This is a genomic window from Duganella sp. Root198D2 (assembly GCF_001428585.1).
GTDB lineage: Bacteria > Pseudomonadota > Gammaproteobacteria > Burkholderiales > Burkholderiaceae_D > Rugamonas.
On the sequence record NZ_LMIC01000034.1, the window covers coordinates 1 to 113,274 of the forward strand.

A 113,274-nucleotide genomic window follows, 5' to 3' on the forward strand; every position below is an offset into this window, starting at 1 on the left:
GTAAGCGTAAAGCCAGCACCGTCTGGACGTAGGAATCGCCCCCATCCATGATCGAATTTTGGCACAGCAGTTGTGCCCACAAATTCAATTATGGACACAAATTTTCAACCAGTCATTGAGCGCGGACCGCGCGGCAAGTACCGCCAGCATTCCCTGGAGTTCAAGCGAACGCTCGTGGAAATGGCCATGCAGCCCGGTGTTTCTGTAGCGCGCCTCGCGCGCGAGCACGGCGTCAATGCAAACCAGGTGTTTAGCTGGCGCAAGCTATACGAGGCAGGGCAGCTTGTAGGCGGCGCGGCGGCGCCGGGGAATGATTTGCTGCCAGTGGTGATGACGACGCCGGCGCAGCAAACTGAGGTTGGAGCTGCCCCTGCCGGAATCATCACGTTGGAAATTGGGCGTGTGCGGCTGCGTATCGAAGGCCAGGCCAACGCCGCCACGCTGGCACAAGTGCTGGAGCGCGTGCTGCGATGATCGGCCTGCCGGCAGGTACGAAAGTCTGGCTGGCCGCAGGCACCACTGAYATGCGCAGTGGTTTCAATGGCCTGGCAGCGAAAGTGCAAACCGCGTTGGAAGAAGATCCGTTCAGTGGCCACGTGTTTGTCTTCCGTGGCCGGCGCGGCGACTTGATCAAGCTGCTGTGGTGGACCGGCGACGGCTTATGCTTGCTGGCCAAGCGCCTGGAGCGTGGCCGCTTTATCTGGCCGCAGGCCAGCAGTGGCAGCGTGGCGCTGACGCAGGCCCAATTGTCGATGCTGCTGGAAGGAATCGACTGGCGCCGACCAGAACGCACCTGGCGACCGCAATCGGCCTTGTAAACATGGCACGATTTGCGTAAACTTGGTCGCATGCTCAACGCCGCCAATCTGCCAAACGATATCGAAGCGCTTAAAGCCATGCTGCTGGCGCGCGACGCGGCATTGTTGGCGAGCGAAGCGAAGGTGGCACACTTGAGCGCCGAACTGTCTACGCGCACCGCCGAAATCGAGCATCTGAAGCTGGTGCTGGCGAAGCTGAAGCGCATGCAGTTCGGCCGTCGCTCGGAAAAGCTGGACCAGCAGATCGAACAGTTGGAGCTGCAACTGGAAGACTTGGAAGCCGAAGCAGCCGTGGCGGAGGCGCAAGCGCCGGTGGAGGTTGCGCCGCGCAAGAGNCCAGCAGATCGAACAGTTGGAGCTGCAACTGGAAGACTTGGAAGCCGAAGCAGCCGTGGCGGAGGCGCAAGCGCCGGTGGAGGTTGCGCCGCGCAAGARGGCCGAGCGCAAGCCACTGCCAGCCCACCTGCCACGCGAGGAGCGAGTGCAGATGCCAGCCAGTGAAGCATGCCCGGACTGCGGCGGAAAATTGAGGGTACTGGGCGAAAGCGTGTCGGAGCAGCTGGAATATGTCCCGGCCAGCTTCCGTGTGATTCGCCATGTGCGCCCGAAGCTGGCCTGCGCCTGCTGCGATGCCATCGTACAGGCCCCGGCCGCCAGCCGCCCAATTGAGCGCGGTCTGGCCGGCCCCGGCCTGCTGGCGCATGTGCTGGTGGCCAAATTCGCCGACCACATTCCCTTGTACCGCCAAAGCACTATGTATGCGCGCGAAGGCGTGGAACTGGAGCGCGCCTTGCTTGCCAACTGGGTCGGCGCCGCCGGAGCGCTGCTGCGCCCACTGGTCGATGCGCTGCGCCGACATGTGCTGGCGGCGACCAAGCTGCACGCCGACGACACGCCACTACCGGTGCTTGCGCCGGGCAACGGCAAGACGCGCACGGCGCGTCTTTGGACCTATGTGCGCGACGACCGMGCCAGCGGCGACAGCACGCCGCCAGCGGTATGGTTTGCCTATACGCCCGACCGCAAAGGCGAGCATCCGCAGTCGCATCTAGCCAGCTTCAGCGGCATCCTGCAAGCAGATGCGTATGCCGGATTCAATGCCATCTACGAACAGGCAAAGTGAGCGAAGCCGCATGCTNCTGGGTCGGCGCCGCCGGAGCGCTGCTGCGCCCACTGGTCGATGCGCTGCGCCGACATGTGCTGGCGGCGACCAAGCTGCACGCCGACGACACGCCACTACCGGTGCTTGCGCCGGGCAACGGCAAGACGCGCACGGCGCGTCTTTGGACCTATGTGCGCGACGACCGCGCCAGCGGCGACAGCACGCCGCCAGCGGTATGGTTTGCCTATACGCCCGACCGCAAAGGCGAGCATCCGCAGTCGCATCTAGCCAGCTTCAGCGGCATCCTGCAAGCAGATGCGTATGCCGGATTCAATGCCATCTACGAAACAGGCAAAGTGAGCGAAGCCGCATGCTGGGCTCATGCCCGCCGCAAATTCTACGACTTGCACGCAGCGCGGCCATCGGCCATAACGACCGAAGCGCTACGCCGGATCGGCGAGCTTTATGTCATCGAGGACAGCATACGGGGCAAACCGCCAGACGAGCGGTGCACCACTCGCCAGCGACATGCCAGACCACTGCTAGACGACCTCGAACGATGGCTCCACGCCACGCTCGCCACGTTGTCGCGCAAGTCCGATACGGCATCCGCCATCCTTTACTCGCTCAAACTGTGGCCGGCGCTGACGCGCTATTGCGATGACGGCCGCATCGAGATCGACAACTCCGCCGCCGAGCGAGCCTTGCGCGGTGTGGCCCTGGGCCGTCGCAACTTCCTGTTTGCAGGCGCCGACAGTGGCGGCGAACGCGCTGCCGCCATGTATGGGCTGATCGGAACGGCCAAGCTTAACGGTGTCGACCCCGAGGCTTGGCTGCGCTACGTGCTGGCTCATATCGCCGACCATCCGGTGAATCGAGTGGACGACTTCCTGCCCTGGAACTACGCCGATAAATTCTCCGGCGTTTAAACTCCGCTTCCCAGCGGTGTTGGGAACATCATCGGTTAAAGCAGCGTGGCGCTCAAGACGGCGCTGCTTTGACGCTTACCTTTATCCAGCCAGGACAGCCGCAACAGAACGCCTATATCACGCCAAGAGCAGGCNCCCTGGAACTACGCCGATAAATTCTCCGGCGTTTAAACTCCGCTTCCCAGCGGTGTTGGGAACATCATCGGTTAAAGCAGCGTGGCGCTCAAGACGGCGCTGCTTTGACGCTTACGTTCCTGGTGCAATCCCCTGAAAGATAGACTCGAGGTCAAAGCGGAACGAATCATGGTGATGGGCTTCCCGAATCACGACTCGAACTTCACCGTTTGCGATCGATAGCAACGGACCAATATTCGATTGAATCTCCCGCTTAACCACATCATCTTGGAACAGGATTACAACTTCAGCGTGGATTTGTTGCGATGTTTCCCGGTCAATGTCGCGAATAATAGGCAGTACGAGATCTGTGGCTATTGCGCCAACCAATTCAGAAGCCAGTATCGTATTCAATTTTCATGTCATCCAAAACCCAAGCTCTTCCATTTCACGCTCACACAACGGACAATTTGGCAAATGCACCTTAATAGTTTCCACCGTGATCACGTTGCCTTTGGTCTGACAGCAGGGACAGACGAACTGTTCGAATCCGCAAAATAAGTCAGAACTAACTTCAGCTTTCTCGTGTGGCATTGAAGCGCGCTGTTTCTCATCCAGACCAGAGCGAGATTTTTGATAAAGATATCGATCGGAAGAATTCTTCCCAATGGCACGCTCAATATAGTGATTCGTTCCACATCCACCGCAGGCAAAGCATGTGCGGCCTGCATATCCAGAAGAAATATTGTGGTAATGGTATCCACCTATCTTCATCGTGTAATTGCAAGGACGGCAAATCAGGTCAGTGGGCATGGAGGAAGTATTCCAACGTTTTATGATTGACGACAATCTGAGCGCTCGTCGCCTAGGTCGTTCGATTGATTAATAGTTTAAGTACAGGCTTTCGGATTTGGACGCCTGCAGAGGTGGTCGGCTGCGGCCTGTACCGCTCCGCGCAAGGACGCTATAGCCCACGCAATGTGCCGTTGAATTTCCCACAAGTACAGGAATGTTTAACTGATGTGCCATTTTTCTCGAATCCTATCTTGCTGCCGCAAACGTCGCAGCAAACATTACAGTTTCCGGTGCGGCCAAAAACTCCCCATGCAGCCAAGAAGAGCTGTCGATCAGCATCTGATAGTCCGCCTCGCTTGAATTCTTGAATTGGCGCGCTCATGCGCTGAGAGCTGTCGCTTGTCCCAACCAACTTATTCCCACAATCCTCGCAGTCCGTACCAATCAAGGTCGCGGTGCCACACATTCCGCACGGAACCGATTCCGCTGCTCTTACCAAGGTAGACCTAGGGATACCCCAAAGCTTTTCGCCGTTCGGACCAAATACATCGAGAATATGATTCTCCCAGCGCCCCAAGCTTGCACCCGTTTCGTAGAACGTAACAAGGTCAGCATACGGATTGGGCAAATTTCCGAAACTGCTATTCCACGCATCACGTGATGCACGTGAGCGGTCTAGCTGAGAGTCCGAGGCAGGCTGGAGTTTATCCCTGGCAGGACCGACCCATATTCCGAAAACGCCAAACCGAGCATGATCGATTGAAAGGCCCGCAGCCAAGAACTTGGCAATAAGCATTGACAATCAACTGATACAGGGCTTCCACAGTATTACTGAGATCCTATTTGTTAGCACCAAAAGTAGAAATATAGCATGGCAAACTTCAAATGATGATGGCTTTAGCCGTATTCGACCGGCACTTCAACACTGAAGGTAACTAGCTGCCGGAGCGCGCAGCGTGCAGGAAGTTCAATTGACCGAAGGGGTTGGTCATTACATCACGGGGAACCATACGGCCCTTTCGGTTTCAGCATCAACCAAGACGATGACGTGGTTCGGGTCCATCACCGCAACCATCCCGTCAAGCGCGACAAGATCAAACAACACCGACCAGTGCGCAAAGCCTAGGCCCAAAACGTTGTGTCCGAAGCCGCCATTTTCGAAACGAGCATGCGCTTCACCGATCCGAAGCCCAAACTTTGAATCCCGATATTCTGCATTGGCAAAGTTCCTGGCCACCGAAATCGCTCGCTCTTTACTAATGCTCATTGAGTAGCCCGCGCAATGTCAGAGGTGATGTACATTAATTGCCTCCCTTTTCTTCAATTGCCTCTTCCAGGCTTTGGGCAAATTCAGTCAGCAATTCAAAGCATTGATCGCTTGGATCTGTCTGGGCCCGAATACGTGACAATGCCGTGATCAACAGTATCTGAGAATCTTCATTCAGCGGCCCGTTTGCATCCGATACTTGATTGAACTTCAGTGTGCCCAAGCTACTAATAGCACGATTGATCATGAAGTGATGGTTGACGCCTTCGGCGTCTGACAGCACGATCCCAAGTGATCCACCGTCCATTGAAGCGGAACAATCGTCGATTTTCGAAAAACTGTCAAAGGTGCTCAGCATTCTCAATAAGCTCTAGTAATTTCCTGTTGGATCAAAAAGCGCAGCTCTGAGCTACCGTGCAGTTGCGCTATTCAACCAGCCATCCACACTACGGTTCTGGCCAAGCCCAACTGAATCGAATGCGTCAAATCCAGGCTTGGGCACAACTCCTAGTAACAAAAGTGCTGCGTTGATCGCCCTGTCTCCTGCAACAAAGGCGCCAACTTTGCCCATTTCGGCATAAACGTATGCTTGCGCACCAACGCCGCCAAATATTTCGGCTTCGATGTACGCAATTTTTCCGGTATCACTGAGCTGTCTGCACAACTCTAACAACGATGGCGGCAGCTCAATAGTTCTGTCATCCATCAGTGGCAGCTCCGGAATTCCATAGCGCTCTTGCATAGCGGCTCCAATTGGAATCATTTCGATATCCTGATTTAGCTGAATCGAAGTCAGCTGGTCCGGTAGCTGATGCGGGAACGATCCTCGTTTAGCTAAAAATGCTTGGATGGTGTACATAAAATTCTTATTGGCAGGTCCTGCCTCTTTGCGAACGACTGCTGCTGGCCGGCAGCAGCTTCAATGCACCGTCGCCAGCAACGTTCACCTTTCCGCTTCCTGCCAGCTACGTTGGGCAGGTGCCATCAAGAAGCTGGGACAGGCACGCGGCAACCCTATGTTGAATTTCATTGACTCGTCGAAGCTGACGAGGATGAGTAAGGTCATCGGTACCGACTTCATAGCTATCGCGTCCCACAACGGTTAGCCCAAAGCTCAGCCTCGCAAGGAAGCGGAGCTGACACTCAAGCGGAAGCGCACTAATCCATGCGGCTTCGTCAGAAACTATTTGCATATATCAAGTAGTAGAAATCAGTTGCGAGCCTTCCGCTGGCGGCGGTTTTCGATTGTCAGCCGGAGCGGGAGGCACAGGCCAGTACCGGAAAACGCTCCGTCAGCGCTTCGTCAAGACTACGTAAAAAGCTCCGGCCATATGCACCGTCTTCCAATTCATCCACCAGCACTTGCGGGATATCGGAGACGTATTCTCTGGACAGCGAGGCTAATCCCATGGCGATGGCGGCCACGCTGTCGACATCTCCACCAAAGTTCACGCAATCACGCAACAGGGCAGACATACTGCGATTTCTGAGCAAGGCAGTGCTCACTGCATGCACCGTTTGCATCGCATCGCACTCAACCTCGGCCTGCCAATCACGGCGCAATGAAAGTCCAGTCTGTTGCGCCACAAGGTCCGGCAAGTCGTCCAGCCGGGTATTTTCATAGATGATCAGATGTGCCATCAACGCCACTGCCTGCGATGACAACACGCCTTCGCTAGTGGCGTGGGTGACCATTGCCTGCTCGCTGGCGAGGGCCATCACATGCTGTTTGTCCGCAATTAAGCCAAGCGGCACCGCGCGCATCGCAGCGCCATTTCGCTTGCTGTCGGGGCGGATACGCTGCCTGAGCATGGCCCCGGTCTCGCATTCATCCATGAGCGCCTGAAAACCCTTCGCGTAGCCCTGCCTGCGGTCGCGCCGGTAACAGCGGACATAAGCATCGGCGAAGTCGTCGCTGCGCGCGTCGGGCGTGCCCAGCAGCACCTCGGCGTTGGCAATGCTCATCTGCGTGTCGTCAGTATATCGGCCAGCTTCGAGTCCGAGTTCATGCTCGACGTAAGCGGCCAGCGTGTTGTGTGCGGCAATTTTCTCCCGGCCGCAGAACTCGAAACCCGCTCCGTAAGCATCACCAATCGCAATTTCAACCAGCATTTCAGACTATCCCTTTTGCATGTGGCGGCATAACGCAAAGCTAATCGCCATCGCTCGTAGATGGATCGCGCGGCGACTTCGGTTTGATACCCCGGCGCGCCAATGCCTCGCGCAGCAGGAACTCGATTTCCGCGTTCACGCTGCGCAGGTCCTGGGCGGCCAGGCGTTGCAGTTCATCCCACAACGCCGGGTCTATCCTCAGGGGGAAGGCTTTTTTGCCGGGGCTGGCCATCTTGACTCAGTTATACAAGGTGCCTGTGTTGACGATAGGCTGGGTCTCTTTATCCGAGCACAGTACCACCAGCAGGTTGCTCACCATGGCTGCCTTGCGCTCCGCGTCCAGTTCGACGATCTCGCGTTCGGCCAGCGCATTCAGGGCCGATTCAACCATGCTGACCGCGCCATGCACGATGCGGGAACGGGCGCTGACGATGGCTTCGGCCTGCTGGCGGCGCAGCATGACTTGCGCGATTTCGGGGGCGTAGGCGAGGTGGGTCAGCTTGGCGTCGACGGTTTCCACGCCTGCCGCCTTGAATCGTTCCTGCAGTTCGCTGCGCAGGGCCAGCGACACTTCATCCATGCCGGAGCGCAGCGTCATCTCGCCCTTGGCCAGGTCTTCGCCATCATCGTAGGCATAGCGCGAGGCGAGGTGGCGGATTGCCGCTTCCGCCTGCACCGCTACGTAGCGCTCGAAATCATCCACGTCGAAGATGGCTTGTGCCGTATCCTGCACGCGCCAGACGATGGCGGCAGAAATCTCGACCGGGTTGCCGCGCTTGTCGTTCACTTTCAACGTCGGCGCATTCAGGTTGCGGGCGCGCAGCGACAGGCGCTGCTTGCGGTACAGCGGGAAGGCCCAGCGCAGGCCTTCGCTGCGGTCGGTGCCGATGTATTGGCCGAACAGGGTCAGGATGGCGCTTTCGTTCGGCTGCAGCATGTACAGGCCAGGCGCCAGGAATACCGCCACCAGCACGCAGGCGGCAGCCAGAACCGGCTGGAATCCGCGCAGCAGGAGGAAGGCAAAAATCGCCAGCATGACTACGACGGTCAACGCCAGGTAACCACTGTAAGACGAAAACGGCTTTTCGGTTCGGTTCATGATCGATCCAGGAGGGTTAAATCAAAGTGATATCACTTTAATCTCACTTTGGGGCGTTGTCAAATTATTCTCGTTTGTTTAACCCCTTTTTTCCCGCCCGCCCGATTCCTGTTCAGAAGCGTTCATTTTGAAGGGAGTAATCATGTTGGCGAGGCTTATCCTGGTGTTGTGCACGCTGGCCGGCGGCGTGGCCGTGGCACAGACACCACCATTAATCAGGTCCATCACGACCGGCAGCGAATCGCCGGTACGCGTGCAAAGCGCGACCGTGCAGACCGTCATTTCGGGCGGCATGGCGGAAACGACGGTGAAGCTGGTCTTCTACAATCCGAACGCGCGCCAGCTTGAGGGAGACCTGCAATTTCCTCTCGGCGAAGGCCAGCAGGTAATAGGCTTCGCGCTGGATGTCGGCGGTGAACTGCGTCCGGCAGTGCCGATCGAGAAGGAGCGTGGACGGCAGATCCTGGAGGCTGAGGAGCGCCGCCGCATCGATCCGGCTTTGCTCGAACAAACGCAGGGCAACAACTTCAAGCTGCGCATTTATCCGATCCCAGGCCGCGGCACGCGGACAGTGGAATTGAAGTACGCGGCGATCCTGGCGCGCCAGCAGAAGACTTGGAGCTATCGAATGCCGTTGAAGCACTTCAGCATCCCGGTGGCCCTGGATGTGCGCGTCATGGGAAGTGAAGATGCGCCGGTTGCCATCGGCGTGCCGGATCGCTTCGCGCGCGCAGAGGACGGCTGGCAGTTGGATGTGGCGAAGGCGAAAGGCGAAATCCTGGTGCGGGTACCGGCTGCGCAGGATAAGCCGAAGACCTATCTGGAGGAGTTCAACGGCCAGCAGTACTTCCTCGCCGAAGTGCCGGTGCCGGCCGAACGCAAGCCGCGCACTTTGCCTAAGGTGGTCGGCGTGCTTTGGGACAGCTCGAACTCCGGTTCGCATCGCGCCCTGAAAGCGGAATTGCGTGTGCTGGCAAGCTACCTCGAAGCGGCGGGTAGCGTGGAAGTGCGGCTGGTGCGCCTGCGCGACAAGGCGGAGCCGGTCAAGGCCTTCAAACTGGCAAAAGGGCAGGCGGGGACCCTGCTTGAGGAGCTCGAGTCCACCATCTACGATGGCGCCAGCGCGCTGGCCGACTGGCAGCCGCAGCCCGACGTGGATGAATACCTGATGTTCAGCGATGGCTTGCGCAACTATGGCATGGGTACTTTCCCGCTGCTTGCAAAAGGCCGCCGCCTGTTCACGCTGAGCTCCAGCGCCGGCGCCGACACTGCGCGCCTGGCGGCATGGGCCAATGCCAACGGTGGCAGGCATATCGCCATTGATCCCGTCGACGCGCAGCATGCATCGCAAGAACTGCTTACCGAGGGCGTAAGGGTTATCGGCGCCACCGGCATGCAGACCGGTGATGTGGTGGTTGACGAAAGCCAGGTGCATGCGGGCCTGTTGCGTGTGGCCGGCAAGGTTCGCGGCAGGGAGCCGCTGGTCGTGTCGCTTGAAAACCAGGGCCGTAAATACGACGTTACCATCGATGCGGTCGACGAAAAGAACGCATCCCACCCGTTGGCTGCATGGTGGTGGGCCAATCGCCGCATTGCGCAGTTGGAGGGCAACTATGAACTCAATCGCGCCGCAATCCGGCGTCTTGGACTGGAGTTCGCCCTGCCGACCCGCGAAACTTCGCTGCTGGTGCTTGAACAGCTGGAAGACTATGTGCGTCACGACGTGACGCCGCCCGGGAAATATCGCGCGGCCTTCGAAAAAATGAAGGCCGAAAACCGCACCCAGGTTGCCAACCAGCGCGTAAAGCACCTGGACAATGTGGTGCGGGAGTTCCAGGCTAAAGTGGCGTGGTGGGAGAAACCGTTCCCCAAGAACCGTCCACCGGCGCCTGCGCTGAAGAAGGAGGCGGTTGCCGACATGCGGATGGTCGAGGCCCCGATGATGGAGGCAATGCCCGCGCCAGCACCGCCACCGGCAATGGCTGCGCGTACTGCGCCGGCGGCTCCAATGGCTGTGGATGAGCTGGACATGCAAGCTGATAAGCGCATCAATGGCGGCGCAAGTGTGCGCCTGAAGGCGTGGCAGCCGGATGCGCCTTATACGGCACGCATGCGCAAGGCGGCAGCAGGCGACATGTATCGCATCTACCTGGACGAGCGCCCATCGCATGCCGGCAGCAGCGCTTTCCTGCTGGACGTGGCGGGCCTGATGCTGGAGCGCGGCCAGCGCGACCTGGGCTTGCGCGTGCTGTCCAACCTGGCCGAGATGGAGCTGGAGAATCGCCACGTGCTGCGTGTATTGGCCTACCGCCTGATGGAGGCAGGCGCTCCGCGCCTGGCCGTTCCCTTGCTGGAACGGGTGCAGGACATGGCGGAGGAGGAGCCGCAATCGTTCCGCGATCTTGGGCTGGCGCTTGCCGCCAGCGGCCAGGAGCAAAGGGCAATCGAACAGCTGTACCAGGTGGTCATGCGGCCATGGGATGGGCGTTTTGCCGACGTGGAGCTGATTGCGCTGTCGGAGCTGAATTCGATCGTGGCGCGTGCCAGGTCTGGCGGACGCACGCTCGATACGCGGGGGATGGATTCACGCCTGCTGCGCAACCTGCCGGTGGACTTGCGCGTGGTGCTGACCTGGGATGCTGATAACAGCGATATGGACCTGCACGTTATCGATCCCGACGGAGAGCGCGCTTACTACGGGCACCAGCTGACCTACCAGGGCGGGCGCATGTCGCGGGACTTCACTGGCGGTTACGGGCCGGAGGAATTCATGCTGCGCAACGCCAAGCCGGGCATCTATCGCGTCGAGGTCAACTACTTTGGCAGCGCGCAGCAGATCGTGACCGGTGCGACTACGCTGCAGCTTCACTTCACGACCGGCTTTGGCACCCAGAAAACGGACGACAAGATGGTCACCTTGCGCCTGAAAGAGCAGGGCAGCTCGATCCTGGTCGGCGAATTTGAAGTGAAGCCGAAGTAACGTTATTCCAGCGCCTTGAGGCGGCCCGCCAGGATGTCCGGCACCGGATAATCCGGGTGGGCCTTGCGGAAGCGCTTCCATTGCGCAGCGGCGGATTCAGTGTCGCCGGCGTCCAGCATGTGCTCGATGGATTGCAGCCAGTCTTTCGGGTTCCCGGCATCCAAGGAGCGCACCGCCGCCTTACGCGGCGGGTCGAGTTCATCCACTTCCAATGCCGGCGCCGGCGGTGCGGCTGCAGGCACAGGTGCCGGTGCGGCGGCCGGTACCGCAGGCGGAGGAGCTGCCGCCGCCTGCTCCGGCTCGCGCACCTGCATTTTCGCCTCTGGCAAGGACGATGCTGGCTTCGCTTCGGCGATGGCGGATTCGCGTTTCTTATGCGCCGGGGAGGCTACGTCATTGCTGATCATCGGCACGGGCGGGGCCGCCGGCATTTCCTCCGGCACGATGCGCACTTCCACGGACTGCAATTCCTGGTGCTGGTAGCTGCGCCAGACCGGGAACAGGATAGCGATGCCGGCCAGGCTGGCCGCAAACGCCAGCGGTGCGCGGTAGCGATGCTTGGGTTTTGGCTGCGGGGTTTCTGGCGCCGGATCGTTGGCCGCGGCGGGGCCGGACCGCAGATCCTTCTCGATTTGCGCGAAGATGGCTGCGTCGAGTTCCGCCGACGGCTCCGGCTGCGGCAGGGCAGCCAGCCGGCGCGCCAGGTCCGCGTCTTCGAAATCGTCTTTATCCACCGGTGTCATACCGTCTCCTCCTGCGTGAATTGCTCGCGCAGCTTGCGCATGGCATAGCGCAGGCGGCTCTTCACGGTCTCCGCCGGCGCAGCAACCACCAGCGCAATTTCATCGATGCTCAAGCCGCTGAAGTGTTGCAGCACCAGGGCCTCCTTCTGTTCCGAAGGCAGCAGGCGGATCGCCGCGTGCAGCGCCAGGTTCTGCTGGCGCTCCAGCGCCGTGGCTTCAGCCGAATCCTGCACCAGGATCATATCGCCACATTCCTCGATAGCGGGCTGGCGCTGCATGTCGGCCAGCCGATTGCGGCCGATCTGGTACAGGTATCCGCGAAAGCTGCCTTGCGCAGCATAGCGCGCGCGGGCGTGATGCACCGCCAGCCAGGTTTCCTGCGCGACCTCATCAGCCCACTCGTTGCGCCCACTGCGCCAGGCCAGGAAACGGTACAGGCCACGGCTGTGGCGGCGATACAGCTCCTGGAATGCCGACAACTCGCCATCGCGGTAGCGCAACATCAATTCGTCGTCGGATGGTTCGATGGGCATGCGGGGGGAATTCTAAGTAAGCGCAATCAAGGCGCCCACTTTAGTCAATTCGTTTGTTCTGTGCAAGTAAGTCAAATTCGGTGCCACAAATTCGGTGCCAGGTCTGTCATTTGGACACACAAGCCACACGCTTGATAAATCTCAATACGGGAAATCGGCGGTTGTAGCGTATTGAGATAGATCAAGGGTTATGCCTCGGTGTCCAAATGACAGACCTGGCACCGACTTTGGCGCCGACTTTAAAAACAAAAGCCGCCCATGGGCGGCTTTTGTGGCGGGACATGAAGCGATTATTCGTAGTCGCTCGAATTCAGGCCCATCACGTGCGAGAAGCCGCCGTCGACGTACATGATGTCGCCGGTGATGCCCGACGACAGGTCCGACAGCAGGAAGGCGGCGGCATTGCCCACTTCTTCAATGGTCACGTTGCGGCGCAGCGGGGCGTGGCCGGCAGCGAAGCCGAGCAGCTTGCCGAAGTCCTTGATGCCGGAGGCGGCCAGGGTCTTGATCGGGCCGGCGGAAATGCCGTTGGAACGAATGCCGTGCTGGCCCAGGTTCTCTGCCAGGTAACGTACGGAGGCTTCCAGCGATGCCTTGGCCAGGCCCATGGTGTTGTAATAAGGGATCGCACGAACCGCGCCCAGGTAGGACAGAGTCAGTACGGAGGAGCCTGGCTTCAGCAAGGGCAGGGCGGCTTTCACCATCGCTGGGAAGCTGTACGCCGAAATGTCGTGGGCTACGCGGAAGTTCTCGCGGGTCAGGCCGTCCAGGAACTCGCCGGCGATCGCTTCGCGTGGGGCGAAGCCGATGGCGTGCACGAAACCGTCCAGGCTGTCCCAGCTCTTGGCCAGGTCGGTGAACAGGTTGGCGATTTGTTCGTCGCTGCTGACGTCGCAGTCGAAGACCAGCTTGCTGTCGAATTCGGCTGCGAATTCAGTGATGCGGTCTTTGAAGCGCTCGCCAACGTAGGTGAAAGCCAGTTCGGCGCCTTCGCGGTGGGCAGCTTTCGCGATGCCGTAGGCGATGGAACGGTTGGACAGGACGCCAGTAATCAGGATTTTTTTGCCTTGCAAGAAAGCCATATCTACTCCAATGGGGTTATACCGCAAGAACGGGATTGTAAACGTGCCACGTCCGGGACTGCAAGATCTGAATAGTCTTGCAACCAGTCCCGGACCACCCCTGCAAGCTTGGCAGGGGGTAGCGTGTTGGCAATTCGTTTAGTTGCTGCGGCGGTTCTTCGCTTTGCCGGCTTCGTCACGCTTGACGCGCGCCTTGACCATGCTGACCGCAGGCTTGGATTCGCCGCGAGATGAGGAAGCTTGACGGTAGTTGCTGCGCTTTGGACCGGCACGTTCGTTTTCCACGGCCATCACGGCGTTCTCGATCACGTCGGCCGAAATATCCGTGCCGGCTGCCGAGGCGGAAATATTCGGCACCAGGATGGTCGAGCCGGCCTTGAGTACCGATTTCTGCGGCATGTTGTTGGCCTGGCGGATGGCATCCGGGGTGGTGCCGAAGCGGCGGGCCAGGGAGGCGATGCTTTCGCGGGCGCTGGAAATCTTGTGGGTGGTCCAGCTCGACAGGGCGTGGGTCCACGAGGCCAGGTTGGCAGCGAACTTGGCGGCATTCTCGGTCGGCAGCAGGATCTTGGTCTGCTCGTTGCCGGTAATGACGGGCTTCTTGAATTGCGGGTTCAGGGCCTTGAATTCGTCGACCGAGATCTCGGCCAGCTTGGCGGCCAGGGCCATGTCGATGTCGCGGGTCTTGTCGATCGCGGTGAAATACGGCTCGTTGTCGATCACCGGCAGGTGCACGGCGTATTGCGACGGGTTGGCGACGATATTCTTCACCGCCTGCAGCTTGGGCACGTAGTTGCGGGTCTCGGCCGGCATCAGCTCGGCCAGGCTGTCGAAATCGATCGGCTTGCCGGCGGCCTGGTTGCGCTTGATGGCTTTCTGCACATTGCCTTCGCCCCAGTTGTAGGCGGCCAGGGCCAGGTGCCAGTCGCCGAACATGGTGTACAGGCGCTGCAGGTAGCTCAGGGCGGCGTCGGTCGAGGCCAGCACGGAGCGGCGGTCGTCCTTGAAGGCGTTCTGCTTCAGGTCGTAGTCGCGGCCGGTGCCCGGCACGAACTGCCACAGGCCGGCCGCGTTGGCGGTCGACAGGGCTTGCGGGTTGAAGGCGGATTCGATGAAGGGCAACAGGGCCAGCTCGGTCGGCATGCCGCGCTTTTCCAGTTCTTCCACCACGTGGAAGAGGTAGAGCGAGGCACGGGCCGTGGTGCGGTCGAGGTAGTCCTGGCGGTCGGCATACCACTTGACATGCTTGGCGACCAGGGCATTGTTCACGTCGGGAATGGCGTAGCCGGAGCGGATGCGGCCCCAGACGTCGGTTTCCTTGTATTCTTCCACGGCAGGCTGCAACACCACCGATTTCGCGCTGTCGGTGGATGCCAGGGAGGAGGCTGCCGGCAGCGCGGCGCTCAGCGCCAGGGCGATCAGGACAGCATTTTTGATTCGTTCTTGCATAGAGTTTCGCGGTTGTCGTGTGGAAACAAAGGGCGGACTATCTAAGGCCGGAGTGTAGGGTTGAAACCCGGTCGAGTCAAGAAAAAATTCGCTATGTGACTGATTTTCTTGAATAATTATGTCGATCAGGCTATATAATTGGCGTCTTGGATAACGATTTCTGGATGTATAAATGAGCAACACCCGAGTGGATTACGAAGCCGTTATCGCGGCAACCGAGCAGTGGCTGGAGAAGGCTGTCATCGGCCTGAACCTGTGCCCCTTCGCCAAGGCCGTGCATGTGAAGAAGCAGGTGCGCTATGTGGTGTCGGAGGCGTCCTCGCCAGAGGAATTGCTGGAAGACCTGATCAAGGAGCTGGAATTCCTGGCCGCGGAAGACCCGGAAGTGGTCGATACAACCCTGCTGATCCATCCTCTGGTGTTGCAGGATTTTGGGGATTACAACGAATTCCTGGATGTGGCCGATGCGGCTTTGGAAGAGCTGAAGCTTGACGGCGAGCTGCAGGTGGCCAGTTTCCACCCTGAGTACCAGTTTGCCGATACCGATAAGAACGATATTTCCAACTATACGAACCGTTCGCCTTATCCGACCCTGCATTTGCTGCGCGAGGCGTCGATTGACCGTGCGGTGGAAGCGTTCCCGGAGGCGGCCGATATCTTTGAGAAGAATATCGAGACCATGGAAAATCTCGGCCATGATGGCTGGGATAAGCTGGGCTTGCAGGTGAAGTGATGGCGCAAGATAAAGTACCCGAGCGGCCGGATACGCCTTGCGTGGCGGTTTGCTCGACGACCTTCGATGAAATTTGCCGCGGCTGTGGACGGACGTATCTCGAGGTTGCGCACTGGGTGGCCATGAGTGCGGAGGAGAAGGAGAAGGTGTGGCAGCGGATCCTGGCGCAGGGGTATCCGCGGCGCAATTCCTGAAAACCGGTAGGGCTGGGTCTGACCCAAGGGTCAGGCCCACAACGGTCTCAAGGCCAAGGGTTTTGTCGGCATGTTACCAAACCCATGACGGTTGAGCAGACTGGGTCTGACCCTGCGGGTCAGACCCTGGTTTACCGGTTTTACTCAGCCTTCCACGCCCCAATAAAGTCCTTCTTGCCAATCTCCAGCCCGTTATGGCGCAGGATGTTGTACGCGGTGGTCGCATGGAAGGTGAAATGCGGCAGCGCATAGTGCATCAGATACTCCTGCCCGACCCACTGCTTGGCCTTTTCGCCGCTACCGGTAGTTACCGATCGTTGCGCGGAATCCTCAATTGCCTGGCGCGGCAGCGAATCCAAAAAGGCCAGCGTGCGCTGGATGCGCAGTTTTAATTCACCAATGGTCTTTTCAGTATCTTCGTAAGCCGGCACATCGGCCCCCGCCAGGCGTGCGCCTGCGCCCTTGGCGAAGTCAGCAGCAATCTGGATTTGGCGGGTAAAAGGCAACATATCCGGGAACAGACGGAACTGCAGCAGGGCATTCGGATCAATCTTCTTTTCTTCGATATGCGCCTCGGTCTTGTCGAGGATGGACAACAGGCTGCCGAGGATTTGGCGGAACACCGGGATCGAAGCGGAATACATGGAAAACGACATAGGGAAACTCCTCTGATATAGAGTAGCGATGATAGCGCGTTACGTGCATAATTGCTGTTGGATAATCTTTTCCACCAGACCCGCTGAATGGCTCGGAATTTTTATAACAAATTTAGGTCCCGCCTGAGCGCTCTGTATGGGCTGTCGATTTATGGCGCCTTGTTACTGGTGGTATTCGGCGGCCTGGTGATTCCGGCTATTATCGGCTCTTACCTGCTGATCGGGGTGCACGAACAGAAGTCGGCCCAGACCGTCCTCAACGAATCGCTGCAGCGCAACGCCGACATCCTGGCCCTCGGCATGCAGGAATCCCTGTGGAATATGAATGCGGAATCGGCCCACTCGCTGGTCGAATCCGTCATGCGCGACCGTTCGGTGCTGCAGGTGCAGGTCACCGGCCAGGCCGATACCCAGTTCATGCACGTCGAAGCGCCCAAGCGCGCCATCGGCAATGTGGTGCGGGCCGAGCGCGAAATCATGGTGCGCGGCGAGAAGATCGGCAAGATCATGGTCGAGATGGACGATGCCCGCAGCCAGCAGGAATTGCGCGAGAAACAGCTGTCCTATGTATTCGTGCTGGCGGCCCAGCTCACCGTGTCGCTGCTGCTGATCGTGCTGTTCCTGAACCAGCGCCTGCTGAAGCCCTTGCGCAAGCTGATGCGCTTCTCCGACCGCCTGTCGCACGGCGACTTCGAAACGCGCATGGAGTTGAGCGGCAGCGATGAACTGGGCCGCCTGGCCGGCCAGCTGGACCAGATGCGGGTGGCAATCAAGCACCTGTTCGAAGACATCGCCCAGCGCGAGGAGCGCTTCCGCACCATCGTGACCCAGGTGCCGGGCGCCGTATTCCGCTTCCGTCCCGATGGGCCGATCGATTTCGTCTCGGACGCCATCGAAGAAATTTCCGGCTACTCCGCGGCGCAATTCATGCGCAGCACCACCCATGCCTGGGCCAACCTGATCTGCCCGGAAGACCGCAAACGCCAGCGCCGCGTGGTAGTGCAGGCGATCCAGGACGGCAAGCCTTACGAGATCGAATACCGCATCATGGACTCCGCCGGCACCGAGCGCTGGGTGGCCGAGAATGGCCAGCCGCAGGCGGCGGAGGCGGGCGGGGCGCCTTGGGTGGACGGCATCATTTCCGATATCAGCCAGCGCAAGCACAATGAAATGCGCATCGAGGGCCTGCTGGCGGAGCAGAGCGCGATCCTGGATAACGTGATGTTCGGCGTGATGTTCGTGCGCCACCGGACCATCGTCTCGGTCAACCGCCGCTGCGAGGAATTGTTCGGCTATGAGCCGGGCCAGATGATCGGCGCTTCCACCGCCATCGTGTTCCCGACCACCTTCGATTTCGAATCGGCCGGTGCGCGCCAGTATTCCACGCTGGGCAACGGCGAGTACTTCAGCGAAGAGCGCAATTACCGCCGCCAGGACGGCTCGCTGTTCTGGTGCATGGTGTCCGGCTGCGCCATCGACCAGAACCGCCCGAACGAAGGCTCGATCTGGGTCTATGCCGACATCAGCGCCCGCAAGGAAGCGGAAGAAAAATTGCGCCTGTCGGCCACCGTGCTGGAACACATCGCCGACGGCGTGATGGTGATCGACGACAAGGGCACCATCGTTGCCGTCAATCCGGCCTTCACCCAGATTACCGGCTATACGGAGATCGAAGCGCTGGGCCACGACGTCGGCCTGACGCGTTCCGGCCGCCACGACGAAGGCTTCCACGCCGGATTGTGGAAAGAGCTGGTGGAGCACGGCTACTGGCGCGGCGAAATCTGGAGCATGCGCAAGAGCGGCGAGTTGTTCCTGGAGTGGCTGACGCTGACCGCCGTACGCGACACGCGCGGGGTGACGACGCACTATGTCGGCGTGTTCAGCGACATCACCCTGGTCAAGGAGTCGCAGGAAAAGCTGGACCACCTGGCCCACCATGACGCCTTGACCCAGTTGCCGAACCGCCTGCTGTTCCACGACCGCCTGCAGCACGCCATCCAGCGCGCCGTGCGCGGCAACGAGCAGCTGGCGCTGCTGTTCATCGACCTGGACCGCTTCAAGAACGTCAACGACACCCTGGGCCACCACATCGGCGACGAGCTGCTGAAGCAGGTGGCACATGCGCTGGCGGAAAAGCTGCGCGAAGGCGATACCCTGGCGCGCCTGGGCGGCGACGAATTCATCGTGCTGCTGGAAGACGTGGAAGGCCAGTACGGCGCCGGCCAGGTGGCCGAAAAGCTGGTGACCATGTTCGAGCATCCATTCATAGTGGCGGGCCATGAACTGTTCGTCACCTGCTCGATCGGCGTTTCGGTATTCCCGACCGATGCCAGCGACCTGAATATGCTGATCCGTAATGCCGACGTGGCCATGTACCAGGCCAAGGCGCGCGGGCGCAACGGCTACCGCTTCTACCAGCCATCCATGTCGGGCGAGGGCGTCGAGCGCCTGCGCCTGGAAACCTACCTGCGTCGCGCCATCGAGAAAGAGGAAGTGTTCCTGAACTTCCAGCCGCAGGTCGAAATCGATTCGGGCAAGCTGCTGGGCGTGGAAGCGCTGGTGCGCTGGAACCATCCTGAACTGGGCCTGGTGCCGCCGAATCGCTTCATCCCATTGGCCGAGGATACGGGCTTCATCAGCCAGTTGGGCCAGTGGGTCCTGTACGAGGCCTGCCGCCAGATGGTGCGCTGGCAGGAAGCCGGCCTGCACGTGCCGAAGATTGCCGTCAACCTGTCCGCCAAGCAGTTTGAGCGCGGCAGCATGGTCAGCATGGTGGCCGACATCCTGCGCGAGACCGGCCTTGAGCCGCACCGCCTGCAGCTTGAAGTGACCGAATCCGTGATCATGAATACCGGCGATGCGCTGGGCTTCATCAACGACCTGCACGCGGTTGGCGTATCGCTGGCGATCGACGATTTCGGTACCGGCTATTCGTCGCTGGCGTACCTGAAGCAGATGCCGGTGCAGACCCTGAAGATCGACCGCTCCTTCATCAAGGACATCTCGACCGACGTCAATGATGAAGCGATTGCCATCGCCATCATCCAGTTGGGCCGCAGCATGAACCTGTCCGTCATCGCCGAAGGCGTGGAGACGGAACAGCAGGCGGCCTTCCTGCTGCGCCACGGTTGCAATCAGGCGCAGGGTTTCTATTACAGCCGTCCGGTGATGCCGGACGATTTGCTGCAGCGCTGGCTGCCATAAAGAGGGAGCCATGCTCAAACCGAAGAAGATTTCCCGCCGCCATTTCCTGCTGGGCGGTGTCGCCGTCGCCGGGGCCATGGTAGTCGGCTGGGGCGTGATGCCGCCGCGCCAGCGCGTACGCGGCCAGGCCCCGCTGCCGCTTGAAAACGGCGCGGTGGCCCTGAACGGCTGGATCGCCATCGCGCCGGACGGTAGCGTGCAGCTGGCCATGCCGCGCGCTGAAATGGGGCAGGGTATCCACACCGCGCTGTCCATGCTGGTAGCGGAGGAGCTGGATGTGAGCCTGGATGCGATCAGCTTGATCCAGGCGCCGGCCGACAAGATCTACGCCAACCTGGCGGTGATGCGCGAAACCTTGCCATTCCACCCGGACGATACGGGCAAGTCGAAGGAGCTCTCGAGCTGGATGCTGGGCAAGGTTGCGCGCGAGATGGGCATTGTGATTACCGGCGGTTCTTCCAGCGTCAAGGATGCCTGGTCCTCGATGCGCGAGGCCGGCGCCACGGCGCGCGCCATGCTGGTTGCCGAAGTGGCGCAGCAGTGGAAAGTGCCGCCGGAGCAGGTGCGCGCCGAGAATGGCGTGCTGTATCACGACATCAGCAAGAAGTCGGTCGGCTACGGCGTGGTCGCCGCGCGCGCAGCGCTTGGCCAGCCCGGCAAAGTCACCTTGAAAGACCCGCACAGCTTCCGCCTGATCGGCACCAGCGTGCCGCGCCGCGATTCGCGCATCAAGTCGGAAGGCACGGCGCTGTATGGCATCGACGTGCGCCCGGAAGGCATGGTGTATGCGGCGGTGCGCATGTCGCCGGTGGTGGGGGGCAAGGTCGCGGGCGTTACGCCGGGCGAAGTGGTGAAGATGCCGGGCGTGCTGTCGGTGATCGATTTTTCCAACGCCATCGAAGAGAATTACGGTGCCGGGGCCGGCGTTGCAGTCCTCGCGAAGAGCTACTGGCAGGCTAGGCAGGCCGCCGCCGCGCTGCCGATCCGCTGGGACGATGGCGCCAACGCCAAGCTGTCCAGCGAGGCAATCTATGCGTCGCTGGCGAATGCCATCGAGGCCGAGGACGGCGACAATTACCATAAGCGTGGCGACATGGCGCAGGCGGCCAGCGCCTTGCGCACCATCAAATCGGTGTATCGCGTGCCCTACCTGGCACATGCCTGCATGGAGCCGATCAACTGCACGGCCCAGGTCAGGGACGGCAAGGTCACGGTATGGGTCGGCACCCAGGCGCCGACCTTTGCCCGCGCCGCTGCCGCCCGCGTGGGCGGCGTCAGCGAAGCCAATGTGATCCTGCATGAGTACCTGCTGGGCGGCGGCTTTGGGCGCCGGCTGGAAATGGACATGGTGGCGCAGGCGGTCGCCATTGCGCGCGAAGCCAAGGGCCTGCCGGTGCAGGTGATCTGGACTCGCGAAGACGACACCACGCACGACGTTTACCGTCCGGCCGCCATGGCGCGCATGACGGCGGGCCTCGATGTGGCAGGCAATATCATCGCGTGGGAAGCCAAGACCGCTGGCGGCGCGCTGACCCACCAGTTCACCAAGCGCAACCTGCGCATGCCGGGTGCGGGGCCGGATCGTTCGACTGCCGAAGGCGTGTACGACATGCAGTACGAAGTCCCGAACCAGCAGATCAACCACGTCGTGGTCGACAGCGCCGTCCCGCTGGGCAACTGGCGCTCGGTGGGCCATTCGCAAAATGCCTTCTTCAAGGAGAGCTTTGTCGACGAAATGGCCAGCGCGGCCGGCAAGGATCCAGTGGAATTCCGCCGCACCATGCTGCTCAACCATCCGCGCCACCTCGCTGTGCTGAATGCCGCCATTTCCAAGGCCGGCAAGGTGCCGGAAGGGCGCGCGCATGGCGTCGCGCTGCACCAGTCCTTCGGCGCCATCGTCGCGCAAGTGGCGGAAGTGTCGGTGCTGGACAAGCAGATCCGTGTGCACCGCGTGGTCTGTGCGATCGACTGCGGCATTGCCGTCAATCCGAACATCATCGCGCAGCAGGTGGAGTCGGGCGTGGTGTACGGCCTGTCGGCGGCGCTGGGCGGCGAAATCACCATCAAGGACGGCAAGGTCGTGCAAAGCAACTTCGCCGATTACCCGGTACTGCGCATGAATGAGGTGCCGCTGGTGGAGACGGTGATCGTGCTGAGCGCCGAAGCGCCGCAAGGCGTGGGCGAGCCTGCGACGCCGCCCATCGCGCCGGCGGTGGCCAACGCGGTGTTCGCGCTGACGGGGCAGCGCTTGCGCAGCCTGCCCTTGAAGTTGGCTTAACTGCGCTGGTCCAGCAGTGCGCGCAGGTTGCATTCCTGCTGCCACAGGCGGCGCTCCGCGGTGGACGCAGCCTGGTGCGCCAGTTCTTCGTCCGAAAGGTGGGCCTGGATTTCAAGCAGGCGGTGCGCCACGTTAGGATCCGGCAGCATGGTGCCGAAGAAGGCCACGTGCTCGCGGCGCTGGATCAGCAGGGTGGGGAAATTCTCGACATCCAGGTCGCCAACCAGGTCGGCATGGTCTTCGATATCGACCCACAGGAAGTATTTGTCCGGGTGGCGGCTCGCCAGTTCTTCGAAAACTGCGCGGTAGGAAGCGCAGGTGCCGCACCAGGCGGCGCACAGGCAGGTGACCACCAGGTGGTCCTGTGCCAGCGCGGCGGCGACTTCGGCGCGGTTGTCGGCATGTAGGGTAGTGCTGTGCATGGGGTGCTATTGTACATGCCCACAGGGTAAAATACCGGCCATGGCTACCATTCTTGCAATCGAAACATCCTCTGAAATGGCTTCCTGCGCCTTGCTGCGCGGGGAGCGCGTGTATTTCCGCGAGTCGTCCGGCGTGCGCACCCATTCCCAGGCCGTGCTGCCCATGATCCAGGAGCTGCTCGCGGAGGCGGGCATAGTCCTGCGTGATTGCGATGCCATCGCCTACGGCGCCGGCCCAGGTTCCTTTACCGGCGTGCGCACCGCTTGCGGCATCGCCCAGGGCCTCGGTTTTGGCGCCGGCCTGCCGCTGCTGCCGATCGTGACACTGGACGCCATGGCGCTGGCCTGCCGCGAGCGCCACGCGTCCGATGAAGTTCTGGCGGTGCTCGATGCGCGCATGAATGAAGTGTATTGGGCCCAGTACCGTTTTGAAGGCGGCCTGCCGCTTGCGGTCCTGCCGCCAGCCCTGTCGGCGCCTGGCGCCGTCGCCCCGGCAGCTGCGGCGTGTGCCTGCGGCAACGGCTTTGCCGCCTATGCCGAAGCGTTTGCCGGCAAGGCCTTCGCCGACGGCGCCGATGGCGCCATCATGCCGCATGCGGTGCAGGTCGCGCAGCTCGGGCGCGCCGCTTTCTCTGCCGGGCACGCCGTGCCGGCAGCCCAGGCGCAGCCGCTGTACCTGCGCAATAAGGTTGCCTACACCAAGGCGGAACGTCAGGAAATGAAGGCGTCGCAGGCATGATGCATCAGTTATGGGATCTGGCCCGGCTTATTTACGAGCCGATGCAGGAAAGTGACCTCGATGAGGTGGTGGCGCTGGAACAGCAGGTTTACCCATATCCATGGAGCCGCACCAATTTTTCCGATTCGCTGTCGCAGGGCTATCACGCCTGGGTGCTGCGCGCCCAGGATCGCCAGTTGATGGGGTATTTCCTGGTGATGGGGATTGTCGACGAGGCGCACCTGCTGAATGTCGCGGTGTCGCGCAACTGGCAGGGCCGCGGCGTGGGGCGCTTGCTGGTGAACCAGGCGGTTGCCTTGTCGCGCGGGCTCGGCATGGAGTCGATCCTGCTGGAAGTGCGGCCGTCCAACGTGCGTGCGCTGGAAATTTACCAGCGCTATGGTTTTGCCGAAATCGGCCGCCGCAAGGGGTATTATCCTGCTGCCGATTCAACCCGTGAGGACGCTATCGTGATGCGTTTTGGGCTATGACGGATCGTCGATCCGCAGTGTTCCTGGAGGAGATGGGCGTGGGGCCGCAGTGGCGCCTGCGCAATCGCCCGGTTTCGCCTGGCGCCGCCGATGCAGCCGTGGCCGAGCCCGAGCCTGGGCCCGCGCACGCACATGCACAAGCGCCGCTGGCGCCGGTGCAAGCCGAGGCCCCGCAGGCCGCAGTCGTCGTCCCGCACTCCGCGCCCGTTGCGCCGGCGCCTGCTGCCGCTGAAGCAGTCGCCGACATGCCGCCTGCGCCGGCCGCTCCCGTCGCGCCCCCTCGCACGGCCGGCACGCCAAGCATCACATCGACAGGCGAGGACATGTCCTGGTTTGACGACGCCCCGACGCCCGAATACAAACCGCAGCGCAAGAAAGTGGCAGCACCCGAGCAGCCCGCCGAAGCTCCGCCACAGCGCCAATCCCAAGCCCAGGCGGCACGGCCGGCGCCAATTGCGCCGCGCCCTGCCAGCGCCCCGCCAGCAGCCAAGCCAGACGATATGCCAGCCTACGACGATATTCCGATGGACGAACCGCCATCCTGGTTCGACGACGAGCAAGCTGCCGCGCCGGTCAGGGCCCCGGCTGCCGCCCGCGCTGCGCAGCAGGGGCAATTCAGCGACGAACAGATCGCCCAGATGGACTGGCCCGCGCTGCAGGCGGCAATCGGCGCCTGCAGCCGCTGCGGCCGTTGCGAAACCCGCCAGCAGGCGATCCCGGGCCGCGGCGACCAGCAGGCAAGCTGGATCGCCCTCGATACCGCACCAGGCCCGGCTGAAGACAGCGAAGGCTACCAGTTTGCCGGCGACCCTGGCTACCTGCTGGACAATATGCTGAAAGCCGTCGGCCAGGCCACGGAAAAGGGCGCCTACCTCACCAGCCTGGTGAAATGCCACGCCCCAAGCGCGCCGAGCGCCGAGGAGCTGCAGGCCTGCCGTCCATACCTCCAGCGTGAACTGGAACTGACGCAGGCAAAAGTCATCGTCGCCTTCGGCCACACCACCGGCAAGGGCTTGCTGGGCGGCGCCGCCCGCGGCCGCATCATGCTGCACGGCGCTGTGCCAGTCGTTGCCACCTACCACCCGGCCGACCTGCTGAAAAAGCCGGAAGACAAGGCCAAGGCATGGCAGGACCTGTGCCTTGCCAAAGCCGCCCATGCCGGCCGACGCTAGGACATTCCATCGCAAATGGGGCCACCTCACGCGGCCCCACGTCCGCGCGCTGGCCTGGCTGCTCGATTCGCCCGACCTGCTCGACCCGGCCAGCGCGCACTGGCAAGGCAGGATCGCCACGCTGGGGCCCATAGCGCCCGCCGTAGCCAATTGGCTGGACGACCTCGACGCCGATCCATCGCCGCTGGACGAAGCCCTCGGCAACCGTTTCTACTCGCGCCTTGGCCTGTACGCTGAAAAGCTGATGGCCTTCTACTTCGCGCAGCAAGGCACCCTGGCCGCGCACGGCCTGCAGGTCCGTGACGGAAAGAATGGCACCATCGGGGAATTCGACTTCCTCCTGCAGGAGGAGGGCAGCGAAAACCTGCGCCACATCGAGTTCGCCACCAAGTTCTACCTGCTCGACGGCGACCCGGACAGTGGAAACTATAATCGCCTCATCGGCCCCAACCTGGCCGATACGCTCGGCCTGAAGATGCGCAAGATCTTCAACGCCCAGTTGCAGCTCTCCCAACATCCGATCGCGCAAAAAGTCGCGCCGGCGCCGATCACCAGGGCCCAGGCCCTGGTCAAAGGCTGGCTGTTCTACCACGCCACCGAAGCAGCGCCGCAGATCGAAGGCATCTCGCCCGACCATTGCCGCGGTCACTGGCGGACCCATGCCGAACAAGCCGCAGCCCAAGACGGGCAATTCATCGTGATGCCGCGCCTGCACTGGCTGGCGCCCCTGCGCACGCCGGTGCTGCGCAGCGAAAGCGCGCCGACTCCGGCGCCGCTCACGCGCGCGGCATTGCTGGACGTCCTGGCGGAAAAATTCGCCACCGACACAAACCCGGTGCTGGTCGCAACGGTGCAGGAAGAGGGCGGCTGGCTGGAAGAAGTGGAGCGCGGCTTTGTGGTGCCGGATGACTGGCGCGCCCGTGCCCAGGCGCGCCGCAGCGACGGGGCTTTGCCGTCTTAGTGATGCTCGCCGATCAGGCCGAGCGAATCCTGCTTGCGCTGGTTGGCGGCATGCAGCGCCATGATGGCCAGCATCGAGCCCGCGAGGAACAAGCCAAACAGCACGATGATCGTGTTCAGCGCCAGGCCCAGCTTCACCATCATGGCATACACGGCCAGCATGGTCAGGATCGACAGGTTCTCGTTGAAGTTCTGCACCGCGATCGAATGTCCAGCGCTCATCAGGACGTGCCCCCGGTGCTGCAGCAGGGCATTCATCGGCACGACGAAGAAGCCCGACAACGCACCTACCACCAGCAGCAGTACATAGGCAAGGCGCAGGTCGTGCACGAAAATCATCGACATCACGATCACGCCCATCGCGATTCCCAGCGGGATCACCGACAGCGCCTTGCACAAGGTGATGAAGCGCGCCGACATCACTGCGCCCAGCGCTACCCCGACCACCACGATGGCGACCGTGGTGGTGGCTTTATTCAGCGGCATGCCGAGAGACTGCCTGGCCCATTCGAGTACGATGAACTGCAAGGTCGCCCCCGCACCCCAGAACAGGGTGGTGACGGCGAGGGAAATCTGGCCCAGCTTATCGCGCCACAAGATGCCGCAGCAATCTGCGAAATCGCGGATCAGCCGGAATGGGTGGCGTTCTTGCCGCGGGTAGACGTAGCCGGTGTCCGGTATGCGCAGGTTGAAGATGGTTGCCAGCAGGTAGACCACGCCAACCCAGGCCAGCGCGATTTCGCTGACCGTATCGAAGCCGGTATCGACGCCGGGCACGTCTAGCGCCAGCAGCCCGGCCGAGACCGGGCCGCCGATCAGGGCGCCGCCCAGTGCGGTGCCGAGGATAATCGAGCTGACGGTCAAGCCTTCGATCCAGCCGTTGGCGGCTACCAGCTTCTCAGGCGGCAGCAGTTCGGTGAGGATGCCGTACTTGGCCGGTGAATAGATCGCTGCGCCCAGGCCGGCGACAGCATAGGCAAGCAATGGGTGCACGTCATAGAAAAACAGGGCGCAACCGAAGATCTTGATCATGTTCCCGATCAGCATGACGCGGCCCTTGGGCAGGGCATCGGCAAAGGCGCCGACAAAGGCTGCCAGCAGCACGTAGAACAGGACGAAGGTCTCCTTCAGCATCGGCGTCATCCACGCCGGCGCTTTCATGGTACCCAGTACGTAAATTGCGATGATCAGCAACGCAGAATCGGCTAGCGACGAGAAGAACTGCGCCGCCATAATGGTATAGAAACCTCGTTTCATTGCGCTTAGTGCTTATGTTCTCCGATTAGGCTGAGCGAGTCGTGCTCGCGCTGGTTGGCAGCATGCAGTCGCATGATGCCAAGCATGGAGCCGGCAACGAACAAGCCAAACAAGACGATAATGGTATTCAGGCCCAGGTGCAATTTCACCATCAGCGAGTACACCGCCAGCATGGTCAGGATCGACAGGTTCTCGTTGAAATTCTGTACCGCGATGGAGTGGCCCGCGCTCATCAGCACGTGGCCGCGGTGTTGCAGCAGCGCATTCATCGGCACCACGAAGAAGCCTGACAGCAAGCCCACCACCAGCAGCAGCGGGTAGGCCAGGCGCACGTCGTGCACGAAGACCATGCCCATCACGATGATGCCCATGGCAACGCCCAGCGGGATCACCGTCAGCGATTTGCGCAGCGTGATGAAGCGTGCCGACATGCCGGCGCCGATTGCCACGCCCACCGCGACGATAGCGATGGTGCTGGTCGCTTTATTCAGCGGCATGCCCAGCGATTGCTTGGCCCATTCCAGGACGATGAATTGAAGCGTCGCGCCGGCACCCCAGAACAGGGTGGTGACGGCCAGCGAAATCTGGCCCAGCTTGTCGCGCCACAGGATGCTGCAGCATCCGGCGAATTCGGAAATCATGCGCAGCGGGTTGCGTTCCTGGTGCTCGTAGATATAGCCGGTATCCGGGATGCGCAGGTTGAACAGGGCCGCCAGCAGGTAAGTTACCCCGACCACCGCCAGTGCAATCTCGGCCGTGGTATCGAGGCCCGTTTCGATGCCCGGGATATCGATGTGCAGCAGCGCTGCCGAGACCGGCCCGCCGATCAGGGCCCCGCCCATGGCAATGCCGAAGATGATGGAGCTGACCGTCAAGCCCTCGATCCAGCCATTCGCTACCACCAGCTTTTCCGGCGGCAGCAGCTCAGTCAGGATGCCGTATTTGGCCGGCGAGTACACCGCGGCGCCAAAACCGACCACGGCATAAGCTGCCAGCGGGTGCACGTGATAGAAAATCAGTGCGCAACCGAAGATCTTGATCAGGTTGGAAATGAACATGACCCGGCCTTTCGGCAGGGCGTCAGCGAAAGCGCCTACAAATGCTGCCAACAGCACGTAAAACAGCACAAAAGTCAGCTTCAGCAATGGGGTCACCCATGGCGGAGCTTGCATGGTCAGCAGCAGGTCGATCGCCACGATCAGCAGAGCATTGTCTGCCAGCGACGAAAAGAACTGCGCGGCCATGATGGTATAGAAACCACGATTCATTCAGGGACGCCAGATAATAATCTCGGGATGCTTTATACCATGGAAAGTAAGGTTTCCCAAGAATTCGGCCAGCATCTGGCAGGCGCAAAAGGTAGAATGCTGCTTTCTTATTCTGCTGGTTTTTGATATGCCTAGGCCAATAGTCGCGCACATCCACCTCGCTGCAATGCAGCATAACCTGGCGCGCGCCAAAGCCTGCGCGCCGGGCGCAAAAGCCTGGGGCGTCGTCAAAGCCAATGCTTACGGGCATGGGCTGGAACGCGGCATGCGCGGTTTCGCCGCAGCAGATGGCCTGGCGCTGATCGAGCCGGACAATGCCGTGCGCCTGCGCGAACTCGGCTGGAATAAGCCGATTCTTCTTTTAGAGGGATGGTTCGACTCTGCTGACTTGCTGGCCATGGCGGAACATAGTATTGAAGGCACCGTACATTGCCTGGAGCAGCTTGAGTTGCTGGAGCGTACAGCGCTGGCGCGGCCAATCAATGTGCACCTGAAAATGAACACCGGCATGAACCGCCTCGGTTTCAAGCCGGGCGAATACGCCGCCGCCCACGCCCGCCTGCGCGCCATCCCGCATGTCGGCACGGTTACCCTGATGACGCACTTTGCCAATGCCGACCAGCTGCATCACCCGTGCATGCCGCTGGCGGAGCAGGTGCGCCGCTTTAATGATGGCACTGCCGGCCTGCCCGGCCCGCGCAGCCTGTGCAATTCGGCCGGCATCTTGCATATGCCGCAACTGGGCGCCGGCCTGGCGACAGACTGGATCCGCCCCGGCATCATGCTGTACGGCGGCTCGCCCGGCGGCAAGACTGCCGAGGAGTTCGGACTGAGGCCGACCATGACCCTGTCCAGCGAATTGATCGGCGTGCAGGAAATCGGTGCTGGCGACTATGTCGGCTACGGCAGCCGCTTCAGGGCCGAGCAAGCCATGCGCATCGGCGTGGTGGCCTGCGGCTATGCCGACGGCTACCCGCGCCACGCGCCGCTCGACACGCCGATCCTGGTCGATGGCGTGCGCACGCGCCTGGTCGGCCGCGTCTCGATGGACATGCTGACGGTCGACCTGGCCAATGTGCCGAACGCCCGCGTCGGCAGCAAAGTCGTGCTGTGGGGGGAGGGCATGCCGATCGACGATGTGGCAACTGCCGCCGGCACCATCGGCTATGAATTGATGTGCGCCCTGGCGCCGCGCGTGCACGTGACCGAGGCTTAAACCATGGCCAAGGCGAAGACCAACTATACCTGCAGCGAATGCGGGGGCATCAGCAGCAAGTGGACCGGCCAGTGCTCGTCCTGCCAGCAGTGGAATACCATGGTGGAAACGGTGCTCGAAGCCGCCGGCGCCAATCGCTTCTCGCAGACCCAGCACCAGTCGCTGGCGCAGACCGCGCCCGTACTGTCGCTGCAGGATATCGAAGCGCTGGACGTGCCGCGCTTTGGCACCGGCATCGAGGAATTCGACCGTGTGCTGGGCGGCGGCCTGGTGGCGGGCGGCGTGGTGCTGATCGGTGGCGACCCGGGCATCGGTAAATCGACCCTGCTGCTGCAGGCGCTGGCGAATATGTCCAAGGTCAAGAGCGTGCTGTATGTCAGCGGCGAGGAATCGGGCGCCCAGATCGCGCTGCGCGCCAAGCGCCTGGCGGTCGATGCCAAGGACCTCAAGCTGCAGGCCGAAATCCAGCTCGAGAAGATCCTCGGCACCCTGGCCGACCTCAAGCCGCAAGTGGCGGTGATCGACTCGATCCAGACCTTGTATTCGGATGCCCTGGCCTCGGCGCCAGGCTCGGTGGCCCAGGTGCGCGAATGCGCGGCCCAGCTGACCCGCGTCGCCAAGACCAGCGGCATCACCATCATCCTGGTCGGCCACGTCACGAAGGAAGGCGCGCTGGCGGGCCCGCGCGTGCTGGAGCACATCGTCGACTGCGTGCTGTATTTCGAGGGCGACAACCATTCCAGCTTCCGCCTGGTACGCGCCATCAAGAACCGTTTTGGCGCCGTCAATGAGCTGGGCGTGTTCGCCATGACGGAGAAGGGCCTGAAAGGCGTGTCGAATCCTTCTGCGCTGTTCCTGTCCTCGCATGAGAACCAGGTGCCAGGTTCCTGCGTCATGGTGACGCAGGAGGGCACGCGCCCGCTGCTGGTTGAAGTGCAGGCCCTGGTCGATACCAGCCACCTGCCCAATGCGCGCCGCCTGTCGGTCGGCCTGGAGCAGAATCGCCTGGCCATGCTGCTGGCGGTGCTGCACCGGCATGCCGGCATCGCGGCCTTCGACCAGGACGTGTTCATCAACGCCGTGGGCGGCGTGAAGATCACCGAACCCGCGGCCGACCTGGCCGTCCTGATGGCGATCAACTCCTCGATGCGCAATAAGGCACTGCCGAACGGCTTCGTGGTCTTTGGCGAAGTGGGCCTGGCGGGCGAAATCCGCCCGGCGCCGCGCGGCCAGGAGCGTCTGCGCGAAGCGGCCAAACTTGGCTTCTCGATCGCCATGATCCCGAAGGCGAATGCGCCCAAGCAGCCGATCGAAGGCATGACCATCATCGCGGTCGAGCGTATCGATGATGCATTCAATCGCCTGCGCGAGCTTCAGTAATATAGATTTTTCCTAAATATTGGCTACAATGTCAGGCTCGATTCCAACCAGAAACCGGACCAGAAATTGTTAGTCGATTCAAGGCAAGGCGCCCGCAAAATCATACGTGTACGGGCAATGATCGTGATGGATGGCGCTGGCCCCATGGCTGCGCGCACCTTCGACCTCGGCCTGGCAGGCATTTCCCTGACCTCCGGGCATAAGGTCCAGGTCGGGGCCAGCGGCCAGATCGTGTTCGAGATGCTTGTCGATGGCAAGCCGCAAATCGTCAATACGCGCGGCAAGGTCAACAATTGCATCTTCAGCGGCGATGAATTCAAGATCGGTTTCACTTTTGCGCCACTCGACAATGAAGCAGCCGGAGCAATAACCAAGTTCATGCGCTAAACTGTAAGGATGAACAATGTGAGCAGCTTGCTAAGCACCATGTACGGGACCTCGCTGGGCTTGGGGAATGCCAGCGTCGTGGGCACGCCATCGGATGCGGTGCTGGCCCGCGTCGAGCAGACGCTGGCGCCGCAACGCGGTGCTGCAGCCAAGCTCAACGCAAGCATCAACCTTACCCAGGCGCGATTCTCCGGCCTCGGCCAGTTGCAATCGGCATTGTCGGTGTTCCAGGACATCGCAGAAAGCCTGGCGGGTAGTGGACTCAGCACACGCGGCAGCAGTTCGGCCGGCAGCGTGCTTGGCGTGACCACCAACGGCAAAGCGGAAATCGGCTCGCATCAGGTCAAGGTCAGCCAACTGGCCCAGCAGCAAATCCTCATCAGCCCCGAGGCGCAGGGCGCCGATACGCGGCTGGGAACCGGGGCGCCGGCGGTGATCAAGATCGGCAGCGGCGACAGCAGCAAGACCATCACTGTCGACAGCCGCAACAATACACTGCAGGGCATTGCCGATGCGCTCAAGGAAGCGGGCATTGACGCCAGCCTGGTGCGTTCCGGCACCGGCACGGCACTGCAATTGCGCAGTGCCAGCGGCGAGGCTGGCAAGCTGAATATATCGGTCGCGGGCGATGCCACGATCCGCAGCCTGTTCAGCCAGGCGACCCAGACCCAGGCGGCGCAGGATGCGATCCTGACCGTCGACGGCAAGACCATCAAGAGCGCCGATAACAGCGTGGAATCCGCCATCGCCGGCGTGACCCTCAATCTGGCTGATGAAGGCGATGCCACGGTCACCGTCGCGCGCGACAACAGCCAGATCGGCAAGAACGTGGACGCATTCGTCAAAGGCTTCAACGCGCTGAAGGATCGCCTGGATAACCTGGAAAAAGGCGCACTGCGCGGCAATCCTGCGCTCAGCCAGGTGCGTACCCAACTGGACCAGCTGGTGCGTTCGGTCGGCGGCAGCACCGATTCGCTGGCCAATGCCGGCCTGACGGTCGACAGCAATGGCCGGCTCAAGCTCGATAGCACCAAGCTCAATGCCGCGGTGGCGGCGGATCCTGAAGCGTTGACCAAGCTGTTCACGAATGAGGGCAGGGGGCTGGCCGATGCACTTGGCAGCCGGCTCGAATCGCTCGCTGGCCAGCGCAGCGTGGTGTCGCGTGCGCTGGCGCAGGCCGACCGCGAAGTGGATACCCTGCAAAGCCGCAAGTCGTCGATGGCGCACATGCTCACGGTGCAGGCACAGGCGCTGGTGCGGCTCTACTCGCAGGATGAGCAATCGGGCGGCGCCTCGTCGCTATTCGACATCCTGGCCTGAACCCCGGAAAGACTGAAGGCTCCAACACCAGAATCCCGAAGGACCTGCTGCGGAGCCTCGCTTCTGCAGAAGCGCAATGCTACTCGTGGTAGCGGTCGACCAAGCGATGATGTCCGCCGCGATATTCAGCGACAATTTCGAACGCGATTAATGCGATCATGGCGCCGAAGATGCCCATGGTGAACAATACCCACATAACAAACCAGCCGACGTTTCCGGGGGCTGCTCCCTAGAGTTGATACAATTAAACTCTAGCATCCGATGTGGCAATTACAAGGCCAGCAGAAAGATCTATTTCGTAACGAGGTCAGGCTGCATCACGGCCTTTAAATAGAAGCCGGATGGATCGTCCGCTTCGCGCTGCACAAACCACCAGGCGGCGCCTTTCTTCATTTCCCAATCGCTGTCCTCGCCCGTCATGAGCAAGGCTGCGGCCTGGCCCAGCGTGGGCTGGTGGCCAACCACCAGCACTGCTTCTTTCGACGCGGGCCAGTTGGCCGCTCTCAGGATATCGCTGGCGTCGGCGCCCGGTGCCAGGTCGGGATGGATCTTGTACTTGCGGCCCAATCCCGCCACCGTCTGCACGGTGCGCGTGGCCGGGCTGACCAGGATGCGGCAATTTTCCGGCAGCACCGAGTCCAGCCATTGGCCCATGCGGCGCGCCTGCTTATGCCCTTTGGGCGTGAGTGTGCGTTCCAGGTCGTCCAGGCCGGGCTGGGCTGGTTCGGCTTCTGCGTGGCGCCACAAGATCAGGTCCATGCTTCCTCCCGTGAACAGGCTTCAATGCGCCGGCATATCGGCCGGCGTACCGAGTAACTCCATCAGGTGCTGCTGGGCGCTGAAGGCCTTTTGCTTGCCGCGTGCTTTGCGGCGCTGATACTGGCCGTGCGAATCCAGCTCCCACGCGTTGGAGTTGTCCTTCAGGTAAGGCGTCAAACCTTCCGCAATCACACGCCGTTTCAGGCCCCGGTCCAGTACCGGGAACGCCACTTCAATGCGGCGCAGCAGGTTGCGGTTCATCCAATCCGCGCTGGCCAGCATCACGTCATGGGCCAGGTCGTTGCGGAAGTAATAGATGCGGCTATGTTCAAGGAAGCGGCCGATGATGGAGCGGACCCGGATGTTTTCGGACAGTCCCGGCACACCTGGCATCAGGGTGCAGGCGCCGCGCACGATCAGGTCGATCTTGACCCCGTCCTGCGAGGCGGCGTACAGCGCCCGGATCACAGGTTCATCGGTTAATGCATTGATTTTAGCGATAATCCGGCCCGGCCGCCCGGTTTTTGCGATTTTTGCCTCATTCCGGATCGCTTTGATGACCTGGTCCTGCAACGCGAACGGCGCCAGCCAGATGTGGTTCATGCGCTGCGGCCTGGTCAGGCTGGTCAGGTGCATGAAGACTTCGTTGACGTCGCGTCCCAGCTGCGGCTCGCAGGTCAGGATGCCGAAATCGGTATAGAACTTGGTCGTGGTCGGGTGGTAGTTGCCGGTGCCAAGGTGGGCGTAGTAGCCCAGGCCGCCTTCATCGCGGCGGATCACCAGGGCGACCTTGGCGTGGGTTTTCAGTCCCACCACGCCGTACACCACTTGCGCGCCGGCCTGTTCCAGCTTGTCGGCCCAATTGATATTGGCTTCTTCGTCGAAGCGTGCCATCAGTTCCACCACCACCGTGACTTCCTTGCCGCTGCGGGCCGCTGCAATCAGCGCTTCCATCAGGTCGGAGTTCATGCCGGTGCGGTAGACGGTCTGCTTGATCGCCACCACGGCCGGGTCGAGTGCCGCGCTGCGGATGAAGTCGATCACCGTCTGGAAGCTTTGAAATGGATGGTGCAGCAGGATGTCGTGCTTGCGGATGGTGGCGAAAATGTCATTGTTGACGGTCTTGGCCTGCACCCCCGCGATGAAAGGCGGGAAGCGCAGCTCGGGGCGGCGCGCCTGTTCCACGATCTCGTTCAGGCGCACCATGTTGACCGGGCCGTCGACGCGGTACAGGCGGCTCTGGCCCAGGCTGAACTGGTCGAGCAGGAATTGCGACAGCTCCGGCGGGCAGTTCTTGGCCACTTCGATCCGCACCGAGCGGCCGTAGGCGCGGCCTTGCAGCTCGCCTTTCAGCGCCTGGCGCAGGTTTTTCACTTCATCTTCGTCGACCCACAGGTCGGAGTCGCGCGTAACCCGGAACTGGGAATAGGCCATCACGTCGCGCCCGGCGAACAGCTCGGAAATGTGGGCGTGGATGACGGAGGACAGCAGGCAGAAGGACACGCCGCCTTCTTTGGACAGGTGGTCCGGCAGGCGGATCACGCGCGGCAGCACGCGCGGCGCTTTAACGATAGCGATGGCGGTGCCGCGTCCGAAGGCATCCTTGCCGCTCAGTGCAACGATGAAATTAAGGCTCTTGTTCACGACTTGCGGGAAAGGGTGGGCCGGATCGAGGCCGATCGGCGTCAGCAGGGGACGCACTTCACGATCAAAGTAATCCTTGACCCAGGCCCTCTGGGCTTCGTTGCGCTGGCTGTGGCGCACGATGTGGATGCCCTGGGCCTTCATTTCCGGCAACACCGCCGTATTAAATACTTCGTACTGGCGCTTGACCAGTTCATGACATTCGTTGCTGACCCGCTCCAGCGTGGCCGCCAGGGCAGGGTGGGTGGCCAGGTCGCCATCGACGCTGGCGGCGGCCAGCAGGCTGGCCACCCTGACTTCAAAGAACTCATCCAGGTTGCTGCTGACAATGCACAAGTAGCGCAATCGTTCGAGCACGGGGATGGAGGTGTCTTCTGCCTGGGCCATCACACGGCGGTTGAACGCCAGCTGTGACAGCTCCCGATCTAGGAATGCTGTTTTCATAACTAATAGTATATTTGAGAAATATGACAAGTTTGTGACCTTGTCCTAGACTTAATTTTGACGTGTCATAAAGCTGTCATATTGGCGTCATACACTGCGCAGCATTCAACCCAACCCCTGAAAAGGACCTTTGATATGCGCATGAAACAGTTGTTGACCTCCTTCGTTGTTGGCGCTTCGGCGGCAATGGCATTCTCGACCGCTTTCGCAGCGGACATGACCGGTGCAGGCGCAACTTTCCCTTACCCGATCTACGCCAAGTGGGCTGAAGCCTACAAAGCATCCACCGGCAACGGCCTGAACTACCAGTCCGTGGGCTCTGGCGCAGGTATCAAGCAAATCAAAGCCAAGACCGTCGATTTCGGCGCATCCGACATGCCCCTCAAAGCTGAAGATCTGGATGCCGACGGCCTGATGCAGTTCCCGGCCATCATGGGTGGCGTGGTCACCGTGGTGAACCTGGACGGTATCGCTCCTGGCCAGCTGAAACTGACCGGCCCGGTTGTGGCTGATATCTACCTCGGCAAGATCACCCAGTGGAACGACGCGGCCATTGCAGCCCTGAACCCGGGCGTGAAGCTGCCAGCGGCTGAAATCACCGTGGTGCACCGCGCCGACGGCTCCGGCACTTCCTTCCTGTTCACCGACTACCTGTCGAAAGTGAATCCGGAATTCAAGACCAAGATCGGTGCCGGCACCGCAGTCAAGTGGGTAACCGGCGTGGGCGGCAAAGGCAACGACGGTGTCGCCGCCAACGTGCAGCGTATCAAAGGCGCCATCGGCTACGTGGAATGGGCCTACGCCAAGAAGAACAAGATCGCCCACACCCAGCTGAAAAACAAGGACGGCAACTTCCTGCAGCCTGACGACGACAACTTCAAGGCCGCTGCCGCCAACGCGGAATGGACCAAGACCCCAGGCTTCGGCGTGGTGCTGACCGACCAGGCTGGCAAAACCTCCTGGCCGATCACCGGCGTGTCCTACATCCTGATGCACAAGCAGCAGGCTGATGCGAACAAGGGCAAGGAAGTCATCAAGTTCTTCGACTGGGCCTTCAAGAACGGCGATGCAGCCGCCATCGAACTGGACTACGTGCCGCTGCCTGACACCGTTGTCAAGCTGGTGCAGGGTTCGTGGAAGGCTAACCTGAAGGATGCTTCGGGCAAGCCGCTGAACTGATCTTCTGAGAACCGGTAAATCAGTGTCTGACCCGCGGGGCCAGACACCGGGTTGCCGGTTCAAGAGGAAGTTAAGCGGGGCAGCCTGAGTGCAGGCTTCCCCGGTTAGCTAACCAAACATAAATTATGAGTGCAGAAATCACCTCACCAGCCCCCCTCCGGTTATCGGAACCCGCCACCATGAGTGCCTCCGTAGCTGCCATGCAGTCCGTGGTGCGCAAGCAGCGCATTCAGGATTGGTTCTTCCACAAGATCACGATGGTATTCGCGCTGACCGTACTGTTTGTACTGGTCGGCATTATCATTTCCCTCATCAACGGCGCCTTGCCTGCCCTGAAAGAGTTCGGGCCTGGCTTCATCACCACCGTCGAATGGGACCCGGTCAATGACCAGTTCGGCGCCGCGATTGCCATCGTCGGCACCCTGGCCAGTGCCGGTATCGCGCTGCTGATCGCCTTCCCGGTCAGCTTCGGCATCGCCCTGTTCCTGACCGAGGTGTGCCCGGCCTGGCTGCGCCGCCCGCTGGGTACCGCCGTCGAACTGCTGGCCGGTGTGCCGTCGATTATTTACGGCATGTGGGGCTTGTTCGTGTTCGCGCCGATGTTCAGCGAATACGTGCAGCCGCTGCTGAAATCCACCCTCGGCGTCTTGCCGTTCATTGGCGCGCTGTTCAAGGGCCCGACCATGGGCATCGGCATCCTGACCGCCGGCCTGATCCTGGCAGTCATGATCATCCCGTTCATCGCTTCCGTGATGCGCGACGTGTTCGAGATCGTGCCGGCCGTGCTGAAAGAATCGGCCTACGGCCTGGGCTGCACGCGCTGGGAAGTGGTGCGCAAGGTCGTCCTGCCATACACCAAGACCGGCGTGGTCGGCGGTGTCATGCTGGGCCTGGGGCGCGCCCTGGGTGAAACCATGGCCGTGACTTTCGTGATCGGCAATGCGGCCAAGCTGCCGACGTCGCTGTTCTCGCCGGGCAGTTCGATCGCCTCGACCCTGGCCAACGAATTCGCGGAAGCTTCCAGCACGCTGCATGTGTCCTCGCTGTTCGCGCTGGGCCTGATCCTGTTCATTATTACTTTCTTCGTCCTGTCCGGCGCCAAGCTGATGTTGATGGGCCTGTCGCGCAAGGAGGGCGTCAAATGATCCAGACCAAAAACCCTGTCTACCGTAAGCGCCTGTTCTACCACCGTGTCGGCATGGCGCTGTCCGTGGGCGCGATGTCGCTCGGCCTGATTGCGCTGCTGTGGATCCTGGCGACCCTGCTGGTCAACGGATTCTCCGCCCTTAACGTGCTGATCTTCACCGGCGACACGCCGGCGCCAGGCAGCGATGGCGGCGGCCTGCGCAACGCCATTGTCGGCTCGCTGATGATGGTGGGCCTGTCGACTGCTGTCTCGACCCCGATCGGCATCCTGGCCGGCATCTACCTGGCCGAATACGGCGAAGAAAACAAAGTGGCGCAGGTGACACGCTTCGTGACCGACATCATGCTGTCCGCGCCGTCGATCGTGATCGGCCTGTTCGTGTACGCGCTGTACGTGGCCAAAGTGCAGCACTTCTCGGGTTATGCCGGCTCCATCGCCCTGTCGCTGATCGCCATTCCGGTGGTGGTGCGCACCACCGACAATATGCTGAAGCTGGTGCCGAACTCGCTGCTGGAAGCGGCTTACGCCCTTGGCGCACCGCGCTGGAAAGTGGCGCTGATGGTGCGCCTGCGCGCCGTCAAGGCCGGCGTGATGACCGGCGTGCTGCTGGCCGTGGCCCGCGTGGCCGGTGAGACCGCACCGTTGCTGTTCACCGCCCTGAACAACCAGTTCTTCAGCGCCGACATGAACCAGCCCCTGGCCAACCTGCCGGTCGTGATTTACCAGTTCGCCATGAGCCCATACGACAACTGGCGCGACCTGGCCTGGGCCGGCGCCCTGGTGGTGACCTTCAGCGTCCTGGCACTGAACATCCTGTCGCGCACCGTGTTTGCGCAAAAAGCACCAAAATAACGAGTACAGATCATGACCCAAGCTAGCAAAATCATTGAAATCTCCGGCCTGAACTTCTACTACGGCAAGACGCGCAGCCTGCATAACGTCAACCTGGACATCCACGAGAAGAAGGTAACCGCCTTCATCGGCCCGTCCGGCTGCGGCAAATCGACCCTGCTGCGCACCCTGAACCGCATGTACGACCTGTACCCGGGCCAGCGCGCCGAAGGCGCCATCCGCTACCGCGGCCACAACATCCTGGAAGCAGGCCTGGACGTCAACATGCTGCGCGCCAAGGTAGGCATGGTGTTCCAGAAGCCGACCCCGTTCCCGATGTCAATCTACGACAATATCGCTTTCGGCGTACGCCTGTACGAAGACCTGTCGAAAGGCGAGATGGACGAGCGCGTCGAATGGGCGCTGAAAAAAGCCGCGCTGTGGGGCGAGGTGAAAGACAAGCTGTCCAAGAGCGGCCTGTCGCTGTCCGGCGGCCAGCAGCAGCGCCTGTGCATCGCGCGCGGCGTGGCGGTGAAGCCGGACGTGCTGCTGCTGGACGAACCGACTTCCGCGCTGGACCCGATTTCCACCTCCAAGATCGAAGAGCTGATCTCCGAGCTGAAAGAGGACTACACGATCGCCATCGTGACCCACAATATGCAGCAGGCGGCACGCTGCTCCGACTACACCGCCTATATGTACCTGGGCGAACTGGTGGAATTCGGCGAAACCGACCAGATTTTCATGAATCCTGTGCGCAAAGAGACCCAGGACTACATCACCGGCCGCTTTGGCTAATCAGAAAAAGAGAGAGAAGACATTATGATGGGCGAACATTCCTCCAAAGCTTACGACACCGAACTCGAAGGCATCCGCTCCAAAGTGCTGCTGATGGGCGGCATGGTCGAGACCATGTTCCTGGATGCGATGACCTGCTTCCGCATCGGCAACCCGGAACGCGCCGAGCGCGTGGTGGCCGAAGACGCCAGCGTCAACCAGCTGGAAGTGCAGCTGGATGACCAGTGCAGCCACCTGATCGTCAAACGCCAGCCGACCGCCAACGACCTGCGTACCGTGATGGCGACGCTGAAAGTGATCACCGACCTGGAACGCATCGGCGACGAAGCGGCCAAGATCGCGCGCATCGCCAAGGCCCTGCACGCGCGCGGCGCGGTGACCCTGAATCACTACGAAATGGTGCGCACCATTGCCACCGCCACCAGCGACCTGCTGCATGATGCGCTGGACGCCTTTGCCCGCGGCGACGGGAAGCAGGCGCTCGAGCTGATCGCCCAGGACGCGGTGATCGACCACGAGTATCGTTCCATCATGCGCAACCTGATTACCTTCATGATGGAGGATCCGCGTACAATCTCGGCGGCGCTGGACACGATGTGGGTGGCCAAGGCCATCGAGCGCATCGGCGACCACGCCAAGAATATCGCCGAATACGTGATCTACGTGGTGGAAGGCAAGGATATCCGCCACTCCCACGGAGCGACCCAAGAAGCAAGCAAATAAATGGCATCCGACAAAACGACCGTACTGATTGTTGAAGATGAGCCGGCGATCGTTGAGCTGGTGAGGTTCTCGCTGCGCGAAGCGGGCTGGAACTGCGTGGTGGCGCAATCCACGCAGGAAGCATGGGAAGTCATGCAAACCCGTACCCCGCAGCTGGTGCTGCTGGACTGGATGCTGCCGGACCAGAGCGGCCTGCGCCTGCTGGCCCGCATCCGCAGCGACCGCCACTTCGCCGCCGTGCCGGTGATCATGCTGACCGCCAAGAGCATGGAAGAGGACAAGCTGGCCGGCCTGAATGGCGGCGCCGACGACTACATCACCAAGCCGTTTTCGCCGCGCGAGCTGCTGGCCCGCTCGCGCGCGCTGCTGCGCCGCAAAAGCCCGGAGCTGGCCGAAACCCAGCTCAAGGCCGGCCCGGTGGTGCTGGATCCGGTCAGCTGCACGGTGTCGATGCACGATAATAAGATCGACATCGGCCACGCCGAATACAAGCTGCTCAAATTCTTCATGGCCCACCCGGAGCGCGTGTTTTCGCGCAGCCAGCTGCTGGACAAGGTGTGGGGCGACCATGTGGTGATTGAGGAGCGCACGGTCGATGTCCACGTACTGCGCCTGCGCAAGGCGCTGAAAGATGCCGAGCACCTGATCAAGACGGTGCGCAGCGTGGGATATATGCTGACTGAAAAACCATGAATCCAAAAGTAGTGTTCTGGGTGCCGGTCGCGATCAGGCTGGGTTTCCTGCTTGCCGGGGCCGGCCTGGTATGGTGGTGGTTCGGCCTGGCGGCCGGCATCGTCACGGCGTTTGCCGGCGTGCTGGCAGCGGTCTTCATCCAGCTCAAATACCTGTACCAGCTCAGCGAATGGCTGGACAAGCCGGAGCCCGGCCGACTGCCGGACGGCTGGGGCGAATGGACCAATATCTTCTCGCGCCTGTACCGCCTGCGCCGCGACGACGAAAAGAACCAGGCCGAGTTGACCGAATGGCTGGCGCGCTTCCGCCAGGCCATGCACCTGCTGCCGGACGGCGTGGTGATCATGGACGACGTGCTGTTCCTCGAATGGTGCAACCCGGCGGCGGAAGAACACCTGGGCCTGCAGCAGGCGCGCGACAAGGGCATGCGGGTGACCAACCTGGTACGCAGCCCGGATTTCATGGATTACCTGATCCTGGGCCGCTACGACCAGCCGCTGACGCTGAATTTCCGCGGCCGCAAGCTGGTGGCGCACATCATCCCGTTTGAAAACCGGCGCCAGATCCTGGTCACGCACGATATTACCGAGACCCAGCGCGCCGAAATGATGCGCCGCGACTTTATCGCCAACGCCTCGCACGAACTGCGCACGCCGCTGACCGTGATTGCCGGCTTCCTGGAAATCGCCGCTTCGATGGAGCTGGATGCGGAAACCCGGGCCGCCCACCTCAAGCTGATGAGCGAGCAAAGCCACCGCATGCAGCACCTGATCGAGGATATGCTGACCCTGTCGCGCCTGGAATCGGTCGACCACCCGATGCGGCCCGAGCACGTGCACATCGGCGCCCTGCTGGAGCAGGTGCTGCACGAAGCGCGCGCGCTGTCCGGCGGCAAGCACGAGATCTCGCTGGAAGTGCACGGCGGCGATGTGATGGGCAATATGGACGAATTGCATAGCGCCTTTGGCAACCTGGCCTCGAATGCGGTGCGCTACACGCCGTCTGGCGGCACCATCCGCCTGCGCTGGGAGGACACGCCGACCGGGGTGCAGTTCCAGGTGCAGGACACCGGCATCGGCATCAACCCCGAACATATTTCGCGCCTGACCGAGCGCTTCTACCGCGTCGACAAGAGCCGCTCGCGCGAAACCCAGGGCACCGGCCTGGGCCTGGCGATCGTCAAGCACGTGCTGCTGCGCCACAGCGGCAAGCTGAATATCAGCTCCGAGGCGGGGCATGGCAGCACCTTCACGGTCAGCCTGCCGAAATCGCTGGCCTCAACCACTGTCGAGCCCGCGCAAGCGGCCTGAGAAGAAAAATGGGGAAAAATGGGGACGTACCCCATTTATTAGGTAAAATCTGCTCGCCTAAAAAAACGAGCAGATCAACCACTTCATGCACTTAAAACGTTTCGCTTTTGCCATCCTGGCCGCCGCAGCGCTTGCCGGGTGCCAGACTCCCACTACTACCGTTACCACCGACCTGCCGCCGCCGATCAATCCGAACGACGTGCCGCTGGTGTCGGTTGAACCTCCGGTATCGCCACCCGTGGTACCACCGGTTGCGCCGGTCCAGCGCAAGGTGAAGATCGGCCTTGCCCTGGGCGGCGGCGCCGCCCGCGGCTTCGCCCACATCGGCGTGATCAAGGCCCTGGAAGCGCAGGGCATCGTGCCCGATATCGTGGTCGGCACCAGTGCCGGTTCCGTGGTCGGCGCGCTGTACGCGGCCGGCAACGACGCCAGGGCCCTGCAGAAAATGGCTGTCGACCTCGATGAATCGACCATTTCCGACTGGGCGCTGCCGCTGTTCGGCAAGTCTTCCGGCGTGCTGAAAGGCGAAGCCCTGCAGTCGTTCGTGAACAAAGCAGTCGGCAACCGGGTGATCGAAAAGCTCAAAATGCCGTTCGGCGCCGTGGCGTCGGACTTGAAGACCGGCCAGCCCATCCTGTTCCAGCGCGGGAATACCGGCATGGCCGTGCGCGCCAGCTCGGCCGTACCGGGCGTATTCCAGCCGGTGAAGATCGGCGACCATACCTACGTCGACGGCGGCCTGGTGGCGCCGGTGCCGGTGCGCTTTGCAAAGGAAATGGGTGCGGAATTCGTCATCGCGGTGAATATTTCGACGCAGGCCGATACGCAGGCCACCACCTCGTCGCTGGAGGTCATCATGCAGACCTTCTCCATCATGGGCCAGCGCATCAACCAGCTGGAACTGCGCGATGCCGACATCGTGATCCAGCCGCCGCTGGGCAAGATGGGTTCGGCTGAATTCACCAACCGCACGGGCGCCATGCAGGCGGGCGAGCGGGCAACCCTGGCCGTCATGCCGCAACTGAAGCAAAAGCTGAAGGCGCGCCGCGAAACCCCGGCCCCATAATTATCAGGAAATCGAGAGAATGATCACCAAGCCAGTGCTGTCCCTGGACGACATCAAGAAAATCGCCGCAGCCGCCGAAGCGGAAGCGCTCAAGAACAATTGGGCGGTCACCATCGCCATCGTCGACGACGGCGGCCACCTGCTGTGGCTGCAGCGCCTGGATGGCGCAGCGCCGCTGTCGTCCCATATTGCACCAGCCAAGGCACGCCTGTCGGCCCTGGGCCGCCGCGAAACCAAGATTTACGAAGACATGATCAATGGCGGCCGTACTTCCTTCGTCGGCGTGCCGATGGTGGAAGCACCGCTGGAAGGCGGCGTGAATATCGTGGTGGATGGCCATACCATCGGCGCGGTAGGCGTGTCCGGCGTGAAGTCCAGCGAGGACGCGCAGATCGCCAAGGCTGGCATCGCAGCCCTGGGCTGAGCGCCGGAGGGACGGCCCTCCGGCATCAACTTCCTTTACTGCGCAGTATGGCCTGGGCCTTCAGGTCATGCCGCGCCAGTTCCAGCACCTTCAGCTGTTCGGCATATTCGTCCGGCGTGCACACCGCGCTGCGGTGCCGGTGCCGCAAGGTGCGCTGGACGGCGATGCTGCTGCCCAGGCGCTGGTAGCTCGCGCTGTAGCGCATCCCGGCGGCGCTGGCCTCGACATTGGAGGGCAGCGACAGCACCTCGGTGCCGGCCGGCAGTTCCAGTATGGCCTCATCCTGCGCACTGATGGCGACACAGACGAATGGCTGCGTGCGCGCCAGTTCCTGGCTGCGCAGCTGCACGGCCTGTTCGACGCCGCTGAAAATGGCGGACAGGGGCACGCCGTAGGTGCCGGCTGGCTGCAGCAGGTCTTCCAGCTCGCCCTCGAAGGCGAAGCGCTTGCCGCCGCCAGCCTTGCCGGCCTGGCTGAAGCCGAGCCGGCCACTGCCGTGCAGGCCCCGTTCGCGCAGCATGTCCGTTACCAGGTTGGCCTTCGCGTCCCTGGCGATGTGCTCGACCGCATACTGCAGGCGGCTGCTGTTGCTGCCGCTGGCCAGGTTTTCGCCCTTGAATTGCGTGCCGCCGCCGGCAGCGGCGCGGTAGCGCATGCGCGTCACCACTTTCTGGCTGAGGTCGGGCGGGGTATGGGCAATCTTTCCGCTTCGGGTCAGCAGCACGTCCTTGTCGCTGTCGCCAATGGGCAGGCTGCCGGCGGCGCTTGCGCTGTCGGTGGAGTCGAGGAACAGGTCCAGCGTGGGGATATAGGTGATCACATGGTTGAAGCCTGCGGGCACTTTGGCCAGTACGAAGGAGTCGCCCGCATTGACCAGCGCAGGCGTGCTGGCGATGCCGGCGCTTGCCAGCATGGCCTCCATCAGCACCGCGTGGTCCTTGCAGTCCCCGAAGCGGCGCGCCAGCACTTCATCGGCGGTGTGCGGGACGACGCCGCCGGCGCCAAGGTACAGCGCCACATAACGGATATTGGCGCGCACCCATTCGTGGATGGCGGCCGCTTTTTGGCGTTCGCCTTTGCGGCCTGCGACCAGTTTCGCCGCCAGCGCGCGTACGGCAGGCCCGGCTTGCGTCTTGTCGCGGAAGCGCGACTCGAATGCCTGGGCCATCTCGGCATAGTTGGCGAAAGTCGAAATGAACAGGCGCGGCCCGTAGTCGGTGAAGTCGACGGCTTCCGACTCGCGGCGCCGGTAGGCATACGGTTTCATGGTCCAGTGATAGCGGGTATAACCGTCGGCGCTGACGGGCGCCTGCGCGATGAAGTCGCCGCGTGCGTCCGCGTACACGGTACGGCCGGACGGAACGGCCACGATGATTTCATGGCCCTCGCCTGGCAGCATGTTGAGCGGGGTGTGGCTCATGACCATCTGGCCCGGATAGAGCTGTTCGCGCGCGTGGAAGCGGACATGGAACACCACGCTGTCCTCGCTTTCCAGCTGGGGAAAGACGATGCTGCGGGCGCGGCGGTCCTCCAGCATCAGGGGCCCGAAAGATGCGGCTTCGGCCTGGTCCACAATGGAAGAGGCGGGAACGTCGATGCGCGTTCCATCCGCCTTCAGCGTATAGGCTTCCAGCACCTCGACGGTTTCCAACGTGGCGTTGTAGCTGAAGCGCTGCAGCGCCATCTTGGCAATACCGCCGACGCGGTTGATTCTGATGCGGGCTCTGATGTCGACATCCGAGCTGCCATCGGCATGCAGGATGGAGTTGTGCCGGTGCTGCTCAATTGTCAGGTCCTGGTCGGTGACATCGGCGCTGCCGGTGCTGGCCTGGGTTATTGGCGCAGGCGCCGCCTGGCCTGAACGCAGCACCAGGTGGCTGCGCAAGTCCTGTGCAATGGCATCCAGCGTCGGTTTCATGCGCGTGAAATCCTCCGGGCGGCAAACGCGTCCCGCCTGGTGCGCCAGCAGGCGCCGCCTGGCCACGATGTCGGCGCCGTCGCGCTGGTAGCTGGCGCGGTAGTCGAAATAGTCGTCGTGCAGGTGCAGGCCTGGCGGCATGGACAGCAGTTCCACGCCAGCGTCGAGCTTGTAGCGGACCTGTTCGGTGACTTCGTAGGCATGGCAGGCGAAGGGGCGCAGCCTTTGCTTTTCGCGGCGCAGCGTGTCGATGCCCGAAGCCAGTGGCGCCAGCAGGTTGCCGTCGATCGCGGCTGCGGCGGTGCCGGGAAAGCTGGCGAAGTCCTTGCCGTGCGCATTGACTTTAACCAGGTAGCTGTCGCCGCTGCCGTTCTCATCGCCCTTGTCGAGGGTACCGCTGCCGCGCAGGTTGTGGCGAGCCAGCAGGTTGCCCACATAGGCCGCCGCATCGTGCACCGCGCGCATATTGCCGCGCTGGATGCTGCTGGAGGCGCCGAGGAAGGTATTGGCCATGCTGTAGTCCGCGCTGCCATCGGCGTGCACTTCGATGGTGGTGTCGCTGCGCTGTATGTCGCGCTGCTGTGAAGGCGTCTGCGCAACCTCGCCGCTGCCGGCCAGCAGGGCGGGTTTTCCCATCAGCCAGTAGGAAAGATAGCCCGACGCCGGCGTGATCGCGGAAGGGTCGATGAACCAGTCGCTGGCTGGAACATACAGCAATACCCCGCTCATCAGGTCGGGCATCGCTACCGAGGATAGCGTGTACATCGCGCCCCAGTTGACCAGGGCCGGCTGGGACTTGATATTCTGGCTGGCCAGCATTGCCTGCAGCAGGACCACGCAATCGCGCATATCGCAGTAGCGGCTTGCCAGGACTTCGCCCGCCTGGCGCGGAGCCGTGCTGCGCGCGTCGTTGAAATTGACGTCCACATGGCGCAGGTTATTGCGCACCCAGTCGGCCAGCAGATTGACTTTGGCGCGCATGCCGGTGGCCTTGCCGACGATTTCGCCTGCCTTGGCGTCGACCTCGGGCGTGGGCTGCGCGGCCGGCTCCAGCAGGGCGCCGAAGGCGCGCGCCAGTTCCGCATGGCTGGAAAAGGTGGTTACCATCATGCGCGCTTCGGTGTCGACGCGGGCTACCGCGCCGGATTCGTGCGGCGCGGCCGGGACCCCCTCGAAGTCCCATTGGTAGACCTGGTAGCCGTCCTCCTTGCGCACCGGCAGTGCCTTGAAGCCGCGCGCATCGGAATGCAGCGCCATGCCTTGCGGAACGCGGTAGATATAGCTCGCATGGCCGATGCGCTCCTGTTCGGGGGCGTTGTAGTCATTGAACTGGCCGGCGAACACCGGCGTGCGGCGTTTGATGCGCACGCGGTAGGCCACGCGGTCGCCGACGCCGACGTTGGGGAACAGGATCACCTTGTTTTGCAGGTCCAGGTATTCGGGCGCGTTGGCCGAGGCGGGCGCCTGCTGCTCGCGGATGGCGGCTGCTTCCACTTTCAAGCGCTTGCCGTTGGCCTTGACTGTCTCGGCCGAGACGATCTCAATATCTTCGCAAGCACGGTTGAAGCTGACGATGCGGTTGGCGCCATCTGCCAGGCTGGCCGCTTCATTGATGCGTATCTGGTAGGCCAGGTCGAGCTGGTAGCTGCCATCCTTCTCGATCCTGATGTCGAAGTGCTTCTTTTCAAATGTCAGGCCGCTGCTGCGGCCATCGGCGCCCAGCGCAGGCAAGGAAAGGAACAGAAAACACAGGGCGAGCAGGCGCATTGAAAGCAGAAAGTGGTGAAATTGCTATTTTAGCACTTCTTTTCAGCAACTTTTTAGGTCCATATTTCTGCCCTGACGTAACTCTTGCAAATGAGGCAAGGCATTCCTAGAATACATGCAAGGGGGAATTATGAGACCTGTGGTCGCCATGCTGCTTTGCCCAATCATCCTGTCGCTGCCGCTGCCGCTGCATGCTGAAGAGCTGCAGCTGTCCGTCATCTCGCGCAGCACCACCCACGCCGACCTGTGGAAAGCGGCGGAAGTGGCCTTCCAGCGCGCCGGCGTCACTGCGGTAGTGCGCGAAGTTTCTCCTGAGCGTTCCGCCGTGCTGGCCAATGAAGGCGCCACCGATGGCGACGTGGGCCGCTCTTCAGGCCTGGAAAAAAACTTCCCCAACCTGGTCCAGATACCTGAGCCGATCTACCAATACGCGCCCACTGCGTTTTCCTATAAGCGTTTTGATGTGGCGGCTGGCTGGGAGTCGCTGCGCTCGCACACCGTCTGTATCCGGCGCGGCCTGCGCCAGACCGACCAGCGCACCAAGGACATGACGCGCCAGGTGCTGGCCGACGAGTCGACCATGCTGCGCATGCTGGCCGCCGGCGGCTGCGACGTCGCTGTCATGGAGCGCAATAACGCACTGGCGCGCGCCGCCATGACGGCGGAGCCGCCGCTGCAACGGCTGCTGCCGCCGATGGAAGTGATGCCGCTGTATATCTACCTGCACAAAAGCCATGCGGCACTGGTACCCAAGGTGAGCGCCGCCCTGAAGCAGATGCGGGCCGACGGCACCATGCATAAACTGCTCGGCGAAGGGGAGTAGCCATGCGTATCCTGGCCGCCTTGCTGTGCGCGCTGGTATCGGCGCCGCTGCGGGGCCAGGACTTGCAGCTGTTCGTCATCCCTGACACGCCGGCCCATATGGAGGCCTGGAAAACCGTCGAGGCGGCGGCGAAACGCGCCGGCGTGCGGGTCCAGGTGCGCGCCCTGTCGTCTGAACGCGGCATGGTGCTGGCCAACGAGGGCAAGCTCGATGGCGCCGTCGGCCGCACCATGCTGGCTGCCAGCGCCTATTCACAATTGGTGGCGGTACCGGAGCCGGTCTATCTGTATGCGCCGACTGCCTATTCCTACAAGAAGATCGATGTATCGCAAGGCTGGAAATCCCTGCGCGGCCATACCCTGTGCGTGCGGCGCGGCTACAACTTTACCGAGGAACGCACCGCCGGCATGCCGCGGCAGCGCCTGGATAACGATGCGTCGCTGCTGCGCATGCTGAAGGCCGGCGGCTGTGACATTGCCGTCATGGGGCGCGGCAATAAGGAGGTAAGGGCGATGCAGGAGCACGACGCGGACCTGCTGCAATTGCTGCCACCCCTGGAAGAAGTGCCGCTTTATCTGTTCTTGCACAAACGCCATTCGACGCTGGTGCCACGATTGGCCGAGGCCCTTCGCCAAGGGCGCTGATGCTCGGCCGGGGCTTGCCGGCGAAGGAACTTTGGGTTATAATTCAAAGGTTTAGCCAATTACCATTCGACCGTAGCGCCTACCTCACACATCCATCATCATCTGACCTGCGAGCCCGGCATTGCGCCCGGTCGTCCCGTGGGTTGTCTGAGTGGCGTCGCTACGGTAACTTAATCAGGAGTTGCCCTTGCCGCCATTTTTTTCTGGCCCAGCCGTTCCAGCCATCCTGGCACTAGCCGACGGAACAATCTTTAAAGGTATTTCCATTGGCGCTGCCGGTCATACGACGGGCGAAGTCGTTTTCAATACCTCCATGACGGGTTATCAGGAAATCCTGACCGATCCATCGTATTCCCGCCAGATCGTCACCCTGACTTACCCGCATATCGGCAACTACGGTATCAATACCGAAGACGTCGAAGCATCCAAAGTCCACGCCGCAGGCCTGATCATCCGCGACCTGCCGCTGGTAGCGTCGAATTTCCGTTCCCACCAATCGCTGTCCGACTACCTGAAGGCCGAGAACATCGTCGCCATCGCCGGTATCGACACCCGCAAGCTGACCCGCGTGCTGCGCGAGAAGGGCGCCCAGGCCGGCGCCATCGTGACCGGTGTGCAGGGCAACGAGCCGTCCGTGCAGCAGGCACTGGAACTGGCGCGCAGCTTCCCTGGCCTGGCCGGCATGGACCTGGCCAAAGTCGTCACCGCACCGGAAGTCTACGAGTGGACCGAGACCGAGTGGGAACTGGGCACCGGCTATGGCAAGGTGGCCGACGCCTGCGCGGCCCGCCAATTCCATGTGGTGGCCTACGACTTCGGCGTCAAGCGCAACATCCTGCGCATGCTGGCTTCGCGCGGCTGCAAAGTGACCGTGGTGCCGGCGCAGACTTCCGCCGCCTACGTGCTGTCGCTGAACCCGGACGGCGTGTTCCTGTCCAACGGTCCCGGCGATCCTGAGCCATGCGACTATGCCATTGAAGCGACCAAAGTCTTCATGGAGAAGAAGATCCCGGTGTTCGGCATCTGCCTGGGCCACCAGATCATGGCACTGGCTTCCGGCGCCAAGACCCTGAAGATGAAGTTCGGCCACCACGGCGCCAACCACCCGGTGCAGGACCTGGACAGCAAGAAGGTGATGATCACCTCGCAGAACCACGGTTTCGCCGTGGACGCGGACACGCTGCCGGCCAACTGCCGCGTGACCCACGTGTCGCTGTTCGACAATTCGCTGCAAGGCTTCGCCCGCACCGACGTGCCGGCATTCTGCTTCCAGGGCCACCCTGAAGCATCGCCTGGCCCAACCGACGTCGCCTACCTGTTTGACCGCTTCATCAACATGATGAATGCCGCGGAGAAGAAATAAATGCCAAAACGTTCTGACATCAAAAGCATCCTGATTATTGGCGCCGGCCCGATCATCATCGGCCAGGCCTGCGAATTCGACTACTCCGGCGCGCAAGCCTGTAAAGCGCTGCGCGAAGAGGGCTACAAGGTCATCCTGGTGAACTCCAACCCGGCGACCATCATGACCGACCCGGAAATGGCCGACGTCACCTACATCGAGCCGATCACCTGGCAGGTTGTGGAGCGCATCATCGCCAAGGAAAAGCCGGACGCGATCCTGCCGACCATGGGCGGCCAGACCGCGCTGAACTGCGCGCTGGACCTGCACCGCAACGGCGTGCTGGACAAGTACAAGGTCGAACTGATCGGCGCCACCCCGGAAGCCATCGACAAGGCCGAGGACCGCTCCAAGTTCAAGGACGCGATGACCAAGATCGGCCTCGGTTCGGCGCGTTCCGGCGTGGCGCACTCGATGGAAGAATCGTGGGCGGTGCAGAAGGAAGTCGGTTTCCCGACCATCATCCGTCCATCCTTCACCATGGGCGGCAGCGGCGGCGGCATCGCTTACAACGAAGAAGAATTCGAAGCGATCTGCAAACGCGGCCTGGAAGCGTCGCCGACCAATGAGCTGCTGATCGAAGAATCGCTGCTGGGCTGGAAAGAGTACGAGATGGAAGTGGTGCGCGACAAGGCGGACAACTGCATCATCGTGTGCTCGATCGAAAACCTGGACCCGATGGGCGTGCACACCGGCGACTCGATCACCGTCGCCCCGGCGCAGACCCTGACCGACAAGGAATACCAGATCATGCGCAATGCCTCGCTGGCAGTGCTGCGCGAGATCGGCGTGGACACCGGCGGCTCCAACGTGCAGTTCTCGATCAACCCGAAAGACGGCCGCATGATCGTCATCGAGATGAACCCGCGCGTGTCCCGTTCCTCGGCACTGGCATCGAAAGCCACCGGCTTCCCGATCGCCAAGGTTGCAGCGAAACTGGCCGTGGGCTTCACCCTGGATGAACTGCGCAACGAAATCACCGGCGGCGCGACCCCGGCTTCGTTCGAACCTTCGATCGACTACGTCGTGACCAAGGTGCCGCGCTTCACGTTCGAAAAATTCCCGACCGCCGACCACCACCTGACCACCCAGATGAAATCCGTGGGCGAAGTGATGGCGATGGGCCGCACCTTCCAGGAATCGTTCCAGAAAGCCCTGCGCGGCCTGGAAGTGGGCGTGGACGGCATGAACCAGAAGACCGTCGACCGCGAGAAGCTGGAAGAGGAGCTGGGCGAGCCGGGTCCGGACCGCATCTGGTACGTGGGCGACGCTTTCGCTCAGGGCTTCACCCTGGAAGAGGTGTACCAGCTGACCAAGATCGATATGTGGTTCCTGGTGCAGATCAAGGAAATCATCGACCTGGAACTGTGGCTCGACACCCAGAAGCTGGAAAACCTGGACAAGAACACCCTGTACAAGCTGAAACAGAAGGGCTTCTCGGACCGCCGCCTGGGCTACCTGCTGCAATGCGGCGACACCGCCGTGCGCAACAAGCGCCGCGAACTGGGCATCCGTCCGGTGTACAAGCGCGTCGACACCTGCGCCGCCGAGTTCTCGACCGACACCGCCTACATGTACTCGACCTACGATGAAGAGTGCGAGTCCAACCCGACCGACAAGAAGAAGATCATGGTGCTGGGCGGCGGCCCGAACCGAATCGGCCAGGGTATCGAATTCGACTACTGCTGCGTGCACGCCGCGCTGGCGATGCGCGAAGACGGCTACGAGACCATCATGGTCAACTGCAACCCGGAAACCGTGTCGACCGACTACGATACTTCCGACCGCCTGTACTTCGAGTCGCTGACCCTGGAAGACGTGCTGGAAATCGTCGACCTGGAAAAACCGGTGGGCGTGATCGTGCAGTACGGCGGCCAGACCCCGCTGAAGCTGGCGCTGGACCTGGAAGCCAACGGCGTGCCGATCATCGGCACCTCGCCTGACATGATCGACGCCGCGGAAGACCGCGAGCGCTTCCAGAAGCTGCTGCAGGACCTGGGCCTGCGCCAGCCGCCTAACCGCACCGCGCGCACCGAAGAGGAAGCGCTGGCGCTGGCACAGGAAATCGGCTACCCGCTGGTGGTGCGTCCTTCCTACGTGCTGGGCGGCCGTGCGATGGAAATCGTGCACGAGCAGCGCGACCTGGAGCGCTACATGCGCGAAGCAGTGAAGGTGTCGAACGACTCGCCGGTGCTGCTGGACCGCTTCCTGAACGACGCCATCGAGTGCGACGTCGACTGCATCTCCGACGGCGACACCACCTTCATCGGCGGCGTGATGGAGCACATCGAGCAGGCCGGCGTGCACTCGGGCGACTCGGCCTGCTCGCTGCCGCCATACTCGCTGTCGCAGGAAACCATCGATGAACTGAAGCGCCAGACGTCGCTGATGGCCAAGGGCCTGAACGTGGTCGGCCTGATGAACGTGCAGTTCGCGATCCAGAAGCAGGATCAGGGTGATGGCCAACTGCGGGACGTCGTCTTCGTGCTGGAAGTGAACCCGCGCGCCTCGCGTACCGTGCCGTTCGTGTCCAAAGCGACCGGCCTGCAGCTGGCCAAGATCGCCGCGCGCTGCATGGTCGGCCAGAAGCTGGCGGAGCAGGGCATTACCAAGGAAGTCGTGCCGCCTTACTTCAGCGTCAAGGAAGCCGTGTTCCCGTTCGTGAAATTCCCTGGCGTGGACACCATCCTCGGCCCGGAGATGAAATCGACCGGTGAAGTGATGGGCGTGGGCGCCACCTTCGCGGAAGCCTTCGTGAAATCCCAGCTGGGCGCCGGCGTCAAGCTGCCGAAGTCGGGCAAGGTGTTCCTGTCGGTGAAAGCGTCGGACAAGCCGCGCGCCGTGAAAGTGGCGAAGGACCTGGTCGACGCCGGCTTCACCCTGTGCGCCACCAAGGGCACCGCCGCCGTGATCTCCGCCGCCGGCATTCCTGTCACCCCGGTGAACAAGATGTCGGAAGGCCGTCCGCACGTGGTCGACATGATCAAGAACCACGAAATCGTCCTGGTGATCAACACCGTGGAAGAGAAGCGTACCGCGATCAACGATTCGCGCAACATCCGTACCTCGTCGCTGGCGGCCCGCGTGACCACCTACACCACCATCGCCGGTGCGGAAGCGGCCGTGGCCGGTATCCGCCACCTGGACGAATTGCGTGTGTACGATTTACAAGGCCTGCATAAGTCTTTAAACTAAGGCCACGTAAGTAGTACGCTTGACAATATAACCACAGGGCCCGCGCTGAAGCATGGCGCGGGCTCTGTGCTTTTTAGCAATTTGACCAGAGACTGACATGAATACCGTTCCACTGACTAAATTCGGCGCCGAACTCCTGAAAGAAGAGCTGCACCAGCTCAAAACCAAGGAACGCCGCATTGTCATCGATGCCATCGCCGAAGCGCGTTCGCACGGTGACTTGTCCGAAAACGCAGAATACGATGCCGCCAAGGAGCGCCAGGCCTTCGTCGAAGGCCGTATCGCGGAGCTGGAAGGCAAGCTGAGCTCGGCCCAGATCGTGGACCCGACCACCCTGGACGCGGAAGGCCGCGTGGTGTTCGCCTCCACGGTGGACCTGGAAGACCTGGAGTCCGGCTCCAAAGTGAGCTACCAGATCGTCGGTACCGACGAGGCCGACCTGAAAATGAGCAAGGTTTCGGTCACCTCGCCAATCGCCCGCGCCCTGATCGGCAAGTATGCCGGCGACGTGGTGGAAGTGCAGGCCCCATCCGGCCCACGCGAATACGAAATCCTCGAAGTCCGCTACGTTTGATGATGCTGGCGAAAGTTCGCCTGCTGGTGGCCGCGCTGTGGGCCGGCAGCCTGTGGACGGTCGGCTACCTGGTGGCGCCGACCCTGTTTGCATCGCTGGACCGCGTGCTGGCCGGCTCGATTGCCGGCCTGGTGTTCCATGCCGAAGCGATGTTGTCGCTGGGCTGCGGCGCCGCCATGGGCGTGCTGCTGTTCTTTGGCACCCGCGACTGGACGCCCAAACGCCGCCGTTCGGTGCTGCTGATCGTGGTGGCGATGGTGATGTGCACCGTGGCCAGCCATTTCGGCATCCAGCCGATGATGGCGGCGGCCAAGGCGTCGGGCGACGCCAGCTTTGGCAAGCTGCATGGCATTTCCAGCACCATTTACCTGGTGCAGAGCCTGCTGGCAGGCTGGCTGCTCTGGAAGCAAGCCTGAAAGATCAAGACGTAAAAAAAGGCGGGGTAGCCCGCCTTTTTAATTTCAGCCCACGGTTTTCTTGGTGCCGACTTTCTTCTTGACGCGCTTGATGGTGCCGCCGGCGGTAACGCGTTCGTTCCCTTTCAGCAGGACCTTGCTCACGGATGGCTTCTTGGTGCCGGAAGCGCTTGGCTTGACGATGGTCACCATGCGCATGCCTTTGCCGGCTTTGCCGGTGGCGGACTTCTCGGCATCGACTTTCGGGCGGTACAGCACCAGCAGCTTGCCGATGTGCTGCACAGGCGCGGCGCCGGTCTTCTCGCAGATGGATTCGTACATTTCGATGCGGGCTTCGCGGTCATCACCGAAAACGCGCACCTTGATCAAGCCGTGGGAATCCAGGCCGAGCTCGATCTCCTTCATCACGGCAGGGGTCAGGCCGGATTCGCCGACGAGGACGATAGGCTTCAGGCCGTGGGCTTCGGCGCGCAGGACACTGCGTTCGGCAGGGGTAAGGTTCAGCATAGTTATTTTTGGATAGTTCTCTTAAAGGCAGTATTCTACGCTAATGGCTAAGAACAAATTAAACAAAAACTGGTTGCACGACCATATTAACGATCCGTATGTGAAGGCCGCCCAGAAGGACGGCTACCGTGCCCGGGCAGCCTACAAGCTGAAAGAGATCGACGAGGACGCCAAGTTGATCAAGCCTGGCCAGGTGATCGTCGACCTGGGCTGCACCCCTGGCTCCTGGGGCCAGTACGTGCGCCGCAAGCTGGCCGGGAAAGAGGGCGGCGGCATCAACGGCACCATGATCGGACTGGATATCCTGCCGATGGAGCCGATCTCCGATATGCACTTCATCCAGGGCGATTTCCGCGAGCAGGAAGTCCTCGACCAATTGGCCGAAGTATTGCAAGGCCGCAAGGCGGACCTTGTATTGTCCGATATGGCGCCCAATTTATCTGGTATTGCGGTGGCCGATGCTGCCCGAATGGAAGACCTTATCGATATCGCCATTGAGTTCAGCCAGCAGCATATGAAACCGGGTGGCGCTTTATTGGTGAAGTGTTTCAAAGACCTGGGATTCAGCCAGGTTGTCGAGAAATTCCGGCGCGAATTCAAGACCGTGGTGCAGAAAAAGCCGAAGGCCAGCCGCGATAAATCGTCAGAAATTTTCTTATTGGGCCGCGGGCTCAAAAATCCAGTGGAATAATGCCATTCTGGCCCTTGATTTAGCTGGAAAAACCCACATATCCTGCGCAGGAGTGTGCACCATAGGGCCGGTTTGTAGCACGGCCCGGGTTTAACGAGTAAAATCGGATTTCTGCTACAGGTAACTGGTGCGCTTTGCGCATCCAAGGAGTTTTCGTGAATAACATGTTTTCTAAATCGGCTATCTGGGTCGTTGTAGCCTTGCTGCTATTTATGCTGTTTAAGCAATTCGACAGCCACAGCATTGCCGGCGGCGCAAAGCCTATCGCTTATTCCGATCTGTTGGATGAGGTCATAGCGAAGCGCATTAAAGATGTCGTGATTGAAGGGCAGACGATTACTGCCACCCGGGTCGACGATTCCAAAGTCCGTACCACGTCCACTTTCCTGGACCGTGGCCTGATCCGCGACCTGCGCGACAACGGCGTGCGCTTCGACGTCAAGCCGCCTGAAGAGCCAGGCATCCTGCAACAGGTATTTGTATCCTGGTTCCCGATGCTGCTGCTGATCGGCGTGTGGGTATTCTTCATGCGCCAGATGCAAGGTGGCGGCAAGGGCGGCGCGTTCTCCTTCGGCAAGTCGAAGGCGCGCATGCTGGACGAAACCAACAACACCGTGACCTTCTCCGATGTGGCAGGTTGCGATGAAGCCAAAGAGGAAGTGACCGAGATCGTCGACTTCCTGAAAGACCCGACCAAGTTCCAGAAACTGGGCGGCCGTATTCCACGCGGCGTGCTGATGGTTGGTCCTCCAGGTACCGGTAAAACCCTGCTGGCACGTGCCATTGCGGGTGAAGCCAAGGTGCCGTTCTTCTCGATTTCCGGTTCGGACTTCGTCGAAATGTTTGTCGGCGTCGGCGCAAGCCGCGTGCGCGACATGTTCGAGAACGCCAAGAAGCATTCGCCTTGCATCATCTTCATCGACGAGATCGACGCTGTAGGCCGCCATCGCGGCGCCGGCATGGGCGGCGGTAACGACGAACGCGAACAGACCCTGAACCAGCTGCTGGTTGAGATGGACGGCTTTGAAGCTTCATCCGGCGTGATCGTGATTGCCGCGACCAACCGTGCCGACGTGCTGGATAAGGCGCTGCTGCGCCCAGGCCGTTTCGACCGCCAGGTTTCCGTTGGCCTGCCGGATATCCGCGGCCGCGAACAGATCCTGAACGTGCACATGCGCAAAGTGCCGATCAGCACCGACGTGAAAGCCGATATCCTGGCACGCGGTACCCCGGGCTTCTCCGGCGCCGACCTGGCCAACCTGGTCAACGAGGCTGCACTGTTTGCCGCGCGCCGCAACAAGCGCCTGGTCGACATGATCGACTTCGAAGATGCGAAGGACAAGATCTTCATGGGCCCGGAACGCAAGTCCATGGTGATCCGCGAAGAAGAGCGCCGCAATACCGCTTACCACGAGTCCGGCCACGCCGTGGTGGCCAAGCTGCTGCCGAAGGCTGACCCGGTCCACAAAGTGACCATCATGCCGCGCGGCTGGGCCCTGGGCCTGACCTGGCAGCTGCCTGAGCACGACAATATTTCGGGCTACAAGGACAAGATGCTGGAAGAGATTTCCATCCTGTTCGGCGGCCGTATCGCGGAAGAGATCTTCGTCGGCCAGATGTCGACCGGCGCCTCCAACGACTTCGCCCGCGCCACCAAGCTGGCCCGTGCCATGGTGACCAAGTACGGCATGTCCGATGCGCTGGGCGTGATGGTGTACGAAGACAGCCAGAACGACGGCTGGCTGGGCGGCGCCAACAAGACCATCTCGGAAGCGACCCAGCAGAAGGTGGACGCGGAAATCCGCACCATCCTGGATTCGCAATATGCCCTGGCGCGCAAGCTGCTGGAAGATAACCGCGAGAAGGTCGAAGTGATGACCAAGGCCCTGCTGGAATGGGAAACCATCGATGCGGACCAGGTGAACGACATCATGGCGGGCCAGGAGCCGCGCCCGCCGAAGGCCGGCACCACCATCCGCAAACAGCCAGGCAGCGACGGCCCAGGTTCCAGCCCGAACCCGAACGCCACCGCCCCAGCCTGATCGAAATCCCAAACCGGTAAACCAGTGTCAGACCCAAGGGTCTGACACTGTCATATCCGCTGTTACAGGTGTTGGTTGTAGTCCTTGACCTTCGTCGAAAGTCAAAAACTCAGAACCAGCCCCGGACGGCCGCACACCGGGGTCAGACCCTTGGGTCTGACCCGGATTTGCCGGTTTAAAAGCCTCCGCCACCCATGCCCCAACACAAGTTCGGACGCTTCAATTTCCCCACCAGCCGCGCGCTGGTGATGGGCATCCTCAACGCCACCCCTGATTCCTTCAGCGACGGCGGCCAGTTCGCCAGCCTCGACTACGCAATCACCCACGCCGAGCAGATGATCCGCGACGGCGTCGACATCATCGACATCGGCGGCGAGAGCAGCCGTCCCGGCGCTCCCGCCGTGACACTGGATGAAGAGCTGCGGCGCGTGATGCCCCTGATTTTTGCCCTGCGCGATTGCGGCAAGGCGATCAGCGTCGACACCTATAAACCGGAAGTCATGCGCGAAGCGGTCCTGGCCGGCGTCGACATGATCAACGATATAAACGGTTTCCGCGCGCCCGGCGCCATCGAAGCGGTGAAAGAGAGCGATTGCGCGTTGTGCATAATGCACATGCTTAACAATCCGACAACAATGCAAGCCAAGCCCGAGTACAATGATGTTGTGCGCGAAGTCACGGATTTCCTGGCCGAACGCATTGCCGTCCTGACGGCGGCAGGCATCGACAAAGAGCGCCTGTGGATCGACCCGGGCTTTGGATTTGGTAAAACAGTAGATCATAATTACGCATTGCTGAAGGCTGGCAGGCAAATGGTTGCCGAGCTGGGCGTGCCGCTGCTGGCTGGCTTGTCGCGCAAATCGATGATCGGCGCCATCACCGGCAAACCCGTTGAACAGCGCCTGGCAGGCAGTCTCGGCGGCGCGCTGGCAGCTGTGGCGCACGGTGCCCAGATCGTCAGGGTGCATGATGTAGCAGAGACCGTCGACGCACTCCGCGTGTGGCAGGCGGCGCATTAAGAAAAGGAAGAGAACACAATATGGCACGTAAATATTTCGGTACCGATGGCGTACGTGGCCTGGTCGGCCAGGCTCCGATCACCCCCGACTTCGTCATGCGCCTCGGCTATGCCGCTGGCAAGGTTCTGGCCAAGAGCGCTGCGACAGGCACCGCCCGCCCAGCCGTCCTGATCGGCAAAGACACCCGTATCTCCGGCTACATGCTGGAAGCCGCGCTGGAAGCGGGCTTCTCGGCCGCCGGCGTCGACGTCAAGCTGGCCGGCCCGATGCCAACCCCGGCCATCGCCTACCTGACGCGCGCGCTGCGCCTGCAAGCCGGCGTGGTGATCTCCGCCTCGCACAACCCGTTCCAGGATAACGGCATCAAGTTCTTCTCCGACCAGGGTACCAAGCTGCCGGACTCGGTCGAGCTGGACATCGAAGCCATGCTGGAGCAGCCGATGGAATGCGTCTCGCCGGAAAAGCTGGGCCGCGCCCGCCGCCTGGATGATGCCCAGGGCCGCTACATCGAGTTCTGCAAGAGCACCTTCCCGTACGAACTGGACCTGCGCGGCCTGAAAGTCGTGGTCGACTGCGCCCACGGCGCCGCGTACAACATCGCCCCCCACGTGTTCCATGAACTGGGCGCGGAAGTGGTCGCCATCGGCAACAAGCCGGACGGCCTGAACATCAACGACGGCGTTGGCGCCACCGCTCCGAAAGCCATGGCTGCTGCCGTGCTCGAGCACAAAGCCGACCTCGGCATTGCGCTGGACGGCGATGCCGACCGCCTGATCATGTGCGACGCAGCCGGCCGCCTGTATAACGGCGACGAACTGCTGTACGTAATGGTGATGGACCGTGTAGCCAACGGCGGCGTCGCTGGCGCCGTCGGCACCCTGATGACCAATATGGCTGTCGAGGTGGCGCTCAAGCAGAAGGGCATCGGCTTCGCGCGCGCCAAAGTGGGCGACCGCTACGTGCTGGAAGTGATGCAGGAAAAAGGCTGGATCCTGGGCGGCGAGGGCAGCGGCCACCTGCTGGCACTGGACAAGCACAGCACCGGCGACGGCATCATCTCCGCGCTGCAAGTGCTGTCCGCGCTCAAGCGCAGCGGCAACACCCTGGCCGAGATCGCCGGCGAAGTCACACTGTTCCCGCAAACCCTGATCAATGTGCGCGTGCCTGCCGGCTTCGACTGGCAGAAGAATGTCGCCATGGTTGCGGAAAAAGAAAAGGTGGAAGCGGAGCTGGGCGACACCGGCCGTGTGCTGATCCGCGCTTCCGGCACCGAGCCGCTGATCCGCGTCATGGTCGAAGCACGCGACGCCGATAAGGCCCAGAGCATGGCGCGCCGCATCGCCGATAAAGTTGAAACAGCGCTGGCAGCATAAAGTTGCCCGCGTGACATTGACGGATGGTGCCTCGCCGGGGTATTATTCGTTCATCGGAGTGTAGCGCAGCCCGGTAGCGCACCTGCTTTGGGAGCAGGGGGTCCAAGGTTCGAATCCTTGTACTCCGACCAGGAAATTCTAGAGCGGGTTGTCTTCGGACAACCCGCTTTTCTTTTGCGGCATGGCTTTTTCTTGCATCGCCCGCCATTCTGCCCTTAGCTCAGTTGGATAGAGCATCGGCCTTCTAAGCCGAGGGTCACAGGTTCGATTCCTGTAGGGCAGGCCAATCTCAACTCAGATTCCCACTTGTGAATGAATGGCCCGTAGCACAAACCCTATGTGCAGCGGGCGCTGGCAATAAGTCGGCCACCTTGCTGTGCAGGAGTAGCCTGGACAAGAATTTCGTGCCTATGGCGAATTGAATAAATAAGCCTCCAGGCAAAATTTCCGCCTTAGTCCACGTTGCGGCGACGGAAAAGCGCCAGTGATGCCAGGCCGATTGCCAGCAAGGGCAGCGAGCTTGGATTCGGTACTTTCGAAGTTTCTTCCGGCATCGCAGTCACGATGGAATTCAGGTCCAGTTGGATGTTCTTGCGCGCGATGAACGTGCCGCCCAAAACGGATCCCTGGTTGAAGTGCATATTGCTTCCTGCACCGGAGGCGAACAGGGTGCCGAACCATTCACTCCATGCACCTTGCGTCCAGTTGCCCTTGGTTTCGGTGTAGATGTCGTTGGCCGTACCGTTCAGCATTTCGAAATCAAATTTCGAGCCGATCTCCACGTTGTTCTTGACGAACAGGTTGATGGCGCCGCCGGACAGGTCGAAGATGAACGCGCTCTCGGCGCCTACAGTCAGCGAGTCGAAGTAGTACGTGCCTGCGCTTAGCTTCAGGGTCGAATCGTATTCAAGGTTGACCTTGCCGTATGAGCCACTTGCCATTTCGGCAGTTGCGCCGGATTTGAGGCCATAGGCTTTTCCGCCTGTCTTGAAATCGGTGGCGGTTGGCAAGGTATTCAGCGATGGGGAATTCGTCTTGCCGGCGACGGTGCCGGTGACATTGGCCTGGTACTTCACGTCCACCTGCTTGCCGGCAGTCGCATTGCCTTTGATCTGGGACTTTTGCTCAAGGGTGACATTGCCGCCGGCGCTAACATTGCCGCTCACCTGGGACTCGTATTTGGAGTGGATGTTGCCCTTGGCGCCCACGTCGCCAGTGACGTTGGTGCCTTGCTCAAGGTTGATATTGCCGCCTGCGAGGAGGGTGAATGGGGTGGCGTTAGCGAAAACTGGTGTTGCAAGAACAGCTGCGGCAGCGAGGGCTTTTAATTTCATGTTTGGCATCTAAAATTTGCTAATGGTAATCAATAATAATCAAAAGCAAGAACTGGGCCATGCATTTGTAAATCATTGATTTGTAAATGAAATGCTTGCGCCAAGTCCCCTTGATGAACACGAAGTGTAAAGTTTCCCGACATTAAGAAGGTAATTTTAATTGCCGTAATTGCAATCATGTTGCCAAATGGAGTCGGGATTTTTTACGCTTTACTCGACTGTTTTAACAATGTTTTCTACAGTCCATTGATTTTAAACAAAATTTCTCTCTCCAAACCACGGCACCTGTGTTCATGGATTCATTTGGTGGTTGGGAGTGGAAACAGATGTCCAGCGTTACCTTGGCGCATGGCACCAACGAAATTTTCGGGCTGACCAGCTCGATGAATATTTACGACCAGGGTTGGGGTGGCCAGGATCCGGCGGGTAACCAGGTTTTGATCGGCCTGTTCGCCAACGGCGCCAATTTGTTCAACGTGCACGTAGCCGGCGGTTGGCATAACTTCACGACCCAGACTTTTAACATCGCGAACGACGCCCTCGCACAGAAAAACCTCAACCTCAAACTGGACACGATTGACTGGGCATTGAACCCTGTCGTCAAGCTGCAAATGTTCGCGGCCCCAATCGGCTATCCGGGCTGGCAGCTGCATGCAAGGAATGCGACCTTCATGGTCGAGTCGGCAAAAATTCCTGAGCCTGCATCGCTGGCACTGCTTGGACTGGGCCTTGCTGGCCTGGCCGTAGCACGCCGCCGCAAAGCCTGATTGCTGGCATTGCTGCCAAGGGCTGGCCCCTGCATTGCGCAGGGGCCAGCCCTTTTTGTTTGCTGCTAAAGATCCAGCAGTGATTGCTGCTGCGGTTCGACGGCAGCTTTCTTCCTGGCCGGCGGGCGGGGGTCTTCCCACGCCAGCATCAACTCGTGCGGATAGGGATTGAGGAAGGCGCGGGCAAACTCGGGATCGCGGCAGGACAGCCAGTCGCGGTATGCTTCCGGCGGCACTACGACCAGGGTGCGCTTTTCGTCGTCCGGCTTGTGGAAGCGTTTCAACAAGGGGTGTTCGTCGGCGTTGATGGTCAGCTGGGTGAAGGCGTGGCTGACGCTGCCATCGGTTTCCTCCCAGCTGCGCCACATGCCGGCCACGGCGAACGGATGCTTGTCCGCCATGCTGATTTGCCAGCGCACGGCCTTGCCTGATTCATAATTGGGCTCGTAAAAACCCGTCATCGGTACCAGGCAAAGCTGGCTCGAACGCCAGTATCTGCTGTAGGAGCGCAGTTGGCCCACGGTTTCGCTGCGGGCGTTCATGGTGGTCAGCGATGGCATTGCCGCCGGCACATGGCGGCGCGGCACGAAACCAAAGGACGCCACCACGCATTCCGGCTGTCCGTCGAGGCCGAGGCGGATGATGGGGGCGTCGTAGTCCTTCCAGGTCTCGTCTGGCCATTCCATGCCGGCGATGTTGGACAGGTCGATGTCCATCATTTCCTGCAGCAGGTCGCGCGAAGTGGGGCGGTAATTGGTACACATGGGGGCTATGCTAACCCGATTGAGCTTGCTAAACTACTGTATATGCATACAGTTACAAGAAAGCCGCTGACCGCAGCACAACTTCGTGAAATCTGGCTGCGCAACCAGAATGACGACATGCTGGCCGTGCTGTGGGAAGTCAAACGCCTGCGCGGGCTGGTGGTGCGGGCAAGCCATTTGCATTGGACCTTCCGCGATGAACTCAAGGGCGAGCCATGCCTGGAAGAGGACCGTCCGTTTGCCACTGAAAGGGAATTGCGGCGGCGGGCCAATGCGATCCGGAATGCGGACTGAGACCATTATTTCGTTGCATCGCTGTCAACCATTGTGCCATAGTGTTTAAAACACAATGGGCGAGAATCATGGCAATGACTTCGCAGCTTCATCCACTCAAGGGTTGCACTGCCGGCCGCACAGCTGACGTGATTTTCGTGCATGGACTAGGGGGCGATCCAATTGAAACCTGGCGCCGGCCGGACTTTTCATGGCCTGAGGTGCTGGGCAGTGAAATGGAGCATGTGGGGATCTGGTCATTGGGCTATCCGGCAGCGAAAAGCGATTGGACCGGTTCCGCAATGCCTCTCGGCGACCGCGCGCAAAATGTCCTCACTTTGCTAGAAGCGCACAATATCGGTAAGTTGCCTATTATTTTTGTCGCACATAGCCTGGGCGGTTTGTTGGTGAAACAAATGTTGCGGCTTGCGGAAGACCTGTCCCAGACGCCGTGGCGGGCCATCAGCAAATCGACAAGGGGCATCGTTCTTCTCGCTACGCCCAATACCGGATCACGCCTGGCTGATCTGGGTTCTTTCCTCCCAGGGCTGCGTCCCTCGGCCGCAATCCGGGATCTGGAGCTGAACAGCGCCGGCCTTCGGCAATTAAATCTATGGTTTCGGAATAATGTAAAACGCATCGGTTGCCAGCCGCTGGTCTTTTCAGAAAAATTGCCCTGCGGCCCGGTGATCGTAGTCGATGAGGCTTCATCTGATCCAGGAATTGAGGGTGTCATTCCAATCCCGCTGGATGAAAATCACATCAGCATCTGTAAGCCAGCTTCCAGCAGCGCCTTGCAGTACCTGAAAGTGAAGCAGTTTATTGACGAACTGGTGCCCCGTGCAGAGCCAGTACAGATAGTGAGCGCTGCAAGCGCTTATCCCGGTCAAGCGGGGCATCGTCAGCAATACCTGCTCAATATTGCGGCCTGGCGTCCCAACGAAGTCAATGCGCTTGCCTTCAGCCCGTGCTCCCGCTATCTCGCTGTTGCCTCCGACGACAACACTGTACGCATATGGCGCCACGAAGGAGAAGACTTGCTCCTGACGGTGGTGGCGCATCAGGATTCGGTGAAATCTGTCTGTTGGTCGCCGGATGGGAAATACATCGCCTCGTGTTCTGCGGATGGCAGCGCAAAGATTTGGGATTTTCCCAATGGTTCGCTCAGGCGACAGTGGAATGGCGGTGACGATTGGGCGCGTGCCATTACGTGGTCGGGCGACGGGCAATGGTTAGCTTGTGGATACGCAAACGGAACGGTTCGTATTTTTCACCCTGGCAGCCCGGAAGAATTGTTTCGCCTCTCGGCGCACGATGCACGGGTGCGCGGAATTTCAGCATCGCCCTGTTCCCAATACGTGGCGAGTGGAGGCTCCGATGGTTTTGTCCAGGTCTGGCGCGCAGGCGACGGGGCAAGACATGCAACCGTCAAAATTGCCGCTTTGTTTCACCAACAGGAACAAGATCGGGCGCAGGTAATTTGCCTGGCATGGGCACCGTCTGGCGAATGGATCGCGGCGGGCACCATAGCGGGACACCTGGCCATCATTGATACGCTCACGTGGCGGATTGTCCGTGCCGCGAAAGTGGCGCGTGACTCCCTTCTTGGCTGCAGCTGGTCGCCAACTTCCGATGAAATCGTCGTAGGGTCGTCAGACCGGACCGCCGTTCGAATAGCCATTTCGGCGATGCCGAAGGCTGAGGCCATAAGCACGGCGCCTATGCCTTTTTCGAGCGGCCTCGCGGCACCTGCTGGTACCAGGATTTCAGAGCGTCCAGGATCTGTCCGGGCAGTGGCCTGGTCGCCCGATGGCCAATCAATTGCGACGGGCTCAACCGACCAAACCATTGAAATTCATGCCGAACGCGAATCAGCTGCGAAATCGACTTCAATTCTGAGAGCGCATCAATGGCGCGTGCAATGTGCGGCAGTGTCGCAGGATGGGGAAAAGCTGGCGGTAGGCAGCATTGCTCGCACAGTCGTTTTGTATGACTTGAAACAGGGGCGCTATCAATGGACGTTCGAAGGGACGACGGTCGTGGAGGGCGCCTCCGAGGATTGGGGCGGGAAGGACGTTCGTATCGTCGAAAAGCGGCGTGAAGGACTCGATGAATATGCTCGATGCCTGGCATTTTCACGTGATGGGCAATACATCGCCGTTGGCAGCGATGATCGTACTGTTCGCATCCTGGAAGCGGACAGCGGGCGCTGCACTGTTCCCGTGCTAGCGAACAGTCATGAGGAACGCATTCATTGCCTCGCGTGGTCGGCAGGCGATCGGTTCATCATTTCGTGTTCCGGAAGCGTTGTTGCCATTTGGGACCGATCATCAGGGACGGTCCACACAACACGTGCCCACCGGGGCCATATATTAAGCCTGGCATGCGCCCCATCCGGTGATGCGTTCGCCACGACGGCAGAAGATCACACTATTGTGCTTTGGCGCGGGACCACGTCGCGCGAGTTGTGCCGGACACCAGTGAGCCTGCCCCTTCTTTCATGGTCGCCCGATGGCAAGTTCATTGTGGGCGCTGGCTCGGCTGGGCATGCCTACGTCTGGAACGCGCAGTATGGGCAAATGATCGCGCAGATCGACACAGGCGATCGGATCCGTGCGCTGACCTGGACCGCCGGGCAATGCCTTATGGCGCTTGATAAAGGCGATGTACTGATCGTAGACCAGTCCACCTGGACGATTCGCTCGCGCGTGAATTCCTTATCGTCGACCCATCGCAGCTTGTGCATGCGCGTAACCGGTTATCGAATGCCGGACCAGTTGGGACTCTCATCGGAAATTGAGGTCGCGTGGACAGTGATGGAATCCGGGAATCACGCAGCCTGGAATGCAGACTGATACTATCAGTCCATGAAGAATTTACTGTTGGTGGGATCGAGCGGCCTTGTCGGCCGCGAAGTGTTGAAGCTGGCGCTGGCCTCGCCGGCTGTTGCGCAAGTCGTTGCGCCTTCGCGGCGGCGGCTGGAGCCGCATGCGAAACTGGTGGCGCCGATCGTAGACTTCGATCGTTTGCCGGCGCTGGAGCCTTGGTGGCAGGCCGATGCTGTGATTTGCACCCTGGGCACGACCATCAAGGTCGCCGGCTCGCAGGAGGCCTTCCGCAAAGTGGACTATAGCTATCCAATGGCGGTGGCGCGCCTGGCGCGCCAGCATGGAACGCCGGTTTTCGTGCTGAATTCAGCCATGGGCGCGGATGCGGGTTCCAGCGTTTTCTATAACCGCGTGAAGGGAGAGGTGGAGCACGGTGTGCGCTCGCTGGGGTTTGAAACGCTGGTGATAGCGCGGCCCGGCTTGATTGGCGGTGCGCGCGAAGAATTCCGGCTCGGCGAGAAAATCCTGGTGCCGATCCTGTCTGTGCTTGGCCCGGTACTGCCGCGGGCGTGGCGCATCAACCCGGCCGGGCACATTGCGCGCGCCATGTTCGAGGCGGCAATGCACCCGCAACCGGGTGAGCACATCATTACTTCGGACAGGATGGCCTGAGGCTTATTCTTCCAGCAGGCTGCGCAGCATCCACGCAGTCTTTTCGTGCACGTCCAGGCGCTGGGTCAGCAGGTCTGCGGTAGGCTGGTCGTTGGCTTCGTCCACCACCGGCAGCAGCGAACGGGCGGTGCGCGCAGTGGTTTCCTGGGCGGAGACCAGGTGGCGCACCATGTCCATGGCCTTAGGCACGCCGGCCACTTCCTTGACCGTGCCCAGCTTGCCGAATTCGGCATAGGTGCCCGGCGCGGGGTAGCCCAATGCGCGGATGCGCTCTGCGATCATGTCCAGCGCGGTCCATTGTTCGGTGTACTGCGTCATGAACATCTGGTGCAGGGAATTGAACATGGGACCCTTCACGTTCCAGTGGAAGTTGTGGGTCATCAGGTAGAGCGAGTAGCTGTCGGCCAGCAGGCGGGACAGGCCATCGGCAATGCGTGCGCGGCTGTCGTCGGACAGGCCGATATCAATCTTCACTACGTCCATCGTCAATTCCTTTCGGTCAGTTAAATGCTTGACGATTATTTCATGATTCCCAGGAGGCTGCTGTAATCGTCAGTCCACGGCCGCACGTCCGGCGCGGCAGGCAGTTGCCGGAGGCTGGTAAAACGCGCCAGCTGTTCGCGCTGGCCGACCAGCACCCAGGTGGATGCCTTGAGGCCACGCGCGTCGTCGGAGCCGCTGTCGGAAAGATACGCAGTGCGCTTGAATGCGTCGGCAGCCTGGTTCACGACGGGGACGAGGTTGAGGTAGCGGTTGGATACATGAACGGCCAGCACGCCACCTGGTTTCAGGCTTCGGAAGTAGATGGCAAATGCTTCCTGCGTCAGCAGGTGGACTGGCACGGCATCGCCCGAAAAGGCGTCGACCGCCAGCACGTCGAACTGCTGCGCCGGCTCGGCTTCCATCACCAGGCGGGCGTCGCCCACGGCTACCTGCTTGCTTGCGGGGCAATCGCGCAGGAAGGTGAAGTGTTCGTTGGCAAACTGCACGACCAGCGGATTGATTTCATAGAAGCGGTATACGTCGCCGGGACGGCAATATGCCGCCATCGTGCCAATTCCAAGGCCGATGATGCCGACGTGTTGCGGGCCGCCGTGCCGGCTGGCCGCAATGGCGATGCCGGCGCCGCCGGCATTGCCGAAATAAGTTGTGGGCCAATGCTGCCGCGACGGCTCAAGGAACTGCCGTCCATGGATGATGACGCCGTGGGTCAGCTGGCGGACTCGCTCTTTGCCGCTGCCGGTATCCTTTACCTTGACCGTGCCGTAGAAATTGCGGCCCTTGATCGTGGGTGTGGACGGCGAGATGGCATTGGCGGCCCACATTACGCCGAGCAGTGTGGTGCAAACGACCGCCGCTTTGATGGGGCGGGAATGCGAGGCAAGGTTGGGCTGGCGATACACGCTGGCGGCGCCGACGATGCAAACGGCCGCAATGCAGGACAAGGCCAGTTCATAATCGTCGTTGAAGACGTGCGGGGCAACCAGGCCGGTGAATATGCCGCCGATGGCGCCGCCAAGGGCGATCGTCAGGAAATACGCTGTCAGTTGCGCTGGCGGCGGCTTCAGCCGAGCGAGTTCGCCATGGCAGGCCATGCAATACACGAAGATGGCGAGGCAGAACAGCAAGGTCGGCCACATGATCCCGGAGGGCATCAGGCTTGGGTAGGTGCTGCAGGCGATCAACACTGGCGTCAGGGTGGCCATCAGTGGCAGGAAAAGCCAGCGGCGGTACCAGCGCGTACTTTCAAAGCAGAGGATGTAGGTCAGCAGGTAAATGGCCAGGGGCAGTACCCACAGCAGCGGCACCGGGGCAATGTTGGCGGTGAGGTGGCTGGTGGCTGACATCAGCACTACGGTCGGCACGGCGGCCAGGCCGCACCAGAACAGGCTGTCGCGCGCGATTGGCGTGCCCGCTTCAGCGTCTTCCCCCCGGGGTGCTGCATTGCGGCCGCCACCGTTCAGTGCCAGCGCGCCGCAAAACACCGCGAACAGTCCGAATCCTGCCGACCAGAAGGTCGACATTTCCTTCAGCGTGAAGCGCGGTTCGAACAGCAGGGGGTAGCTCAGCAGGCCGAGCAGCGATGCGAGATTGGACAGGGCAAACAGGCGGTATGGCAGGCTTCCCGGCCGTTCTTGCGCAAACCAGTGCTGGACCAGCGGTCCGGTGGTGGAGAGCAGGAAATAGGGCAGTCCGATGGTCGCAGCTAACAAGCCCAGCAGTAGGAAGGCGGGATCACCGCCGGGGGCAGGCTTCCAGCTATCGGCCGGGATGATCGGCAGCATCAGTGCTGCCACGAGCAGCAGGCTGGCGTGCAGCCAGGCTTGCCGGCGCGGCGCCAGGTAGCGGCCGCCAAGGTGGGAATACAGGTAGCCCAGCAGCAGGGTGAGCTGGAAAAACAGCATGCAAACCGTCCATGCCGCTGCCGAGCCGCCGAACCAGGGCAATACCATCTTGCCGATGATGGGCTGGACCTGGAACAGCAGGAAGGCACTAAGGAAGATCGTTCCGGCATAAAGGATGAGCATGCAAAATACTAACTCGTAACGAGGCCAGCCGCGAGCGTGAGCATGACGGCGCCGGTCAACCCTTCAATACATTTCCAGGCCAGCGGCCGGCCCAATACGCCGGCAAGGCGGGTGGCGCCGAGCCCCAGCGTTGTAAACCACAGCAGCGAGGCTGTCATGGCGCCTGCTGAAAAGCCGAGGCGCTGGCCGTCCGGGTAGCTGCCGCCGACGGAGCCCAGCAGTACGACCGTGTCGAGGTAGACGTGCGGGTTCAGCAGGGAGAGGGCGACTATGCTGGCCAGTGCCTGCCTGGCGTCCGGCGCTGCCGCGGTAGCGTCGATGGCGAGCGATTTTGGCGTCAGCATCGAGCGCCAGCTGCGTAGTCCATACCAGGCCAGGAAGGCGGCGCCGCCCCAGCGCGCAGCGGCCAGCAACAGCGCTGAATCCTGGATCATCGCCCCGGCGCCGGCGACGCCCAGCGCAATCAGAATGACGTCGATCACGATGCAAGCGGCGACCGTCAGCGCCACATGCTGGCGCTTGATGCCCATCCGCAGCACATGTGCATTCTGGGCACCGATGGCCATGATCAGGCTCGCACCGAGCCCCAATCCGTTCACATAACTCTGCATTTTGCTTCTCCTGTTGTGGAGCCGAAATTTTGCCGCCGCAGGCCTTGGAAATGAAGCTGCATTAATATAATTCAGTATTCATTAATTTTGCTAAAGGACGGAAATGGCGATTCCAGATGTGCGGCAGGGCGAGGCTTTGCTGGCGGTGATTGATTCCGGCAGCTTCGAGCAGGCTGCGGCGGCCCTGCACTTGACGCCATCGGCCGTGTCGCAGCGGGTCAGCGGGCTGGAGTCTGCGGTCGGCGCACCTTTGCTGATTCGCAGCCGGCCAGTGCGCCTGACCAGCGCGGGGCAAAGGCTGGTGCAATACCTGCGCCGCAGCAGGTTGATGGAGCAGGAATTCATGGCCGATTTAAAGGCGGACGAGGCGATGCCGCCCCGTATTCCAGTCGCGGTGAATAACGACACGCTTGGCACCTGGTTCCTGCCTGAATTGAGTTCTTTCCTGAATCGAGAAAATATCCAACTGGAGATAATCCTCGACGACCAGGACCACACTTATTCGCTATTCGAAAAGGGGCTGGTGCTGGCAGGTGTTTCCAGCGAGCCCGAACCGATGCGTGGCTGCCGCTCGCAGCATCTGGGTTTCATGCGTTATCGCTTATTGGCCCAGCCGGATTTCGCTAAACACTGGTTCCCAGATGGATTCAACCGCGAAGCCGCGCGCAAAGCGCCGGTGATGTTTTTTGACCGTAAAGATTCGTTACAGGCGATATTTATCGAGCGTGAGCTGGGTTTGCCGTCGGGGGCTTATCCGGTCCATTACGTGCCTTCCAGCGATCCGTTTGTCGAGTCCATCCGGCTTGGAATGGGTTATGGCATGCTGCCGCGCCAGCAATATAAATCCTTGCTGGAATCGGCAGAACTGGTGGATTTAGTGCCGGGTAAATATCTCGATATCCACCTGTATTGGCACTCTTGGCGGATCCAGTCGCCGAAGCTGGAACTGCTCACGGAGCAGGTGCTTGCCGCTGCTGGGCGGGCGCTGGATCGCTAGACTGGAAATTGGTGCAAACGCGCCAATAGTTGGCGCGCTGCACGCAAAGAAATTAATACGCGTAGAACATGCGCTGCAGTTCTTTGGTATTCGAAGTTTTGGTCATGCCCAGCATCAGCAGGATGCGGGCTTTTTGCGGGCTCAGGGTGTCGGCGACCACGAAATCCAGTTCGTCGTCATTGGCTTCGCCATTGCGGGCCAGGATGCCATTGCCAACGCGGCTGGCACGAACGATGACGGTACCGCTTTTGCGCGCTGCCACCAGGTCAGGTTTTACTTTCGCCGCCACACTGCCATCGCCGGTGCCGGCGTGGATAATGCCTTTGGCGCCTGCGGCAATAAAGGCATTCAGCGCGACTGGATTCATATTGGCGTAGCCATAAACAATATCGACTTGCGGCAGGGCGCTCAGGTTCGAAATATCGAACTCGGTGTCGACGGTATGTTTGCGGATGGTGGTGTGATAGAAGAAGGCTTTAGGACCTTGCACGTAACCCAGCATGCCCAATTCCGGGGTTTTAAAGGAGTCCGGCGTCGAGGTATTGGTCTTGGTAACGTCGCGGGCACCGTGGATCTGATCGCCCAGTGCTACCAGCGCGCCTTTGCCAATTGCATCCTGGCTGCCGGCAATTAATACCGCGTTATACAGGTTGATCGGGCCATCAGCCGACAGGGCAGTACCCGGGCGCATGGCGCCAACCAGCACAACCGGCTTGCGCGACTTGACCACCAGGTTCAGGAAGTAGGCGGTCTCTTCCAGGGTATCGGTGCCATGGGTGATCACGACGCCGTCGACGTTCGGCTGCGCCAGCAGGGCGTTGACGCGCTTGCCCAAGGTCAGCCAGTGATCATTGGTCATGCTTTCGGAAGCGATCTGGAACACTTGTTCGCCGCTGACGTTTGCGATCTTGGACAGTTCCGGTACGGCGTTTATCAATTGTTGGACGCCAACTGTGGCTGCGGTGTAGCCGACAGTGGTGGTGGAAGTGGCGCCGGAGCCGGCAATAGTGCCGCCGGTGGCAAGAATGGTGATATTTGGAAGCTTCTCTGCGTGGGCGCTAAAGGCCAGCAGGAATGCAAACAGGGCGAAAATGAAGTTTCTGGCTGTGTTGCGGTGCATAAGTTCTCCTGTGCTTAGTTTTAAGATTGTTGCGCATGTTACTAGATTTGGTGCAGTATGGCTGTACTTCCTAAGCAAGGACAATGCCAGTGGAAACAGACGAACTCAGTCTCGCTGTCGTCATGCAGCGCAAACCATTGAAGAGCATATGGCAGCCATTCCAGTGGCTGCCGGCGGAGGTCGTGTTGTCGCCTTTGCCGGCGGGCGCGCCGCGTTGTTTGCGGGATGATCCTTCCGAGACCTTGTGGCTTTACCCTGGCCTGTCGATGCGCTTGTATTCCGACGAGGCGGAAGGCTACTTCCTGAACCTGGATTCGGGTGCGCCGTGCTGGTTCATCATGTGGCGCCTGGAAGGCGAGGCTGCCGTACCGCAGTTTGTAACGCTTTCATATAACGAGGCGGCGCGGCTGATGGATGGTGGCGAGCAGGTAGATACCTTGCCGTTGCCTGCTTCGATTGTCGAGCGGCTTGGTGCTTTCGTGGCGGAGTATTACCGCCCGGAGCCCAAGGGCAAGCGTCGCCGGCCTTCGTTCGAAGGCGGTGCGGCCGTCCAGCAGATGGCGCGGGCCGAAGGGGAGGGACGCCATGGCCGCTGAGACTTTCTTCTCACGTTGGTCGCGCGTCAAGACAGAGGCTCGCCAAGAACCAGTGGCACAGGAGCCTGCCGCCACCGAGGTTCCTGCCGATGCTGCGGTACCGGCACCAACCCTTGAACAGGTGGCGAGCTTGACGGCCGACTCCGATTTCACCCCTTTCGTTGCACGAGGTGTCGATGAAACGGTGCGCCGCGCAGCGCTGAAGAAGCTGTTTGCAGATCCCCGTTTCAACGTAATGGACGGCCTGGACACCTACATCGACGACTACAACAAATTCGAACCCCTGACGCCCCTGATGGTGGCAGCCCTCAACCACGCCAAGGACCTGATCGCGCGCGAATTCGCGGCGGAAGAAAACGATGAGCCAAAAGACGAGGATCTGTAACTGCAACAACACCATGCCAATGGACGGCGCAGCCATCGGCAGCGCCTTGGGGGAGGGAGCGCTGCCGGTTTCCAGCCAGCTTTGCCGGCGTGAAGTCAACCAGTACCTGCAAACGCTGGAAGGCACGGAGCGCATCGTTGTCGGGTGTACGCAGGAAGAGCCGCTGTTCCGCGAACTGGCGGAGATGAAGTCGACGGTGGCGCCGCTGCGGTTTGTGAATCTGCGGGAGACCAGCGGCTGGAGCGAGGAGGCGCATCACACCACGCCCAAAATGGCGGCCTTGCTGGCCGCTGCCCGCCTGCCTGATCCCGAACCGGTGCCGGAGGTTGAATACCAATCCGAAGGCCGCGTGCTGTTGCTTGGCCCGGCGCGGCGCGTGCTGCCGTGGGCGCGCAAGCTGGAGCGGCAGCTGCAGGTGAGCGTGCTGTTCACCGATGGCGACGATGCGGCGCTTGCCGGCCACTCGTGGCCGACTTTCAGCGGCAGCGCACCTCGCCTGCAAGGCTGGCTTGGCGCGTTCCAGGTGAGCTGGCAGCAATCCAATCCTGTCGACCTTGAATTGTGCACGCGCTGCAATGCCTGCGTAAAAGCATGCCCGGAAGGCGCGATCAGCCTGGCCTACCAGGTTGACCTCGATGCCTGCGGTTCGCATCGCGATTGCGTCGCGGCCTGTGGTGCAGTGGCGGCGATCGATTTCGAACGCGTCGAGAAAGAGCGCAGCGGTGAATTCGACCTGGTATTCGATTTGGGCGACACGCCATTGCTGCGCATGCACCAGCTGCCGCAAGGCTATTTTGCGCCCGCCGGCGATGAGGCTGCGGCCGCCTTGGCGGCGATGCGGATGCTGGAGCTGGTCGGCACGTTCAGCAAGCCGCGCTTCTTCCAGTATAAAGAGAGCATTTGCGCGCATAGCCGAAGCAAGCAGCCGGGCTGCAATGCCTGTATTGATATCTGCTCGGCGGAGGCTATTTCCAGTGCGGGCGACCATATCAAGGTGTCGCCGCAACTGTGCGCAGGCTGCGGCGCTTGTACGACTGTGTGCCCATCCGGCGCGCTGACATATGCGTGGCCGCGCGCCCCTGATTCTGGCGAGCGGACACGCACCATGCTGGCGACCTACGCCCGGGCTGGCGGCCAGCGGCCAGCGCTGCTCTTGCATAACGACGAGGAGGGCAGCGCGCTCGTACGAGAACTCGGGCAGCTTGCGGCTGCGGGCGCGGCGCGCGGTATGCCGGCGCGCGTGCTGCCGCTGCCTGTTCATCATGTGGCATCGGTGGGGATGGATTTGTGGCTTGCCGCGGTTGCGTATGGTGCGGTTGACGTGGCGCTGCTGTCTTCTGGCTGCGAGGCGCCGCAGTACCTGGATGCGCTCGCGCAGCAGATGACGTTCGCGCAGGCGATCATTGATGGCCTGGGCTACAGCGGTACCGGACTCCATTTGCTGCGCGTGCGCGACGCAGCGGAACTGGAGCGTGAACTGCAGCGCTTCGCCGCCACCGCCGAGCGCCTGCCTGCGCTGCCGGCAGCCACCTTCCACGTCGCAGCAGCGAAGCGGGAAACGCTGGACTTCGCGCTCACGCACCTGGCCCGGCACGCGCCAACGCCGCAGGACTGCATAGCCCTCCCACCAGGCGCACCATTCGGGGTGGTTGAAATCGATACGGGCAAATGCACGCTTTGCATGGCCTGCGTCGGCGCCTGCCCCGAGTCCGCGCTGTCCGACAATCCATCGTTGCCGCAACTGCGCTTCACGGAGTCGAACTGCGTGCAATGCGGCCTGTGCGTTCAAACCTGCCCCGAGCAGGCACTGAGCCTGCAGCCGCGCCTCGCGCTGGGTGCGACGGCAAAGCAAGCGCGCGCCATCAATGAGGCCGAGCCCTATCATTGCATCAAGTGTCAAAAACCCTTCGGCACTTTGCAGATGGTGGAAAATATGGTCAGCAAACTCGCCGGCCACGGCGCTTTCTCCGGCAACCTCGACCGCCTGCGCATGTGCCCCGATTGCCGCGTTATCGACATGATGCAGCCCGAAAAAGAAGTCTCCATCTTTGAGGTGAAACGCCAATGACCGAAGACGAAGAATATGCGCGTTCCGAGCTGTACGGCGTACTTTCCATGCTGTTCTACGGCCCGCCATCGCAAGCTGTGCTGGATTTGATCGTAGGCGCCGCCATCGAAGGCGATGGTGTGCTGGCCGACGGCTGGCGCGGCCTGCAATCAGCCAGCAGTAAAACAAATGCCGAGCGCGCACGCGAAGAATACGAGTCGTTATTCATCGGCGTAGGCAAGCCGGACATCATGCTGTACGGCTCCTACTACATGTCCGGTTTCCTGATGGAGAAACCGCTGGCAGCGCTGCGTGAAGACCTGGCGCGTCTGGGCCTGGAGCGCTCCGAACACCTGTCGGAAAGCGAAGACCACTTCGCCGCCCTGTGCGACGCAATGCGCTTGCTGCATGGCAGCATTGCAACACAGAAGGAATTTTTTGCTGCCCATATCCAACCGTGGGCGGGCCAGCTTTTCGACGCTATCGATGCGCATCCCGGGGCAACTTACTATCGTGCAGTCGCCGGCCTGGCGCGCAGCTTCGTCGAAGTGGAAACCCAGGCGTTTGATATGGACTGAGCGTTGCTGCATTGTTAAATTATTTGTGCTAGTGTTAAAAGACTAACTGTTGTTGGCTAAGGGAGACCATGATGTCGACGCAATCCAACTCTGGAAGACGGTCTTTTTTCACTGGCATGGGGGCTTTGGCCGCTGCCGGCATCGCCGCGAAAATAGCCAGCAGCCCGCCCGGTACGACGCCGCCTGCGGATGCGGAACCACCTCCCGGTTCCGGCTATCGCCTCACCGAACATATCCAGAAGTACTACCGCACCACCAAGATCTGAGTGGAGGGCCACATGATGCTCCTTACACGTAAAGGGCCTGCCGGCCCCCGTGCGCCCGGACGTTTTGCATCGAGCCTGGAAGGCAGCCTGGCGCGGGCCCTGCCGACGATGGACCGGCGCGCATTCCTGAAACGCTCCGGCATTGGTGTCGGCGTGGGGCTGGCCGCGACGCAGCTTTCGCTGATGCGCAAGGCACAGGCCAAGGAACCTGCCGCTGTTGATAGCGGTAGCAAGCAGGTCGTGCGGCGCACGGTCTGCAGCCACTGTTCGGTGGGTTGCGCGGTCGATGCGGTGGTGGAGAACGGCATCTGGATCCGCCAGGAGCCGGTATTCGATTCGCCCATCAACCTTGGCGCGCACTGTGCCAAGGGCGCCGCGCTGCGCGAGCATGGCCACGGCGAGTACCGCCTGAAATATCCGATGAAGCTAGTGAACGGCAAATACCAGCGCATCCCCTGGGACCAGGCCTTGCAGGAAATCTCGGCCAAGCTGCTGGACATGAAAAAGAAGGACGGCCCGGATTCGGTGTTCTTCGTCGGTTCGTCGAAACACAATAACGAGCAGTCCGCGCTGCTGCGCAAGTTTGTGTCCTTCTATGGCACCAATAACTGCGACCACCAGGCGCGCATCTGCCACTCGACGACGGTGGCCGGCGTGGCGAATACCTGGGGCTACGGCGCCATGACCAACAGCTACAACGATATGCAGAACGCCAAGGCGGCCATGTATATCGGCTCCAATGCTGCCGAGGCGCACCCGGTGTCGATGCTGCACATGCTGCATTCGAAGGAGAACGGCTGCAAGATGATCGTGGTTGATCCACGCTACACGCGCACGGCGGCCAAGTCGGACCAGTACATCCGCATCCGCTCCGGCTCCGACATTCCTTTCCTGTATGGGATGCTGTGGCATATCTTCAAGAACGGCTGGGAAGACAAGGAATACATTGCGGCCCGCGTCTATGGCATGGACAAGGTGCGGGAGGAAGTCGCCAAGTGGACGCCGGATAAAGTGGAAGAGGCCTGCGGCGTACCGGAAGCCCAGGTACTGCAGGCGGCGGAGACAATGGCGAAGAATCGCCCGTCCACCGTGGTCTGGTGCATGGGCCAGACGCAGCACTCGATCGGCAATGCGATCGTGCGCGCCTCCTGCATCCTGCAGCTGGCGCTGGGGAACGTCGGCAAGAGCGGCGGCGGCACCAATATCTTCCGCGGCCACGATAATGTGCAAGGCGCAACCGACGTCGGCCCCAATCCTGATTCGCTGCCTGCTTACTACGGCCTGGCTGCGGGGGCATGGAAGCACTGGTGCGCGGTGTGGGGCGTGGATTACGAGTGGGTCAAGAGCCAGTTCGCCTCGCAAGCCATGATGGAGAAATCCGGCACGACGGTGTCGCGCTGGGTTGATGCGGTGCTCGAGAAAAATGAGCTGATCGACCAGGACAGCAACGTCAAGGCCGTCTTCTTCTGGGGCCACGCGCCAAATTCGCAAACCCGCGGGCTGGAAATGAAGAAGGCGATGGACAAGCTGGAAATGCTGGTGGTGATCGACCCGTATCCATCCGCCACGGCCGCCATGGCTGCAATGAAGGTAGAAGGGCAGGAGGTCAATCCGAACCGCGCCGTCTACCTGCTGCCGGCCGCGACGCAGTTCGAAACGTCCGGTTCGGTGACGGCCTCCAACCGCTCGGTGCAATGGCGTGAAAAGGTGATCGAGCCGCTGTTTGAATCGCGCACCGACCACATGATCATGTACCAGCTGGCTGAGAAGCTGGGCTTCGGCAAGCAGCTGGTGGCCAAGATCAAGCTGGTGCCTGGCAAGGGCAATATGATGGAGCCGGAGCCGGAGGACATGCTGCGCGAGATCAATCGCGGCAGCTGGACCATCGGCTACACCGGCCAGTCGCCGGAACGGCTGAAGGCGCACATGCGCAATATGCAGATGTTCGACGTGAAGACCTTGCGCTGCAAAGGCGGCAAGGACGCCGAGACGGGCTACGACCTGACCGGCGACTATTTCGGCCTGCCATGGCCCTGCTACGGCACGCCGGAACTCAAGCACCCCGGCTCAGCCAACCTGTACGACAACAGCCAGCACGTGATGGATGGCGGCGGCAACTTCCGCGCCAACTTCGGCGTGGAGCGGGACGGCGTCAACCTGCTGGCAGAAGACGGTTCGTTCTCCAAAGGCGCCGACATTACCACCGGCTATCCGGAATTCGACCACCTGCTGATGAAAAAGCTGGGCTGGTGGGACGAACTGACCGATGCCGAAAAGCTGGCGGCGGAAGGCAAGAACTGGAAGACCGACCTGTCCGGCGGCATCCAGCGCGTGTGCCTGAAAGTGCACGGCGTGCACCCCTTCGGCAATGCCAAAGCGCGTGCCGTGGTGTGGAATTTCCCCGATCCCGTGCCGCTGCACCGCGAGCCGCTGTTCGGCACGCGGCCCGACCTGGTGGCGAAGTATCCAACCCACGAGGACAAGAAGGCCTTCTGGCGCATGCCGACCTTGTACAAGACCGTGCAGCAGAAGGCGGTCGACGACGGCCTGGCGAAGAAATTCCCGATCATCCTGACTTCCGGGCGCCTGGTGGAGTACGAAGGCGGCGGCGAAGAGACGCGCTCCAACCCATGGCTGGCCGAACTGCAGCAGGAGAACTTCGTTGAAATCAATCCGAAGGCCGCCGCGGACCGGGGCATCCGCAACGGCGAATACGTGATCGTATCGACGCCGACCGGAGCACGGATCAAGGTCAGGGCGCTGGTGACGCAGCGCGTGGGCGTGGACACCGCCTTCATTCCCTTCCACTTCTCGGGCTGGTGGCAGGGCAAGGACATGCTGGAATACTACCCGGAAGGTGCGGCGCCGATTGTGCGCGGCGAGGCGGTCAACACGGCCACGACTTACGGCTATGACTCGGTCACCATGATGCAGGAGACCAAGACGACCATCTGCAATATCGAACGCTTCGCCGGCTGAGGAGATTGCCATGGCACGGATGAAATTCATATGCGACACGGAGCGCTGCATCGAGTGCAACGCCTGCGCGACGGCCTGCAAGAACGAGCACGAAGTGCCCTGGGGCGTGAACCGGCGCCGGGTGGTGACCATCAACGACGGCATTATCGGGCAGGAAAAATCGGTGTCGGTGGCCTGCATGCATTGCTCCGATGCGCCTTGCATGGCGGTATGCCCGGTGGACTGCTTCTACCGCACCGAGGAAGGCGTGGTGCTGCATAACAAGGATGCCTGTATCGGCTGCGGCTACTGCTCCTATGCTTGCCCCTTCGGCGCGCCGCAGTTCCCGTCCAACGGGACCTTCGGACTGCGCGGCAAGATGGACAAGTGCACCTTCTGCGCCGGCGGCCCGGAAGAAAATGGCTCGCAGGCGGAGTTCGAGAAATACGGCCGCAACCGTCTGGCCGAAGGCAAGCTGCCGGCCTGCGCGGAGATGTGTTCGACCAAGGCGCTGCTGGGCGGCGATGGCGATGTGGTGGCGGATATCTTCCGCACCCGCGTTGTCACGCGCGGCAAGGGCAGCGAAGTCTGGGGCTGGGGTACTGCTTACGGCAAACCGGAGGCGAAATCATGAAGCTCTACCTGATAGCGCTGCTGGCGCTGGCCGGCTGCGGCGAGGTGTCGCAGTCGAAGCAGGGCAGTGCGGTGAATCGCGGCGATGCGCCTTCATATAAAGGCGCCGGCACGGCGCAGGTGGCCAAAGGCTGGACTCCCGGCGACAAGGCTTCCTGGGACAAGCAGGTGCGCGAACGCGGGCAACTGCAGAACGAGTACGTGAAGACCAACCGGTAGAGAGGTTTGCCATGAAACGATGGTGGGCAATGCTGGCCGTGGCACTCGCCGCCGGCACCACACTCGCAGCGGACGTGCCGGCGCCGGCCGCGGCACCGCGCGTTGAGTCGGTGGACATCCTCAAGCAAAACCAGGCCGAACGGACCCGCGACCAGCCCGGCAACAATGCGCCGGTATGGCGCAAGGTCGTGGCAGGGGAGGCGCATTACAGCAGCTTGCCTTACCCGGAAGCGGGAGTCCTGATCCAGCCCAAGGCGCAATTGCCTGGCCAGCCGGTGGCGACGACGGCCGGCGAAGCCTGGCGGCGGTTCCGCAATGGCCCCATGATCGGCATCGGCGGGTGGTTGATCCTCGGCGTGCTCGCCGCAATCGCCGCGATGTACTTCATCAAAGGCCCGATCAAGGTGCACTCGCCGCCGACGGGCCGCAAAATCCAGCGTTTCACGCCAACCGAGCGTTTCGTGCACTGGACCACGGCCATCACCTTCGTGCTGCTGGCTGTTTCCGGGCTGTGCATGATGTTCGGTAAATTCATCCTGATGCCCATCATCGGCCACGGCCTGTTCGGCTACCTGACCTACGCCCTGAAAACCATCCACAATTTCATCGGGCCGCTGTTCACGGTTTCGATCATCATCACCTTCATCCTGTTCGTGAAGGACAATTTTCCGATCCTGGCCGATTTCAAATGGCTGGCCAAGCTGGGCGGCATGTTCGGAAAAGGGCTCGCCCCGGCCGGCCGCTTCAATGCCGGCGAAAAGCTCTGGTTCTGGGGCGGCGTCACTTTCCTTGGACTGCTTGCCAGCGGTTCCGGCTTCGTGCTCGACAAGCTGGTACCCAACCTCGAATACACCCGCTTCATGATGCAGGGTGCAAACCTGCTGCACATTACCGCCACCGTGCTGTTGATGGGCTTCGCACTTGGCCACATCTACCTCGGCACCATTGGCATGCAAGGCGCCTACAAAGCCATGCGCGAAGGGTATGTGGATGACGCCTGGGCACGTGAACACCATGACATCTGGTACCAGGAGATAGTGGATGGAAAAGTGCCACGGGTGCGCGCCCCCGAACACGATGGCGAGGTGGTGCCGCCGCCCGCGCCCAAGACCGTATGAGGAGCAAGCCGTGAACAAGCCCATATTTGCACTGGTACTGCTGGTCACCTGCTGCGCTGTGCAAGCCAGGTTGCCGGCACCTACCGAAGAGCAGAAGGCCACCGCTGCGGCGGCCAAGGACAAGCAAGGCTGGACCGACAAGGTCGCCGCCTACAAGCTTTGCCTGGCGCAGGATCGCGTTGCAGCCCACTATTTCAAGACGAAAGGCAGCGTCGGCAAACCATCGGCAGCGTTGCCTGCATGTGCCGATCCAGGCCCGTATGTAGCCCAGGTGGTGGCCACCAAGGATGTTGGCGTTGCTGATTCGAAGCCCGTGCCCGAGGCCGGCAAGAAGAAATGAAAAACCCGCCGCAGCGGGTTTCCACGGGGGGAGTGGTTGCGGCTTAGCCCAGCTTGTCGTTGGACTTGCGACGGGAAGCCAGGCCCAGCAGGCCAACGCCTACCAGCAGCATCGCATAGGTAGCAGGTTCCGGAATAGGAGCCGCCAGGCCCAGGTTACCGGCATAGGAACCGCCCAGCCCTGCAATGGCGGTGCTGCCAGTGACCGTGAAGCCGTAATTGCCCGACATCAGGGCATCGATCGGGAAGAATTCGATGCCGGACGACGTGTCAAACGTCGTTGCCAGGGAGGTTTGGCTGCTGTCTGCTTCAACTTTGAAGAACTGGATGCCAGTGATGCCATAGTTCGCCAGGCGGGAACCATCGATCCAGGTTTTACCGACCACCACGTTACCGCTCGCATAAGTGGCGTTGGTATCCACCGAGAAGAGATAGGTGTCGATGTAGTCCCCGGCTGTAGCGTGGAGGGCGCCAAAGATGGCATTGCCCGCAGCATCAAAGGTCAAAGTTGTCTGTGCCATCGCGCCGGAGCTGGAGAACAGCCCCGCCGACAGCATCAGTGTACCGGCTACCTTGCTAAGAAACGCTTTCTTCATGTTAATACCCCTTGAGTAATGTTGTTGTGAAGGTGAAGCGGTGTCAGCCTGCAAGAGATTGCCCGGTTATATCGTCAGTGGCCTGCTGAAAACATAACCTTTCCTGCTTACCAACGACGACCAATATAGCCCACCCCCTCCTGTGATTAGTTCATTAATGAAGTGTGTATGTTTTCAAGCGCACAAAGCTCAACGGCACTCGCGGGGCGCGGGCAAAGCGCTGGCAAACGTCAAGAGAAAAATTTTTGTGTGCTCGAGACCGCAAGACTTTCAAGCCACACTTCGTAGTCCGATTCCGACAGGAACAAGAGCCGAACTGACGGGGGAATTGTGAGCAAACGCACCGTGTCCAACGAGGCCGGGAAATATGATGGAACCGTGATCGAAGCGCCCAGCGCTCATCTACCACAGACCCTGGCCGGCTTCCGCCGCAGCGAGGCAACCGGCCCAAAAACAGAATACGGAGGCCTATCATGACCCAGACCAACCACCCATCCAAGTACGTGGTAAGGGAGTACCTCGAACGTCGTACGCAAGCAGTCAAACCCCCTCCATCGCCAGAGGAGATTCGCCGTCAGTTGGGCTGGGGCTTGATGCTGTTCGAGCCGAAGATGGAAACCGGGCGCTAGACCCCCGTAACCCACACTAACCCGCCGCCCGGCGGGTTTTTTTTCGCCATTCGCTGAAATCTTCGCCATTCACCGAGACGCCACCGCCGTTCACCGAAAAGCCGTTTCGCCGCCATTCGCACCCCGGTATTGTTCATTCATCCAATCAACGGGGAGCAAGAAATGAGCAAAGAAATGCAATCGCGCAGCCAGCTGCTTTGGGGCCTGATCGTGATCGCCATCGGCGTGCTGTTCCTGACCGATATCCAGATTCCGCCAATCGGCCAACTGTGGCGCTACTGGCCTTTCCTGGGCATGGCGTTCGGCGCCATCAAGCTGATTCCGCCAACCACGCCGAAGCATGCAGTCGATGGCCTGTGCCATATCGCCTTCGCCGGCTGGTTCTATGCGTCCCTCGAACATGTCTGGGGCCTGACCTTCCACAATAGCTGGCCCATCCTGGTCATCATCGCCGGCATCTGCCTGCTGCTGCAGCCAGTTGTGATTAAATACACCGCCAATAAAGAGGAGAACCAATAATGCGCAACCGCAGCCATCGCGAACGTAACACCGCATCCCAGATGCTGATCGGCGCCGGCGTCATCGCGGCCGGCTTCCTGTTCCTGATCGATAACCTGGGCTGGATCGACCTCGACATGCGGGTGCACTTCTGGCCCATCATCCTGATGGTGTTCGGCGCCTCGACCCTGGCGCAAGCGCCACGGCGCGGCAGTGGGGCAGCAGTGGCCGGCATTTTCATGATCGGCTTCGGCGCCCTGTCGCTGCTGAAAGGCCTGGGACTGATCCATATCAGCTGGAAGGTCATCTTCCCGATCGGGATTATCGGCCTGGGCTTGATGATGGTGTTCCGTGCCAGCAAGCGCCGCAAGCAACCGGACAGCGAAAGCACGGCAGCCAGCGGCTTTGCCGACGACACGTCCCTGTTCGGCGTATCGGAAGGCGAAACCAGCGAGCGCGTGCTGGAATTGACGGCCATCCTCGGCGGCTTCCAGCGCAAGGTCACCACGCAGGACTTCCGCGGCGGCGACCTGACCAGCATCATGGGCGGCATCGACCTGGACATGCGCACCGCATCGCTGAACGGCACCGCAGTACTGAACGTGTTTGCCCTGATGGGCGGCATTTCGGTCAAAGTACCAACCGACTGGACGGTGGAGCTGGAAGGCACGCCTATCCTGGGTGGCTTCGAAGAGAAGACCATGGAGCCGAAGGACAACAGCAAGCGCCTGGTCATCCGCGGCACCGTCATCATGGGCGGCCTGGAAATCCGCAACTGATGCAGCGCGTATTGACCAGCCGCAGCGGCGCGCTGCTGTACCTGACAGTGTGGCTGCTGTTGGGTATCGGCCTGGGCGGGGCAGTGGCGCAACTGGGCGACGAACCCTGGCTGCGTGCCATGCTGTTTGCAGTGCCGGTGACCCTGTTGTTCTCCGTCGGCGCCGGCTTTTCGGCCTACTATATGTGCAAGGCCAACCCGCTGCGCGAACGCAGCCCGGCGGTGATCCTGGTGTCGATGCTGACTGCGGCGGTATGGGCCGGCTTCCTGTGGGTATTCCTGATGCGGATCTGGAATGTCGGGGCCGAATCGTTCGGCGCCCAGGGCATTGCGATCCGCCCGCAGTTGACAGCTTTGCTGTTCTCGCTCGGTATTTTGATGTACGGCTTGCTGGCGAGCCTGAATTACCTGGTCAGTGAATTTGTCCGGGCGCGCCAGGCGGAGCAGCGCGAACTGGAATCCAAGCTGCTGGCGCGCGACGCGGAACTGCGCATGCTGCGCACCCAGATCGACCCGCACTTCCTGTTCAACAGCCTGAATTCGATCAGCGCGCTGACCTCGATCGACGCCAAACGCGCCCGCGACATGACGCAGCGCCTGTCGGACTTCTTCCGCCAAAGCCTGGGCATTGAAGCGCAGGGCAAGATCACGCTGGAAGAGGAGGTGCGCCTGATCGGCCACTTCCTGGCGATTGAAAAAGTGCGCTTCGGCGCGCGGCTAGGCGTGGAGCAGGATGTGGACGAAGCAGCGCTGCCATGCCTGCTGCCGCCGATGATCCTGCAGCCGCTGGTGGAAAACGCCGTCAAGCACGGCATCGGCGGCATGCCGGAAGGCGGCACGGTGCGCGTTGGAGCCCGCCGCGAAGGCTCGCAGCTGAAGGTCGATGTGGAAAACGATACCGACCCGGACACGCCGCCCCGCAAGGGCAACGGCATTGGCCTGGTCAACGTGCGGGAACGCCTGGCGGCGGCCTACGGCCATTTGGCCAGCGTGCACTGCACGCATGAAAGCAATAAATACCGGGTAGCCCTGACGCTACCCGCCGAGACGAAGGAGTCCTGAATCATGCGCGTCATCATTGTCGATGATGAAGAATTGGCCCGCGGCGTCATGCGGGAGTACCTGCGAGCCCACGCCGACGTGGAGATCGTGGCCGAATGCGGGAACGGTTTCGAGGCCGTGAAGGCGATTGCCGAACTGGAGCCTGATGTGGTGTTCCTCGATATACAGATGCCCAAGCTGGATGGCTTTGAAGTGGTGGAATTGGCCGGCAGCAAACCGCACTATGTGTTCGCCACGGCCTACGACCAATACGCCTTGAAGGCGTTCGAGGTGCATGCAATTGATTACCTGCTCAAGCCGTATCCGCAGGAACGGCTGGACCAGGCTGTGGCCCATGTACGCACGCGCCTGGGCAGCGAACGTCCACCGGTGACGCAGATGGCGACCGAAGCGGCGACACGCAATGGCCCACTGGAGCGCGTATTGATACGCGACGGCTCGCGCGTACATGTGATTGCCGCAGAACGCATCGACTCCATCGAAGCGCAGGACGACTATGTCGAGATCCTGGCCGAGGGCAAGCCTTACCTGAAGAACCAGCGGCTGTCAGAACTTGAAGAGCAGCTTGACCAGACCCGTTTTGTGCGCTTGCACCGTTCCTGGATCGTCAACGTGGAGCGCATCGAGCGCATCGAGCAGTCCACCAAAGACAGCCACTGCGCCGTGCTAAAGGATGGCCGCAAGGTTCCAGTCAGCCGTAGCGGGTATCAGAAGGTGAAAGGGTTGTAGCTGCGCTGATTGGTCGGCAGCTTTCAGTAGATTTCCTTCGGATTGAAGTAATTTCTCATGGTTTAGGAAGGTTAAATTGTGCGGATGCAGACTTCTTTCCCGGATAGCGACTCTTTTTTCGTGATTAGGTCTCATGTTAATATTTTGGAAAACGTCAGAATGACGTCGACTTTACGTTGGGCCTAGCTAAAGAAGAGGCATAGATTGGAGAACCCACGAATCGAGTCATTGCTTGTCGAGATACGAGATCTGCAACGGCAACATCTTGAGGAATACCGCCGTAACGCCGGCGAATCTATTGCTGCACAAAGAGCTGCAATAGAACAGGCATCGAAGGTGCAGCAAAGGCTCGCTCGTTTGATTCGTGTCTTTGTCCCCGTAATTGGCGTCGTTGTTATTTGTTTGCTGTGGTTCCTGTTTCGCCATGCGTGAGTTTTTCGCCCAACCCTGCGGTCAACTGGACGGTCTCCACGCTGCGCGTTCCGACCTCCAGTTACCTTGAACGTTGGCCATCGCTGTGAACATGATGCACGCTTCGTCTTCTTCGCTTGGCTCCAAGGCCCGCTACTCGCCCTCCATGGCTATCGGTGGCGATTGGGCCCTTGGCGGCACCACCACTTTAGGCAAGCGCGAGCCGGTGCGGTATGCTGGCGTTTTTACGGGCGCATTCGCGGATGCGCAATCGGTTGGTCATTCGCTGCGAGTTCACACGCGTGTCCAACTTCCCGCTCAACCGGACGGCTTACGCGCTGCGCGCTCCAGCCGCCGGTTAGCACAACGTTATACCCCGCTTTGAATTTGACTGTGATGCGCGCTTCCTCCACTTCGCTTGTCTTCTGGGCCGCCGCCAAATCTGGCTGCGCGGCTCGCGGTGGCGTTTGGGCGGGTGGCAGCGCCACCGTTTGCGGCAAGGGGAGCCGCTTGCTTTATGCTGCTGTTCGCATGGGCGCTTTCGCGGACGCGATGGGGGCAGGGCATTCGTGGCAAGTTCACGCGCGTCGCATAACCCTCCATTCGAGCGGATGCGCTAAAGCGCCCGCTCAATTCCACGTTGGTCATCGCTGTGAACATGATGCAAGCGTACACGCACCTGCGCCAACTCGCGCAGGCGCTGTCGCAAGGCCAGTTTAGGATCCTTCTTCGAAGTCAGGTACTGTGTACTGCGCACCTGCTTGATCAGACGGCATGCCCGCGCCAGCTTCAGCCCGTAGTGCTCGATGATGTACTCGACCACTTCACGTTTTGGCGCGGGCCGCCCCACTTTTTTGACGCGACATCCTGCAGAATCGCCTTGTCCAGACTCAGCTCAGCCACCAGCTTCTTCAGGCGCGCATTCTCGTCCTGCAGGACTTTCAATTCGCGGACACCCTCCGATTGCAGGCCAGCATATTGCTTCTTCCACCGATAGAAGGTCTGTTCAGAAATGCCGAGTTGCCGGACGATATCACCGACCGGCATGCCCAGCTCCGCTTGCTTCAGAACGGCTACAATCTGTTCCGCAGGAAAATGTTTTCGCTTCATGGTCATCCTCCATCTGCTAAGGGATTATTGACCAAAAACTCGCGCTCAAAAGCGTCTAATTTTTCCACAGCAGATCAACCTTTTGTATGCGTAAAAGCGAGACACAAATGAAAATCACCTTAAGGGCGGTTACCCGGGAGAACTTGGACGAGGTCGCCGATCTTCGGCTACTAGAGCATCAGCAAGCCTATTTAGCGAGCAACTCATACTCGATAGCGGAAGCCAGCTTCAATCCAGCGTTGCGTCCTCGATCGATCTACGCTGACGAGCGACTTGTGGGATTTCTCATGTATCTCGTTCCAGAAGAGTGCGAGGACCCGCCAGGTGAATATGGCATCTGGCGTTTCATGGTGGATGCGAGCGTTCAGGGCAGGGGCTACGGCCGTCAAGCATTCGCGCTCCTTATGGCCGAGATCCGCTCAGACGCGAATGCAAGACGTATTTTTATCTCGTACAAGCCAGAGAATTTGAAGGCACGAGACTTCTACGCTAGTTTTGGGTTTGAGGAGACGGGCATCGAGGCGGAAACGGGAGAGATGGTCGCCGTCGTGGCAGCTGCGCAGTGCAGTCTTGCAAAGCTTGACAGTACATGTCCAGCCCAACGATCCAGCGAGCCGCTGCCGGCGGCCGCTGAACTTCAACCCTGCATGGAAAAATAGATACTGCAATGGCTGGGCCACCGTTCGAAGCACCCTCAAAAGCTCGCCGATGCCAGCAGGGGGCGTCCCAATGGTAGCCCGTTGATTCGACAAAGTCATTTTTGCCCTGAACTTGTATCGGGGTCGAACCGACCAGATGGACATCGTTACGCTCGGAATACGCTGCGGGAGCGGTTGCCTTGCAATTGTTCGTGAAAAGCTCCGGGCTTTTTTTGACGGAGCAGATTGCCAGGTCCATTATGAGGAGGCGAGCTGCGTAGTCCGCGTAAGAGAAATGATTGACCCTAAGGCTTACCCGGCGGTGATCGAAGACTGTGGCTACAGACACGAGCAGCAGGTCCATTACAATTATGGTTAACCATCAATTCGAGGGGCGCATGATGATGGCAGCGCTGGACTGGAAATTAGCTTGGATCGGGTGAGGAAAATCTATGTGGTTACTGCCGTGGGAAAAATTGCCGCCGCTAGTTCTTGGCCCGCTGTTGACACTTGTTGGCCTGGTCTCAGTCGTGTCGGGGCATCGCGCCGGAAAAGAGTGGATGGATTTGGTTTGGTATTTCGCTGCCCTATTTGGCGGTATTGCGTTGACCATCCTTGGGCTGCTGAAATGGTGGCGAGAACAGGATGAATGAGTCTGCCTTTCAGGGCATGAGGTTCAATCGACCTCCGTTTGAAAAGACCATTAACCGCCCAGCTCAATACCAGCCGCCAGCAACGTGGGAATCCGTCAATCGCAGCGAGAGCGTCACTGATCACCAATCTTCCGCTAGTGGCGATAGGGGATGAACACGCATAGTTGTTCATCCGGGTAGTTGTCCATCCATCCACAAGGGAATGCCTTTCTTTTGTAGACTTCCCACATTTGTTTATGAAGGTCGGTTTCGAAGCCGACCGCTTTTCCTTCGGCGATCTCTGATAGATCACCATATATATCGTCGAAGAAATGCATGATTTCTCCGGCCAGCCTGTTTTGACAAATGTCGGTAATCTCAGAGGTAATTATCTTGCCAAAGCGCGCAGTGCTGATCAAATTCTCGCTGCAATATCTATTTCGTTGTGCGCTGGCCTTGGAGCGAAGTCCATTCCAGGATTTAAACGGGCTCTCGATGCTTTGATTCCATGCCAGCCTCTTCGCAAGCTCGAGGTCTCTCGTTATGGGATATCGGTGAAGGCTGTTAGGATTTGCGTCGAAGTCGAAGATGTTCCCGCTGCGAAGGGTCTCCATAAAATGGGTGAGGTTCGGGTTATTGAGGTCGGCTTCGGATGGAACGACACTGAGTCGCTTCATGCAAAGGCTCATGAAGCCTAAGGCATTTGCCCTGACATTGTCAGGTATCTCTAGCGACAAAAGGCGCTCAAGCAATGGCACAGCTTCCGCAAACCCTTTTACGTCTGGCAGGTACCCCAGCGCGTACACTTCGAGAATTACAGCTTCATGGCTGCTTCCCCTGAAGTGTTCGAGCAAGGCTGATAATTTTTCGCTCACGCCTTCAGTGCGGCCAAACTTTATTTGAGCTCGTATGCGTTTTAGTGGTTGCTCTAGGTCCATTGCGACATTGTTCAAGTTATTTGAGCCCATAAGCTGAGAAGACCAGCATTTTCCCTTCGGGATAACGCCTGGTGTTCGACACAGTGGGAAGCCTGCTGGTCACAGGCTTCCTCGTTTCGATGGACATGTTCTGCCAGGTGGGTTTGTGCCCATCACCCGATTAGGCCGAGGCTTATCTTGTCCTGCCTTCGCGCCGGCATTGGGTCTCGAGTGTCTCGTTGCCGAACGCCACCAGATCCCGATAAACACCGCACGGCCAGACGAAGCCGCCGTATTGTTCCATGTACCAGTAGGGCGGTTCGGAGGCGCATAAGTCGATGTGCTTGACGTGCCAGCCATCGCTTTTCTTCTTCAATACGACCCATAGCATTTTGTCGAGGTAGGGGTTGCATGCACTTGTCTTCTCCCAATCGATATCTTTTCCGGGCGGCCCCACCAGGTTGCCAACCAGGACGGCCCAGCCGGAATCGATGTTAAGCGTGTCGACTTTGATGCGAACCGGCTGGTCAAGGCTTGCTGCGGCCTGCGGACGTATGGCATCAAGAATCTGCTGCCTGTCGCTCGGCCCTTTTGCTTGCGCCGTTCCAATTGCGGCAAATGCGATTAGTGCGCCGATCAGTGCTTTCAAGTAGCTCATTCTGCCGTGATGGGATTTGCAAAATAGGCAATTCTAAGGCAATGAGCACGAAATTGAAAACCAAACCTCAATGAGGTGACAATGTGTGAGACACGGCAGGACTCGTTTTTCATATACTTCGCGCTATGAAAATTATCTTGCCACTGATCCTTGCCTTTGCCGTTATACCAGCGCATGCCCAACTCTTTAAATGGACCGATGCAGACGGGAAGGTGCACTATTCCGACCGCCCCCAGGATGGCGTCAAGAGTAAAGAAATTGCTGTGCAGCGCGCGGCCGCGAAGCCCGCCAAGGCATCTTCCGACGATTGGCAGCAGCGTGAGCTCGACTCGCGCGAACGGCGCTTGAAGCGCGAGAATGCGAACCAGGAAGCGGCCGACACCGCGGCGCGCAGTGACGGGAAGACACCGTATAACCCCAGCCAGCACCGTAACAACAAGCCGATGACCGATGATGAAGTCTGCAAGCGCGATGCGCAGCAGATCGAGTTTTCCGAAAAGGTTCCGAAGCTGGCCTTCGGCGGCTCGAGCGGTTCGGTCGCAGTTAGCGAAGAGGAGCGCCAGGCCATCGTCCGCCAGCGCAAGGAAAATCACGCTTTACTGTGCGGCTCCGGCCAGCGCACGCACTAAGGCGCACCGACTTGCCACCAGGCCGGAAGCAGGGCCTGGACTTCCGGACGGCCGAAGCGGTCGTCGATCAGGTGGACGGTGCCGCGGTCGCTGGTGGTGCGAATCACGCGGCCGGCGGCCTGCACGACTTTCTGCAGGCCGGGGTAGAGGTAGGTGTAGTCATAGCCGGCGCCGAATGCCGTTTCCATGCGGGCCTTGATTTGCTCGTTGACGGGATTGATCTGCGGCAGGCCGAGCGTGGCGATGAAGGCGCCAATCAAGCGGTCGCCCGGCAGGTCGATGCCCTCCCCAAAAGACCCACCCAGTACAGCGAAGCCGATACCTTCGCCGCCTTCGTGGAAGCGGGCGAGGAAGGCGTCGCGCGCTGTTTCATCCATGCGCCGCTCCTGGCGCCATAGCGGCACGTCCGGATGGCGGGCGGCGAACAGGTCGGCCGCCTTTTCCATGTAATCGAAACTGCTGAAGAATGCCAGGTAGTTGCCGGGCTGGCGCTGGTACTGCTCGCCCATCAGCGCTGCGATCGGCGCCAGCGAACGCTCGCGGTGCTGGTAGCGCGTGGAGATATGACTGGCGATGTGTACCTGGAGCTGCTGCGCGTCGAAAGGCGAGGCAACGTCGACCCATGCCGTATCGGCCGGCATGCCGAGCGTGTCGGCGTAGTAGTTCCAGGGACTGAGCGTGGCCGAGAACAGGGCCACCGCATGCGCGGCCTCGAAGCGCTGTTTGAGGAAGGGCGCGGGCAGGATGTTGCGGATGCAGAGCAGCGAGTTCACGCGGCCTGCCGCGGCGCCGCGGCCGCCGTCGGACTTCTCGATGTCGAACAGCGAATGCTCGCCAAAACTTTCCGCCAGGCGCCCAAACAGCAGCGCGTTGAAGTAGAAATCCAGTATGTCGGCATCGAACCAGGCGGGATGCTCGGCCATGTAGTCGCCGATCTCGGTGCAGGCTGTTTGCAGTGCGGCCATGAATTTCTCGGGTAGCTCGGTGTGGCTGGCGTATTCCGCTTCCTGCGCCTTTTCCAGCGCGCTCCATTGGCGGTGCACGCGGTCCAGTGGCTTGTGCAGCGCGTCCGGGGCGGTCTTGCGCAGCACGCGCAGGCGCACATGGTCCATTTCGGCGGAGTACATCTTGCGGGCGCGCGAAACCATATTGTGGGCTTCGTCGGCCAGCACACCGACCTTCCAGCCATTCATCTGTGTCAGGCTGTACAGCATGGCGCTGATGTCGAAGTAGTAGTTGTAGTCGCCCACCACCACATCGGCCCAGCGTACCAGCTCCGATTGCAGGTAGTAAGGGCAGACCTGGTGCGCCAGCGCCACTTCGCGCACCGAGGCGCGGTCCAGCATGGGCTGCTGCAAGGCGGCTGCACGAGCGTCCGGCAGGCGGTCGTAGAAGCCTTGCGCCAATGGGCAGGATTCGCCGTGGCACGCTTTGTCCGGGTTCTCGCAGGCGGTGGATTTGGCCGCCAGTTCGAGCGCACGCAGCGGCAGCAAAGGCGCGCTGCGCTTGATGGTTTCGACGGCGCCCAGGGCCATGCTGCGGCCGCTGGTTTTTGCGGCCAGGAAGAATATCTTGTCCAGGCCATGTTCTGCGCTGGCCTTGAGCATCGGGAAGATGCTGCCGATGCTCTTGCCGATGCCGGTCGGGGCTTGCGCCAGCAGCGAGCAGCCGCGCGCGCTGGCCTTGTACATGGCTTCCGCAAGCTCGCGCTGGCCAGGGCGGAAACCTGCGTGCGGGAAGCGCAGCGAGCGCAGTTGCTCGTCGCGCGCGGCGCGGTGCGCCAGTTCCTGCTCGGCCCAAGCTACAAAGCGGCCGCATTGGTCTTCGAAGAAGGCGCGCAGGGAGGCGGCATCCGCTTCTTCGGTCAATACGGTTTCCTTCTGCGTGCCGATGTCGAAGTAGACCAGGGCCAGGCGCACGGCGGGCAGTTCGCGCGCGCTGCACAGCAGGTGGCCGTACACCTTGAGCTGGGCCCAGTGCAGGATACGGTGGTTGGCGGGCTGGCGCGAAAGGTCGCCGCGGTAGGTCTTGATTTCTTCCAGCTGGTTCTGGCGCGGGTCGTAGCCGTCGGCGCGGCCGCGCACGTGCAGCGGGCCGAAGTGGCCCGACAGGCCTACCTCGCGTTCGTAGCCGTCGTCGCGGCGGCTGGTGACGATGGCGTGGCCCTCAATGCCTTCCTGTGCGGTTGGCGTGGGGGTGAAACGCAGGTCAAGGTCGCCTTGCTTTGCGGTGAACTCGCACAGGGCGCGCACGGCGATGGTGTAGCTCGCGGTTGCGTTCATGTTTGCCACGCCAGGTAACACACGGACACCGGCATGCCATGCTCGGCGCAATAGTCGATCCAGCGCAGCTGGTTGTCTTGCAGGCGGTCGCCGGGGCCTTTGACTTCCACCATCTGGTAGCGCTGTTCAGCGGGCCAGAAGCGGATCAGGTCGGGGAAGCCGCTGCGGTTGGCTTTGATGTCGAGCAGGATGCGCTCGAACCACAGCTTCAAATGGGGAGCGGGAATGCAGTCCAGCGCGAACCCGAGCAGTTCTTCATCGATTGCGTCCCAGTAGACGAAGGGCGATTGCAGGCCAGCCTTGGCTGCGAAGTTGGCGCGGATGGCGTCGCGGTAGCTGCCATCTTCCAGCCGCGCGAAGCAGGCTTCGAACAGGGCGGCGCGGCGGCGCTGGAAGTCGGCGCTGTGCAGATCGGCCGGGCCGTGGTGGAAGGGGTGGAAGAAGGCGCCGGGAATGGCGGCAAATACCGCGTCCCAGCACAGCAGGCCAAACAGGGAATTGGCCAGTGCGTTCTCCACATAGAAGCAGGGCGCCTCGTCCTGCCACAGGTGGTCGCGCACCACGCCTTCCACCCACCATTCCTCGGCCGGCATCGGCAGCACCAGGTCGATGCGCTCGACCGGCGTTGGCTTATGCGCCGGCTCGCGCATGTGGCCAAGCTTGCGGCGCAGGCGCGGGGCCATGCGCAGCAGTTGCTGGCGTTCGGCTTCGCTCTCGGGCGCGGCTTGCGCGCGCTGCAGCCATTCGTAGGCCAGGCCAATGCGTTCGTCTTTTTCCAGCACGCGGATGGCGCGGGCACGGGCGCCGGGATAGGCGCATTGTTCGTACAGTTCGAAAGCGCCGGCCCAGTTGCCCAGCTTTTCCAGTTGCTGGCCGAACTGGAACAGCATTTTCTGGCGGCGGCTAAGCAGCCATTCATTGTCGCCGGCCAGGGCCGGCAGCTCGCGCGCCAGCTGCAGCGGGTCTTCGCCTTCCGAAAAACGTTCGCGGCATGCATGCAGGGCCAGGTAGTCGTCGATGTCGCGACGCGAGCGGAAGCCGCGTGCGGCCGGCGAAAACTCGACCTTCTCGAAGCGGTAGATGCCCAGGTTGGACAGCACGAATTCCGACCAGTCCTGGTGGAAGTTACCGAAGAAGATCAGGCGCAGGCGGTCGCACAGGGGCTTGGACAGGATGTGGTAGACCTGGTCGCCGGCATCGGCATACCAGGATGTGAAGCGGTGGCTGCCATCGTGGCGCTCGCGCAGGGCTTCGAGCTGGTCGGCCTTGCGTGCGCTGCGTTCGGCGCCGCTCAGGGCGAATACACGGGTGATCTCGGGCTTTTGCAGCAGGTCGAACAGCTCGTCCAGGGTCAGCTCGGGGTCCTGCACCACCCAGCCTTGCTCGACCAGCGGGCTGGCGGCGGCGATGGTGCAGCCGATTTCGGGGTAGCTCAACCTGGAGGCGCGGAACAAATCTCCCTTGCGCATCACCATGCGCACGAACAGGGCGCGGGACGGCTGGGGTACGGTCGGGAAGCTGGCGAGAAATCCAGCTTCCTCGTCCGTCAGCAGGTCGCTATAGCGCTCGCCAATCCAATGCAGGACCTGATGGAAGTTCTCCAGGTAGTAGAACGGATTTTCAAGGACTTGGTTCATGCAGGCGAGGCGACGCGAAAACTGTATTTATATACAGTATAGCGCGTCACCCGCTGCGCTGTCACTTCTTGGAAACGGAACTGGCCTTTTCTACTTGCTGTTCGAAGGCGGTGACGGCATCGCGCGTCGCCTGGGTTACCTGTTCATAGCCCTTGAATGCATTCTCAATGGCTTTTTTGACAATTTCGACGGCATTGTCCGAACCGGGGCGTACGTTCTGGGTCACGTCGTAAATCAGGGCGCTCAGGTTGGATTTGGCCTCGGCCAGGTGGGCGTCGGCGGCTTTGTGGAAGTCGGTCGACATTTCGGTCAGCAGGGCGCCCAGCTGCTGGTTATAGGCGTTGGTGGCGGCCATGCCGGGCTGCAGGCGGGCGTTGATCACGTCCAGCGCCTCCTGCGGCGTGACGGAAGCATTGACCTTGCGGCCGGCGTCGATCTGGTCGTCCAGCGCCTTGCGCGCCGTGGCGATATTCAGGGCCACCGCTTGCTCCACCCCTTGCATGGCGCGGTTGGTCAGGGTGTTGAAGGTCTCCAGCTGGAACTCAAACAGCGTCTTGGTGGCGTTGGCGAACTGCTCGGGATTCTGAAACATACGGTCTCCTTGTGGTTGTGGGATGGCGCTGCTTCTTGCTTTGACTTCATTATTTATTACGCACCAAGTTTTCGCAATGGGCATCTTTAAACGGGCCGGCCATTTGTACCCAGCCCTCGCCAAGCGGGGTTTGCGAACAGGCGCGCTGGCCGTCGATGCGGCTTTGGTACAGGTACCACCAGGCCGGGCGGGCGCTGGCGATGCCGGTGGCCAGGGCGGCCAGCAGCAGGGTCGGGATCAGGAGTCGTTTCATAGCGGTGCGGAGGCCGGCAGGCGGATGGTGAAGGTGCTGCCGTGGCCGGGCGTGCTGGCCACGTCGATATGGCCCGCCAGCACGCCGGTCACGATATTGTGGGTGATGTACAGGCCCAGGCCCGACTGGCCGGCCCCGAGCCGTGTGGTGTAGAACGGGTCGAACACGCGGCGCAGGTGCTCGGGCGGAATGCCGATGCCGTTGTCGGCCACGGACAGCAGCACGTCGCTGCCTTCCGCGCTGGCGGTAATGGTGACGGTCGGCTCGCCGTCTCCAGGCGCGCTGAAGGCATGGATGATGCAGTTGTCGATCAGGTGCCCCAGCGCCTGGCTCAGCGGGATCGGGTAGCTGTCCAGCTGCAGGCCGGGTACCACGTCCAGCACCAGGCTGGGGCGCGGCTGTGGCAGGCTGGCCCACAGGGGCGCCAGCATTTCCTGCAGCAGCTGGTCGAGGAAGAAGTGGCGGCGCTGGGTATCGGTGGTTTCCACGGCGATCTGCTTGAAACTGCCAACCAGGCTGGCGGCGCGCTGCAGGTTGCGCTGGATGATGTCGCCCGCTTCGCGCGCGCGCTCCAGGTAGGCGTCCAGCTCCGAGCGGCGGATGCCAGCGTCGACCTGGGTGCTCAGGGCCGCGGTGTGGTCGGCCAGGGTGGTGGCGGTGATCAGGCTATTGCCGATCGGCGTATTCAGTTCATGCGCCACGCCAGCCACCAGGGAGCCCAGCGCGGCCAGCTTGTCGCGCCGCACCAGTTCATCCTGCGTCATGCTGAGGTTTTCCAGCGCCGATTGCAGTTCTTCGCTGGTCAGTTCCGCGTGCTGCTTGGCGCGTGTCAGTTCGGCGGTGCGCGCTTCGACCAGTTCTTCCAGGTGGCTGCGGTGGCGCGCCAGTTCGGCTTCGCGGCGGGCGCGCTCGATAGCGATGCTGGCCAGGTGGCTGGCAACGCCGATCAGGCGCTGTTCTTCGTTATCCGGATGGCGCACGGTGCGGTAATACATGGCGAAGGAGCCCAGCACGGTGTGCTCGTCCTGCATGATGGGCATGGACCAGCAGGCGCGCAGGCCGAAGCCGCGAATCAGGTCGAGGTAGGGCGCCCATAGCGGGTCGTGTTCGATATCCGACACCACCACGGCTTCGCGCCGATGCATGGCGGTGCCGCAGGAGCCCACGCCGGGACCGATGGCCAATCCTTCAAGCAGGGCGGCGTAGGCCGCTGGCAGGCTGGGGCAGCAGGCGCAGCGCATATGGACACCGTCTTCGTCGAGCAGCATGACGGAGCACAGCACGCCTGCCGATTGCGATTCGACCAGTTGCACCAGCTTGTGCAGCGTATCTTCCAGCGGCACGCCGCGCGCCATCATTTCCAGCAGCCGCTCCTGGCCGACGCGCAAATCGTCGGCGCGCTGGGTGCCGGTGACGTCCACCATGCGGATATGGAACAGGCGCCGGCCCGGCTTGGCGATCCGCACGCCGCGGGCATTGCATTCGACCGAGTGCCCGCTGCTGTGGCGCAGGGTGATGCGGTGCACGCGCAGCTCGCCTGCCAGCACGCTTTGCATCATGGCGTTCATTTCCAGGGGATCGCAAAAGGAGGAAAACGGAGCGGTCAGCAGTTCCAGCGCGCTGCGGCCAAGAAGCTGTTCGGCGCGATGATTCAGGTCGACGGGACGGCCGCTGTCCATGTCGATCAGCACCACGGCGTCCGGCGAAGCGGCCGCCATCATGTGGTAGTTCACTTCGAGGTCGAAGCCGCCGATGCGCTGGCCCTGCAGCGCAAACAGGACGTGGTCGACGACGCTGGTGGTGGCCAGGGGCAGGGTGAAGTAGCCGTCGGCGCCGGCGCGGACGGCGCGCTCCTTTTCGTCGTTGGTCGGGCGGTGCGACATGAGCAGCACCGGAATGCGGCGGTCGGCGTCGGCCTGGGTCAGCTGGCCGGTCAGCTCCAGCGCGGCGCCGCCGGCCAGCGCGGTATCCAGCAGCACCAGCACCACGCCGCCGGCGGCGGCCACCTCGAGCGCATGCTGGCCGCTGGTGACCGATTCAACCCGGTACTGGTGCCGGGCGAGCGCCAGCTCCAGCGCCGCCACATCGAGACTGGCGCCGGTTGCCACGAGGATGGTGTTGTTCTGTTCCACGCTGCCAGTGTATTACAAGCTGGCCTCGGCCTCCGTCCGGACTTGCGAAGTGAGGATGCTTGGCAGGTTGTCCTCAATCCAGTCGACCAGCACCTCCAGGCGACCGGCAACTTCACGGCCAAGCGGCGTCAGGCTGTATTCGACATGGGGCGGGATCACGGGCAGGGCGGTGCGCAGCACGAAGCCGTCGCCTTCCAGCGCGACCAGGGTCTGCGCCAGCATTTTCTCGCTGACGCCGCCCACTTCCCTGCGCAACTGGCTGAAACGGTGGGTGCCGCCGAGCAGCACCACCAGCACCAGGACGCCCCAGCGGCTCGTTACATGGCTCAATACAGCCCGCGACGGACAATCCGGCGCCAGCACATTGCCTGGCCTTTCGGACTGGCGGGCCAGGGCGGCGCGCAGGGATTTTGAAGTTTTTTCCATACTTACTAAAAAGTGCGTACTTACGAAAAGTTAGTGTTAGTCCTATTATAGCCCTACATTGTTTTCAACCAAGGAGAAAAACATGATCGTCGTAACTGGCGCCTCGGGCGCATTGGGTCAACTGGTGGTGCAGGGTTTGCTGGAAAAAGTGCCGGCAGCGCAAATCGTGGCTGCCGTGCGCGACCCGGCCAAGGCGGCGCACCTGGCGGCGCGTGGCGTGCAGCTACGCCGCGCGGACTACACCGATCCAGCCAGCCTGGATTCCGCACTCGCCGGTGCCGAGCGTGTGCTGCTGGTCTCGGGTAATGAGGTCGGCAAACGCTCGGCGCAGCACCGCGCCGTGGTCGACGCGGCCAAGCGTGCAGGCGTGAAGCTGCTGGCCTATACCAGCATCCTGCGCGCTGATACCTCGCCGCTGCGCCTGGCAGAGGAGCACGTCGCCACCGAAACAGCGATCCGCGACAGCGGCCTGGCGTATTCCTTGCTGCGCAATGGCTGGTATTTCGAGAATTTCAACGGCCGCATCGCCGGCGCTGCGCAGCGCGGGGAGATGGTTGGCAGTGCAGGCGAGGGCCGTATTTCCGCCGCCGCCCGCGCCGATTACGCCGCCGCCGCCGTGGCCGTGCTGACTGCGGAAGCGCCGCAGCAGGTGTATGAACTGGCTGGCAGCACCTCCTTTACGCTGGCGGAGTTGATGGCAGAAGCGGCGCGCCAGTCGGGCAAGGCTGCGGTCTACCGCGACTTGCCGCAGGCGGACTTCGCCGCCGTGCTGGCCGGCGTGGGCGTGCCAGCGCCGTGGCCTGAGCTGCTGGCCGATTCGGATGCCGGCACTGCGCGCGGCGGCTTGTTCGATGATGGGAAAGCGCTGGAGAAGCTGATCGGACGTCCAACCCGCAGCGTATCGCAGGCAGTGGAAGCGGCGCTGAGCGCATAAATGAAAAAAGCTCCCCGAGGGGAGCTTTTTTGCGGAATTCTTGGTGCCCACGGAGGGACTCGAACCCCCACACCTTGCGGCACATGGACCTGAACCATGCGCGTCTACCAATTCCGCCACGTGGGCACTGGTACTGCATTTGTCTCAGAAATTAGCGTTTGGTGCCCACGGAGGGACTCGAACCCCCACACCTTGCGGCACATGGACCTGAACCATGCGCGTCTACCAATTCCGCCACGTGGGCGCTAACTTCTTCAACTCTCTGCTGCGGTGTTGTGTGCAACAGAGGCACGCATATTAATTGGCAGGGCCGGTTTGGTCAAGGGGAAATTGATTTTTTCATGCAATCTTGTTTCTCGGCCCAAAGTGCAATGGCGCAACAAAAGGGTGGCTTGCCCCCTCATAGTCAAGGGCAGGCGGACGCCGTTTGAAACGGTCTTTGGAAAAACTCAAGAATTATCTTTTTGCAGGTTTTTAGCCTCATGTAAGTGCTTCCTGCGCAAACTCAAAACTTAACCGATTGAGTCATGAGGGGGGCAGCATGGACGGGGGCAATGCACCAGCCGCAGCGGGCAGCGAGCTGGACGATCTGGTGGCCGAGCGGCGCAAGCATCTAGGCGAAAACATCCCGCAGCCAGGGCGCTGGGGCATCGCGCTGTCAGGCGGCGGGGTCAGGAGCGCGACGTTCTGTTACGGCCTTATAGCTGCATTGGCGGCCAACAGGCAGTTCTGGCGCTTCGACCTGATGTCGACGGTATCTGGCGGAGGCTATATCGGCGCCATGCTCGGCCGGCTGGCCCAGGCCGGCGACGATGCGGAGGCCCTGCAAAAAGAGCTGGCGGCAGGGGAGCGGTCCGTGCTGCGCAAATGGCTGCGCGCCAACAGCCGGTATTTGAATCCGCGTGGCGTGGGCGACCTGAAGTCCGTGGTGGTGACCTTCCTGCGCAACCTCCTGGGCATCCACCTGGAAATCGGCATGCTCGGCATCATGCTCGGATGCGCGCTGGGCGCGGTCGACCTGTTGGCCTGGGAAGCCATGAACCAGTTAATCTGGAGCAGGACTGGGGCGGGCCAGCAGCAGGCGCTCGCAATATGGGATGCGGTGTCGCAGTTGCCCACCATATGGCTTGCCTTGGTGATCCCGCTTTTGATGGCTGGATGTTCTGTCGTCATGTACTGGCACAGGGCGGGCAACAGCGACGACAGCCTGTTGACCCTGGCGTATAGCCTGGCGATCGTGTTGCTGTTGCTGGGCGCGATCGATTGGATTGCATGGCGCATTGCCAACAATCCGCGCGTGCTCAGCGTACTTGGCGTGGGCTTTGTCCTGCTGCTGCCGGTCTTCCGCGTGCTGATGCCGCTGGCACAGCAAGCGACCCCGGGCAGCTACTTTGCCCGCATCTTGAATATGTCCACGCTGGTCGATTATGGCGGGCGGATCGGACTGGTTGCGCTGGCGATTTTCTGGACCGCCGTCGTGCATGCGCTTGCCACCAGCCAGGCGTGGGACTCATTGACCGGGCAGGTTGATTTCGGCGCCGCCTGGGCTTGGCTGGCCGGGCTGGCGTGTATGGCCATGGTGTGGGTGCTGTTCACCGGGCGCCACCTGCAATTCCTGAACCGCTCGTCGCTGCACGATTTTTATCGGTCGCGGCTGATCAAGGCTTACCTCGGCGCCTGCAAGAACGACATCAAGCTGTCCGATTATGAGCCGCACAAGCACGGCGGGCCGGTGCATCTGATGAACGTCTGCGTCAACCAGACGTTCCAGCGCAAGGGTGCGTTCAATATCGACCGCCAGGGAGAGCTCATGACTGTGGTGGGGCCGAAGCATTACCGCGTCGGCCTTGAAGAATGGCGGCAACTCAAAGAAGGCACCGAACATTCGGTGGGCACCTGGATGGCGATTTCCGGGGCCGCGGTAGCGCCAGGGCATGGCAGCGGCAGCAGCCCTGGCTACGCCGCGATGCTGACCTCACTTGGCATCAGGCTGGGCTATTGGTGGGATTCCGGCGGGCCGCGTCCCGGCCTTGCCTCCGGTGCCGGACTGGTGCCGAAATACAAATACCTGCTCGCCGAGTTGTTCGGCCAGTTGCCCGGCACCGAACATGTATTCCAGTACCTCAGTGATGGTGGCCATTGCGAGAACACCGGAGTCTTTCCGCTGCTTCGCGAGCGCTGCAAGCTGATTGTGCTGGCCGATTGCGGCGCCGATCCCGAATATCGCTTTGACGACCTGGAAAACCTGCTGCGGCGGGCCCGTATCGACCTCGGTGCCAGCATCCGGTTCATTCGGCCGGATGCCGAACTGAAGCAGCGCGGTGTCGGCACCCTGGACGACCTGGTTTCCGACAAATGCAATGCCTGTATTGCCCTGGCGCAGATCGACTACGGAGAGCAGGCGAGCGACGAGAAGGGCGTGCTGGTGCTGGTCAAGCCTGCGCTGATGAGGGATTTGCCCGAGGACGTGCACAACTACGCCCGCGACAACGACAGCTTCCCACAGCAAAGCACGGCGGACCAGTTCTTCGCAGAGGATCAATGGGAGAGCTATTTCTCGCTGGGGCGATACATTGGCAATTACCTGTCGGGTGAAATGCTCGAGCGCGTGGAGCGTTTAGCGGACTCCTTGCCCGCTGCGGCCGCAGTGCCGGCTCGCCCGATCGACAAGGATGGCCAGCAAGACCAGGCGGCTGCGAGCGAGCCCGGGGACAAGGAAGAAGATCCCGGGCGCAGCCCTGTGCGCCTTGCCGTTCGACGGGCGGCAGGAGCAACGGTCGGCCTGGGTGCGTTGTTGACGGCAGTCAGCGGGGTGGGTATGGCCTTCGACAAAGCCACGCCGCCCGGCGCCGGCCAGGACCCCGACCGGGATCTCCTCAGGCCGCTGTATGCGGCTTACGCCGACCTTAAAAGCGGTGGCTCGGTGGACGCTGAACGCAGCGCGGCGCGCCTCGCCGCTGAAGTGATGTATGTCTGGCAGTCGCTGGAGGCGGGCCAGCAGCAGGAGCTGCTGAAGCAACCCTACGCGGTTGCCGTCATCCAGGATGCGGCGCTGCATTGCAAGCCGCTGCAGCAAACCTATCCAGCCTGCCACACCTTGCTGACTTCGGACACCGCGTGCCCGCGTCCATTGCGAAGCAAGACCCCGGTGGAGCGCAGTTTGGGCTATTGGGCAAGATACGATCCAGCGGTCCGCGATCCCGATCAGATTCCAAATAGTCTTTGCGAACAGGCGGTGCTTGCCGACGCCACGGTGAGCGGCGGCGAGGCCGCACCAAAGTCCGGCGCCCCGTATCCGCCTCCGGCGGCGCCGTCGGGCGACGCATCCCAGGGCCGGCAGCCAGCCAGCGAGGTTTTGGAAACGAAGCCTGCGACGCAGCTTTGCCAGGGCGCGCAAATCTTCATCCAGATCTATGGCAACGAAGGACGCGAGAAGGTGCGGCAGCTTCGGGATCCGTGGCGGGCTGTGGGCGCGTCGGTCCAGCCCATCGAGGATGTGAATGCTTCAGCACGAAGGCTGGCGCGCCAGCCGCCATCGCCCGTCCCTGAGCCGACGGTGATTTACCACACGGACGCAATGCAGGCATGCGCGAAGGCCCTCGGTGGACTGGTGCAGCACCCGGAATGGCAGGTTCGCCAATTGTCAAAAGTGTATACGCCGACCAGGAACACGATTGAAGTGTGGTTGCCGCCGGCGGCAGTGAAAGCAGGATTCGACAAACCAGCGGCTCGAAAAGAGGGATAGGGAGAACACCATGCGTATCGAAGAAATGATTGCTGCAGTCCAGCAGGAACTCGGGATCGAAGTTGACGGCAAGGGCGGCCCGCAGACTTGGGGGGCGATCTACGGACGCATCGTCCCCAAGCCGAAACAGGGCGCGGCGCCGTCGGGAACGATCGCACTTGCCGATAGCCGTAGTGAGAGGGTCATTGCCACGCTATTGCCGGAAGCGCAGCCATTTGCCCGTGCGCTGGTGCAAAAAGCTGCGGCCGTTGGGATCACGATCAAGATCATCAGCGGCCTGAGGACCTTTGCGGAACAAAATGCCCTGTATGAGCAAGGACGGACTACCGAGGGAGATATTGTCACCAAGGTGCGCGGCGGTCATTCCAATCATAACTTCGGCATTGCATTCGATGTGGGGGTGTTCGAGGGAAGTAAGTACCTGGGTGAGTCCCCGAAGTACAAGGCGGTTGGCGCCTTGGGCGTAGACCTGGGGCTCGAATGGGGAGGGAACTGGAAGACGTTCCATGACGAACCCCACTTCCAGTTGCGGCCTGCCTGGGCTGCGGATCTCTCTGAGAAGCAGATGCTGGCTGAATTGCGATCGCGGGTAGATGGGGGAGTCGCCATCTATTCCTGAAACAAAAAAGCCGCTTTTCAGCGGCTTTTTTGCGGAATTTTTTGGTGCCCACGGAGGGACTCGAACCCCCACACCTTGCGGCACATGGACCTGAACCATGCGCGTCTACCAATTCCGCCACGTGGGCATTGTCGCGTTGTTCTGCAACGAGGCACGCATAGTAATGGCCCGATGCCCACCCGTCAAGACATTTAGGAAAGCTTGTTGGAACGGCTACGTTGGCGTATCGAGAGCAGCAACAAGCCGGCGCCCAGCATGGCCCAGCCCGATGGCTCGGGAATGGCCGCCACATTCCAGCCGATGGCATCCATCGCCAGGACGTCGTTGCCGCTGATATGCAAGGTTTCGCCGAGGCCTGCGGTCGGGTCCATCAGGCCGATGAACAGGTTGTCCTTCCAGTGGCTGGCCTGGCGGCCGTCGCCGAAGTTCACGCCGGTGGAAAATCCTGGCCCGACCGTGGTGCCGTCGAGCGAGAAATACTTGGCGCGGTTGTCGGCGGTCCAGTCGATCACGCCGTGCGCTGCGCTCATGGCGGAGTAGCGGAACAGGTCAAGCGCGGAGACGTAGGTGAACAGGTTGTCGTTAAACGGCCCGTTGTAGGGCGGGGAGTTGCCGTCCAGGATATCGACGCCGCTGATGAAGCCCAGCACGTGGCCGATTTCGTGCGCCGCGACGCCGACGAAATCGAAGGCGTTGGCGTCGGTGCCGTTATTCGGGTTGAAGTCGAACTGGAAATCGCTGTTGAACTGGATGAAGCCGTCGCAGTTGCCGATGCAGCCCGACAGCGATTGCGGCGTTACGGCCAGGCCGATGGCCTTGGCTTCGGCATTCGTGATGGAAAGGATCTGGTTATTGGCGTCTGCATCATTGTCGACATAGGGCAGCGAACTGCCAGGGCCGTTGGGATTGTTGGCGGTGCGGTTGATCAGCATGCCGAAGCTTGCGCCGCCGGGCAGGTGGGCGACAGCGGCGGCGTCTGCCGCGGACGTGGCATCGGCGGCCAAGGCATTGCGGACTGAGGAATAGGTATGGAAATCTTCGGCCGAGGCCGCTTGCCCCAGGATGCCGCCGCCGAGGGAGTTGAAGCCGACCGTCAAATTTATCGTCACATTATCGTTCAGCAAACTTGACCAGCGGGCGGCTGCGGCCTGGAAACCCTGCTGCGCCTGGAGCGAGGTGCCGGCGATGTAGTTGAAGTGGAAAACCGGGGCTGCAGAGGCGCTACCGGCAGCCAGCAAAAGGCTGGCGAGTAATGTTTTCATGGCGGTCTCCTACGGATTGATGGGTAGGGAGGATGCCGCAAGAAGCATGCGCGCCGCCGATCCGGCGTGGCGTGCAACTGCAGGGAAGGCCAGGGCGTAAGGGAATTCGACGGTGGAAAACAAAAAAGCCGCTGAATGATCAGCGGCTTTTTCGCGGAATTTTTGGTGCCCACGGAGGGACTCGAACCCCCACACCTTGCGGCACATGGACCTGAACCATGCGCGTCTACCAATTCCGCCACGTGGGCATTAGCAACAACATCTGCTATCATACTGCTTTGGTGAGTTTTGCGCCAGATGAACTTTCATTCCACGCTGCACATCGACTCGCCATACCCGCATCGCTGCGAGAGCCAGAATTATAGAGGAAACTCTGCCGATGTCAAAGGGTCTGCGAAAGATTTTTGCGCGCGGCCCTTCCTGTTACACTAACAACCAATAAAAAGATTACTGAAGAACTTTTGAACTCCACTCATATCATTCCTAGCCGCGAAGAGATTCTCGGCATCTTCCGCAGCGCCAAGGCGCCGCTCGACCTGCGCACGCTGGCGCTGTCGCTCAAAGTCAAAGCCGAATCCCATGCCGTCCTGACGCGCCGCTTGAATGCGATGGAGCGCGACGGCCAGATCCGTTCCGATACCGGTGGCTTCTACGTGCTGGCGGACCATTCCGAATTCGTTGCCGGGCGCGTGTCCAGCCACCGCGACGGCTACGGCTTCCTGATTCCTGACGAGCCGGGCGAAGACCTGTTCCTGGCCGAGCGTGAAATGCAGAAGGTGCTGCACGGCGACAAGGTGCTGGGCCGTATCACCGGTTACGACCGCCGCGGCCGCGCGGAAGGCACCATTGTCGAAGTGGTGCAGCGCGGCACCACCCACATCATCGGCCGCCTGCTGAAGGAGAACGGCGCGTGGGTCGTGGCGCCGGAAGACAAGCGCATCAGCCAGGACATCCTGGTGCAGGGCGCCGTCGGCAAAGCCAAGTCGGGCCAGATCGTCAGCGTGGAGCTGACCGAGCAGCCTGGCCGCTTCAAGCAGCCGTCCGGCAAGATTGTTGAAGTCCTGGGCGATATGGACGACCCGGGCATGGAAATCGAAATCGCCGTGCGCAAGTTCGGCGTGCCGCATATTTTCTCGGACGCCGCGCTGAAGCAGGCGTCCAGGCTGCCGGACGTGGTGCACGAAGCCGATTGGGGCGAGCGTGTCGACCTGCGCGACGTGCCGCTGGTGACCATTGACGGCGAAGACGCGCGCGACTTCGACGATGCCGTCTATTGCGAACCGGTGAAGATCGGCCGCAGCAAGGCCTTCCGCCTGATCGTGGCGATTGCCGACGTGTCGCACTACGTGAAGCCGAACGACGGCCTGGATGGCGACGCCATCGAGCGCAGCACCTCGGTCTATTTCCCGCGCCGCGTGATCCCGATGCTGCCGGAAAAGCTGTCCAACGGCCTGTGCTCGCTGAACCCGCGCGTCGACCGTTTGACGCTGGTGTGCGACGCCGTGATCACCGCGCAAGGTGAACTCAAGGCTTACCAGTTCTACCCGGCCGTGATCCACTCGGCTGCACGCCTGACCTATACCGAAGTGGCGGCCATCCTTGGCAACACCAAGGGCCCGGAAGCAGCGCGCCGCGCGGAAATCGTGCCGCACCTGCAGAACCTGTACGACATCTACCACGCGCTGCAGAAGTCGCGCCAGGAACGCGGTGCGATCGACTTCGAGACCACCGAGACCTACATCGTCTGCAACCCGGCCGGCAAGATCGAAAAGATCATCCCGCGCACCCGCAACGATGCGCACAAGCTGATCGAAGAATGCATGCTGGCGGCCAACGTTTGCGCGGCGGACCTGCTGCTGCGCCACAAGCACCCAGGCACCTACCGTATCCACGCCGGCCCGACCAAGGAAAAGCTGACCCAGGTGCGCGACTTCCTGAAGCAGCTCGGCCTGTCGCTGGGCGGCGGCGATACGCCGGTAGCCCGCGATTACGCCGACTTGATGAAGAAGATCAAGGAGCGCCCGGATGCGCAACTGCTGCAAACCATGCTGCTGCGCTCCATGCAGCAGGCGGTCTACAGCCCTGACAATATCGGCCACTTCGGCCTGGCGTATGAGGCGTATGCCCACTTCACCAGCCCGATCCGCCGTTATCCGGACTTGCTGACCCACCGCGCCATCAAGGCGATTTTGGCGGGCAAGAAGTACGAGCCGAAGATCAACGACCAGTCGGTGCTGAACACCACGATCTCGAACGCTCAGCGCCGCCAGGCACTGAAAGACAAGCAGGAAGGCAAAGAGAAGAAATCCAAGGGCGACCATAGCATCTGGGACGCGCTTGGCGTGCACTGCTCGGCCAACGAACGCCGCGCCGACGAAGCATCGCGCGACGTGGAAGCCTGGCTGAAGTGCTACTTCATGCAGGACAAGCTGGGCGAAGAGTTCAGCGGCATCATCACCGGCGTGACCAACTTCGGCATCTTCGTTCAGCTGGACCAACTGTTCGTGGAAGGCCTGGTGCACATCACCGACCTGGGCGCCGACTTCTTCGAATACGACGATGCGCGCCACGAACTGCGCGGCGGCCGTACCGGCAAGCGGTACCAGCTGACCGGTCGCGTCAATGTGCAGGTGGTTCGCGTGGACCTGGAGTCGCGCAAGATCGACCTGCGCCTGGCCGACAGCGAAATTTCGAACCTGCCGCCGCAAGGTAAAAAGGGTTCCCGCAAGGGCGGCGGCCTGGTCGGTTCGCTTGGCGATTTCGACGGCTTTGACGAAGACGACAACCAAGCTGCTGCGCGCAAGCGCAAGGCCACGCGCGGTGCCGCCGCACCGTCGGTCTCCGCACGCGACGAAGCGCCGACGCGCGCCCCTGGCCGCACGAACTCCAAGCGCGGCGCAGCTTCTTCGCCTTACGCCACAACGGCTCCCGCCTCGCGCAAGGCGGCCAAGCCAACGGCAAAGGCCAAGCCGAAAACCACCGCCCAGCGCGTGACCAAGGCCGCAAAGCCTAAGAAAAAACGATAAGCACCCGTCCGGCGCTTCGGCGCCGGACTTATTTTGAGAACTACGATGTCCAAGAACAAAATGATTTTCGGCTTCCACGCCGTTACCTCGCGCCTGCGCCACGAAGCCTCCAGCGTTGAAGAGATCTTCTTCGACCAGGCCCGCGACGACCGCCGCATGAAAGACCTGATCGCCAATGCCAAGGCTGCCGGCGTGCGTGTGATGCCGGTGGAATCCGAGCGCCTCGACAAGATCGTCGGCACCCGCCGCCACCAGGGCGTGATCGCCTTCGCATCGCAGCTGTCGCTGGCGCGTAACCTGGACGAGCTGCTGGACATGGTGGAAGGCCCGCCACTGCTGCTGGTATTGGACGGCATTACCGACCCGCACAACCTGGGCGCCTGCCTGCGCGTGGCCGATGGCGCTGGTGCGCATGCGGTGATCGCGCCGAAAGACCGTTCCGTAGGCCTGAACGCCACCGCTGCCAAGGTGGCTTCCGGCGCGGCCGAATCGGTACCGTTCATCACCGTGACCAACCTGGCGCGCACCCTGCGCGAACTGAAAGAACGCGATATCTGGCTGATCGGCACCTCCGATGACGGCGACAAGACCCTGTACGAAGGCGATTACAGCGGCCCGACCGCAATCGTCATGGGTTCGGAAGGCGAGGGCATGCGCCGCCTGACTCGCGAGACCTGCGATGTGCTGGTGTCGATCCCGATGTTTGGTTCGGTGGAATCGCTGAACGTTTCGGTCGCATCCGGCGTGTGCCTGTACGAAGCGCGCCGCCAGCGTATTGCACGCGAAGCCTGAACCGTTAAACCAGTGTCAGACCCGCGGGGTCTGACACTTGCCCGCAGCCGCCGCGTATCGGTTTAGGCTTCCAGCAAGCCCCAGGCAGATGCGCTATGATATTTGCCTGAACAACATCCCCCCAAAGCACCACCATGTTTGACCACCTCCGTGACGACATCCGCAGCATCATCGAGCGCGATCCCGCAGCTCGCAATGGCTGGGAGGTGCTGACCTGTTACCCCGGGCTGCAAGCGATCGTCATGCACCGCTGGGCGCACTGGTGCTGGACCCACGGCCTGAAATGGCTGGGCCGCTTCATTTCCTACCTGGCCCGCATCATCACCGGCATCGAGATCCACCCGGGCGCCAGCATCGGCCGCCGCGTCTTCATCGACCACGGCTTTGGCGTCGTCATCGGCGAAACCGCGGAAATCGGCGACGACTGCACCATCTACCAGGGCGTCACCCTCGGCGGCACGTCGTTGCACGCCGGCGCCAAGCGCCACCCAACGCTGGAACGCGGCGTGATCATCGGCGCCGGCGCCAAAGTGCTGGGCGGCTTTACGGTCGGCGAATACGCCAAGGTCGGCTCCAACGCCGTGGTATTGAAGCCGGTACCTGCCGGCGGCACTGCGGTTGGCAACCCAGCCCACCTGGTACAAAAAGAACACGCAACACCATCGCCATCCTCGCGCTTCTTCTCCGCCTATGGCGTAACCGCCAACGGCGACGACCCGCTGTCGAAGGCGTTGCATAGCCTGATCACCCACGCAGTGGCACAGGAAGCACAGATCGAGCGCCTGTCGGCAGCCATGAAGGCGGCGGGTTTATCCTGTCCGGACATCAAAGCCTGCGATAAGCTCGATCAGGCAGAACTCAACAAACTGGTCGAATAAGGAAAAACCATGGACGACATTCTGGACCCGTTTGAAATCCGCGTGCTCGCGGTACTGGCCGAAAAAGAAGGCCTGACGCCGGATAACTATCCGCTGTCGCTGAACGCGCTCACAAACGGCTGCAACCAGCTCTCCAGCCGCGAGCCGGTAATGCAGATCAGCGAAGAAACCGTGGCCGACGTACTGGCCCGCCTGGCCGAGCGCAAGCTGGTCGGCACCGTCAGCCAATCCGGCGCACGCGTGGTCAAGTACGAACACCGCATGCGCATGAAGTGGACGCTGGAGCAGGACAAGCTGGCAATCCTGACCATCCTGATGCTGCGCGGCCCGCAAACGGCCGGTGAGATCCGCACCCGCACCGGCCGCATGCACGAATTCAAGTCGGTCGCCGATGTCGAAACAGGCCTGCAATTCCTGATCGATAAGTATCCGCCTATCGTTTCCAAGCTGCCTTTGGCGCCAGGCTCGCGTGAACCGCGCTATGGCCACCTGCTTGGCGGCGAAGATGCGCTGGCACGCGAGGCCACTGCCGTCGCCTACGGCGGCAGCGCAAGCGCAGCAGGCGAGGGCGGCGGCAGCCGTGCCGACCGGGTGACCCAACTGGAGCAGGAAGTCGCTTCCCTGCGCGAAGAAGTCGCCGCACTGGCTGCACAGGTCGCCGAACTGAGGGCTGTAATCGAGTAGTAGTAGCTGTTGTGAGAATCCGCCATATTCGTTTGGATTGATTGTGGCGGCTCCCGTGCATTGTTATGCTTGAAGCTGAACAAATCAGCCACGGGAGATCGAATGGAATTGCTGCACCGCTTGTCCATCCGGCACAAGCTTCTTCTCAGCATGGGCCTGACCCTTCTGCTGTTCATCGCTATTTCCTCCACCCTCAGCATCATGAAGACCAGCCAGGCGGCGCGCGAGCGCGTGCTGCGGCAGGAACTTCCGGGCCAGGTATCGGCCATCCGCAATGATGTGCTGCGCCAGATCGCCACCCCGCTGGCGGTCTCGCAAACCCTGGCCAACAACACCTTCCTGCACGCATGGGAAGAAGCAGGCGTGCCGGAAGAAGGTGTCGCCGCATGGACGACCGAGGCGAAGAACCTGAAGTCCAAAAACAATGCGGCTACCGTGTTCTGGGTCTCGCGCGCGACCGGCAAGTACTTCACCGACAAGGGCTACGACCGCACGCTGAACGAGAAGGCTGCCAGTGACCAATGGTTCTACGGTTTCCTGAGCGGCAGTTCGGCCTATCAGCTCGACATCGACAAAGACGTCAGCGCCGATACGTATATGTTGTTCATCAACACCCGCGTGCAGACCGCAGGCGGCAAGCAGGCCGTGGCTGGCCTTGGCCTGTCCGTCAACGCGCTGGCGGAGGCAGTACGCAACTACAAACTGGGCCAGTCCGGCTACGTCTTCCTGGTGCGCGCCAACGGCACGGTGCTGATCCACCGCGACCCGAAAATGGTCGACGGCAAGCACCAGTTGGCGGAGATGCACGGCATGACGCCAGCGCTGGCCAAACGCCTGCTGGGCGGCGAAGCCTTCGTGGCCGACAGTTTCAAAGGCGCCGAAGGCGAAACCCTGGTGGCATCGTCCTTTATCCCCGAGTTGAATGCCTACCTGGTGGCGCAAGTGCCGGAAGCCGAAGTATTGGCTGGTATCGCAAGGGGCGCCGCCATGACATCACTGATCGCAGCCATCATCGGCGGCGGCATCGGGCTGCTGGCGATCTTTGCCATCGCCCGCGCAATCGCATCGCCGGTGGCGAAGGCGGCCGAACTGCTGGAAGACATTGCCAGCGGCGGCGGTGACCTGACCCGCCGCATGCCGGTCCAGTCGAAGGACGAACTGGGCGCCCTGGCAGCGGCCTTCAACAAGTTCGTCGAATCGCTTAACGGCACCATCCTGCGCGTGCGCGACAGCAGCCGCGCCATTGGCGCCGCAACGGGCGATATCGCCAGCGGCAATATGGACTTGTCGGCCCGCACCGAAGGACAAGCCTCGAACCTGGAAGAAACCGCGGCGGCGATGGAAGAACTGACGTCGACGGTGCATAACAACACCGCTAACGCAGAACAGGCCAACAAGCTGGTTGCCGGTACCGCTGAATCAGCCAAGCGTGGCGGCGCCGTGGTGGGGCAGGTGGTCGAGAAGATGGCATCGATCACTGCCAGCTCGAACAAGATCTCCGACATCATCGGTGTCATCGACGGCATCGCGTTCCAGACTAATATCCTGGCGCTGAACGCCGCTGTTGAGGCAGCACGCGCGGGCGAACAGGGACGCGGCTTTGCCGTCGTCGCCAGCGAGGTGCGCAACCTGGCCCAGCGCAGCGCCGCTGCGGCCAAAGAGATCAAGGAGCTGATCACCGAATCAGTGCAGCAGGTGGCCGATGGCGGCAAGCTCGCCGATTCGGCCGGCGCCGCGATGCAGGACATCGTCAAGTCCGTGCAGAACGTAGCTGGCCTGATGCAGGAAATCGCCAGCGCGAGCCAGGAGCAAAGCCTGGGCATTGACCAAGTCAACCAGGCCGTCACCCAGATGGATAACACCACGCAGCAAAATGCCGCGCTGGTAGAGGAAGCCGCCGCCGCCGCGCAATCGCTCAGCGAACAGGCCGCACGATTGGAAGAAGTGGTAGGGTTGTTCAAGCTCGACGCCACCCCTAAATTACGCTAACAGGAGGACGCATGACCCGATTCGCACCGCTGGCGCGCACCGCCGCCGTTGTCTCCCTGGCGCTCGGCGCCGCACAGCCAGCCCTGGCGCTGGACTGGATGGACAACTCCATCGGCTACCGCTTCGGCACCAAGTTCGCCGAACCGTACAACGGCCAGGACATCCGAAAGAGCGTGATCAACCTGACCCACGCCAGCGGCTACCAGTACGGCAGCAATTACATGAACCTGGACATCCTGAAGTCCGACCGCAAGGACGACAGGGCGACCGAGACCTACCTGCTTTACCGCCACACGCTCGATATCGGCAAGCTTTCCGGCAAGGAGTTCAAAGGCGCCGGCATGCGTGGCCTGGGCTTCACCGCGGGCTTCGACTGGAACCACAAGAACGACAATGGCTACGCCTCGCGCAAGCAAATGCTGGTGATGGGCCCGACGCTGATGGTCGACGTGCCTGGCTTCCTGAATATCAGCCTGCTGGCGTTATGGGAAAGCAATGAGCCGATCGGCGTGTCCAAGCGCTACCACTACGACACGCACGCCATGCTGAACGCCGCCTGGGGTATCCCGCTGGGCAGCGGCTGGTCGTTCGAAGGGTATATGAACTACATCGGCGAGAAGGGCCGCAATGAGTTCGGCGGACCCACCGCGCCGGAGACCAATATCGACATGCAGGTGATGTATGACTTCAGCGCAGCTGCGGGACTGAAGCCGGGCAAGCTGAAGGCTGGCTTTGAATATCAGTACTGGCGCAACAAGTTTGGTAACCCATCAAACGTGCCAGGTAGCCTCGCGCAAACTCCGATGATTCGCGCGGAATATCACTTCTAATGCCGTTGGCTTTCAACACATCGATTGCTTTTTTTTGCTTGAACGCACGTTAATCCGTACATGCGCCACGCACGCCACCTTCTCACTGTTTTGCTTGCCATTGCGGTTATGGGTTGTGTCCACCATCAATGATGACGGGGCGTGCAAATTAATTCAACGATCGGCATCTACTCGAAAAGTCTTTGTCTCATCGTCCCAAATCCACCATTTCAATATGAACATGGAGTTCAAGTCCCTACTTCAGCACATTGGTACTCCTGGCACCAAGTGATTCCACCCCGTGCGTGATTATTTCGGACTTTTCTAGCTCTTACATTAAGGAGGGGAATTACCCTTCCAGATCGCAGCCGCAATAACCGCCACGTGTGTCACATCGCAAAATCGAGCATTTTTTTCGGCGCATGGCTGCGTCATTCTTCATGTTACCTTTGCGGTGATACGTTGTGACACTTAGCGCTGCGCACGCCCCTCGAGTAAGCTGAACCTGGGCCTCTTTTATCGCATTCGCAATGCCGGGGCAGCGAAGTTGAGGAAGTCAATCGAGAGGGAGCTCATCATGTCGGAACTGGCTAAGCTGAAGAATAAGCTGGACGGGCTCGAATTGCGTGAGATACCGGCCTTCGTGAACAAATACGATCCCACTTTCTTATTGAACCTGAAAGGCGAGCCTGACCCTGTGTACTTGACCAACTGTTCAGGGACTGCCGATTTCCTCATCAAGTTATATCTGTCGAACGATTATTTCACTGGAAATGCTGAAAAAATCTATCAGGCACCTGCGGACGGCCAACAGCTTAATGTCGTG

General features: G+C 61.2%; 105 protein-coding genes, 6 tRNA genes and 4 pseudogenes (1 of these 115 only partly in view). 73 read left to right on the forward strand and 42 right to left on the reverse strand.

Features of this window, described 5'->3' with window-relative positions:
• Positions 1–192: 192 nt before the first annotated feature.
• From ASE26_RS32125 to ASE26_RS20075, 6 genes and pseudogenes are all read left to right on the forward strand, one after another.
• Positions 193–280: pseudogene (locus ASE26_RS32125) on the forward strand (transposase); the annotation flags it as partial.
• Between the two features lie 190 nt (positions 281–470).
• Complete coding sequence (gene tnpB / locus ASE26_RS20060; protein ID WP_055936366.1) at positions 471–818, forward strand: IS66 family insertion sequence element accessory protein TnpB; 348 nt, start codon at positions 471–473, stop codon at positions 816–818.
• 78 nt (positions 819–896) lie between these two features.
• Positions 897–1,153: transposase (locus ASE26_RS31665; protein WP_373922428.1), on the forward strand; the 257-nt coding region annotated here is incomplete at its 3' end.
• A gap of 1 nt (position 1,154) precedes the next feature.
• Positions 1,155–1,640 (forward strand): annotated as a pseudogene (locus ASE26_RS32130) (IS66 family transposase zinc-finger binding domain-containing protein); the annotation flags it as partial.
• A 177-nt stretch (positions 1,641–1,817) separates the two neighbouring features.
• Positions 1,818–1,956, forward strand: a 139-nt coding sequence (locus ASE26_RS32135; protein WP_373922429.1) for a hypothetical protein, incomplete at its 3' end; no start/stop codon positions are given.
• A 1-nt stretch (position 1,957) separates the two neighbouring features.
• Positions 1,958–2,849: pseudogene (locus tag ASE26_RS20075) on the forward strand (IS66 family transposase); the annotation flags it as partial.
• A 246-nt stretch (positions 2,850–3,095) separates the two neighbouring features.
• Here the strand turns inward: ASE26_RS20075 and ASE26_RS20080 are convergent.
• The 8 genes from ASE26_RS20080 to ASE26_RS20110 all read right to left on the reverse strand — a co-directional run bounded on the left by ASE26_RS20080 (position 3,096) and on the right by ASE26_RS20110 (position 8,236).
• A complete protein-coding gene (locus ASE26_RS20080) occupies positions 3,096–3,377 on the reverse strand; it encodes a hypothetical protein (protein WP_057246827.1) in 282 nt (93 codons plus the stop codon).
• 3 nt (positions 3,378–3,380) lie between these two features.
• Positions 3,381–3,776, reverse strand: a complete 396-nt coding sequence (locus tag ASE26_RS30790) for a hypothetical protein (protein ID WP_156409974.1) — start codon at positions 3,774–3,776, stop codon at positions 3,381–3,383.
• Between the two features lie 973 nt (positions 3,777–4,749).
• Positions 4,750–5,025, reverse strand: a complete 276-nt coding sequence (locus ASE26_RS20085) for a hypothetical protein (protein ID WP_057246828.1) — start codon at positions 5,023–5,025, stop codon at positions 4,750–4,752.
• A gap of 34 nt (positions 5,026–5,059) precedes the next feature.
• Positions 5,060–5,383 (reverse strand): hypothetical protein, encoded by a 324-nt coding sequence (locus ASE26_RS20090; RefSeq protein ID WP_057246829.1) that lies wholly within the window; start codon positions 5,381–5,383, stop codon positions 5,060–5,062.
• 51 nt (positions 5,384–5,434) lie between these two features.
• Entirely contained in the window at positions 5,435–5,884 is a 450-nt protein-coding gene (locus tag ASE26_RS20095) for a hypothetical protein (protein ID WP_057246830.1), read from the reverse strand.
• 389 nt (positions 5,885–6,273) lie between these two features.
• Positions 6,274–7,137: an ADP-ribosylglycohydrolase family protein gene (locus ASE26_RS20100; protein ID WP_057246831.1), complete on the reverse strand. Its 864-nt coding sequence runs from the start codon at positions 7,135–7,137 to the stop codon at positions 6,274–6,276.
• 40 nt (positions 7,138–7,177) lie between these two features.
• Entirely contained in the window at positions 7,178–7,369 is a 192-nt protein-coding gene (locus ASE26_RS20105; RefSeq protein WP_055925361.1) for a hypothetical protein, read from the reverse strand.
• A gap of 6 nt (positions 7,370–7,375) precedes the next feature.
• A complete protein-coding gene (locus ASE26_RS20110; protein WP_055925364.1) occupies positions 7,376–8,236 on the reverse strand; it encodes an SPFH domain-containing protein in 861 nt (286 codons plus the stop codon).
• Between the two features lie 142 nt (positions 8,237–8,378).
• On the opposite strand from ASE26_RS20110, the gene ASE26_RS20115 reads away from it, so the two are divergent.
• On the forward strand, positions 8,379–11,216 hold the full coding sequence (locus tag ASE26_RS20115) for a VIT domain-containing protein (RefSeq protein ID WP_082591426.1): 2,838 nt from the start codon (positions 8,379–8,381) through the stop codon (positions 11,214–11,216).
• 2 nt (positions 11,217–11,218) lie between these two features.
• Here the strand turns inward: ASE26_RS20115 and ASE26_RS20120 are convergent, their stop codons facing one another.
• From ASE26_RS20120 to ASE26_RS20135, 4 genes are all read right to left on the reverse strand, one after another.
• Complete coding sequence (locus ASE26_RS20120; RefSeq protein ID WP_055925370.1) at positions 11,219–11,959, reverse strand: hypothetical protein; 741 nt, start codon at positions 11,957–11,959, stop codon at positions 11,219–11,221.
• The gene (locus ASE26_RS20125; RefSeq protein ID WP_055925373.1) at positions 11,956–12,492 is read right to left on the reverse strand and encodes a sigma-70 family RNA polymerase sigma factor; all 537 of its coding nucleotides are present in this window, start codon (positions 12,490–12,492) and stop codon (positions 11,956–11,958) included. The genes ASE26_RS20120 and ASE26_RS20125 overlap by 4 nt, the downstream gene beginning before the upstream one ends.
• 290 nt (positions 12,493–12,782) lie before the next feature.
• The gene (gene fabI / locus ASE26_RS20130; RefSeq protein WP_055925376.1) at positions 12,783–13,574 is read right to left on the reverse strand and encodes an enoyl-ACP reductase FabI; all 792 of its coding nucleotides are present in this window, start codon (positions 13,572–13,574) and stop codon (positions 12,783–12,785) included.
• A 138-nt stretch (positions 13,575–13,712) separates the two neighbouring features.
• Positions 13,713–15,023 (reverse strand): transglycosylase SLT domain-containing protein, encoded by a 1,311-nt coding sequence (locus tag ASE26_RS20135; RefSeq protein WP_055925379.1) that lies wholly within the window; start codon positions 15,021–15,023, stop codon positions 13,713–13,715.
• 172 nt (positions 15,024–15,195) lie between these two features.
• Between ASE26_RS20135 and ASE26_RS20140 the strand changes: the two genes are divergently transcribed.
• Positions 15,196–15,756 (forward strand): DUF1415 domain-containing protein, encoded by a 561-nt coding sequence (locus ASE26_RS20140; protein ID WP_055925382.1) that lies wholly within the window; start codon positions 15,196–15,198, stop codon positions 15,754–15,756.
• Positions 15,756–15,950: a DUF1289 domain-containing protein gene (locus tag ASE26_RS20145; protein WP_055925385.1), complete on the forward strand. Its 195-nt coding sequence runs from the start codon at positions 15,756–15,758 to the stop codon at positions 15,948–15,950. The genes ASE26_RS20140 and ASE26_RS20145 overlap by 1 nt, the downstream gene beginning before the upstream one ends.
• A 140-nt stretch (positions 15,951–16,090) precedes the next feature.
• Here ASE26_RS20145 and ASE26_RS20150 read toward each other — a convergent pair whose 3' ends face one another.
• Positions 16,091–16,606: a DUF1993 family protein gene (locus ASE26_RS20150; RefSeq protein WP_055925388.1), complete on the reverse strand. Its 516-nt coding sequence runs from the start codon at positions 16,604–16,606 to the stop codon at positions 16,091–16,093.
• Positions 16,607–16,693: 87 nt separating this feature from the next.
• Between ASE26_RS20150 and ASE26_RS20155 the strand changes: the two genes are divergently transcribed.
• Both ASE26_RS20155 and ASE26_RS20160 read left to right on the forward strand, forming a co-directional pair.
• Positions 16,694–19,810, forward strand: coding sequence for an EAL domain-containing protein (locus ASE26_RS20155; protein ID WP_057246833.1), 3,117 nt, complete (start codon positions 16,694–16,696; stop codon positions 19,808–19,810).
• Between the two features lie 10 nt (positions 19,811–19,820).
• Positions 19,821–22,088 carry a xanthine dehydrogenase family protein molybdopterin-binding subunit gene (locus ASE26_RS20160; protein ID WP_055925393.1) on the forward strand — a complete coding sequence of 756 codons (2,268 nt, stop codon included), beginning with the start codon at positions 19,821–19,823 and terminating at the stop codon, positions 22,086–22,088.
• Here ASE26_RS20160 and ASE26_RS20165 read toward each other — a convergent pair.
• Positions 22,085–22,510 carry a thioredoxin family protein gene (locus ASE26_RS20165; RefSeq protein WP_057246834.1) on the reverse strand — a complete coding sequence of 142 codons (426 nt, stop codon included), beginning with the start codon at positions 22,508–22,510 and terminating at the stop codon, positions 22,085–22,087. The genes ASE26_RS20160 and ASE26_RS20165 overlap by 4 nt on opposite strands.
• Positions 22,511–22,550: 40 nt before the next feature.
• Here ASE26_RS20165 and tsaB point away from each other — a divergent pair, with 40 nt between their 5' ends.
• The 4 genes from tsaB to ASE26_RS20185 are packed head-to-tail and all read left to right on the forward strand — an operon-like array spanning position 22,551 to position 25,852.
• Positions 22,551–23,249 (forward strand): tRNA (adenosine(37)-N6)-threonylcarbamoyltransferase complex dimerization subunit type 1 TsaB, encoded by a 699-nt coding sequence (gene tsaB / locus ASE26_RS20170; protein WP_055925398.1) that lies wholly within the window; start codon positions 22,551–22,553, stop codon positions 23,247–23,249.
• Positions 23,249–23,719 (forward strand): ribosomal protein S18-alanine N-acetyltransferase, encoded by a 471-nt coding sequence (gene rimI / locus ASE26_RS20175; protein ID WP_055926219.1) that lies wholly within the window; start codon positions 23,249–23,251, stop codon positions 23,717–23,719. Before tsaB ends, rimI begins: the two co-directional genes overlap by 1 nt.
• Entirely contained in the window at positions 23,716–24,891 is a 1,176-nt protein-coding gene (locus tag ASE26_RS20180; protein ID WP_156397849.1) for a uracil-DNA glycosylase, read from the forward strand. The genes rimI and ASE26_RS20180 overlap by 4 nt, the downstream gene beginning before the upstream one ends.
• Positions 24,860–25,852 carry a DUF1853 family protein gene (locus ASE26_RS20185; RefSeq protein WP_307146892.1) on the forward strand — a complete coding sequence of 331 codons (993 nt, stop codon included), beginning with the start codon at positions 24,860–24,862 and terminating at the stop codon, positions 25,850–25,852. Before ASE26_RS20180 ends, ASE26_RS20185 begins: the two co-directional genes overlap by 32 nt.
• Here the strand turns inward: ASE26_RS20185 and lplT (ASE26_RS20190) are convergent.
• Together lplT (ASE26_RS20190) and lplT (ASE26_RS20195) are read right to left on the reverse strand one after the other, a co-directional pair.
• Entirely contained in the window at positions 25,849–27,108 is a 1,260-nt protein-coding gene (gene lplT / locus ASE26_RS20190; RefSeq protein ID WP_057246836.1) for a lysophospholipid transporter LplT, read from the reverse strand. The two genes, ASE26_RS20185 and lplT (ASE26_RS20190), sit on opposite strands and share 4 nt — an antisense overlap.
• 5 nt (positions 27,109–27,113) lie before the next feature.
• Positions 27,114–28,376 (reverse strand): lysophospholipid transporter LplT, encoded by a 1,263-nt coding sequence (gene lplT / locus ASE26_RS20195; RefSeq protein ID WP_055925409.1) that lies wholly within the window; start codon positions 28,374–28,376, stop codon positions 27,114–27,116.
• A gap of 127 nt (positions 28,377–28,503) precedes the next feature.
• Here lplT (ASE26_RS20195) and alr point away from each other — a divergent pair, with 127 nt between their 5' ends.
• The 4 genes from alr (at position 28,504) to fliD (ending at position 32,679) form a co-directional block, all read left to right on the forward strand.
• Complete coding sequence (gene alr / locus ASE26_RS20200; RefSeq protein WP_057246837.1) at positions 28,504–29,592, forward strand: alanine racemase; 1,089 nt, start codon at positions 28,504–28,506, stop codon at positions 29,590–29,592.
• 3 nt (positions 29,593–29,595) lie between these two features.
• Positions 29,596–30,972 carry a DNA repair protein RadA gene (gene radA / locus ASE26_RS20205; RefSeq protein ID WP_055925416.1) on the forward strand — a complete coding sequence of 459 codons (1,377 nt, stop codon included), beginning with the start codon at positions 29,596–29,598 and terminating at the stop codon, positions 30,970–30,972.
• 66 nt (positions 30,973–31,038) lie between these two features.
• Positions 31,039–31,359 (forward strand): PilZ domain-containing protein, encoded by a 321-nt coding sequence (locus ASE26_RS20210; protein ID WP_373922069.1) that lies wholly within the window; start codon positions 31,039–31,041, stop codon positions 31,357–31,359.
• Positions 31,360–31,377: 18 nt separating this feature from the next.
• The gene (gene fliD, locus ASE26_RS20215) at positions 31,378–32,679 is read left to right on the forward strand and encodes a flagellar filament capping protein FliD (protein ID WP_162259189.1); all 1,302 of its coding nucleotides are present in this window, start codon (positions 31,378–31,380) and stop codon (positions 32,677–32,679) included.
• 291 nt (positions 32,680–32,970) lie between these two features.
• Here the strand turns inward: fliD and sixA are convergent, their stop codons facing one another.
• On the reverse strand, positions 32,971–33,438 hold the full coding sequence (sixA, locus tag ASE26_RS20220) for a phosphohistidine phosphatase SixA (protein WP_055925422.1): 468 nt from the start codon (positions 33,436–33,438) through the stop codon (positions 32,971–32,973).
• A 21-nt stretch (positions 33,439–33,459) separates the two neighbouring features.
• The gene (gene ppk1 / locus ASE26_RS20225) at positions 33,460–35,526 is read right to left on the reverse strand and encodes a polyphosphate kinase 1 (protein ID WP_057246839.1); all 2,067 of its coding nucleotides are present in this window, start codon (positions 35,524–35,526) and stop codon (positions 33,460–33,462) included.
• A 135-nt stretch (positions 35,527–35,661) separates the two neighbouring features.
• Between ppk1 and pstS the strand changes: the two genes are divergently transcribed.
• The 9 genes from pstS to ASE26_RS20270 all read left to right on the forward strand — a co-directional run bounded on the left by pstS (position 35,662) and on the right by ASE26_RS20270 (position 43,697).
• Positions 35,662–36,705 carry a phosphate ABC transporter substrate-binding protein PstS gene (gene pstS / locus ASE26_RS20230; protein WP_055925428.1) on the forward strand — a complete coding sequence of 348 codons (1,044 nt, stop codon included), beginning with the start codon at positions 35,662–35,664 and terminating at the stop codon, positions 36,703–36,705.
• Between the two features lie 179 nt (positions 36,706–36,884).
• Positions 36,885–37,850, forward strand: a complete 966-nt coding sequence (pstC, locus tag ASE26_RS20235) for a phosphate ABC transporter permease subunit PstC (protein WP_229207051.1) — start codon at positions 36,885–36,887, stop codon at positions 37,848–37,850.
• Positions 37,847–38,704: a phosphate ABC transporter permease PstA gene (gene pstA, locus ASE26_RS20240; RefSeq protein ID WP_055925433.1), complete on the forward strand. Its 858-nt coding sequence runs from the start codon at positions 37,847–37,849 to the stop codon at positions 38,702–38,704. Before pstC ends, pstA begins: the two co-directional genes overlap by 4 nt.
• Before the next feature lie 12 nt (positions 38,705–38,716).
• Positions 38,717–39,481 carry a phosphate ABC transporter ATP-binding protein PstB gene (gene pstB, locus ASE26_RS20245; protein ID WP_055925437.1) on the forward strand — a complete coding sequence of 255 codons (765 nt, stop codon included), beginning with the start codon at positions 38,717–38,719 and terminating at the stop codon, positions 39,479–39,481.
• A gap of 24 nt (positions 39,482–39,505) precedes the next feature.
• Entirely contained in the window at positions 39,506–40,204 is a 699-nt protein-coding gene (gene phoU / locus ASE26_RS20250; protein ID WP_055925440.1) for a phosphate signaling complex protein PhoU, read from the forward strand.
• Positions 40,205–40,897, forward strand: coding sequence for a phosphate regulon transcriptional regulator PhoB (phoB, locus tag ASE26_RS20255; protein WP_055925444.1), 693 nt, complete (start codon positions 40,205–40,207; stop codon positions 40,895–40,897).
• Entirely contained in the window at positions 40,894–42,207 is a 1,314-nt protein-coding gene (gene phoR / locus ASE26_RS20260) for a phosphate regulon sensor histidine kinase PhoR (protein ID WP_055925447.1), read from the forward strand. The genes phoB and phoR overlap by 4 nt, the downstream gene beginning before the upstream one ends.
• 85 nt (positions 42,208–42,292) lie before the next feature.
• A complete protein-coding gene (locus tag ASE26_RS20265) occupies positions 42,293–43,273 on the forward strand; it encodes a patatin-like phospholipase family protein (RefSeq protein ID WP_082507103.1) in 981 nt (326 codons plus the stop codon).
• Positions 43,274–43,292: 19 nt separating this feature from the next.
• The gene (locus tag ASE26_RS20270; RefSeq protein ID WP_055925450.1) at positions 43,293–43,697 is read left to right on the forward strand and encodes a heme-binding protein; all 405 of its coding nucleotides are present in this window, start codon (positions 43,293–43,295) and stop codon (positions 43,695–43,697) included.
• 25 nt (positions 43,698–43,722) lie between these two features.
• Here ASE26_RS20270 and ASE26_RS20275 read toward each other — a convergent pair whose 3' ends face one another.
• Positions 43,723–47,382, reverse strand: a complete 3,660-nt coding sequence (locus tag ASE26_RS20275) for a DUF3857 and transglutaminase domain-containing protein (RefSeq protein WP_055925453.1) — start codon at positions 47,380–47,382, stop codon at positions 43,723–43,725.
• A 130-nt stretch (positions 47,383–47,512) separates the two neighbouring features.
• Here ASE26_RS20275 and ASE26_RS20280 point away from each other — a divergent pair, with 130 nt between their 5' ends.
• The 6 genes from ASE26_RS20280 (at position 47,513) to ASE26_RS20305 (ending at position 54,436) form a co-directional block, all read left to right on the forward strand.
• Positions 47,513–48,205, forward strand: coding sequence for an ABC transporter substrate-binding protein (locus ASE26_RS20280; RefSeq protein ID WP_162259190.1), 693 nt, complete (start codon positions 47,513–47,515; stop codon positions 48,203–48,205).
• 2 nt (positions 48,206–48,207) lie between these two features.
• Positions 48,208–48,849 carry an ABC transporter substrate-binding protein gene (locus tag ASE26_RS20285; RefSeq protein WP_055925459.1) on the forward strand — a complete coding sequence of 214 codons (642 nt, stop codon included), beginning with the start codon at positions 48,208–48,210 and terminating at the stop codon, positions 48,847–48,849.
• 187 nt (positions 48,850–49,036) lie between these two features.
• On the forward strand, positions 49,037–50,212 hold the full coding sequence (carA, locus tag ASE26_RS20290) for a glutamine-hydrolyzing carbamoyl-phosphate synthase small subunit (RefSeq protein ID WP_055925462.1): 1,176 nt from the start codon (positions 49,037–49,039) through the stop codon (positions 50,210–50,212).
• Positions 50,213–53,446 carry a carbamoyl-phosphate synthase large subunit gene (gene carB, locus ASE26_RS20295; RefSeq protein WP_055925465.1) on the forward strand — a complete coding sequence of 1,078 codons (3,234 nt, stop codon included), beginning with the start codon at positions 50,213–50,215 and terminating at the stop codon, positions 53,444–53,446. It begins immediately after the preceding gene.
• Positions 53,447–53,543: 97 nt separating this feature from the next.
• Positions 53,544–54,020, forward strand: coding sequence for a transcription elongation factor GreA (gene greA, locus ASE26_RS20300; protein WP_055925467.1), 477 nt, complete (start codon positions 53,544–53,546; stop codon positions 54,018–54,020).
• Entirely contained in the window at positions 54,020–54,436 is a 417-nt protein-coding gene (locus ASE26_RS20305) for a DUF4149 domain-containing protein (protein WP_057246841.1), read from the forward strand. Before greA ends, ASE26_RS20305 begins: the two co-directional genes overlap by 1 nt.
• Before the next feature lie 45 nt (positions 54,437–54,481).
• On the opposite strand, the gene yhbY is transcribed toward ASE26_RS20305, so the two are convergent.
• Entirely contained in the window at positions 54,482–54,943 is a 462-nt protein-coding gene (yhbY, locus tag ASE26_RS20310) for a ribosome assembly RNA-binding protein YhbY (RefSeq protein ID WP_055925473.1), read from the reverse strand.
• Between the two features lie 43 nt (positions 54,944–54,986).
• Between yhbY and ASE26_RS20315 the strand changes: the two genes are divergently transcribed.
• The 6 genes from ASE26_RS20315 to ASE26_RS20340 all read left to right on the forward strand — a co-directional run bounded on the left by ASE26_RS20315 (position 54,987) and on the right by ASE26_RS20340 (position 60,354).
• The gene (locus ASE26_RS20315) at positions 54,987–55,634 is read left to right on the forward strand and encodes an RlmE family RNA methyltransferase (protein WP_055925476.1); all 648 of its coding nucleotides are present in this window, start codon (positions 54,987–54,989) and stop codon (positions 55,632–55,634) included.
• 155 nt (positions 55,635–55,789) lie between these two features.
• Positions 55,790–57,676, forward strand: coding sequence for an ATP-dependent zinc metalloprotease FtsH (gene ftsH, locus ASE26_RS20320; RefSeq protein ID WP_082507105.1), 1,887 nt, complete (start codon positions 55,790–55,792; stop codon positions 57,674–57,676).
• A 194-nt stretch (positions 57,677–57,870) separates the two neighbouring features.
• Positions 57,871–58,695, forward strand: coding sequence for a dihydropteroate synthase (gene folP / locus ASE26_RS20325; protein ID WP_057246842.1), 825 nt, complete (start codon positions 57,871–57,873; stop codon positions 58,693–58,695).
• Positions 58,696–58,715: 20 nt separating this feature from the next.
• The gene (gene glmM, locus ASE26_RS20330) at positions 58,716–60,068 is read left to right on the forward strand and encodes a phosphoglucosamine mutase (RefSeq protein ID WP_055925485.1); all 1,353 of its coding nucleotides are present in this window, start codon (positions 58,716–58,718) and stop codon (positions 60,066–60,068) included.
• 54 nt (positions 60,069–60,122) lie between these two features.
• Positions 60,123–60,199, forward strand: a tRNA-Pro gene (locus tag ASE26_RS20335).
• Positions 60,200–60,277: 78 nt separating this feature from the next.
• Positions 60,278–60,354 (forward strand) — tRNA-Arg (locus tag ASE26_RS20340).
• A 166-nt stretch (positions 60,355–60,520) separates the two neighbouring features.
• Here the strand turns inward: ASE26_RS20340 and ASE26_RS20345 are convergent.
• Both ASE26_RS20345 and ASE26_RS31080 read right to left on the reverse strand, forming a co-directional pair.
• Positions 60,521–61,402, reverse strand: a complete 882-nt coding sequence (locus ASE26_RS20345; RefSeq protein ID WP_156397850.1) for a polymer-forming cytoskeletal protein — start codon at positions 61,400–61,402, stop codon at positions 60,521–60,523.
• Positions 61,403–61,431: 29 nt separating this feature from the next.
• Complete coding sequence (locus ASE26_RS31080) at positions 61,432–61,581, reverse strand: hypothetical protein (RefSeq protein ID WP_156397851.1); 150 nt, start codon at positions 61,579–61,581, stop codon at positions 61,432–61,434.
• 147 nt (positions 61,582–61,728) lie between these two features.
• Here ASE26_RS31080 and ASE26_RS31670 point away from each other — a divergent pair, with 147 nt between their 5' ends.
• Positions 61,729–62,169 carry a PEP-CTERM sorting domain-containing protein gene (locus ASE26_RS31670; protein WP_057246843.1) on the forward strand — a complete coding sequence of 147 codons (441 nt, stop codon included), beginning with the start codon at positions 61,729–61,731 and terminating at the stop codon, positions 62,167–62,169.
• Positions 62,170–62,234: 65 nt separating this feature from the next.
• Here the strand turns inward: ASE26_RS31670 and ASE26_RS20355 are convergent, their stop codons facing one another.
• Positions 62,235–62,933, reverse strand: coding sequence for an SOS response-associated peptidase (locus tag ASE26_RS20355; protein WP_055925494.1), 699 nt, complete (start codon positions 62,931–62,933; stop codon positions 62,235–62,237).
• 42 nt (positions 62,934–62,975) lie between these two features.
• Here ASE26_RS20355 and ASE26_RS30800 point away from each other — a divergent pair, with 42 nt between their 5' ends.
• The 3 genes from ASE26_RS30800 to ASE26_RS20370 all read left to right on the forward strand — a co-directional run bounded on the left by ASE26_RS30800 (position 62,976) and on the right by ASE26_RS20370 (position 66,706).
• Positions 62,976–63,227, forward strand: a complete 252-nt coding sequence (locus tag ASE26_RS30800; protein ID WP_055925497.1) for a hypothetical protein — start codon at positions 62,976–62,978, stop codon at positions 63,225–63,227.
• A 68-nt stretch (positions 63,228–63,295) separates the two neighbouring features.
• Positions 63,296–66,061, forward strand: coding sequence for a hypothetical protein (locus ASE26_RS30150; RefSeq protein ID WP_082591429.1), 2,766 nt, complete (start codon positions 63,296–63,298; stop codon positions 66,059–66,061).
• Between the two features lie 12 nt (positions 66,062–66,073).
• A complete protein-coding gene (locus ASE26_RS20370; protein WP_055925507.1) occupies positions 66,074–66,706 on the forward strand; it encodes an NAD-dependent dehydratase in 633 nt (210 codons plus the stop codon).
• Between the two features lie 3 nt (positions 66,707–66,709).
• On the opposite strand, the gene ASE26_RS20375 is transcribed toward ASE26_RS20370, so the two are convergent.
• Genes ASE26_RS20375 through ASE26_RS20385 form a run of 3 tightly spaced genes read right to left on the reverse strand, consistent with a single transcriptional unit; the run spans position 66,710 to position 69,845 of the window.
• Positions 66,710–67,189 carry a Dps family protein gene (locus ASE26_RS20375; RefSeq protein ID WP_055925511.1) on the reverse strand — a complete coding sequence of 160 codons (480 nt, stop codon included), beginning with the start codon at positions 67,187–67,189 and terminating at the stop codon, positions 66,710–66,712.
• Positions 67,190–67,224: 35 nt separating this feature from the next.
• Positions 67,225–69,234 (reverse strand): spermidine synthase, encoded by a 2,010-nt coding sequence (locus ASE26_RS20380; RefSeq protein WP_055925514.1) that lies wholly within the window; start codon positions 69,232–69,234, stop codon positions 67,225–67,227.
• 8 nt (positions 69,235–69,242) lie between these two features.
• Positions 69,243–69,845 carry a LysE/ArgO family amino acid transporter gene (locus ASE26_RS20385; RefSeq protein WP_055925517.1) on the reverse strand — a complete coding sequence of 201 codons (603 nt, stop codon included), beginning with the start codon at positions 69,843–69,845 and terminating at the stop codon, positions 69,243–69,245.
• A gap of 103 nt (positions 69,846–69,948) precedes the next feature.
• On the opposite strand from ASE26_RS20385, the gene ASE26_RS20390 reads away from it, so the two are divergent.
• Complete coding sequence (locus ASE26_RS20390) at positions 69,949–70,842, forward strand: LysR family transcriptional regulator ArgP (protein ID WP_057246844.1); 894 nt, start codon at positions 69,949–69,951, stop codon at positions 70,840–70,842.
• Positions 70,843–70,894: 52 nt separating this feature from the next.
• Here the strand turns inward: ASE26_RS20390 and ASE26_RS20395 are convergent, their stop codons facing one another.
• Positions 70,895–71,962, reverse strand: coding sequence for a type II asparaginase (locus ASE26_RS20395; protein ID WP_055925523.1), 1,068 nt, complete (start codon positions 71,960–71,962; stop codon positions 70,895–70,897).
• A gap of 83 nt (positions 71,963–72,045) precedes the next feature.
• Here ASE26_RS20395 and ASE26_RS20400 point away from each other — a divergent pair, with 83 nt between their 5' ends.
• The 10 genes from ASE26_RS20400 (at position 72,046) to ASE26_RS20445 (ending at position 81,102) form a co-directional block, all read left to right on the forward strand.
• Positions 72,046–72,558 (forward strand): DUF3305 domain-containing protein, encoded by a 513-nt coding sequence (locus tag ASE26_RS20400; RefSeq protein WP_082507108.1) that lies wholly within the window; start codon positions 72,046–72,048, stop codon positions 72,556–72,558.
• Positions 72,548–72,943 (forward strand): DUF3306 domain-containing protein, encoded by a 396-nt coding sequence (locus ASE26_RS20405; RefSeq protein WP_055925526.1) that lies wholly within the window; start codon positions 72,548–72,550, stop codon positions 72,941–72,943. The genes ASE26_RS20400 and ASE26_RS20405 overlap by 11 nt, the downstream gene beginning before the upstream one ends.
• Positions 72,918–75,011 (forward strand): 4Fe-4S binding protein, encoded by a 2,094-nt coding sequence (locus ASE26_RS20410; protein WP_082591430.1) that lies wholly within the window; start codon positions 72,918–72,920, stop codon positions 75,009–75,011. The genes ASE26_RS20405 and ASE26_RS20410 overlap by 26 nt, the downstream gene beginning before the upstream one ends.
• Complete coding sequence (locus tag ASE26_RS20415) at positions 75,008–75,568, forward strand: molecular chaperone (protein ID WP_055925532.1); 561 nt, start codon at positions 75,008–75,010, stop codon at positions 75,566–75,568. The genes ASE26_RS20410 and ASE26_RS20415 overlap by 4 nt, the downstream gene beginning before the upstream one ends.
• A gap of 68 nt (positions 75,569–75,636) precedes the next feature.
• Entirely contained in the window at positions 75,637–75,834 is a 198-nt protein-coding gene (locus ASE26_RS20420) for a hypothetical protein (protein ID WP_229207052.1), read from the forward strand.
• 15 nt (positions 75,835–75,849) lie between these two features.
• Positions 75,850–78,813 (forward strand): formate dehydrogenase subunit alpha, encoded by a 2,964-nt coding sequence (locus ASE26_RS20425; RefSeq protein WP_055926233.1) that lies wholly within the window; start codon positions 75,850–75,852, stop codon positions 78,811–78,813.
• A 10-nt stretch (positions 78,814–78,823) separates the two neighbouring features.
• Entirely contained in the window at positions 78,824–79,426 is a 603-nt protein-coding gene (gene fdh3B, locus ASE26_RS20430) for a formate dehydrogenase FDH3 subunit beta (RefSeq protein ID WP_055925535.1), read from the forward strand.
• A complete protein-coding gene (locus ASE26_RS20435) occupies positions 79,423–79,644 on the forward strand; it encodes a hypothetical protein (RefSeq protein ID WP_055925538.1) in 222 nt (73 codons plus the stop codon). Before fdh3B ends, ASE26_RS20435 begins: the two co-directional genes overlap by 4 nt.
• 11 nt (positions 79,645–79,655) lie before the next feature.
• A complete protein-coding gene (locus ASE26_RS20440; RefSeq protein ID WP_055925542.1) occupies positions 79,656–80,762 on the forward strand; it encodes a formate dehydrogenase subunit gamma in 1,107 nt (368 codons plus the stop codon).
• A 10-nt stretch (positions 80,763–80,772) separates the two neighbouring features.
• Positions 80,773–81,102 (forward strand): hypothetical protein, encoded by a 330-nt coding sequence (locus ASE26_RS20445; RefSeq protein ID WP_055925545.1) that lies wholly within the window; start codon positions 80,773–80,775, stop codon positions 81,100–81,102.
• A gap of 43 nt (positions 81,103–81,145) precedes the next feature.
• Here the strand turns inward: ASE26_RS20445 and ASE26_RS20450 are convergent, their stop codons facing one another.
• Positions 81,146–81,697 carry an FxDxF family PEP-CTERM protein gene (locus ASE26_RS20450; RefSeq protein WP_156397852.1) on the reverse strand — a complete coding sequence of 184 codons (552 nt, stop codon included), beginning with the start codon at positions 81,695–81,697 and terminating at the stop codon, positions 81,146–81,148.
• 473 nt (positions 81,698–82,170) lie between these two features.
• Here ASE26_RS20450 and ASE26_RS31225 point away from each other — a divergent pair, with 473 nt between their 5' ends.
• The 5 genes from ASE26_RS31225 (at position 82,171) to ASE26_RS20470 (ending at position 85,393) form a co-directional block, all read left to right on the forward strand.
• Entirely contained in the window at positions 82,171–82,326 is a 156-nt protein-coding gene (locus ASE26_RS31225) for a hypothetical protein (protein WP_165402243.1), read from the forward strand.
• 162 nt (positions 82,327–82,488) lie between these two features.
• A complete protein-coding gene (locus tag ASE26_RS20455) occupies positions 82,489–82,845 on the forward strand; it encodes a hypothetical protein (protein WP_055925551.1) in 357 nt (118 codons plus the stop codon).
• The gene (locus ASE26_RS20460; RefSeq protein WP_055925554.1) at positions 82,845–83,603 is read left to right on the forward strand and encodes a LiaI-LiaF-like domain-containing protein; all 759 of its coding nucleotides are present in this window, start codon (positions 82,845–82,847) and stop codon (positions 83,601–83,603) included. The genes ASE26_RS20455 and ASE26_RS20460 overlap by 1 nt, the downstream gene beginning before the upstream one ends.
• Positions 83,603–84,664, forward strand: coding sequence for a sensor histidine kinase (locus ASE26_RS20465; protein WP_055925557.1), 1,062 nt, complete (start codon positions 83,603–83,605; stop codon positions 84,662–84,664). The genes ASE26_RS20460 and ASE26_RS20465 overlap by 1 nt, the downstream gene beginning before the upstream one ends.
• 3 nt (positions 84,665–84,667) lie before the next feature.
• Positions 84,668–85,393: a LytTR family DNA-binding domain-containing protein gene (locus ASE26_RS20470; RefSeq protein ID WP_055925560.1), complete on the forward strand. Its 726-nt coding sequence runs from the start codon at positions 84,668–84,670 to the stop codon at positions 85,391–85,393.
• Between the two features lie 1,078 nt (positions 85,394–86,471).
• Here the strand turns inward: ASE26_RS20470 and ASE26_RS20480 are convergent.
• Positions 86,472–86,914: pseudogene (locus ASE26_RS20480) on the reverse strand (transposase); the annotation flags it as partial.
• 107 nt (positions 86,915–87,021) lie between these two features.
• Here ASE26_RS20480 and ASE26_RS20485 point away from each other — a divergent pair.
• Positions 87,022–87,573 (forward strand): GNAT family N-acetyltransferase, encoded by a 552-nt coding sequence (locus ASE26_RS20485; RefSeq protein ID WP_055925566.1) that lies wholly within the window; start codon positions 87,022–87,024, stop codon positions 87,571–87,573.
• A gap of 431 nt (positions 87,574–88,004) precedes the next feature.
• The gene (locus ASE26_RS20495; RefSeq protein WP_055925572.1) at positions 88,005–88,205 is read left to right on the forward strand and encodes a hypothetical protein; all 201 of its coding nucleotides are present in this window, start codon (positions 88,005–88,007) and stop codon (positions 88,203–88,205) included.
• A 134-nt stretch (positions 88,206–88,339) separates the two neighbouring features.
• On the opposite strand, the gene ASE26_RS20500 is transcribed toward ASE26_RS20495, so the two are convergent.
• Positions 88,340–89,137, reverse strand: coding sequence for a hypothetical protein (locus ASE26_RS20500; protein ID WP_156397854.1), 798 nt, complete (start codon positions 89,135–89,137; stop codon positions 88,340–88,342).
• A 157-nt stretch (positions 89,138–89,294) separates the two neighbouring features.
• The gene (locus ASE26_RS20505; RefSeq protein ID WP_156397855.1) at positions 89,295–89,750 is read right to left on the reverse strand and encodes a hypothetical protein; all 456 of its coding nucleotides are present in this window, start codon (positions 89,748–89,750) and stop codon (positions 89,295–89,297) included.
• Between the two features lie 134 nt (positions 89,751–89,884).
• On the opposite strand from ASE26_RS20505, the gene ASE26_RS20510 reads away from it, so the two are divergent.
• Entirely contained in the window at positions 89,885–90,388 is a 504-nt protein-coding gene (locus tag ASE26_RS20510; RefSeq protein ID WP_055925582.1) for a DUF4124 domain-containing protein, read from the forward strand.
• Here the strand turns inward: ASE26_RS20510 and ASE26_RS20515 are convergent.
• The 6 genes from ASE26_RS20515 to ASE26_RS20540 form a co-directional block, all read right to left on the reverse strand.
• Complete coding sequence (locus ASE26_RS20515) at positions 90,385–92,670, reverse strand: ATP-dependent DNA helicase (protein ID WP_057246847.1); 2,286 nt, start codon at positions 92,668–92,670, stop codon at positions 90,385–90,387. The genes ASE26_RS20510 and ASE26_RS20515 overlap by 4 nt on opposite strands.
• Complete coding sequence (locus tag ASE26_RS20520; RefSeq protein ID WP_055925587.1) at positions 92,667–94,307, reverse strand: VRR-NUC domain-containing protein; 1,641 nt, start codon at positions 94,305–94,307, stop codon at positions 92,667–92,669. The genes ASE26_RS20515 and ASE26_RS20520 overlap by 4 nt, the downstream gene beginning before the upstream one ends.
• 61 nt (positions 94,308–94,368) lie before the next feature.
• Positions 94,369–94,899 (reverse strand): phasin family protein, encoded by a 531-nt coding sequence (locus ASE26_RS20525; protein ID WP_057246848.1) that lies wholly within the window; start codon positions 94,897–94,899, stop codon positions 94,369–94,371.
• 49 nt (positions 94,900–94,948) lie between these two features.
• Positions 94,949–95,152 (reverse strand): hypothetical protein, encoded by a 204-nt coding sequence (locus ASE26_RS20530; RefSeq protein WP_055925593.1) that lies wholly within the window; start codon positions 95,150–95,152, stop codon positions 94,949–94,951.
• A complete protein-coding gene (locus tag ASE26_RS20535) occupies positions 95,149–97,284 on the reverse strand; it encodes an ATP-binding protein (RefSeq protein WP_055925596.1) in 2,136 nt (711 codons plus the stop codon). The genes ASE26_RS20530 and ASE26_RS20535 overlap by 4 nt, the downstream gene beginning before the upstream one ends.
• Before the next feature lie 12 nt (positions 97,285–97,296).
• Positions 97,297–97,710, reverse strand: a complete 414-nt coding sequence (locus tag ASE26_RS20540; protein ID WP_055925600.1) for a helix-turn-helix domain-containing protein — start codon at positions 97,708–97,710, stop codon at positions 97,297–97,299.
• 82 nt (positions 97,711–97,792) lie between these two features.
• On the opposite strand from ASE26_RS20540, the gene ASE26_RS20545 reads away from it, so the two are divergent.
• Complete coding sequence (locus ASE26_RS20545) at positions 97,793–98,644, forward strand: NAD(P)H-binding protein (RefSeq protein ID WP_057246849.1); 852 nt, start codon at positions 97,793–97,795, stop codon at positions 98,642–98,644.
• A gap of 41 nt (positions 98,645–98,685) precedes the next feature.
• Here ASE26_RS20545 and ASE26_RS20550 read toward each other — a convergent pair.
• Positions 98,686–98,770 (reverse strand) — tRNA-Leu (locus ASE26_RS20550).
• A gap of 33 nt (positions 98,771–98,803) precedes the next feature.
• A tRNA-Leu gene (locus tag ASE26_RS20555) sits at positions 98,804–98,888 on the reverse strand.
• A 297-nt stretch (positions 98,889–99,185) separates the two neighbouring features.
• Between ASE26_RS20555 and ASE26_RS20560 the strand changes: the two genes are divergently transcribed.
• Both ASE26_RS20560 and ASE26_RS20565 read left to right on the forward strand, forming a co-directional pair.
• Positions 99,186–102,389: a patatin-like phospholipase family protein gene (locus ASE26_RS20560; protein ID WP_055925606.1), complete on the forward strand. Its 3,204-nt coding sequence runs from the start codon at positions 99,186–99,188 to the stop codon at positions 102,387–102,389.
• Positions 102,390–102,399: 10 nt separating this feature from the next.
• The gene (locus ASE26_RS20565) at positions 102,400–103,008 is read left to right on the forward strand and encodes a M15 family metallopeptidase (protein ID WP_057246850.1); all 609 of its coding nucleotides are present in this window, start codon (positions 102,400–102,402) and stop codon (positions 103,006–103,008) included.
• 42 nt (positions 103,009–103,050) lie between these two features.
• Here ASE26_RS20565 and ASE26_RS20570 read toward each other — a convergent pair.
• From ASE26_RS20570 to ASE26_RS20580, 3 genes are all read right to left on the reverse strand, one after another.
• Positions 103,051–103,135, reverse strand: a tRNA-Leu gene (locus tag ASE26_RS20570).
• A gap of 64 nt (positions 103,136–103,199) precedes the next feature.
• The gene (locus ASE26_RS20575) at positions 103,200–104,270 is read right to left on the reverse strand and encodes an NF038122 family metalloprotease (protein WP_055925612.1); all 1,071 of its coding nucleotides are present in this window, start codon (positions 104,268–104,270) and stop codon (positions 103,200–103,202) included.
• Positions 104,271–104,433: 163 nt separating this feature from the next.
• Positions 104,434–104,518: transfer RNA gene (locus ASE26_RS20580), tRNA-Leu, on the reverse strand.
• Between the two features lie 213 nt (positions 104,519–104,731).
• Here ASE26_RS20580 and rnr point away from each other — a divergent pair.
• The 7 genes from rnr to ASE26_RS31085 all read left to right on the forward strand — a co-directional run.
• A complete protein-coding gene (gene rnr, locus ASE26_RS20585; RefSeq protein WP_082507111.1) occupies positions 104,732–107,296 on the forward strand; it encodes a ribonuclease R in 2,565 nt (854 codons plus the stop codon).
• 60 nt (positions 107,297–107,356) lie between these two features.
• Positions 107,357–108,088 carry a 23S rRNA (guanosine(2251)-2'-O)-methyltransferase RlmB gene (rlmB, locus tag ASE26_RS20590; RefSeq protein WP_200953757.1) on the forward strand — a complete coding sequence of 244 codons (732 nt, stop codon included), beginning with the start codon at positions 107,357–107,359 and terminating at the stop codon, positions 108,086–108,088.
• 134 nt (positions 108,089–108,222) lie between these two features.
• Positions 108,223–108,966: a serine O-acetyltransferase gene (gene cysE / locus ASE26_RS20595; protein WP_055925618.1), complete on the forward strand. Its 744-nt coding sequence runs from the start codon at positions 108,223–108,225 to the stop codon at positions 108,964–108,966.
• Between the two features lie 9 nt (positions 108,967–108,975).
• Positions 108,976–109,650, forward strand: coding sequence for a YceH family protein (locus ASE26_RS20600; RefSeq protein ID WP_057246851.1), 675 nt, complete (start codon positions 108,976–108,978; stop codon positions 109,648–109,650).
• Between the two features lie 102 nt (positions 109,651–109,752).
• Positions 109,753–111,639, forward strand: coding sequence for a methyl-accepting chemotaxis protein (locus ASE26_RS20605; RefSeq protein WP_057246852.1), 1,887 nt, complete (start codon positions 109,753–109,755; stop codon positions 111,637–111,639).
• Between the two features lie 11 nt (positions 111,640–111,650).
• Entirely contained in the window at positions 111,651–112,469 is an 819-nt protein-coding gene (locus ASE26_RS20610; RefSeq protein WP_055925627.1) for a hypothetical protein, read from the forward strand.
• 556 nt (positions 112,470–113,025) lie between these two features.
• Positions 113,026–113,274: the 5' end (the start) of a hypothetical protein gene (locus ASE26_RS31085; RefSeq protein WP_082507112.1), read on the forward strand. The gene runs 681 nt beyond the window's last position; 249 of the gene's 930 nt are visible here — the first part of the coding sequence; it begins with the start codon at positions 113,026–113,028; its stop codon lies beyond the right edge, outside the window.

What these genes read in the sequence shown, in the direction of transcription:
- ASE26_RS30790 (WP_156409974.1), bottom strand. Translation starts at nt 3,776, where the DNA reads ATGCCCACTGACCTGATTTGCCGTCCTTGCAATTACACGATGAAGATA.
- ASE26_RS20085 (WP_057246828.1), bottom strand. Translation starts at nt 5,025, where the DNA reads ATGAGCATTAGTAAAGAGCGAGCGATTTCGGTGGCCAGGAACTTTGCC.
- ASE26_RS20090 (WP_057246829.1), bottom strand. Translation starts at nt 5,383, where the DNA reads ATGCTGAGCACCTTTGACAGTTTTTCGAAAATCGACGATTGTTCCGCT.
- ASE26_RS20095 (WP_057246830.1), bottom strand. Translation starts at nt 5,884, where the DNA reads ATGTACACCATCCAAGCATTTTTAGCTAAACGAGGATCGTTCCCGCAT.
- ASE26_RS20100 (WP_057246831.1), bottom strand. Translation starts at nt 7,137, where the DNA reads ATGCTGGTTGAAATTGCGATTGGTGATGCTTACGGAGCGGGTTTCGAG.
- ASE26_RS20105 (WP_055925361.1), bottom strand. Translation starts at nt 7,369, where the DNA reads ATGGCCAGCCCCGGCAAAAAAGCCTTCCCCCTGAGGATAGACCCGGCG.
- ASE26_RS20110 (WP_055925364.1), bottom strand. Translation starts at nt 8,236, where the DNA reads ATGAACCGAACCGAAAAGCCGTTTTCGTCTTACAGTGGTTACCTGGCG.
- ASE26_RS20115 (WP_082591426.1), top strand. Translation starts at nt 8,379, where the DNA reads ATGTTGGCGAGGCTTATCCTGGTGTTGTGCACGCTGGCCGGCGGCGTG.
- ASE26_RS20120 (WP_055925370.1), bottom strand. Translation starts at nt 11,959, where the DNA reads ATGACACCGGTGGATAAAGACGATTTCGAAGACGCGGACCTGGCGCGC.
- ASE26_RS20125 (WP_055925373.1), bottom strand. Translation starts at nt 12,492, where the DNA reads ATGCCCATCGAACCATCCGACGACGAATTGATGTTGCGCTACCGCGAT.
- fabI (WP_055925376.1), bottom strand. Translation starts at nt 13,574, where the DNA reads ATGGCTTTCTTGCAAGGCAAAAAAATCCTGATTACTGGCGTCCTGTCC.
- ASE26_RS20135 (WP_055925379.1), bottom strand. Translation starts at nt 15,023, where the DNA reads ATGCAAGAACGAATCAAAAATGCTGTCCTGATCGCCCTGGCGCTGAGC.
- ASE26_RS20140 (WP_055925382.1), top strand. Translation starts at nt 15,196, where the DNA reads ATGAGCAACACCCGAGTGGATTACGAAGCCGTTATCGCGGCAACCGAG.
- ASE26_RS20145 (WP_055925385.1), top strand. Translation starts at nt 15,756, where the DNA reads ATGGCGCAAGATAAAGTACCCGAGCGGCCGGATACGCCTTGCGTGGCG.
- ASE26_RS20150 (WP_055925388.1), bottom strand. Translation starts at nt 16,606, where the DNA reads ATGTCGTTTTCCATGTATTCCGCTTCGATCCCGGTGTTCCGCCAAATC.
- ASE26_RS20155 (WP_057246833.1), top strand. Translation starts at nt 16,694, where the DNA reads ATGGCTCGGAATTTTTATAACAAATTTAGGTCCCGCCTGAGCGCTCTG.
- ASE26_RS20160 (WP_055925393.1), top strand. Translation starts at nt 19,821, where the DNA reads ATGCTCAAACCGAAGAAGATTTCCCGCCGCCATTTCCTGCTGGGCGGT.
- ASE26_RS20165 (WP_057246834.1), bottom strand. Translation starts at nt 22,510, where the DNA reads ATGCACAGCACTACCCTACATGCCGACAACCGCGCCGAAGTCGCCGCC.
- tsaB (WP_055925398.1), top strand. Translation starts at nt 22,551, where the DNA reads ATGGCTACCATTCTTGCAATCGAAACATCCTCTGAAATGGCTTCCTGC.
- rimI (WP_055926219.1), top strand. Translation starts at nt 23,249, where the DNA reads ATGCATCAGTTATGGGATCTGGCCCGGCTTATTTACGAGCCGATGCAG.
- ASE26_RS20180 (WP_156397849.1), top strand. Translation starts at nt 23,716, where the DNA reads ATGACGGATCGTCGATCCGCAGTGTTCCTGGAGGAGATGGGCGTGGGG.
- lplT (WP_057246836.1), bottom strand. Translation starts at nt 27,108, where the DNA reads ATGAAACGAGGTTTCTATACCATTATGGCGGCGCAGTTCTTCTCGTCG.
- lplT (WP_055925409.1), bottom strand. Translation starts at nt 28,376, where the DNA reads ATGAATCGTGGTTTCTATACCATCATGGCCGCGCAGTTCTTTTCGTCG.
- alr (WP_057246837.1), top strand. Translation starts at nt 28,504, where the DNA reads ATGCCTAGGCCAATAGTCGCGCACATCCACCTCGCTGCAATGCAGCAT.
- radA (WP_055925416.1), top strand. Translation starts at nt 29,596, where the DNA reads ATGGCCAAGGCGAAGACCAACTATACCTGCAGCGAATGCGGGGGCATC.
- sixA (WP_055925422.1), bottom strand. Translation starts at nt 33,438, where the DNA reads ATGGACCTGATCTTGTGGCGCCACGCAGAAGCCGAACCAGCCCAGCCC.
- ppk1 (WP_057246839.1), bottom strand. Translation starts at nt 35,526, where the DNA reads ATGAAAACAGCATTCCTAGATCGGGAGCTGTCACAGCTGGCGTTCAAC.
- pstS (WP_055925428.1), top strand. Translation starts at nt 35,662, where the DNA reads ATGCGCATGAAACAGTTGTTGACCTCCTTCGTTGTTGGCGCTTCGGCG.
- pstC (WP_229207051.1), top strand. Translation starts at nt 36,885, where the DNA reads ATGAGTGCCTCCGTAGCTGCCATGCAGTCCGTGGTGCGCAAGCAGCGC.
- pstA (WP_055925433.1), top strand. Translation starts at nt 37,847, where the DNA reads ATGATCCAGACCAAAAACCCTGTCTACCGTAAGCGCCTGTTCTACCAC.
- pstB (WP_055925437.1), top strand. Translation starts at nt 38,717, where the DNA reads ATGACCCAAGCTAGCAAAATCATTGAAATCTCCGGCCTGAACTTCTAC.
- phoU (WP_055925440.1), top strand. Translation starts at nt 39,506, where the DNA reads ATGATGGGCGAACATTCCTCCAAAGCTTACGACACCGAACTCGAAGGC.
- phoB (WP_055925444.1), top strand. Translation starts at nt 40,205, where the DNA reads ATGGCATCCGACAAAACGACCGTACTGATTGTTGAAGATGAGCCGGCG.
- phoR (WP_055925447.1), top strand. Translation starts at nt 40,894, where the DNA reads ATGAATCCAAAAGTAGTGTTCTGGGTGCCGGTCGCGATCAGGCTGGGT.
- ASE26_RS20265 (WP_082507103.1), top strand. Translation starts at nt 42,293, where the DNA reads ATGCACTTAAAACGTTTCGCTTTTGCCATCCTGGCCGCCGCAGCGCTT.
- ASE26_RS20270 (WP_055925450.1), top strand. Translation starts at nt 43,293, where the DNA reads ATGATCACCAAGCCAGTGCTGTCCCTGGACGACATCAAGAAAATCGCC.
- ASE26_RS20275 (WP_055925453.1), bottom strand. Translation starts at nt 47,382, where the DNA reads ATGCGCCTGCTCGCCCTGTGTTTTCTGTTCCTTTCCTTGCCTGCGCTG.
- ASE26_RS20280 (WP_162259190.1), top strand. Translation starts at nt 47,513, where the DNA reads ATGAGACCTGTGGTCGCCATGCTGCTTTGCCCAATCATCCTGTCGCTG.
- ASE26_RS20285 (WP_055925459.1), top strand. Translation starts at nt 48,208, where the DNA reads ATGCGTATCCTGGCCGCCTTGCTGTGCGCGCTGGTATCGGCGCCGCTG.
- carB (WP_055925465.1), top strand. Translation starts at nt 50,213, where the DNA reads ATGCCAAAACGTTCTGACATCAAAAGCATCCTGATTATTGGCGCCGGC.
- greA (WP_055925467.1), top strand. Translation starts at nt 53,544, where the DNA reads ATGAATACCGTTCCACTGACTAAATTCGGCGCCGAACTCCTGAAAGAA.
- ASE26_RS20305 (WP_057246841.1), top strand. Translation starts at nt 54,020, where the DNA reads ATGATGCTGGCGAAAGTTCGCCTGCTGGTGGCCGCGCTGTGGGCCGGC.
- yhbY (WP_055925473.1), bottom strand. Translation starts at nt 54,943, where the DNA reads ATGCTGAACCTTACCCCTGCCGAACGCAGTGTCCTGCGCGCCGAAGCC.
- ASE26_RS20315 (WP_055925476.1), top strand. Translation starts at nt 54,987, where the DNA reads ATGGCTAAGAACAAATTAAACAAAAACTGGTTGCACGACCATATTAAC.
- folP (WP_057246842.1), top strand. Translation starts at nt 57,871, where the DNA reads ATGCCCCAACACAAGTTCGGACGCTTCAATTTCCCCACCAGCCGCGCG.
- glmM (WP_055925485.1), top strand. Translation starts at nt 58,716, where the DNA reads ATGGCACGTAAATATTTCGGTACCGATGGCGTACGTGGCCTGGTCGGC.
- ASE26_RS20345 (WP_156397850.1), bottom strand. Translation starts at nt 61,402, where the DNA reads ATGAAATTAAAAGCCCTCGCTGCCGCAGCTGTTCTTGCAACACCAGTT.
- ASE26_RS31080 (WP_156397851.1), bottom strand. Translation starts at nt 61,581, where the DNA reads ATGATTGCAATTACGGCAATTAAAATTACCTTCTTAATGTCGGGAAAC.
- ASE26_RS31670 (WP_057246843.1), top strand. Translation starts at nt 61,729, where the DNA reads ATGTCCAGCGTTACCTTGGCGCATGGCACCAACGAAATTTTCGGGCTG.
- ASE26_RS20355 (WP_055925494.1), bottom strand. Translation starts at nt 62,933, where the DNA reads ATGTGTACCAATTACCGCCCCACTTCGCGCGACCTGCTGCAGGAAATG.
- ASE26_RS30800 (WP_055925497.1), top strand. Translation starts at nt 62,976, where the DNA reads ATGCATACAGTTACAAGAAAGCCGCTGACCGCAGCACAACTTCGTGAA.
- ASE26_RS30150 (WP_082591429.1), top strand. Translation starts at nt 63,296, where the DNA reads ATGGCAATGACTTCGCAGCTTCATCCACTCAAGGGTTGCACTGCCGGC.
- ASE26_RS20370 (WP_055925507.1), top strand. Translation starts at nt 66,074, where the DNA reads ATGAAGAATTTACTGTTGGTGGGATCGAGCGGCCTTGTCGGCCGCGAA.
- ASE26_RS20375 (WP_055925511.1), bottom strand. Translation starts at nt 67,189, where the DNA reads ATGGACGTAGTGAAGATTGATATCGGCCTGTCCGACGACAGCCGCGCA.
- ASE26_RS20380 (WP_055925514.1), bottom strand. Translation starts at nt 69,234, where the DNA reads ATGCTCATCCTTTATGCCGGAACGATCTTCCTTAGTGCCTTCCTGCTG.
- ASE26_RS20385 (WP_055925517.1), bottom strand. Translation starts at nt 69,845, where the DNA reads ATGCAGAGTTATGTGAACGGATTGGGGCTCGGTGCGAGCCTGATCATG.
- ASE26_RS20390 (WP_057246844.1), top strand. Translation starts at nt 69,949, where the DNA reads ATGGCGATTCCAGATGTGCGGCAGGGCGAGGCTTTGCTGGCGGTGATT.
- ASE26_RS20395 (WP_055925523.1), bottom strand. Translation starts at nt 71,962, where the DNA reads ATGCACCGCAACACAGCCAGAAACTTCATTTTCGCCCTGTTTGCATTC.
- ASE26_RS20400 (WP_082507108.1), top strand. Translation starts at nt 72,046, where the DNA reads ATGCCAGTGGAAACAGACGAACTCAGTCTCGCTGTCGTCATGCAGCGC.
- ASE26_RS20405 (WP_055925526.1), top strand. Translation starts at nt 72,548, where the DNA reads ATGGCCGCTGAGACTTTCTTCTCACGTTGGTCGCGCGTCAAGACAGAG.
- ASE26_RS20410 (WP_082591430.1), top strand. Translation starts at nt 72,918, where the DNA reads ATGAGCCAAAAGACGAGGATCTGTAACTGCAACAACACCATGCCAATG.
- ASE26_RS20415 (WP_055925532.1), top strand. Translation starts at nt 75,008, where the DNA reads ATGACCGAAGACGAAGAATATGCGCGTTCCGAGCTGTACGGCGTACTT.
- ASE26_RS20420 (WP_229207052.1), top strand. Translation starts at nt 75,637, where the DNA reads ATGATGTCGACGCAATCCAACTCTGGAAGACGGTCTTTTTTCACTGGC.
- ASE26_RS20425 (WP_055926233.1), top strand. Translation starts at nt 75,850, where the DNA reads ATGCTCCTTACACGTAAAGGGCCTGCCGGCCCCCGTGCGCCCGGACGT.
- fdh3B (WP_055925535.1), top strand. Translation starts at nt 78,824, where the DNA reads ATGGCACGGATGAAATTCATATGCGACACGGAGCGCTGCATCGAGTGC.
- ASE26_RS20435 (WP_055925538.1), top strand. Translation starts at nt 79,423, where the DNA reads ATGAAGCTCTACCTGATAGCGCTGCTGGCGCTGGCCGGCTGCGGCGAG.
- ASE26_RS20440 (WP_055925542.1), top strand. Translation starts at nt 79,656, where the DNA reads ATGAAACGATGGTGGGCAATGCTGGCCGTGGCACTCGCCGCCGGCACC.
- ASE26_RS20450 (WP_156397852.1), bottom strand. Translation starts at nt 81,697, where the DNA reads ATGAAGAAAGCGTTTCTTAGCAAGGTAGCCGGTACACTGATGCTGTCG.
- ASE26_RS31225 (WP_165402243.1), top strand. Translation starts at nt 82,171, where the DNA reads ATGACCCAGACCAACCACCCATCCAAGTACGTGGTAAGGGAGTACCTC.
- ASE26_RS20455 (WP_055925551.1), top strand. Translation starts at nt 82,489, where the DNA reads ATGAGCAAAGAAATGCAATCGCGCAGCCAGCTGCTTTGGGGCCTGATC.
- ASE26_RS20460 (WP_055925554.1), top strand. Translation starts at nt 82,845, where the DNA reads ATGCGCAACCGCAGCCATCGCGAACGTAACACCGCATCCCAGATGCTG.
- ASE26_RS20465 (WP_055925557.1), top strand. Translation starts at nt 83,603, where the DNA reads ATGCAGCGCGTATTGACCAGCCGCAGCGGCGCGCTGCTGTACCTGACA.
- ASE26_RS20470 (WP_055925560.1), top strand. Translation starts at nt 84,668, where the DNA reads ATGCGCGTCATCATTGTCGATGATGAAGAATTGGCCCGCGGCGTCATG.
- ASE26_RS20485 (WP_055925566.1), top strand. Translation starts at nt 87,022, where the DNA reads ATGAAAATCACCTTAAGGGCGGTTACCCGGGAGAACTTGGACGAGGTC.
- ASE26_RS20495 (WP_055925572.1), top strand. Translation starts at nt 88,005, where the DNA reads ATGTGGTTACTGCCGTGGGAAAAATTGCCGCCGCTAGTTCTTGGCCCG.
- ASE26_RS20510 (WP_055925582.1), top strand. Translation starts at nt 89,885, where the DNA reads ATGAAAATTATCTTGCCACTGATCCTTGCCTTTGCCGTTATACCAGCG.
- ASE26_RS20515 (WP_057246847.1), bottom strand. Translation starts at nt 92,670, where the DNA reads ATGAACGCAACCGCGAGCTACACCATCGCCGTGCGCGCCCTGTGCGAG.
- ASE26_RS20520 (WP_055925587.1), bottom strand. Translation starts at nt 94,307, where the DNA reads ATGAACCAAGTCCTTGAAAATCCGTTCTACTACCTGGAGAACTTCCAT.
- ASE26_RS20525 (WP_057246848.1), bottom strand. Translation starts at nt 94,899, where the DNA reads ATGTTTCAGAATCCCGAGCAGTTCGCCAACGCCACCAAGACGCTGTTT.
- ASE26_RS20530 (WP_055925593.1), bottom strand. Translation starts at nt 95,152, where the DNA reads ATGAAACGACTCCTGATCCCGACCCTGCTGCTGGCCGCCCTGGCCACC.
- ASE26_RS20540 (WP_055925600.1), bottom strand. Translation starts at nt 97,710, where the DNA reads ATGGAAAAAACTTCAAAATCCCTGCGCGCCGCCCTGGCCCGCCAGTCC.
- ASE26_RS20545 (WP_057246849.1), top strand. Translation starts at nt 97,793, where the DNA reads ATGATCGTCGTAACTGGCGCCTCGGGCGCATTGGGTCAACTGGTGGTG.
- ASE26_RS20560 (WP_055925606.1), top strand. Translation starts at nt 99,186, where the DNA reads ATGGACGGGGGCAATGCACCAGCCGCAGCGGGCAGCGAGCTGGACGAT.
- ASE26_RS20565 (WP_057246850.1), top strand. Translation starts at nt 102,400, where the DNA reads ATGCGTATCGAAGAAATGATTGCTGCAGTCCAGCAGGAACTCGGGATC.
- ASE26_RS20575 (WP_055925612.1), bottom strand. Translation starts at nt 104,270, where the DNA reads ATGAAAACATTACTCGCCAGCCTTTTGCTGGCTGCCGGTAGCGCCTCT.
- rlmB (WP_200953757.1), top strand. Translation starts at nt 107,357, where the DNA reads ATGATTTTCGGCTTCCACGCCGTTACCTCGCGCCTGCGCCACGAAGCC.
- cysE (WP_055925618.1), top strand. Translation starts at nt 108,223, where the DNA reads ATGTTTGACCACCTCCGTGACGACATCCGCAGCATCATCGAGCGCGAT.
- ASE26_RS20600 (WP_057246851.1), top strand. Translation starts at nt 108,976, where the DNA reads ATGGACGACATTCTGGACCCGTTTGAAATCCGCGTGCTCGCGGTACTG.
- ASE26_RS20605 (WP_057246852.1), top strand. Translation starts at nt 109,753, where the DNA reads ATGGAATTGCTGCACCGCTTGTCCATCCGGCACAAGCTTCTTCTCAGC.
- ASE26_RS20610 (WP_055925627.1), top strand. Translation starts at nt 111,651, where the DNA reads ATGACCCGATTCGCACCGCTGGCGCGCACCGCCGCCGTTGTCTCCCTG.